Genomic DNA, 115,343 nt, shown 5'->3' with positions numbered 1-115,343 from the left:
GAAGAATGTCAACGTTTTCACGCTAGGGTGTGCACACCGTGACCCAGCCGTGACCGACCGACCGAGGAGCCCGATGGCCCGTTTCGACCTGCCGCCCGAGGCGCTGCGCGCATACCGCCCGGAGCTCGCCGAACCCGCCGACTTCGACGCCTTCTGGGCCGACACGCTGCGCTCGTCGCGGGCCGCGGCGCCCGCCGAGCAGAGCGTGGTGCGCCGCCCCGCCGCAACCCCGATGACGTCCTTCGACGTCGCCGATGTGACGTTCCCCGGCTTCGCCGGCGACCCGGTTCGCGCGTGGCTGGTCACGCCGCGCGGCACCGAGGACCCGCTGCCCGCCGTGGTGGAGTTCGTCGGCTACGGCCGTGGCCGCGGGCTCGCCCACGAGCGCCTGTACTGGCCGGCCGCGGGCTACGCGCAGCTCATCGTCGACACCCGCGGTCAGGGCAGCGTGTGGGGCACCGGCGGCGAGACCCCCGACCCGCACGGCTCGGGCCCGGCCGCACCGGGCTTCCTGACCCGCGGCATCGACGCGCCCTCGACGTACTACTACCGGCGCGTGTTCACCGACGCCGTGCGCGCCGTCGATGCCGTGCGCACGTTCCGCGAGGTCGACCCGGCTCGCGTCGCCGTCACCGGCAACAGCCAGGGCGGTCTCATCGCGATCGCCGCGGCCGCGCTCGGCGACGGACTCGTCGCCGCACTGCCGACCGCGCCGATCCTGTGCGACGTGCCCCGCGTGCTCGGCCTGACCGACACCGATCCGCACGTCGAGATCGCCCGCTACCTCGCGGTGCATCGCGGCGCGGAGGAGCGCGTGTTCGCCACGCTCTCGTACTTCGACGGCGCGATCCTCGCGACCCGGGCGACCGCCCCCGCGCTGTTCGGCGTCGGCCACCTCGACACCGTCGCGCCGCCGTCGGGCGTGTACGCCGCGGCGAACCGCTGGGGCGGCCCGGCCGAGACGGTCGACTACCCGTGGAACGGGCACGAGGGCGGCGAGGGCGCCCACTGGGTGCGGCAGGCCGAGTGGCTCGCCGGCGAGGCATCCGCATGACCCTCGACCCCCTCAAGCTCCCCACCCCCGCCAAGCTCCCTGAGCCCGTCGAAGGGAGCACCCCCAACCCCCCCAAGCTCCCTGAGCCCGTCGAAGGGAGCACCCCCACCCCCACCCCCGCCCCCCGCCTGACTCGCGCCCGCCTCGCGGACGCGGGGCGCGCCCTGCCCGCCCCGCCCGTGCGCATCGTGCACGTCGGCGCCGGAGCGTTTCACCGCACGCACCAGGCCTGGTTCACCGCGCGAGCGAGCGACGCCGCCGACTGGGGCATCGCCGCGTTCACGGGCCGCTCCCCCGACGTCGCGGACCGGCTCGCCCCGCAGGGCGGGGTGTTCACGCTCGTCGAACGGGGGCCCGAGGGCGACCGGTTCGAGCAGGTCGGCAGCATCGTCGAAGCGCACCCGGCCGCCCGGATCGACCGGTTCGTCGAACTCCTCGCCGACCCCGCCGTGGCGGTGGTGACGCTCACGATCACCGAGGCGGGCTATCGCCTCGGGCTCGACGGCACGATCGACCTGACCGACTCGTCCGTCGCGCACGATCTCGCCGCGCTGCGAGCGGGCGCCGTGGCATCCGCTCGGCTGCGCACCCCGCTCGCGCGCATCGTGCTCGGCCTCGCCGCACGACGCCGCGCGCAGGCCGGGCCGATCGCGATCGTCTCGTGCGACAACCTGCCCGACAACGCACGGATCACCCGCGACGCGCTCCGCAGCCTCGCCGACATGGCGGGCCTGGGCTACGCGCTCGACACGGCGTCGTTCGTCGCGACGAGCGTCGACCGCATCACGCCGCACACCACGGCCGCCGACCTCGACGAGGTCGAGGCGAGGACCGGATGGCGCGACGAAGCCGCGGTCGTCGCCGAGCCCTTCGCCGACTGGACGCTCTCGGGCGAGTTCCCCGCCGGCCGGCCCGCCTGGGACACCGCCGGCGCCCGCTTCGTCGACCGGATCGAGCCGTTCGAGCAGCGCAAACTGCTCGTGCTGAACGGCGGGCACCTCGTGCTGGCGTTCGAGGGCCTGCTGCGCGGGCACACGACGGTGGCGGACGCGGTCGCCGACCCCGCCTGCCGGTCGGCGCTGGACGCGTTCTGGACCGAGGCGGCGCGCGCCGTCGCCCGCGACGTCGACACCGTCGACTACCGCCGCGCCCTGATCGAGCGGTTCGAGAACCGCCGCATCGAGCACCGGCTCGCCCAGATCGCCGTCGACACCGCCACGAAACTGCGGCTGCGGGTGCAGCCCGTGATCGAGGCGGAGCGCGCCGCGGGTCGCGACGCCGCCGCGTCGACCGCCGTGGTCGACGCGTGGCACCGCTGCCGTCGGGCCGGGCTGATCGAGTAGCGCGACGTGCGGAAGCCGCTCACCCGTCGTAGTCGAGCAGCACGTTCTCGCTCGTCGCGTGCGACTGGCAGGTGAGCACGTACCCGCGCTCGAGCTCGTCGGGCTCGAGCGCGTAGTTCTCGCGCATGTTCACCGACCCCTCGACGAGCTTCGCGCGGCACGTGCCGCACACGCCGCCCGCGCACGCGAACGGCACATCCGGTCGCACCCGCAGTGCCGCGTTCAGCAGCGACTCGTTCGCGCTCACCGGCGAGTCGACCGACGACGACTGCCCGTCGAGGGTGAAGTCGATGTGCACGACCGGTTCGCCGGTCTGCACCACGACGGGGCGGCCGGCGTCGGGTCGCACCTCGCCGGGCTCGCCTGTCGTGAACAGCTCGAACCGAACGTGCGCCGGGTCCACGCCGCGCGCTTCCAGCGTGTCGCGGCACAGCTGCACGAGCTCGAACGGCCCGCACAGGAACCACTCGTCGACCGTCGCCGGCGGGATGAGCGCGTCGAGCATGATGTCGAGCTTCGCCTGGTCGATGCGGCCCGACAGCAGCGGCGCCGTACGCTGCTCGCGACTCAGCACGTGGTGCAGCGCGAGGCGTGACGGGTAGCGGTCCTTCAGGTCGGCGAGCTCGTCGAGGAACATCACGTCGAGGGTCGACCGATTCGTGTACACGAGCGTGAAGCGCGCACTATCGGATGCCTCGAGCACCGTGTGCGCCAACGCCATCATCGGCGTGATGCCGCTGCCGGCCGCGATGGCGACGACGTGCCGCCCGTCGAGCTCGGCGAGGTTCGAGGTGAACGTGCCCTGCGGGCTCATCACGTCGATGCGGTGCCCGGCCCGCAGCTCGCGGTTCGCCCACGTCGAGAACCGCCCGCCCAGGTCGCGCTTGATCGCGACGCTGATCGTCCCCGTCGAAGGGCCCCCTGAGCCCGTCGAAGGGCCGGTCGCGGGCCGCACCGGCGGCCGGCAGATCGAGTAGCTGCGCCGCACCTCGTGTCCGTCGATCTCGGCGCGCAGCGCCACATGCTGCCCGGCGACGTAGTCGTACTCGTCGATCAGCTCCGCGGGCACGGTGAATGTGACCTCGACGCTGTCGGACGTGAGGGGTCGCACCTCGGCGACCTCGAGCTCGTGGAACCGCCCTCGGCGCTTGCGCACACCCGTCGACCCCAGATTGACCGCCGCCATCACAGCACCTTGAACGAGTCGAAGGGCTCGAGGCAGTCGAGGCACTCGTACAGCGCCTTGCAGGACGTCGACCCGAACCGCGAGACCTCGCGCGTGTGCAGCGAGTCGCAGCGCGGGCACTTCACGGCGAGCGCGACGCGCAGCGGGCCGGCGTGCCGCGCCGGCGCGCGCCCGCTCGGCGCCGCGATGCCGTACGCCTCGAGCTTGGCCTTGCCGGCGTCGGTCATCCAGTCCGTGGTCCACGCGGGCGTGAGGACGAGTTCGACCGAGACATCCGCGTAGCCCGCCCCGCGCAGCACGGTCAGCAGGTCCTCGCGGATCGCGTCCATCGCGGGGCATCCGCTGTAGGTGGGCGTGATGCGCACGCGCACGCCCGTGGCATCCGTCTCGACCGAGCGCAGGATGCCCAGGTCTTCGATCGTGAGCACCGGGATCTCGGGGTCGCACACGGTCGCCGCGATGTCCCACGCGCCCCCGCTCGCTGAGCCCGTCGAAGCGCCCCCGCCCGCTGAGCCCCCGCCCGCTGAGCCCGTCGAAGCGCGCGCCGCTTCGACCAGCTCAGGGAGCCCCGTCGCGGTCACCACGATGCCCCCGGGTGCTTCCGGGCGAGCACCTGCAGCTCGGCGAGCAGGTAGCCGAGGGTCGGGAAGTGCCGCCCCTCGCGCCCGCCGCCGGCGGCGATGAACGCCGACTTCGGCGCGAGGTCGGCCTCGGCGAACACGTCGGCGAGCACCGCGTCGAACGGCTCGCGCAGGGTCGACGGGCGCACCGCGACGCCGTCGAGCCGGTCGATGAGCGGCTCGTCGCGGAACAGTTCGTCGACGTACGGCCAGACGTCGTCGAGCGCACGGATCATGCGCGCCCGCGACTCGTCGGTGCCGCCGGCCAGGCGCAGGGTCCACTGCACGGCGTGGTCGCGGTGGTAGTCGACCTCCTTCACCGCCTTCTCGGCGATGGCGGCGAGGGTCTCGTCGGTCGAGGCGCGCAGGCGCTCGTACAGTTCGAAGAGGTAGACGGATGCCACGAGCTGCCGTGCGATCGTCTTCGCGAAGTCGCCGTTCTCCTGCTCGAAGAGCCAGGCGCTGCGGAACTCGGGCTCGTCGCGCCAGTACGCCAGGTCGTCTTCGCTGCGGCCGTCGGCGGTACCGGCGTAGTGCAGCAGCGAGCGGGCGTGGCCGAGCAGGTCGAGCGCGATGTTGCCGAGCGCCATGTCCTCCTCGAGCTCGGGCGCGCGGCTGATCCACCAGCCGAGCTGCTGCGAGAGCACGAGGGCGTCGTCGCCGAGCCACAGCGCGTACTCCGCGACATCCGGGCCGGCGACCCGACCGGAGTCGCCCGCGAGCTCGTCGGCGAGCGCGAGCTCGTCGACGTGCACTTCGCCGTGCAGGCTCGCCGAGCCCGCCGAACCACCGCTCGCCGAGCCTGTCGAAGCGACGGCCCCTTCGACCAGCTCAGGGAGCCCTCCGTGTTCGCTCACAGGTGCTTCACCCCCTCGGAGGCCGTGTAGTACACGGCGTGCCGGTAGTTCTTGCCGGCGGGGCTCTCGAAGAACGCGCCCTTCGCATCGGGGTCGCTCGTGGTCACCGCGTCGGCGGGCACGACCCAGATCGACTGGCCCTCGTTGCGGCGCGTGTAGAGGTCGCGCGCGTTGCGCAGCGCCATCTCGGCGTCGGGCGCGTGCAGCGATCCGACGTGCACGTGCGAGAGTCCGCGGTTGGCGCGCACGAAGACCTCCCAGAGGGGCCAGACCTCGGGGGTCGCTGCGTTCGTCGATGCGCCCGGCGTGCTCATGCTGCTCCCTTCGACAGGCTCAGGGAGCTCGACAGGCTCAGGGAGCTCGACAGGCTCAGGGAGCCCCGCTTGCGCGCGTATTCGGCGGCGGCCTCGCGCACCCAGGCGCCGTCCTCGTGCGCCTCGCGGCGGCGGCGCAGCCGCTCGGCGTTCATCGGGCCGCGGCCGGCGAGCACCTCGAAGAACTCGGTCCAGTCGATCTCGCTCATGTCGTACTGCTGCGTCTCGTCGTTCCAGCGCAGCTTCGGGTCGGGCAGGGTGACCCCGAGCACTTCGGCCTGCGGCACGAGCATGCCGACGAACCGCTGTCGCAGTTCGTCGTTCGTGAACCGCTTGATGTTCCACGCCATCGACTGCGCGGAGTTCGGCGATTGGTCGTCGGGCGGGCCGAACATCTGCAGTGCCGGCCAGTACCAGCGGTCGACGGCGTCCTGCGCCATCCGCCGCTGTTCGTCGGTGCCCTGCATGAGCGTGAGCAGGATCTCGAAGCCCTGCCGCTGGTGGAACGACTCCTCCTTGCAGATGCGCACCATCGCCCGGCCGTACGGCCCGTACGACGCGCGGCACAGCGGCACCTGGTTGCAGATCGCGGCGCCGTCGACGAGCCAGCCGATCGCGCCCATGTCCGCCCAGGTCGGCGTCGGGTAGTTGAAGATCGACGAGTACTTGGCCTTGCCGGCGATGAGTGCCTCGGTCATCTCGTCGCGCGGGGTGCCGAGGGTCTGGGCGGCCGAGTAGAGGTAGAGCCCGTGGCCGGCCTCGTCCTGCACCTTGGCCATCAGGATGGCCTTGCGCTTCAGGCTCGGGGCGCGGGTGATCCAGTTGGCCTCGGGCTGCATGCCGATGATCTCGGAGTGCGCGTGCTGGCTGATCTGGCGTACGAGGGTCTTGCGGTAGGCCTCGGGCATCCAGTCGCGCGGCTCGATGCGGCCGTCGGCGGCGATCAGGGCGTCGAACTGCGCCTGCTCGGGTGTGGTGGTCATCGTCGACTCCAGGGTCTGCATCGATCCGGTCTGCGGCGAACGGATTACTAACCGATCGTTCAGTTAGTATATGCTCGTCATGCGAGGGTCGGCAACACGGCCCGGTCAGCCCACTCGAAGGAGAGTGAACGATGACGGATGCCACGGCCGCCGCCGCCCTGCGCCCGATGATGCGGCGCGATCGCGCCTCGGCCCTGCTCGGGCTGCGCGTCGAACGCGACGAACCCGGCCTCGCGGTCGTGTCGATGGCCGTCACCGCCGACCACACCAACGGATTCGAGATCACGCACGGCGGGTTCGTGTTCGCCCTGGCCGACACGGCGTTCGCGATCGCCTGCAACGAAGACGAACGGGTCACCGTCGCCGCCGGCGCCGACATCGCGTTCCTGAAGGCGACGCACGCCGGCCAGACCCTGACCGCCACTGCGCGCCGGCGCATCGTGAGCGGCCGCAACGGCCTCTACGACGTCACCGTGACCGACGAGACCGGCGACGTCGTCGCCGAGTTCCGCGGCCGCTCCCTCACCACCAACCGTTCGCTCTCCGAACCCGCACCAGCTCCCTGAGCCAAAAGCTCCCTGAGCCCGTCAAGCTCCCTGAGCCCGTCAAGCTCCCTGAGCCCGTCGAAGGGAGCACCCACACTATCCATCCGCTTCGACAGGCTCAGCGAGCCGAAACCCCCGGAGTCCCCATGTCGATGACGACCACGGCCACCACTCCCACCACGACCGCGCGCCTGGGCGCCGCCGCCGACCCTGCCACCCTCGACCCCGAAGAGCGCATGACCCGCGCCGAACTCGAGGCGCTGCAGCTCGAACGCCTCCAGCAGACCGTGCGGCACGCGTACGAGCACGTCCCCCTCTATACGAAGAAGTTCGACGATGCGGGCGTGCACCCTCGTGACATCCGGTCGCTCGACGACGTGCGGAAGCTCCCGTTCACCACCAAGGACGACCTGCGCGCCACCTACCCCTTCGGCATGTTCGCGGTGCCGATGAGCGACGTGCGACGCATCCACGCGTCATCCGGCACCACCGGCCGCCCGACCGTGGTCGGCTACACCGAGGGCGACCTCGACCGCTGGGCCTCCCTCGTGGCGCGGTCGCTGCGCGCGAGCGGCATCCGCCCGGGCATGAAGGTGCACAACGCCTACGGGTACGGCCTGTTCACCGGCGGCCTCGGTGCGCACGCCGGTATCGAGAAACTCGGGGCCACCGTCATCCCGATGTCGGGCGGGCAGACCGCTCGGCAGGTGCAGCTCATCCACGACTTCGAGCCCGACGCCATCCTGTGCACGCCGAGCTACCTGCTCACGATCGCCGACGCGATGGAGGAGGCCGGCTACGACCCGCGCGCCTCGTCGCTCAAGGTCGCCGTGCTCGGCGCCGAGCCGTGGACGAACGAGATGCGCGCCGAACTCGAACGCCGCCTCGACCTGCACGCGGTCGACATCTACGGCCTCAGCGAGGTCATGGGCCCGGGCGTCGGCAACGAGTGCGTCGAGACGAAGGACGGCCCGCACCTGTGGGAAGACCACTTCCTGCCCGAGATCATCGGCGACGACCTCGCTCCGCTGCCCGACGGCGAACTCGGCGAGCTGGTCTTCACGTCGCTCACCAAAGAGGCGTTCCCGGTCATCCGCTACCGCACGCGCGACCTCACCCGGCTGCTTCCCGGCACCGCGCGCCCCGGCATGCGCCGCATGCAGAAGATCACCGGCCGCAACGACGACATGATCATCCTGCGCGGGGTGAACCTCTTCCCGACCCAGATCGAGGAGATCGTGCTCGGCATCGAGACGCTCACCCCGCACTTCATCCTCGAACTCACCAAGTCGGGCCGCATGGACGCACTGACCGTGCGCATCGAACGCCACCCCGAGCTGTCGGTCGAGGTCTGCCAGGCGGCGACCGTCGTGCTGCAGCAGCGCATCAAGGTGCTGATCGGCACCACGGTCGGCGTGCAGCTCGAAGAGCCCGGCACGCTGCCGCGCAGCGAGGGCAAGTACAAGCGGGTCTACGACCTGCGCTGAGACCCCCAGAGGGGGCTGGAGGCCGGGTCGCGTGGGGGCGCGACCCGGCCGGACCGGCCTCGATCCAACGTCACCGCCGACTCAATCGGATGCGCCGGGCTGCTGCGCGGCGCGCGCCGCCTCGGCGGCACGCTCGACCCACTTCGGCACCTCGCCGTAGCGCTGGAACGGCACGAGCCGCCCCGCCGCACTGTCGTCGATGAGCTGCTGCAGTCGCTTCTCGCGGGTGGCCTGCTGCTTCGCCGAGTTCACCCAGTGCGTGACCGTGCGCCGGTAGCTCGGGGTCGCCGCGTCGAAGAACGCGGATGCCCCGGGGTCGGCCGCGAGCCGCGCCGCGAACTCGGCCGGCAGCTCCTGGTCGGGGTTCTCGTGCGAGTAGACGCCGGTGCGGTCGGCCCGCCGCCGCTCGAATGCGGCGATGCCGGCCGGGCGCATGCGACCCTCGGCCGTGAGCTGTTCGACGAGCGCGACGTTCACCGCCGACCAGGTGCTCGTGGGCTTGCGCGGGGTCCAGCGCTGGCGCACCGCGTCGTCGTCGATGCGCTGCGCGACCGAGTCGATCCACCCGAAGCAGAGCGCCTCAGGCACCGCCTGCTCCCACGTGAGCGGCCGGTCGGGCATGTGCCGCTTGTAGAGACCCATCCACAACTCGGTCGCGGTCGCATGGTTCGCCTCGAGCCAGGCACGGAACTCCTCGGGCCCGTCGAAGAAGATCGCGGGGCGCTCGGGCGTGCCGCCCGGGGTGCCGATCGGTTCACCGCCTGCGCGCTCATCGCCCATGCCCCGAGTCTGGCATCGGCCGCCGACACCGGGCTCGAGACATCCGATCTCAGAGCGCGCGCGACCTCCGCCGCCCGACCATCACCAGCAGCCCTCCGCCCAGCGCCATGACGAGCATCGCGGGCACCGAGGCATCCGCTGCGAAGCCCGTCGCCGGCAGCGTGGGCAGGCCGATGCTCGCGGGGTCGGTGCTCGCCGAGCCGAGCGGGTTCGTGAAGACCGCACGGAACTGCGCACCACCGAGCGCCGCGGTGACGGTGACGGTGAGGGTGCTGTCGGCTGTGTTCCCGTCGACCGTGGTCACCGCGTCACCGGGCGCGGGCGCCCACTGCGTCGCCCCCTTCGGCAGGTACTCCCACGTGACGGTCGGCGGCGTGTCGGCCGAGCCGCTCGCGCGGAAGACGATCCGCTCGCCGACGGCGGCGGTCCCCGATGCCGGCCCGGCGAGCACCACGGGGGCGGAGCCGAAGGTGAACGACGCGGGATGCGTCGTGGACGGCGCACTGGTGCCTTCGAAGTCCGCGACCGTCACGACGACATCGACGACGGCCGCCGCATGCGGCGGGGTCGTCGCCTCGACCTGGGTCGGCGAGATGCGCTGCACGTCGGTCGCGGCGACACCGCCGAACGTGACGCCGGTGACGACCGGCGCGACGAGGACGGTAGGCGTCGGCACAGTCCCGTCGAACGTGCCGATGCCGAGCTGGCCGTCGAAGTTCCGGCCCCACCCGTAGGCGGACCCATCGCCCGTCGTCGCGAGCACGTGCATGTACCCGGCCCGGATGGTCTCGATCGGCGCGCCCGACGGGTCGGCGAGCAGGAAGGGCGTGCGCACCTGCGGGGTGCTCCCCTGCGCGGTACTGCACGTTCCGGCTTCGCCGTTGCCGATCTGACCGCAGCTGTTCCAGCCCCAGATGTACGTGTCGCCGCTCTCGGTGCGCACGATCGAGTTCCCGAAGCCGGCGCTGAGTTCGGCCGCCGGGGTGACGCCGCTCAACCCGTCGATGAGGCCGGGGCTCAGGTCGGCGCCGGACGCCGGGCGTGCGAGCTGGCCCTCGGCGTTCCTGCCCCAGGCGTACAGGTCGGTGCCGGCCAACGCCAGGACGTGGCCGTCGCCGACCGCGATCGTGTCGACGGTGACGCCGGGAGCGAAGGCGACGGCCTGCGGCACCGGATGCGGCGTGTTCGCCTGGGCGGAGCCGTTGCCGAGCTGTCCCCAGTTGTTGCGACCCCAGACCCACACCCGCCCGTCGTCGGTGCGCGCGGCCGTGAAGTACGTGCCGGCGAAGATCTGACTGACCGACACGGTCTCGGGGAAGACGACCTCGACGGGCTCGGGGCTCGAGGCCGTCGTCCCGTCGCCGAGTTGTCCGTAGGTGTTGAGCCCCCACGCCCACGCGGTGCCGGCGCCGTCGAGGGCGACCGCGCTCTTCCAGCTGCCGGCGTCGATCGAGGAGATCGGAGGGGTTCCGGCGGGGAACGCGACGAGTGCAGGCGTGCGCTCGTCGCCGGTGCGACCGAGCTGTCCGGCATCGTTCAGCCCCCACGAATACACGGTGCCGTCGGCGGCGAGCGCGAGCGAGAATTCGGTGCCGGCCGAGACGGCGATGATCGGAACGCCGACGAGCGCCGAAACGACGACCGGGCCCTCGATCACGGTGCCGACCGTGTCGGGGGCGGTGCCGAGCTGCCCGGCGGAGTTCGAGCCCCACGCGTAGACGACGCCGTCGGCGGTGAGCCCGAGCGAGTGGTTGTCTCCGGCCGAGACCTCGATGAACCCGGCGCCCGGGGCATCGACGGTGACGACGGTTCCGCCCGCGGTCGGCCCTTGCGGTGGCTCCACCCCTGCTGCCGACGCGGCGAGTGCGGGCGTGCCCAGGCACACTGCGGCGACCGCGACGGCGCCGAGCGCCAGCCTTCCGCGACGAGCCCAAGAGCGTCCGAACTGTGTCTCGCGCTTTCGAGTTCCCCGCAGCATGCTGTCACCCTATGGTGCGTCGGCAGACAGTGGAAGGGTTCGGCTCCGGCCGCGGCGCGTTGCGCGTCATCCCGCCGCCGGTCGCCTCACGTCCTCGCGACCCCTGGCGCACTGCTGACCGAACGGTCGGTCGCATGGAAGACTGATCCCATGTCCTCGCCCGCCGAACCCCGCCGCGGCCGCCCCGGGTACGATCAGGCCGGCGTGCTCGCGGTCGCCGTCGCCGCGTTCAACGAACACGGCTACGACGCGACCTCGATCAGCGTCTTGGCCGACCGGCTCGGCATCTCGAAGTCGGCGATCTACCACCACTTCGCCTCGAAGGAGCAGATGCTCGATCGCGCGCTCGGCGAAGCGCTCGACGCGCTCGAGGGCGTCATCGATGAAGCGGATGCCTCGGGCGGCCGCGCGATCGACCGGCTCGAGCGGGTGCTGCGCGGGGCGACCCGGGTGCTCGTCGACAAGCTGCCCTACGTGACGCTGCTGCTGCGGGTGCGCGGCAACACCGACGTCGAGCGGCGTGCCCTCGGGCGCCGCCGCGCGTTCGACCGGCGGGTGACCGAGCTCGTGCACGAGGCGCAGGGCGAGCGGGCGCTGCGCACCGACATCGACGCGAGCGTCGTGTCGCGGCTCGCGTTCGGCATGATCAACTCGATCGTGGAGTGGTACCGCCCGGGCGGGCGCGAAGACGCCGACCGGCTCGCCGACGACGTCATCGCGATCGCGCTCGACGGCCTGCGCATGCCGACGTCGAACCGGGTCGAGCACCTGCTCGGCTGACCTGTCCTCGCACCCTCTCCTTCCCCACCGGCCGAACACCGACGATGTCGCACGCACGTGCGAGGGTGGAGCGATGACCGACGCCACGACCGACACCCGCTCGGCCGCCCTCGCCGCGCTCCGCGCGCTCGTCGGTCGCGACGACGCCGAGTTCCACGACGGGCAGTTCGAGGCGATCTCGGCGCTGGTCGACGAGCACCGCCGGGCCCTCGTCGTGCAGCGCACCGGCTGGGGCAAGTCGGCGGTGTACTTCGTCGCCACCCTGCTGCTGCGCCAGGCGGGCGCCGGGCCGACGGTGCTCGTGTCACCCCTGCTCGCGCTCATGCGCGACCAGGTCGCCGCCGCCGAGCGCGCCGGGGTCCGAGCCGTCTCGATCAACTCCACCAACCCGCACGAGTGGGCCGACGTGCTCGCCCGGCTCGACGCCGACGAGGTCGATGTACTGCTCGTCTCGCCCGAGCGGCTCAACAATCCGTCGTTCCGCGAGCAGCAGCTTCCGGCGCTGGTGCGCCGCATCGGCCTGCTCGTGGTCGACGAGGCGCACTGCATCAGCGACTGGGGGCACGACTTCCGACCCGACTACCGGCGGCTGCGCGACCTCATCGCGGAGTTGCCTGCCGGCGTCCCGGTGCTCGCGACGACCGCGACCGCGAACAGCCGGGTCGTCGCCGATGTCGAAGAGCAGCTCGGCGTCGCCGCGGGGGGCGGAGCATCCGAGGGTTCCGGGGTCCTCACCATCCGCGGCCCGCTCGCCCGCGCCTCCCTGCGACTGGGGGTGCTGCGGCTGCCGAACTCGCCGAGCCGGCTCGCATGGCTGATCAGCCACCTCGACGACCTGCCCGGCTCGGGCATCATCTACACGCTCACCGTCGCGGCGGCGATCGACACCGCGCGGGTGCTGCGCGAGCGGGGTCACGACGTGCGCGCCTACACCGGGCAGACCGACTCCGACGAGCGTGCCGAGTCCGAGGGCATGCTGAAGCGCAACGAGGTCAAGGCGCTCGTGGCCACGAGCGCGCTCGGCATGGGGTTCGACAAACCCGATCTCGGGTTCGTGCTGCACCTGGGCGCGCCGTCGTCGCCGGTCGCGTACTACCAGCAGGTGGGTCGCGCCGGCCGGGCGACCGACAGCGCCGACGTGCTGCTGCTGCCGGGCGTCGAAGACCGCGACATCTGGCACTACTTCGCCACGGCGTCGATGCCCGACGAAGACCGCGCCGGCCGCGTGCTCGCCGCACTCACCGATCAGCCCACCTCGACGGCCGCCCTCGAGGCCATGGTCGACCTGCGCCGCACGCCGCTCGAACTGCTGCTGAAGGTGCTCGACGTCGACGGCGCCGTGCGCCGGGTGCAGGGCGGCTGGGTCGCCACCGGCGAGCCGTGGGTCTACGACGCCGAGCGCTACCGGCGCATCGCCGCCGAACGCCTCGCCGAGCAGCAGCACATGCTCGACTACGAGACCGCCGAGATGTGCCGCATGGAGTTCCTGCAGCGCTCCCTCGACGACGAGACCGCGGCGCCGTGCGGGCGCTGCGACATCTGCGCCGGCACGTGGTTTCCGACGGCCATCGCGGGCGACGCCGAACAGGCCGCCGCGTCGGCCCTCGACCGGGTCGGCGTGCCGATCGAACCGCGCAAGATGTGGCCGACGGGCGCCGACCGCCTCGGCGTGCCGGTGAAGGGCCGCATCGCTCCGGGCGAGCAGGCCGCCGAGGGCCGGGCGCTCGCCCGGCTCACCGACCTCGGCTGGGGCGGCGCGCTGCGCGAGGTGTTCGCCGCCGGCACGCCCGACGCCCCGGTACCGCCCCGGCTGCTCGACGCGTGCGTGCGCGTGCTCGCCGACCGGGGGTGGGCCGAACGACCCGTCGCGGTCGTCGCGATGCCGTCGAGGTCGCACCCGCAGCTCGTCGACACCCTCGCCCGCGGGCTCGCCGAGATCGGCCGGCTCCCGTACCTCGGCGCGCTCGCCCTGCGCGACGGCGGCCCGACCGGCCAACCCGGCGGCAACAGCGCCTACCGGCTCGCCGGCGTCTGGAACCGGTTCGACGCCACCGCGCTCGACGTGCCATCCGGCCCTGTCCTGCTCGTCGACGACCTGGCCGACAGCCGCTGGACGCTCACCGTCGCCGCCCGCGAACTCCGCGCCGCCGGTGCGACCGACGTGCTGCCGTTCGCGCTGGCGCTGCGCGGGTGAGTGGTACCACCTGATACCATGCCGCCATGGCCGTCAATCTTCGACTCGAGCCCGAGCTCGCGCGCGCGTTGCGTGACAAGTCGACCGAGAGCGGTGTCAGCCAGCAAGAGATCCTCCGACGCGCACTGATCCGCTATCTCGAGGTGGGCGGAGCGTCTCCCGTCGCCACCTACCGTGCGGCCATCAGACCTGCCAGGCAGCCCTTCACGACGACCGACCATCCGCTGGTCCTCCCGCCGAGTTTGACGAGCCTCGACCTCCTCGACCGCGAAGACCGTTTCTGACGTGCTCGTCTACCTCGACAGCAGCGCGCTGATCAAGCGAGCGATCCGAGAACCCGGGTCCGAAGCGTTCGTCCTCGCGCTGGGCGCCGAGCAGGCACGAGGGTCGCAACTCGTTTCCGCGAGTCTCGCCTGGGTCGAGGTGTCCCGCGCACTCCGCAGCCGTCTCGACGACGCCGACCCGGTCGTGATCGCTCGGCTGACCGAAGTCGCGCTGAGCGGCATCGATGAGGCCCCCCAGGCCTCCGAAGTGGTGTCCGTCGCACGCCGCATCGGCCCACCGGCGCTGCGCTCGCTCGACTCCATTCACCTTGCGACCGCGACGCTACTCGACGCCGACGAGATCTGGAGCTACGACCTGAGGCTCGTCCAGGTCGCCGATGAGCTCGGCTTCACCACCCGCGCGCCGGCGTGAGACGTTCCTGCGAGCGACCGAACCGAGCTGACCGGCCGGCGCGTCACACCGCCGCCGGCACCCGCTCCTTCGCCACGAGCGTCAGCACGTCGTACTGCGCCACGACTTCGTCGCGCTGGTTGCGCAGCACCGCGTCCCACCGCACCTCGCCGTACTCGTCGGTCTCGCGCGGGGTGATCTGCTTCGCGGTGAGTTCGACGCGGATCTCGTCGCCGGGCGACACCGGGGTCATGAACCGCAGGTTCTCGAGCCCCGAGTTCGCGAGCACCGGCCCGGGCGCCGGGTCGACGAACAGGCCCGCCGCCCACGACACGAGCAGGTATCCGTGCGCGACCCGACCGGGGAAGAACGGGTTCGCCGCTGCGGCCTCCTCGTCCATGTGGGCGTAGAACGTGTCGCCGGTGAACGCGGCGAACGTCTCGATGTCCTCGAGCGTCACGGTGCGCGAACCCGACACGACCTGGTCGCCGATCGCGAGCTCGGCGAGGCTCTTCCGGAACGGGTGCGCGTCGCCGGTCGTCGCATAGGGCCGAGCGGATGCCCCGGGGTGCCAGATCCCCGTCAACGCCGTGAGCATCTCGGGCGAGCCCTGCACCGCCGTACGCTGCATGTGGTGCAGCACGGCGCGGATGCCGCCGAGCTCCTCGCCCCCGCCGGCTCGACCCGGGCCGCCGTGCACGAGCTGCGGCAGCGGCGACCCGTGCCCGGTCGACGACCGCGCGTCGTCGCGGTCGAGCAGCAGCACCCGGCCGTTGTACGCGGCGATGCGGGTCGTGAGCTCGGCGGCGACCGCCGGGTCATGGGTCGCGATGCTGGTGACGAGCGACCCGCCGCCGCGGGCGACGATGGCTGCGGCATCCGCGAGCGACTCGTACCCGATCACGCTCGAGACCGGGCCGAACGCCTCGACCTCGTTCACCGCCTCGGTCGATGCGTCGTCGAACCGCAGCAGCACCGGCGCCACGAACGCGCCGTCGGGGTTCATGCCGCCTGGGGCATCCGTCGAGCCGATCACAACGCGGCCGCCGGCGTCGACGAGCCGGCCGACCTGGCGCAGTACTTCGTCGCGCTGCTCGACGCTCGCGAGCGGACCCATCGTGGTCGCCTCGTCTCGCGGGTCGCCCACGACCGTGCGGGATGCGATGCGCTCGCGCACCGCTTCGACCACGTCGTCGATCGAGCCCGAGGGCACGACCGCGCGGCGGATCGCGGTGCACTTCTGCCCGGCCTTCGTCGTCATCTCGACGACGAGCTGGCGCACGTAGGCGTCGAACTCGGGCGTGCCCGCGACCGCGTCGGGGCCGAGCACCGAGGCGTTGATCGAGTCGGTCTCGCTCGTGAACCGCACCCCGCCGGTCTGCACCGACTCGTGCGAGCGCAGACGTTCGGCGGTCGACGCGCTGCCGGTGAACGCGACCAGGTCGCCGAGGCGCAGGTGGTCGAACAGGTCGGGCACGCTGCCCGACACGAGCTGCAGCGATCCATCGGGCAGGAGGCCCGACTCCACGAGGATCCGCACGAACGCTTCGGCGAGGTACCCGGTCGGTGTCGCGGGCTTCACCACCGACGGCACGCCCGCGATGAACGCCGGCGCGAACTTCTCGAGCGACCCCCACACGGGGAAGTTGAACGCGTTGATCTGCACCGCCACACCCGGAAGGCTGGTATAGATATGCCGCCCGAGGAATGAGCCGTCCTTCGAGAGCTGCTCGATCGGCCCGTCGACGTAGACCTTCGTGTTGGGCAGTTCGCGCCGGCCCTTCGACGAGTACGAGAAGAACACCCCGATGCCGCCGTCGATGTCGACCCACGAGTCCTGCTTCGTCGCGCCGGTACGCGCCGACAGTTCGTAGAGCTCGGCCTTGCGCTCGGTCAGCGCGAGAGCGAACTGCTTGAGCAGCACGGCCCGCTGGTGGAACGTCAGCTCGCGGAGCGAGGCCTGCCCGACCGTGCGGGCGTACTCCAGCGCGCCGGCCAGGTCGAGGCCGGCGGTCGACACGTGGGTCACGATCTCCCCGGTCGACGCGTCTCGCACCGCGGTCGGCGGCTGCTGCGTGGCATCCGTCGACGCGTCGGCGCCGGGCGTCCACCACTCGCCCTGAACGTAGCTGGGCAGCATCTCGGTCATCTCAGTCCTCGCAGTTCTTCTTCTCGTGCGCCCGCTGCGCGAGCCGGCGGCCACGCGCACGCACGACGGACGACCCCGCCCGCACGCGGCGCGCCACTTCGGCAGCCTCCGCGCCAGTCCGACTGGCGCAGAGCGCGCGCAGGTGGCGCAGCCGGCAACGCGGCGAGCAGCGCGGGCCCGTGCTCACGATTCGCCCCACACGTAGAAGCCCTCGCCGCTCTTCCGGCCGAGCTTGCCCTCGGCGACCATCCGCCGCAGCAGCGCGGGCGGCGCGAACCGGTCGCCGAGTTCGGCGTGCAGGTACTCGGCGATGCCGAGGCGCACGTCGAGGCCGACGAGGTCGGTCAGTTCCAGGGGCCCGACCGGATGCTTGTACCCGAGCGTCATCGCCGCGTCGATGTCGGCCGCCGTCGCGACGCCCTCCTCGAGCATGCGGATCGCCTCGAGCCCGATCGCGAGCCCCAGCCGCGAACTTGCGAAACCCGGTGAGTCGGTTACGGAGACGGCGGTCTTCCCGATCGCGGCGACCCAGTCGCGCGCGGCCTCGGCGAGCGCGGGCTCCGTCGCGCCGCCGACCACGATCTCGACGAGCTTCGACGCCGGCACCGGGTTGAAGAAGTGCAGGCCGAGGAATCGTGTCGGCCGTTCGAGCGCCGCGGCGAGCGCGTCGATCGAGATCGACGACGTGTTCGACGCGAGCGCGGCGTCCGCACCGAGCACCGCCTCGACGCGGCGCAGCGCATCGAGCTTGACACCGAGATCTTCGGGCACCGCCTCGACGACAAGGCCTGCGTCGGCGAAGGCCGCGGCATCCGTGTCGGTGGCCAGCGCCGCGCTCAACTCGGCGAACGACCGGTCGCCCGCGGTGCCCCGCTCGACCGACTGCATGAGCGAGGCGCGCACCCGGTCGCCGGCCGCGGCGGCCGCGCCGGGGTCGCGCTCGACGACGGTGACCCGGCTGCCGGCGAGCAGGAACGCGTGCGCGATGCCCGCCCCCATGCGTCCGCCGCCGAGCACGCCGACCACCGCCGGCGCCGCGCCCGACCGAGTCGGAGCACCACCCGCCGGCCGAGAACTCGAATCCTCGGGGTGCGCACTCATCGCCGCGACCTCTTCTCCAGGAACGCGGTCATCCGCCGCTCCTTCTCGGGGCTCTCGAAGAGCTCGGCCTGCAACTCGAGGTCGACCTGCGGGTGGGCGGCTCGCGGCGCGGCGAGCGCCCGCTTCATCGCGATGGTCGCCGCGCGATCGTTCGCGGCGATGCGGTCGGCGAGCGCATGGGCGGCATCCATCAGACCGGATGCCTCGTGCACCGCCGTGACGAGGCCGATCGCGAGCGCTTCATCGGCTCCGACGAGGCGGCCCGTGAGCAGCAGCTCGGCCGCCCGCGCCTCGCCGACGATCTCGCGCAACCGCCAGCTCGCCCCGGCCGCGGCGATGATGCCGAGGCCGGTCTCGGGGTTGCCCATCTTGAGCGCGGGCGTGCCGATGCGCAGGTCGGCGGCGTAGGCCAACTCGGCTCCCCCGCCGAGCGCGTACCCGTCGATCGCGGCGATGACCGGCATCGGCAGCTCGTGGATCCGCACGAAGCAGTTGGCGTTGATGCCGGCGAGCGCGTCGGCGGCGCGCCGTTCGCGCAGTTGCGCGATGTCGGCGCCCGATGCGAAGACGCCGCCCGCGCCGGTGAGGATGAGGATGCGCGGCTCGGCCTCGAGCTCCGCGCAGAGCGCATGCAGCGCGTCGATCGTGGCCTGGTCGATCGCGTTGCGCACCTCGGGGCGGTTCAGGGTCGCGACGACCCGGTCGGCGTGCCGCTCGACGAGCAGCGGCGCGGCACTCCGCGCCCCCGTCGAGCCCGCTGAGCCCGCCAAGCTCGCTGAGCCCGCCAAGCTCGCTGAGCCCGCCAAGCTCGCTGAGCCCGTCGAAGCGAGCCCACCCCCTTCGACAAGCTCAGGGAGCTCCGCCCCGCTCGCCGAGCCCGCCAAGCTCGCTGAGCCTGTCGAAGCGAGCCCACCCCCTTCGACAAGCTCAGGGAGCTCCGCCCCGCTCGCCGAGCCCGCCAAGCTCGCTGAGCCCGTCGAAGCGAGCGCACCCCCTTCGACAAGCTCAGGGAGCCCCACCAAGCTCGCTGAGCTTGTCGAAGCGAGCCCCGCTCCCACACCACCCCCTTCGACAAGCTCAGGGAGCTCCGTCAAGCTCGCTGAGCCCGTCGAAGCGAGCCCACCCCCTTCGACAAGCTCAGGGAGCTCCGAAGCATCCGTCACGCGCCCACCCCCTCGACGATGAGCGCCGTGCCCTGCCCGACGCCGACGCACATGGTCGCGAGCCCGTAGCGCGCGCCTTCGCGCTCCATGCGGCCGAGCAGCGTCACGACCAGGCGCGATCCGCTGGATCCGAGCGGATGCCCCAGGGCGATCGCTCCGCCGTCTGCATTCACGATCGACTCGTCGAGGCCGAGGCGGCGCATCGACGCGATCGACTGGGTCGCGAACGCTTCGTTGAGCTCGACGGCGCCGATCTGGTCGAGCGAGAGGCCCGAGCGCTCCAGCGCCTTGCGCGTGGCGGGCACGGGCCCGAGCCCCATGATCGACGGTTCGAGCGCGGCGGCGGCTCCGACCACGATGCGGGCGCGCGGGGTGAGTCCGTATCGCTCGACGGCGGCGGCGCTGGCGACGACGATCGCCGAGGCGCCGTCGTTCAGCGACGACGAGTTGCCGGCGGTGACGACCGATCCGCCGGCGACGACGGGCCGCAGCGCGGCGAGCGCTTCGGCCGACGTGTCACGGCGCGGCCCTTCGTCGACGAGCACCTCGCCGCCGCGGGCGGTCGGCACGCCGACGATCTCGGGCGCGAACCGCCCGGCGTCGATCGCGGCGACGGCTCGCTGCTGCGAGCGCTGCGCGAACGCGTCGGCGTCGTCGCGGGTGATGCCGTCGATGCGGGCGACCTCTTCAGCGGTCTCGGGCATCGAGAACGTGGCCTTGTCGCGCGCCGCGAGCCGCGGGTTGGTGAACCGCCAGCCGATCGAGGTGTCGAACGCTTCGCCGGGCTTCGCCCACGGCTTCTCGGGCTTCTGCTGCACCCACGGCGCGCGGGTCATCGATTCGACGCCGCCGGCGACGATGAGGTCGGCGTCGCCTGCGCGGATCGCCTGCGACGCCATGATGATGGCCGACATGCCCGACGCGCAGAGGCGGTTCACGGTGATGCCGGGCACGGTGTCGGGCAGCCCGGCGAGCAGCACGGACATGCGGGCGACGTTGCGGTTGTCCTCGCCGGCCTGGTTCGCGGCGCCGAGGATGACCTCGTCGATCGCGCCGGCTTCGAGCACGTCGGCGCCGAGTCCGGCGCGTGCGACCGCTTCGCCGACGACGAGCGCGGCGAGGTCGTCGGGCCGCACGGATGCCAGGGCTCCCCCGTAGCGGCCGACCGGCGTGCGCACGCCGCCCACGAGATAGGCCTCGGGCATCCGTTCTCCTGACTCCGTCGTCGTGGTGCGGTGCACTGAATTAGTGACCGACCGTTCAGGAAGTAATTATGGGCGTTCGGATGCCCCGCTGCAAGCCGCGCCGCCCCGCACGCTCGTCGACGCCGTCACACGCGAACGAGGCATCCGGTCGAAGTTCCTGAACCGCGGGCACGGCCCAGTCGTGAGGTAAGAGCGGGAGCACCGGGTTTCAGGCGGCCCCTTCCCCCTTGGGGTACGCGCCAAGCAGAGCACGGCTGGTCCCACCCGCCGCCGGCCCCGGTTCGATCACGCCGGCGCAGCGCCGGCCGGCGCGCCACCGGCCGGCGCGCTGCCGCGCACGTCCTCGGGCGGCGTGAGCGTATGCGAAGTGGATGCCGCGGCCGCCGCGTACTCGAATTCCCCGGGCTTGCGCGGCGTCACGTGGCGCGCGACGAGGAGCGCGAGCGCGATGCCGAGCACGCACCAGATGCCCATCGCGATCGACGACCACGAGAATGCCGCGGCGAGCGCATCGCCCTGGTCGGCTCCTCCGGCGAGGCGGTTCGCCGTGACCGATCCGTACACCGACGCGACGATCGCGGTCATCACGGCCGAGCCGACGTACCGCGCCATGTTCGAGATGCCCGATGCTGCGCCGACCTCGCGCGGCTCGACGCACGACGTCGAGATCGACGAGCACGGGCCGTTCTGCAGGCTCATGCCGACCGCGACGGCGATGAGGGGCAGCACGAACAGCGCGTACGACCACGACGCCTGCACGAACGCGAGCGCGACGAACGCGAGCGTCATGATGATGAAGCCGAGCGCGATCGTGGTGCGGGCGCCGATGCGCGACACGATCGGCGTGATGAGCGGCGAGAGCACCACCGCGGCCGCCGCGACCGGCAGCGTCGCGAGGCCCGCCTGGAAGGCGTCCATGCCGAGCGCCGCAGGGTCCTGGAAGTACAGGCTGACGACGAACATGATCGCGTTGACGGTGCCCGACCCGAGCAGGATCGACAGCGTCGCGCCGACGAGGATCTTGTTGCGCAGCAGCGCGAGGTCGAGCAGCGGCGCCTTCACCCGCTGCTCGACGAGCACGAACCCGATGGCCGCGCCGATCGTGATGGCGAAGCATCCGAGGGTCGGCAGCGAGGCCCAGCCCCATGCGCTGCCGTTGGTGAGCGCGAAGATGAGCGGCGCGAGGATCGCGGCGATGAGCACGGTGCCCCACCAGTCGATCGACTTCGGCCGGGTCGGGTCGTTCGACTCGGCGACGGCGATCAGCGCCACCGGAATGCACGCCGCGGCGATCGCGGCGTCGATCCAGAACAGGCCCTGCCACCCGAGCGTCGAGGCGAGCAGCCCGCCGACGAGCGGACCGGCGGCCGCTCCGACCGCGGATGCCGCGCCCCAGAGCGTGACCGCGCGCAACTGCGCCTTGCCGGTGTTCGCCGCCGACAGCAGGCTCATGCCGCACGCGAGGATCGTCGCGCCCGCCGCACCCTGGATGCACCGGCCGAGGATGACCCCGAGGCCCTCCTGCGAGAGCGCGATGAGCACGCACGAGGCGATGAACAGCAGCAGGCCGCCGAGGAAGATCTTGCGCCGCCCGAACACGTCGCCGAGTGCGCCCGACGTCACGATGACGGCAGCGCCGACCAGGTTGTATCCGGTCACCGCCCACTGCAGCGTGTCGGTCGAGGTGCCCGTGTCGGCCGAGATCGCCGGGATCAGAATCGCCACCGCCGAGGTGTTGGCGTTCACGACGAGCGCCGAGACGCACGTCGCGATCAGTGCGCCGAGCGCGAATCGCTTCGCCGTCGCCGCAGCCGCGCCGGTACCGGAGTCGATCCCCGTGTCCCCCACGGGCCATTCCTACCACCGGCGGCCGCGGCGGGCCAGCATGCAGGGCGCCGTCCGCCGCATCCGTCACGGGCTGGGCGCAGCCTATCCGACCTGCCGGGCGACGCCCGCTGAACGGACGACGTCCGAGGAGGCGGGTCGGGCACGTCCGCAGGGATGCGACGGATGCCGCAGCCCGCGGGAGTACCGTTGATGTACGTGACGGATGCCCCGCCCTCCAGTTCCTCGAACCTCCCGCGCGTCGTGATCGTCGGCGGCGGCTTCGCCGGCGTCAACGCCGCGCAGGCCCTGGCCGATGCCCCGGTGCGCGTGACGCTCATCGACCGCCGGGTGTACAACACCTTCCAGCCGCTGCTGTACCAGGTCGCCACCGGCGGCCTGAATCCGGGCGACGTGACGCACTTCCTGCGGAGCCTGCGGATGCGCCAGCGCAATCTCGAGGTCGTGCACGAGCACCTCATGGAGATCGACCCCGACGCGAAGACGGTTCGTCTGCTCGACGGTCAGACCCTCGACTACGACTTCCTGGTGCTGGCGAACGGGGTCACGACGACCTATTTCGGCACCCCCGGCGCGAAGGAGCACGCGTTCGCGGTGTACTCGCGGTCGCAGGCGATCCGCATCCGCGACACCCTGTTCACCCGCCTCGAGAAGGCGACCCAGACCCCCGACCGCACCGACGGGTTGCGCGTCGTGGTCGTCGGCGGTGGGCCGACCGGCGTCGAGATGGCCGGCGCCCTGGCTGAGCTGCGCGATCAGGGACTCCGCCCGGCGTATCCCGAGCTCGACGGCGACGCGTTCCGCATCACGATCGTGCAGCGCAGCCCCGAGTTGCTGAAGCCGTTCGTCCCGTCGTTGCGCACGTACGCGGCGAAGCAGCTCACCCACCGCAATGTCGAGCTCTGCTTCGGCGCCGGCGTCTCGGAGGTGCACGCCGATTCGGTCACGCTCACCGACGGGCGCAGCATCCCCTCGGATATGACCATCTGGGCGACCGGGGTCGCACCGCATGAAGAGGTGCGGTACTGGAGCCTTCCGCTGGACGAGTACGACCGCATCAAGGTGGGCGCCGACCTGCAGGTCGAGGGCCTGCCGGGCGTGTTCGCGGCGGGCGACATCGCGATCGCGCCGCAGGATCTGCCGCAGCTCGCCCAGCCCGCCATCCAGGGCGGTCGGCACGTGGGCCGTCAGATCCGGCACCTGCTCGACGGGCGGCCGACCGAGCCCTTCGAGTACTACGACAAGGGCCAGCTCGCGATCATCGGCCGCCGCTCGGCGGTCGGCGAGTTGCCCGGCATCGCGAACCTGCCGGGTCTGCACGCGATCCGGTTCCTGCAGAAGGTGCCGGGTTTCCGCCGCACGATCGCGCTGACCGCGTACCCGGCGTGGTGGGTGTGGCTGTTCGTGCACATCCAGAGCCTGCTCGGCGCCCGCAACCGGCTCACGACGATGGTGGGGCTCTGGGCGCGCTACGGGTTCCACTACCGCAAGCCGGTGCCGATCGTCGGCGACGTGCCGGCGATCCGCCCGTCGAAGGCGCAGCGGCTGCGCTTCACGCCCGAGCAGCAACGGGCGGCCGACGAGGCGATGGAGTCCGACCGCGCCGACGAGGTCATCACGATCGCCACGCCGGCGCGGTCGAACCGCGACGAGGAGCTGCAGAGCCGAGCGGATGCCTCGGGCGACGCGTCGGCTGTCGGAGGCTCCGACTAGCGTCGCCAGCGAACCGCAGCCGATGACGAGGAGGGCGCCCGTGCACGTCGAACTCGTCCGCTGGAGTGCCGACGACCTTCCCCTGCTGGTGCGGGCCAACACGCCCGGGATGACCCGGTTCATCGGCGGCCCCGAGGCATCCGAGCAGCTGCGCGAACGCAACGAGCGCTACCTGCGGCTCGACGAGACGGGCGAGGCGCACATGTTCCGCGTCGACGCCGACGGCGTGCCCGCGGGCAGCATCGGCTGGTGGCGGGTCGAGCACGTCGGCGGGGGAACCATGCCGTGGCGCGGCGGCGAGCTCGCGTTCAACACCTGGGCGCTGGATGTCTCGCCCGCGCGTCTGCCGTCGCTCACGCCGTCGGGCGAGCCGTGAAACCCCTGTGCCCGCCCCAGTTCTGGGGTGGTCGGGCTGTGATCCGTTGACGCGGAACCTCTCCTGAATGCAAGCTTTCCTCAGTTGCGACGGGGGGTCGACGCGATGCCTGAGGACCGCGAGTTCTGCGAGGTGGAGGGGCGCCTCGTCCGCCGAGCAGACCGCGTCCGCCTCGACGGCGGGTGGCTGCACATCACTCCCGACGACGACGCCGATACCCGGACGAGTTCCGGCCACATGACCAGCGGCGAGCCGGTCGACTTCATCGCCGTTCGGGAGGGCGGCGCCTGGCGGCTCGAGTCGGCCGAGATCGACCCCGGCGGCATCGACGTGCCGCCGGCGCAGATGAACAGCCCACGCGGGGGCGGCGTGCGCGGATTCCGGCACCGGATCGAGGCCTTCAACATCGACAACACCCAACTCGTCAAACCGCCCCCACCCGACGATGCCTGACACCGGGCAACCGCCGTCGCCCGAGCGCGAGGAAGCGGACATCCGAGCGGAACTCCGCAAGTTCGACTGGGAGCGTGCCGGGAAGTTCGAGGAATCCATCACCGCGGTCGCGGTGGGCGCGCTCGACCGGGCGAAGAACGCCGTGACGATCGTGCAGGCGACCTCGGCCGCGCTGGTGACGATCTACACCGGCATCGTCGGACTCGTCTTCACCGAAGCGGATTCCGGCTTGCCGCTCCGGGGCGTGATCGCCCCGCTGTTCTTCGGTGCCGCGGTCGTCTTCACGGCGTTCTATTCCGCGTATCTCGGCGAGGATGTCAGCCACGAGGCCAAGACCGCCTTCCCCACGCGCGGCACGACGTCGTCGAAGGTCTCGCAGCGCATCAACGCGGTCGTGGCGTACGTGCGGAACATCGTCGTCCGGCGGGCCTGGGCGCTGCGTGCGGCCGTGGTGGCCCTCGGATTCGGCCTCGTCGCGCTCGTGTTCCCGTTCGTCGACGACGCAGACCTCACCGCGCTCGCGGGCGGGCCGGCCGACGGCGGGTCCGACAGCGAGTGGATCTCCCCCGACCTCCCCACGGATCCGCCGCCGGCGACCCTCTCCGAACCGCTCCAGGCGCTGTACTTCCAGGCTCAGATCGATGACGCCGTGGCGGAGGCCGAGGCGGCCCGAGCCGCCCTCGACGCCGGGACTCCGGCCGGCACCGGCACGATCGACGCACTCGCGCTCATCTGGGTCCTCGCCGGCGGGCTCACGATCGCCGTCGTCGCACGCCACCGCCCCGGCCGGGCGACGGCGACGGACACCCCGCAGTGACCTCGGCCCCGACGAGCACCCGGCTCGGACGCGAAACGCCCGCCGCGACTCGTTCCCGAATCACGACGGGCGTTCACCCGACTGTTTTCTCTGGTGCGCAAGGGGGGAGTTGAACCCCCACGCCCTCACGGGCACACGGACCTGAACCGTGCGCGTCTGCCTATTCCGCCACTTGCGCATGCTGATCCACAGTGGAGTGCGAACCAGCCGGATGAGCCTAACATCTCGTCGACCCGATCGCCATTCGGGGCCCCGCGACGCGAACGGGTGGAGCATCCGCGCCGAGCGTAGGAGTGCTGCAGCGACACGCCGCCGCCGCACGTTTCCGCCCGGCGTGGCGGCGCGCAACTCCTACGCTGCGCACACGACGAACCTACGACGCCGCGCACACGGGCGCCGGCGCCGTGCCGACACAGCCCGCACCCAGCACTCACCCTCGCAGCATCCAGCCGTGGGCCCTAGCATCGGAGGAGCGGGCCCGTCGATCGCACGGGCGACATCCGCGAGCGAGCACCGTGGCCGACGCGAGACACACGAACCCACCCTCAACCGCGACGAAAGGATCGCTCGTGCCCGACACCCCGAGCACTTCCGCCACGATCGCCGCGGTCCGCGGCTGGTTGTTCGATCTCGACGGCGTGCTCACGCCGACCGCGACGGTGCACATGCACGCGTGGGCGCGGCTGTTCGCCCCGTACCTCGATACGCACGGCGCGGCGCCCTACACCGACGCCGACTACTTCGCCTACATCGACGGCAAGCCCCGCTACGACGGGGTTCGTTCGCTGCTCGAGAGCCGCGGCATCCGTCTGCCCGAGGGCGAGGTGACCGATGCGCCGAACCAGGCGCCGGGCGACGAGACCGTGCGCGGACTCGGCAACCGCAAGAACGCGGCCTTCAACGAGACGCTCGCCGAGGAGGGCGTCGCGGCGTATCCGGCGAGCGTCGCGTTCCTCGACGCGGTGCAGCGGCGCGGATGCCTCGTGGCGGTCGTGTCGAGCTCGAAGAACGCGCCGGCCGTGCTCGAGGCGGCAGGGTTGGCCGACCGGTTCGAGATCGTCGTCGACGGTGCGGTCGCGGCGCGCGAGGGCCTGCCCGGCAAGCCCTCCCCCGACACGTTCCTGCGCGCTGCCGAGCTGCTCGGCCTCCGGCCGGGCGAGTGCGCCGTCGTCGAGGACGCGGAATCGGGGGTGAAGGCCGGCGCGGCGGGCGGGTTCGCGCACGTGGTCGGCGTCGATCGCGGGGTGGGCCGCGACACGCTCGAACGGCTCGGCGCCGACCTGGTCGTCGACGAGCTCGACGAACTCATCCCCCTGCTGAACACCCCCGACACCACCCCCACCCGAGGAAGCACCGCATGAGGTTCGCCGACATCGACCCGCTGAACCGCACCCGGTTCCCGATCGACGAGTGGTCGCTCGTCGAGACCGAGTTCGGCCAGGACGACCAGGGTCGCACCGAGACGCTGTTCGCCGTCGGCAACGGCTACCTGGGCCTGCGCGGCAACATCGACGAGGGTCGGGACGGGTTCGCGCACGGCACGTTCGTGAACGGGTTCCACGAGACGTGGGCGATCCGCCATGCCGAGGAGGCGTTCGGGTTCGCGCGCGTCGGCCAGACCATCGTGAACGCGCCCGATGCGAAGATCATCCGGCTCTACGTCGACGACGAGCCGCTCGTCATCACCGAGGCGGAGCTGCTCGAGTACGAGCGACGGCTCGATTTCCGCGCGGGCCTCCTGCGGCGTTCGCTGGTCTGGCGCACGCCGGCGGGCAAGCACGTGCGCATCACCAGCCGACGGCTGACGAGCTTCACCGACCGCCACCTCGCCCTGATGGACTACGAGGTCGAGCTGCTCGACGCCGACGCGGCGGTCACGATCACGAGCCACATCCTGAACCGCCAGGACGGGCGCGACGAGTACCGGTCGGGTGTCACCGAACTCCCGGGCGCCTTCGATCCGCGCAAGGCCGAGGCCTTCACCGAACGGGTGCTGCAGCCCCGGGTGCAGCAGCACGAGGGCAGCCGCCATCTGCTCGGCTACCAGACCACGAACTCGGGCATGACCCTCGCGGTCGCCGCGGAGCTGTCGATCTCCACCGACGACGACTACTCCGAGTCGGGCACGATCGGCGACGACCTCGCGAAGTACGTGTACCGGGTGCAGGCGCGACGCGGCAACCCGATCCGGGTGACGAAGGCGGTCAGCTACCACACCGCCCGCAAGGTGCCGGCGCGCGAGCTCGCCGATCGCTGCAACCGCACGCTGGACCGTGCGATGCAGCTCGGCGTCGACGAGATCGTGGCCGAGCAGCGGGCCTGGCTCGACGATTTCTGGGCCCGCTCCGATGTCGAGGTGCCCGGTCAGCCGAGCATCCAGCAGGCCATCCGGTGGAATCTGTTCCAGCTCGCCCAGGCGACCGCGCGCACCGACGGCGCCGGCATCGCCGCGAAGGGCGTGTCGGGGTCGGGGTACAGCGGGCACTACTTCTGGGATTCCGAGATCTACGTGCTGCCGTTCCTCACGTACACGGCCCCGACCGTGGCGCGCAACGCGCTGCGGTTCCGCCAGCGCATGCTCGATGCGGCCCGCGCCCGCGCGCTCGAGCTGAACCAGGTCGGCGCGCTGTTCCCGTGGCGCACGATCAACGGCCTGGAGTCGAGCGCGTACTACGCGGCCGGCACCGCCCAGTACCACATCGACGCCGACATCTCGTATGCGCTGGTGCAGTACGTGCAGGCCACGGGCGACGAGGAGTTCCTCGCGCGGGGCGCGATCGACATCCTCGTCGAGACCGCGAGAATGTGGGAGGACCTGGGGTTCTGGCGCTCGAACGCGGACGACGTGTTCCACATCCACGGCGTGACCGGGCCCGATGAGTACACCACCGTCGTCAACGACAACCTGTACACGAACGTGATGGCGCGGGCGAATCTCGAGCAGGCGGCGGCCGCGGTCGACCACCTGCAGGTGAACCACCCGATCGAGCATCGCCGGCTGATCGAACGCCTGGGCGTGACCCCGGCGGAGGTGGCCGGTTGGCGGCGCGCGGCCGCGCACATGCACATCCCGTTCGACGAGCGTCTCGGGGTGCACCCGCAGGACAGCGCGTTCCTCGAGAAGGAGCTGTGGGATCTCGAGCACACGCCCGAGAACCGTCGCCCGCTGCTGCTGCACTACCACCCGCTGGTGATCTACCGGTTCCAGGTGCTGAAGCAGGCCGATGTGGTGCTGGCGCTGTACCTGCAGGGCCACCGCTTCTCGACCGATCAGAAGCTCGCCGACTTCGAGTACTACGACCCGCTGACCACGGGCGACTCCACCCTGTCGGCGGTCGTGCAGTCGATCATCGCGGCCGAGGTGGGGTACCACGAGCTCGCGCTGCGGTACTTCCGGGCGGCGCTCTACGTCGACCTGGCCGACCTGCACCACAATGCGGCCGACGGCGTGCACGTCGCGTCGACGGGCGGTGTCTGGGGCTGCCTCGTGTCGGGGTTCGGCGGGTTCCGCGACCACGGCGGGAAGTTCACGTTCGATCCGCGGCTGCCCGACGGCTGGGAGCGGTTGACGTTCCGTGTGACGCTGCGTGGCACGCGGGTGCGCGTCGACCTGGTCGCCGATCAGCTCACCCTCACGGTCGAGGACGGCGACGAGGCATCCGTCTCGGTGCGCGGTCAGGCGGTGCGGGTGACGTCGGATGCTCCGGTGACGGTGCCGCTGGACGGCCAGGGTCCGCGCATCATCGGGGCGCCGACGATGCGGGATGTCACGGGCGGCCGCCGCGCCGACGGTTCGCTGCTGACGGCGTCGATCCCGACCATCTCGCTGGGCATCGACGATCAGGAACCGCCGCTCGCGATCGACTGATCCGCATCGTTTCCAGCCGTGCGCGCTAGCATGTCGCGAAGTCACGGATACCGATCGGGAGACCTGTGGGCCTACTGGACAACTTCGAGAAGGGTCTCGAGCGCGCTGTCAACGGCGCGTTCGCGAAGACCTTCCGCTCGGGGCTGCAGCCCGTCGAGATCACGGCGGCGCTGAAGCGAGAGCTCGATACCAAGGCGGCCGTCGTGTCGCGCGATCGGGTGCTCGTCCCCAATCGGTTCACGGTGCGGATGGCGCCTGAAGACCACGAGCGGATGTCGCGACTGGGGCCTGCGCTCGTCGACGAGCTGGTCGACCTGGTGCAGAAGCATGCGGCGAGCCAGCGGTTCCAGTTCGCGGGCGGCATCTCGATCGACCTGCGGCCCGACGAGAGCCTCACCGTCGGCATGGTGCAGATCGACTCGTCGAATGTGAAGGGCCGCGTTGCGTGGACCCCGGTGCTCGACGTGAACGGCAAGCGGTACCCGATCCTGAAGGGTCGCACCGTCATCGGGCGCGGTTCCGAGGCGGATGTCACGCTGGACGACACCGGGGCGAGCCGTCGGCACGCCGAGGTGCAGTGGGACGGCGCCCGCGCCCGCGTGCGCGACCTCGGGTCGACGAACGGCACGCAGGTGAACGGCGTGAAGACCGCCGACGCGGTCCTCGAGCCCGACGCGGTGATCACGATCGGCCGCAGCCGCATCGTGTTCCGGGTGCTCGCCGAGGCGCAGGCGGGGACTTCCCCGCAGCCGGCGGTGCAGCGCGACGACCTCGGCGGGTTCTGGGGGCCGGCGCAATGACCGATCCCAGCCAGCTCACCCTCGTCGTCCTGCAGCTCGGGTTCCTGCTGCTGCTCTGGGCGTTCATCTTCGCGATCGTGTACGCGCTGCGCAGCGACCTGTTCGGTCAGCGGGTGCGCAAGCTCCCGAGTGCCGCCCCGGCCGCGGCGGCTGCGGCGGCTCCCGCACCGGCACCGGCACCGGCCCCCGCCCCGTCGCCGTTCCCGAGCTCGCCGGTGAGTCCGGCGCGAGGAACGCCGGTCGTGGCATCCGCGTCGCCCGGCGGCGACGCACCCAGCCGACTCGTCATCACCAGCGGCACCAAGCAGGGTGCCGAGTTCCCGCTCGGACGCGACGAGATCACGATCGGGCGGTCGAGCGATTCAGCGATCATCATCCGCGACGACTACACGTCGACCCATCACGCCCGCCTCATGCTGTGGAACGGGCAGTGGATGATCCAGGACCTCGACTCCACCAACGGCACCTTCCTCGACGGTTCCCGCGTGACCGTGCCGGTGCCGGTGCCGATCGGGGCCACGGTCAAGGTCGGAGCGACGACGTTCGAGCTCCGGCGGTAGCGGATGGCGAACGTCAAGGCGAGCGCGGCGGTCTCGCACGTCGGCCGGATCCGTCAGAACAACCAGGACTCCGGCTACGCCGGCCATCGGCTCTTCTTCGTCGCCGACGGCATGGGCGGCCACGCGGGCGGCGATGTGGCCAGCGCGATCGCGACCCACCGCATCGCCGAGGCCGACACCGACTATCCGAACAGCCTCGAGGCCTCGGCGGCGCTCGAGGGCGCCCTGCTCGCGGCGAACCGCAACATCACCGAGACCGTCGCCGATCACTCCGAGCTCACCGGCATGGGCACGACGGTCAGCTCGATGCTGCTGCAGGACGACCGGGTCGTCATCGCGCACATCGGCGACTCGCGCATCTACCTGCTGCGCTCCGGCGAGCTCAGCCAGATCACCACCGACCACACGTTCGTGCAGCGGCTCGTCGATGCGGGGCGCATCACGGCCGAAGAGGCGATGGTGCACCCGCGTCGTTCGGTGCTGATGCGCGTGCTCGGCGACGTCGAGACCCGGCCCGAGGTCGACACGATGGTGCTCGACACGCGCCCGGGCGACCGCTGGATGATGTGCTCCGACGGTTTGTCGGGCGTCGTGCCCTTCGACGAGATCCAAGAGATCATGGACGCCGACGCCGGCGCGAAACAGGTCGCCGACCGGCTGGTGAAGGCCTCCCTCGACGGCGGGGCACCCGACAACGTGACCGTGGTCGTCGTCGACATCGGCGAGCCGCCCGCCCCCGAGACCCCGCCGCAGATCGTCGGCTCCGCGGCCGCACCGCTGGCCTTCGGCCAGCCGGTCGAGCCGGCACGGCCCCGTGGCATCCGTCTGACGCCCTTCCGCCCGCATCCGGTGCAGGAGACGCACTTCGAGCCCGACTCCGAGGACTACTTCGACGAGATCATCGAAGAGGACATCCGGCGCCGGCGGCGGCGCCGGTTCGTCTGGAGCTTCTGGATCGTGCTGCTCGTGGCCCTCATCGTCGCCGCCGTGGCGCTGTCGTACCAGTGGACCCAGACCCGGTTCTACGTCGGCGAGTCGAACGGCCGGGTCGCAGTGTTCCAGGGCGTGCAGCAGAACCTCGGGCCGATCTCCCTGCACGAGCTGCACCACGAGACGGACATCGACGTGTCCGAGCTGCGCATCTACGACCAGCAGCGGGTGCAGCAGACGATCAGCGCCGGTTCGCTCGCGGAGGCGCTGCTGATCGTCGACCGGCTGGAGGAATCCCTTGAGTGACCCCCGGCGCATCCAGACCCCGCCCGGCGGCACGCCGGCGGTCTCGTCCGCGACCCCGCCCACCGGGGTCCGTCGCATCCGGCTGCCCCAGCGACTGCGGAACCTCGAGCTCGGCCTGCTGATCGTGGCCTGCGCGATCAACGCGGCCGCGATCGTGCTGGTGCAGCTCGGCGCCCTCGGCCGCATCGACACCCAGCTCGTGCTGCTCGGGCTCGGCCTGTCGGTGCTCGTCGTCGGCCTGCACATCGCGATGCGATTCGTCGCCCGCGACGCCGACCCGTTCCTGCTGCCGATCGCGACCGTGCTGAACGGCCTCGGCATCGCGATGATCTACCGCATCGACATCGCCGAGCACTCCGAGGGCTGGGAGAGCGCGTCGGTGCGTCAGATCGCGTGGAGCGCCATCGCGATCGTCTGCGCGATCGTGACGATCCTCGTGCTGCGCAACCACCGGGTGCTGTTCCGGTACACCTATCTGGCCGGCCTGCTCGCGATCATCCTGCTGCTGCTGCCGCTCGTGCCGGGGATCGGCAAGGAGGCGAGCGGCGCCCGCGTCTGGATCGGCTTCGGCGACTTCGCCTCGTTCCAGCCCGGTGAGATCGCGAAGATCGCCCTGGCCGTGTTCTTCGCCGGATACCTCGTGCGCAACCGCGACTCGCTGTCGATGGTCGGCACGAAGTTCCTCGGCATGCGGTTCCCGCGGGCGCGCGACCTCGGCCCGCTGCTCATCGTGTGGGCGCTGTCGATGGCGGTCATCGTCTTCCAGCGCGACCTGGGCACGGCGCTGCTGTACTTCGGGCTGTTCCTCGTGATGCTCTACGTCGCCACCAGCCGGCTGAGCTGGGTGGTGCTCGGGCTCACGCTGTTCGTGGCGGGCGCGCTCATCGCCAGCCAGACCCTCGACTACGTCGGCAACCGGTTCGCGAACTGGCTCGACCCGTTCAACCCCGAGCGCTTCGACGCCGAGGTGGGCGGCAGCTACCAGCTCGTGCAGGGGCTGTTCGGCCTCGCGCACGGCGGCCTCATCGGCACCGGCTGGGGCCAGGGGCGCCCCGACCTGACCCCAGTGCCGCAGAGCGACTACATCATCGCCTCGCTCGGCGAGGAGCTCGGCCTCGCCGGCGTCTTCGCGATCCTCGCGCTCTACGTGCTGTTCATCGCACGCGGGTTCCGCATCGGCTTCGCCGGCCAGGACGACTTCGGCAAGCTGCTCGGCGTCGGCCTGTCGTTCGTGATCGCGCTGCAGGTGTTCATCGTCGTGGGCGGCGTGATGCGGGTCATCCCGCTGACCGGTCTGACGACGCCGTTCCTGGCCGCCGGTGGGTCGTCGCTCGTCGCGAACTGGATCATCGTCGCCCTGCTGCTGCGGCTGAGCGACACGATCCGCAACCATCCGAGGCTGGTGATCGACGGATGAACCGCGAACTCAAGCGGGTGACGATCCTCTCGCTGCTCATGTTCCTCACGCTGTTCGTCGCCGCGACGATCGTCCAGTACGTGCAGGCCGACGCGCTCGCGCAGGATTCACGCAACTCCCGCACCCTGTACGACAGCTTCTCGGTCGAACGCGGTCCGATCCTGGTCGCGGGCGAACCGGTCGCCTTCTCCGAGGCGTCGGGCGACTTCTGGAAGTTCCAGCGGGTGTACGCGAACGGGCCGCTGTACGCGCCGGTGACGGGATTCATCCCGGTGAACGGCGAAGCGACCGGTCTCGAGCGCTCGCTCAACCAGTACCTCAGCGGGCAGAGCTCGAGCCAGTTCTTCGACCAGCTCAACCGGCTGGTGTCCGGGCAGGATCCGATGGGAGCATCCGTCGAGGTCGCGATCGACCCCGTCGCGCAGCAGGCCGCGTGGGACGCGCTCGGCGACTACACGGGCGCGGTCATCGTGACCGAGCCGAAGACCGGCCGCATCCTCGCGATGGTGACCAAGCCCACCTTCGACCCGAACACGCTCGCGGTGCACGACGGCGACCTGGTCGAGCAGACCTTCGAGGCCCTCGTCGCCGATCCCTCCGACCCGCTCTACAACCGCGCGACCGGCGGCGACATGAACCCGCCCGGTTCGGTGTTCAAGCTCGTGGTCACCGCCGCCGCCCTGGAGTCGGGCCGCTACACGCCCGAGTCGACGTTCCCGAACCCGGGCACGTACACCCTGCCCGGCTCGAGCTCGGTGGTGCGCAACTCGGGCGGCGGCACCTGCGGCGGGGGCGCGACCGTGACCCTCGCCGACGCCCTGCGGCTGAGCTGCAACATCCCGTTCGCCGAGCTGGGCGTCGAGCTGGGCGACAACGCGATCCGCGCCCAGGCGGAGAAGTTCGGCTTCGGCACCGCCTTCGAGATCCCCACCGAGACCGAGGCCAGCACGTATCCGCGGGCACTCGACGACGCGCAGACCGCCCTGACCGCCTTCGGGCAGGGCGACGTGCGCGCGACCCCCCTGCAGATGGCGATGGTGTCCGCCGCGATCGCGAACGGCGGCATCGTGATGAACCCCAACCTGGTGGACGCGATCACGGCGCCCGACTTCACCCCGCTCGAGCGATTCGAGTCCGAGCAGTTCGGCCGCGCGATCAGCGAACAGACGGCCGCGACGATGGTGCAGATGATGGTCAACGGCGTCCAGAACGGTGCCGCGAGTAATGCAAGAATAGACGGCGTCAGCGTGGCCGGTAAGACGGGTACAGCGGAGAACGGCGAGGATGATCCCTACACCCTCTGGTTCACCGGTTTTGCCCCCGCCGACGACCCTCAGTATGCGATCACGGTCCTCGTGGAAGACGGTGGGGGCCTTGGGCAGGAGGGGTACGGCAATCTGATTGCCGCACCGGTGGCGAAACAGGTACTAGAGGCGGTGCTGAACAAATGAGACCGAGCGCAGGGCTCACCTTCGGTGGGCGCTACGAACTGCAATCGCGCATAGCCATCGGCGGCATGGGCGAGGTGTGGCAGGCCACCGATCTCGTCATCGGCCGGCAGGTCGCGATCAAGATCCTGAAGGACGAGTACCTGGGCGACCCGGGCTTCCTCGAGCGCTTCCGCGCCGAGGCCCGCCACGCCGCACTCGTCAATCACGAGGGCATCGCGAACGTCTTCGACTACGGCGAAGAGGACGGCAGCGCCTACCTCGTGATGGAGCTCGTGCCCGGCGAGGCGCTGTCGACGATCCTCGAGCGCGAGCACGTGCTGTCGACCGACAAGGTGCTCGACATCGTGGCGCAGACCGCGGCCGCACTGCAGGCCGCGCACGCGGCCGGCCTCGTGCACCGCGACATCAAGCCCGGCAACCTGCTCATCACGCCCGACGGGCGCGTGAAGATCACCGACTTCGGCATCGCCCGCATCGCCGACCAGGTGCCGCTGACCGCGACCGGGCAGGTCATGGGCACGGTGCAGTACCTCTCGCCCGAGCAGGCGTCGGGGCACCCTGCCTCGCCGACGACCGACATCTACTCGCTCGGCATCGTGGCCTACGAGTGCCTCGCCGGCCGCCGGCCGTTCACGGGCGAGTCGCAGGTCGCCATCGCCATGGCGCAGATCAACGAGACGCCGCCCGACCTGCCGGTGACGGTCTCCGAACCGGTGCGCAACCTGGTCTACGCGTGCATCGCGAAGAACCCCGCCGACCGTCCGCAGTCGGCCGCGCACCTCTCGCGTGCCGCGTCGGCGCTGCGCCGGGGCGACGTGCAGGGCGCCGCAGCGGCGGTTCCCGCCGTGCTCGGCACGATGGGGGCCGCGACGGCCGCCACGATGCTCATGCCGCAGCAGGGCGGCGCCACCTCGGCCACCACGGTGCTGCCGTCGGCGGCCGCCGCGGGTGAGCCGCCCGTCGACGAGGCCGCGCCGAAGAAGCGCAGCCCGTGGACCTGGCCGCTCATCGTGCTGATCGTGATCCTCGCGATCGTGCTGATCGGGACGATCATCGCGCTCGCGGTGAACTCCGGCGGCGGCGGTCCCGAGACCGAGACCACGAAGACCTCCGCTCCGCCGACGACACCGACCACGCCCCCGGCGACGACCCCGGTGCCGACCACTCCGTCGACGATCCAGATCGACCGCAACGCGTACCTCGGCATGAACGTCGACGACGCCGCGGCCGCCATCGAGGCGCTGGGGCTCCCGACGAGCCGTCAGTCCGGCGGTCGGGCGACCGACCCCGGGCAGACGAACACCGTCACCGACGTGAACCCGAGCGGCCCGGTGCAGCCCGGCACCACCATCGTCCTCACCTTCCTCGAGGCGCCCGAAGAGCCGGCGGCACCCAGCGGCAACCCGACCGTCGACCCGGCCACGGTCGAGGCCGGCAAGACGGTCAACGTCACGTGGCCCGCGCAGAACTGCCCGGCAGGGCAGACGCTGAGCGGGTACGAACTGACCGCGTCGAACGGCGCGACGCCGCCCTCCTCGGTGGTGCCGGCGGGGACGACCAGCAGCGTGGTGACCGCGCCGAGCACTCCGGGCACGTTCGACGTGGCGTTCTCGTACTTCTGCGGGCAGTTGCAGTCGCCGAAGTCCGGCTCGACCACCGTCACCGTCACCGCAGCCGGCAACGGCGACACGAGCTCCAAGCACTGACCTCATCCGAACCGTCCGCCGAACCCACCGTCACGCCTGAGAGGAGCCCCCATCGTGAGCGATGAAGGACGCCTGCTCGCGGGTCGCTACCGCGTGGGCGCCCTGATCGGGCGGGGGGGCATGTCCGACGTGCATGTCGGCACCGACACCCGGCTGGGTCGTCAGGTCGCGGTCAAGCTGCTCAAGCCGCAGCTCGCGACCGACCCGGCGTTCCGCATGCGGTTCCGGCAGGAGGCGCAGTCGGCGGCGCGCATGGCGCACCCCACCATCGTGCGCGTGTTCGACGCCGGCGAAGAGACGGTGCTCGACGCCTCGGGCCACGAGGTGCAGCTGCCGTTCATCGTCATGGAGTACGTCGAGGGCCGTCTGCTCAAGGACATCATCCACGACGGCCCGCTCGAGCCGGCCGCGGCGGTTCGCGTGCTCGACGGGGTGCTGACGGCGCTCGAGTATTCGCACCGCGCCGGCGTCGTGCACCGCGACATCAAGCCCGGCAACATCATGATCACCACCTCGGGGCAGGTGAAGGTCATGGACTTCGGCATCGCGCGTGCGGTGTCGGACTCGTCGACCACGGTCGCGCAGACCACCGCGATCCTCGGCACGGCGTCCTACTTCTCGCCCGAGCAGGCGAAGGGCGAGACGGTCGATGCGCGCACCGACCTGTACTCCACGGGCGTGGTGCTGTTCGAGATGCTCACCGGTCGGCCGCCGTTCCGCGGCGACACGCCGGTGGCGGTCGCGTACCAGCACGTGAGCGAACGGCCGGTGAAGCCGAGCGTCATCAACCCGAAGGTGTCGCCGGCGCTCGACACGGTCGTGATGCGCGCACTCACGAAAGACCGCGAGCAGCGCTATCAGACCGCCGCCGAGTTCCGCGCCGACCTCGAGGTGGCCGCCAGCGGGCGGGTGCCGATCCGCAAGGAGGCCGACGCGGCGACTGCGCTGTTCGGCGCGCCGACCGGCTCGCTCACCGCTCCCGAGCTCGCACTGCGCCAGCTCACCGAGGACGACACCGTGTCGCGGACGCAGCGGCGCCCGCCGGTCGTCTGGATCTGGGCCGGCATCGTCGCCGTGGTCGTCATCGTGATCGCGGTGATGTACTGGGCGTTCAACCTGCAGCCGCAGGCCGAGATCCCCTCCAACGCGCGCGAGGTGCCCGCGCTGGCCGGGGAGACGTGGGAAGAGGCATCCGCCCAGCTCGAAGAGGTGGGTCTGGTGCCCACCAGGGTCGATGAGACGAGCGACACGGTCGAGGCCGGCCTCGTCATCCGCACCGATCCGCCCGGCGGCGAGATCGTCGACGTGGCGACGACCATCCGCGTCGTCGTGTCCACCGGCCGCCAGCCGGTCGCGGTGCCCGACACGACGAACATGACGCTCGAGCAGGCGAAGGCCGCGCTCGAACAGGTCGGCCTCACGGCCGGCACCGAGAGCCGTGTGAACTCGCCGACGGTTCCGGCCGACGTGGTGATCTCGACCGCGCCCGCGGGCGGCACCACGGTCGCCGTCGGCTCCGCGGTGAACCTCGAGATCTCCAGCGGCAAGGTCACCCTCCCCGATCTCACCGGGCAGACGCTCGCTGCGGCGTCCGATTACCTGCGCGCGGCGAACCTCGGGCTGAACCCGATCCCGCAGCCCGACGGCTCGTGCCCGGCCGAAGAGGGATCGCCGGTCATCCGCCAGTCGCTCGCACCGGGCGACGTGCCGCAGAAGTCCGATGTCGTGCTGGCGTACTGCGCCGGCGGCGCATCGAACGGCGGCGGTGGCGGGGGCACCGGCGGCGGCACCGGCGGGGGCAACGACAACCTGGGTCAGGGCCAGGAGATCAGCGACAACGGCATCGTCGTCGACCGGCGCTGAGCCCGGCTCAGGCGGTCGCGCGCACGAGCGGATCGAGTCCGGTCGCCCGCTCGCGAGCGCCGTCGAGTCCCGCCACCTCGAGCCAGTTGCCGAGCATCCGGTACCCGCCCTCGGTGAGCACCGACTCGGGGTGGAACTGCACCCCGAAGATCGGCGCGGACGTGTGCCGCAGCCCCATGATGACTCCTCCCTGCGTGCGGCTGGTGACAACGAGGTCGTCGGGCACGGTGCCGTCCACGACGGCGAGCGAGTGGTACCGCGTCGCGGTGAACGGTTGCGGCACACCGGTGTAGAAGTCGCTGCCGTCGTGCTCGATGCGCGACGTCTTGCCGTGCATGAGCTCTTCGGCGTTCGTGACGACGCCGCCGAACGCCTCGGCGATCGCCTGGTGCCCGAGGCAGACGCCGAGCAGCGGCTGCCCGATCGCGAGCGCGGCCCGCACCGCGGGAATCGACACGCCCGCATCGGACGGCTTGCCAGGGCCGGGTGAGACGAGCACGCCGTCGTAGTCGGCGAGCCGGCCTTCGGTCTCGGATGCCTCGAAGGCGTCGTTGCGCAGCACCTCGGTGTCGGCGCCGAGCTCCTGGAGGTAGCCGTTCAGCGTGTAGACGAAGCTGTCGTAGTTGTCGATGACGAGGATTCGGGTCATTACTCCACCGTGACGTCGATCGGGTTGACGAGGCCGTCGACCCAGGGGAAGACCCAGGTGAACAGCGCGTACACCGCGGCTGCGGCGAGGATCAGCAGCAGCAGCAGTCGCACCCACCACGGGCCGGGCAGCACGCGCCAGAGCGCTCCGTACATGTCAGTCGTTCTCCCAGCTCGCGACGGCGTCGGCGATCTCGGCGGGCGGGTTCGCCGCGCCGGGCTGCCACGACTCGAGCACCCCGTAGGCGATGATGCGCTCGTCCGTCGAGTACAGCGGGTTGCAGCTCGTGAGCGTGATGAGCCGGTCGGTGGGCTGGAGCTCGGGGTGGTGCGGCACCGGCGCGAGCACGTCGACGGTCTCGGGCGTCACGTATTCGAAGTCGCGGAACCGGTACGTGTACCAGCCGTCCTTCGTCTGCACGTAGATCGCGTCGTCGAGTTGGAGCTGCTCGATCTCGTGCATGCCGCCGCCGTAGGCGCTGCGGTGGGCGGCGATCGCGAAGTTGCCCACCTCGCCGGGCATCTGCGACTCGGGGTAGTGGCCGACGCCGAGCGTGAAGCTGTTGAGCACATCGAGGCCGTAGCCCTGCGCCACCGTGCGCACCGAGTCGTACGTGTCGGGAGTGTTGAAGCGCGGAATGTAGACAACCGCGAACGGCTCGGCGTTGCCGTACTCGGTGGTGTCGACCACGGGTTCGCCCGGGTCCACCGCGGCCGGCGCCTCGGCGGCGTCGTCGCCGCGAGCCGCGCGGTCCTGTTCGGCCCAGGCCTTCACCTGGGAGGACGCTGCATCGGACTGCTGCCCGGCCATGATCGCGTCGTTCCACCACAGCTGCCAACCGAGGAACAGCAGGATGAGCGCGCCGGCCGTGAGCAGCAGTTCGCCGAGGATGCCGACGATCGAGACACGGTGACGGGGGCGCGCGCCCGCGCGCCCGGACTCGTCGATCGTGGCGGACATACCGGCGATTCTATCTGCGGCGACCCGGCCCCGGCTGTGAGTGCACGGCAGCCTCGGCTAGAATCTCCGGCATGGCACGTACGAAATCATCGAAGCCCGAGCGGGCTGAGCCGACGGCGGGCGAGGACGCCCCGAACCCGGTCTGGTTCAAGCCCGTCATGTTCGGCTTCATGCTGCTCGGCCTCGCCTGGATCATCGTCTTCTACGTCAGTCAGGGCACGCTTCCGATCGGCGACCTCGGCTCGTGGAACATCCTCATCGGCTTCGGCATCGCCTTCGTCGGCTTCCTGATGACGACCAGGTGGCGCTGAGCGCGCACACAACCGAGTACGAGGGCGGATGCTGCGGCATCCGCCCTCGTCGTTTCTCCCCAGTTGTGCACAGGCCTGTGGAGAACTGGGGGTGCCTGTGGAAAGCCCGCGATCCGCGGAATTCCGGGCGAGCAGGGAATGACACCGATGTGATTCTCCCCACCTGTGGACAGGGGTGTGGAGAACTCAGCCCGCCAGCGGGAAGTACAGGTACCGCAGGCTCGCGACGATGAGCACGAGCGTGAGCCCGATGAGCAGCGCGATCTGGAGGCCGGTCTGATGGCGCTTGCGGGTCTCGACGTAGATCAGGCCGACCAGCGCGCCGACGACGAGCCCGCCGAGGTGCGCCTGCCACGCGATGTTCCAGCCGGGCACGAAGCCGATGACGAGGTTGATCGCCAGCAGCACGAACAGCTGCGTCGTGTTGCCGCCGAGTCGGCGCTGGATGACCAGGAAGGCGCCCATCAGGCCGAAGATCGCACCGGATGCCCCGACCACCGATGCGTTCGGAGCCGACAACCAGACGACGCCCACCGCACCGCCGAGCCCGGCGATCAGGTAGAGCGCGAGGAACCGCCCACGGCCGAGCAGGCCCTCGAGCAGTTGCCCGAAGATCCACAGCGTGTACATGTTCAGCAGCACGTGGAAGATGAGCCCCGTCGAGTGCACGAACACGGCCGTGATGAGCCGCCAGGGCTGGAACGAGAGATCGCCGAGACCGAGGACGGCGAAGTCGCTCACGTACAGCGGCGAGAACAGCAGCGCCGTCGTCACGCCCAGGCCCGGGATGAGCTGGAGCACGTAGACGAGCACCGTGACGCCGATGATCGAGTACGTCACGACCGGGGCCCCGCGACCGGTCGCCGAGCGCATGCGCGTGAGCACGGCCGGCTTCGTCTTCGGCGCCGAGGCACGCTGCTCGCGCATGCACTCGGGGCAGATCACCCCGACCGCCCCCGGGGTCTGGCACTCACCGCAGATCGTTCGACCGCAGCGCTGGCACAGCACGAAGCTCTGCCGATCGGGGTGCCGGTAGCAGAAGTCCGCCCGATCGGCGCCGAGGTCGCTCACGTGCGGAGGCTCAGAGCTGCTCGACGGAGACGCTCTCGATCACGACATCCTCGAGCGGCTTGTCGCGACCGTCGGTCGGGACGGTGGCGAGCTTGTCGACGATCGCCTTGCTCGCAGCATCCGTGACCTTGCCGAAGATGGTGTGCTTGCCCTGCAGCCAGGTGGTGGGGCCGACCGTGATGAAGAACTGCGACCCGTTGGTGCCGCCGCCCGTGATGCGGTCTCGGCCGGCGTTGGCCATCGCGAGCACGTAGGGCTCGGTGAAGTCGAGCTCGGGGTGGATCTCGTCGTCGAACTGGTAGCCCGGCCCGCCGATGCCCTGGCCGAGCGGGTCGCCGCCCTGGATCATGAAGCCGGGAATGATGCGGTGGAAGATGACGCCGTCGTAGAACGGTGCGTTCGACTTCGCGCCGGTGCCCGGGTGGGTCCATTCGATCTCGCCCGAGGCGAGGCCGACGAAGTTCTTGACCGTCTTGGGCGCGTGGTGCCCGTAGAGCTCGATCTTGATCGGACCGAGCGTGGTGTGGAGCGTGGCGATCGCGGTAGGAGTCGGCATTCGCCTATTCTCTCACGCCTCGATTCGTCAACCCGCACGACCACTTCGGACTCGCACCCCGTTTCCAGCCTGCACGGTGGCAAGATGGAGGAGTTCGCTGCACCGATGATGGAGGTCGGAATGAGCCTGTCACGCAAGCGCAAGAAGGAACTCAAGCGGCTGCGCAGCAGTGCGGAGGAACTCTGGGGGAACCAGCAGGCAGTGCTCGAGCACGCCAACGCGGTCGCGCAGGAGGCGAGCCGCCAGCTCAGCCACCTCACCCGTGAAGAGGTCGTTCCGCGCGTGCGCACCGGGTACGAGAGCTATGTCCGGCCCGGTGTCGACCAGGCTCGGGTGCTCGCGCGCCGGGCGGGCGACACCGCCGAGCGCACGGCGGGTACCGTGCTCGGCTCACTGCTGTCGATCGGCGACCTCGCGAACGACGTGCGCGTACGCCGTGCGGTCGAGCGGGTCTCGCCGCGTGCTGCGGCCGTGGTCGAGAAGAAGAAGAAGCAGCGCGGCGGCATCGGCGCGGGCGGGCTCGTCGCGATCGGCGCCGCCGTGGTCGTCGCTGCCGGCGTCGCGTACGCGGTGTGGCAGACGTTCCGCGCCGACGACGAGCTCTGGGTCGCCGAGGACGAGCCCGGTGGTGCCACCACCGACACCGATCCCTCGATCTGAGTCTTCCGTTCCGCCCGGGTGCGCCCGGGTGCGCACGGATGCCGGGCACGGTGCCGGCACTGAATTCCGATTCATCCGAATGAAACCCTTGCGCCCTCACTTCGGGCTGCGCTAGCGTCGTCTCTCGGTTCGCTTCGAACCGTCACCGCGAACGCCGAGTCTCTGAAGGGAGTGAAGACCCATGAACCTGATGCACTTCGACATCAAGATGCCGGGCTTCGCCCCGCTCGGCGCCTCCGCCTGCTAGCGGAGCGCCCCGCTCGGGCCTGCGCCCCGACGACCGCCTGACGGCGAACCGTCACTGCGCGCCCCGGCGCCCCGCCGCCCTTCTTCGGGCCGGCCGCGAACCGCCGCCTCCGGCGATCGCGACCTTCCGCCGCCGCACGACACTCGCGGCCGCGGCCCCGCCTCCGCCGAATCGCCGGCCGCGAGGCATCCGTTCACCGAACGCACCGCACGGCGCGCGCACCCGCGTGCGCGCCTCCCGCGTGCACCGTCCCAGGTGCGCGCACCCTCGAAGAAGAAGGAATCACCGTGAATACGCTCACGACCGCACTCGGCTCGACCTCGGGTCAGGGCGTCATGCGCTACCGCGCCCGACGTCTGCACGAGCGGCTCGCCGCCCGTGTCGGGCTCGCGCTCCTCGCCTGGAGCCGGCCCACCGACACCGCCCCGACGCACGACGAGGTGGCCCTGCGCCGCCGGCTCGAGCGGGAGGCCGCGCAGTTGCACGACGGCACCTACGCCGACCTCGCACTGCGCACCAGGGCGGCCTGATCGCCATGTCCGCCCGCGCAACGCCGATCGAGCGGCCCCGTCCGGTTCCGGGCGGGGCCGTTCCGCGTTTCGGGCGGAACATCTGGCCTCACGCGGCCGGCGGCACTCCGTCCGCGGGCTCTGCCGCATTCAGCCGCACCGCGATGTCGACGAGGCTCACGCGCTTCAACCGCGGCACCTCGGCGAGCGGCACCCAGCGCGCCTCGTCGCTCGAGCCGCCGATCTCGTTGTGCAGTTCGCCGCCCACCACGTGCGCCCGGTAGATGACGCGCATCGCATACAGCGGCACCGCTCCGGTGTGCCGCCGTGCGGCCGGGACCACCATGGTGTCGATGCCGAGCTGGCGATCGACGGATGACTCGTAGCCGGTCTCTTCCCGAACCTCCCGCCGCACCGCCTCGATGGGGTGCTCGGCGCCTTCGATGCCGCCGCCGGGCAGCGTCCACCCCGATCGGCCGTGCTCGTTCCAGTGCGAGAGCAGGATCTCGTCGTCGCGGATGATGACGGCGTACGCGGCGATGCGGATGTCCACCGGGTCAGCGTAACGCCACGCGGTCGCCGTCAACCGAACCGGCGGAAGGACCACCTCCTGGGGTTGCCCTGCGGTCCGTGGCCGAGGTCGTCCTGCAGGTTGGTGATCACGGGCGCGTCCGGCGCCCAGATCGTCGCGTCGTGCGGGACGGGCACGTCGCCGATCCCGCCTTCGATGTCGACGTTCAGGATGAACCGCCCATTACGGACCGCGTGGAACTGTTCGTGGACGGCGACGACTTCGCCCCTCTGAACAAGGCGCTGAAGCGGGCGGTGGAACCATACCGTGATGTTTCCCCGCTCGAGCAGGTAGCTCAACCGCGCCGCCTGCCCGTCGACGTAGACGACGCTTGCGTCTCGCCACCCCCACGGGGTCCGCGAGATCGCGCTGCCGTGCACTGCGTGCATCATGTGGCCCGGGTGGAAGCTCCCGCAGGCGGACTCGCGGCAGCTGACGGACTTCTGAGTGTGCTGGTGCTCCAATGCTCACTCCATGGCATCGGGGCTCGTGTCGAACGGGCCCGGCTTACCTGTCGCGGATCCGCGACAGGTCAGGTCTTCTCCGGAGGGCACCGTGTCGGGCGACGCGGTTGCCGTCCGCCCACGTCCGGAGGCGTGCGGGCGGAACTCTTGACCGGTACCGACCGTACACCACCCCGACGACGGTCCGGGCAAGCGTCGAATCGATCAGGCTATACTTTAGCGGCTAAACTAGCTCCATGACCACCATTGCTCTCTTCGGCGCCACCGGCAAGACCGGACGCCGCGTTCTCGACCGGGCCATCGCGGCCGGTTACGATGTCCGCGCGCTCGTGCGCACACCCGCGAAACTCGATGTCACCAGTGATCGCCTCACCGTCATCCAGGGCGATGTGACCGACGCCCACGCGGTGGACCGCACCGTCGCCGGCACCGACGCGGTGCTGAGCCTGTTCGGCCAGGTCAAGGGTTCGCCCAAGACGCTGCAGACCGACGGCACCCGGGCTATCGTCGAGGCAATGCAGCGCCACGGCGTGCGTCGGCTCGTGACGCTTTCAGGCGGGGGCCTGCGGGCCGACGGCGACCGGCCGAAGGCTGCCGACCGCGTCATGCGCGGCCTGCTGAAGCTGCTCGCCGGCCACGTGCTGGCCGACGCCGAGGGCCACCTCGCGGTGCTCGAGGCATCCGACCTCGACTGGACCGTCGTGCGCGGACCCCGCCTGCTCGAGACCCCGGGCGCTGGCACCTACCGCGTCGGGCAGGTCGGCGTCGACACCGGCATGCAGATCAGCCGCGACGACCTCGCCGACTTCATCCTCACCCAGGTCGACGACCGCACCCACGTGGGCCGCCTGCCGTTCGTCAGCGCATGAGCCACGCCGCGGGTACCCACGAGGTCGCACCTCATGAGGGCGACCGGATGCCCCGCATCGCCGCCGTGCTCGAATCGATCGCCCTCCTCGGCCGCGAGCTCAGCGCGACCCGCGACACCCCGTTCGGCGACGTGCGGCTCACCCGGAGTCAGCTGGACGCACTGTTCCTGCTGACCCGGGCGCCATCGGGGCTGACGCCAGGAGCTCTGGCCGCCGCACTCGGTCTGACCGCCGGTGCGGTCACGCAGCTCGTCGACGGGCTGCGCACCGAGGAGCTCGTCGAGCAGATGGTCAACCCCCGCGATGCGCGGTCGCGGATGCTCCGCCTCACGCAGGCCGCGAAGGATCGTGTCGGCGCGTTCGAGGCCGCGGTCGCCGCGCGGCTCGCGCCCCGATTCGACGCGCTGAGCGACGCAGAGCTCGACCGGCTCGGTCGTCTGCTCGCGAAGGCGGTGGGACGCTGATGGGCGCTGTCTTCGTCACCGGTGCCACCGGCATCGTCGGCTCGGCGGTGGTCGAGCACCTCCTCGCTGCCGGCGAGCACGTGATCGCGGGCGTACGGCAGAGGAGCGATGCACCCAGCGCTGCCATCGGGGTTCCCGCCGGTGCCGAAGCGCGCCCGTTCGAGTTCGGTGCCTCCGCTGCAGATCTGCGGGCCGCACTGGAGGGCACCGACCGCCTCTTCCTCATGCGACCGCCCGCGATCGAAGACGTGCGCACCTATCTCTTCCCGGTGATCGACGCGGCGCGCGAGCGAGGCATCCGGCAGATCGTGTTCCTGTCGTTGCAGGGCGTCCAGGCCAACCGGCGTACGCCGCACCACGCCGTCGAGCAGTACCTGCGCTCATCCGGCGCGCCGTACACCTCGCTGCGGCCGAACTTCTTCATGCAGAACCTGTCGACGACGTACGCCGCCGAGATCCGCGAGACCGGGCGCATCGTCGTGCCCGCCAGCCGCTCGTACACCGCATTCATCGACGCGCGTGACATCGGGCGGGTCGCCGCGGCGGTGTTCACGAGGCCAGGCCACGTAGGCAAGGCGTACACACTCTCGGGCGAACAGAGCCTCACCTACGCGCAGATCGCACGCATCATGACCGAGGAGCTCGGCCGTGAGATCGTCTATACGCGGCCGAGCGAGGCGGAGTACCTTGCGAAGCTCGCCGCCCACGGAAGGCCCGCCGATTACGTCGCCGTGCAGAAGATGATCTACCGAGTCGTGCGGATGAACGTGTCGGCGTTCCCGAACCGAACGGTGCGCAGGCTCACCGGGTCGCCCGCAACGACCTTCCGTCGGTTCGTTCGCGACTACCCCACGGCGTGGGTATGACGTTCCAGTCCAGTTGAGCAATTGTCTTGCGGGTTTCAGGTGGAGCGATGCTCGATCTCTTTCAAACGCCGTGTGGCCGGCCCCGGCGAACGGGCGCACGCCTCTCGTCGGGGGACGGGGCATCCGCTCTTCACGCTCTCGCGAGCGTTAGCGCCACCCTGCCGGACCCGGCGCAGCGACGACCCGGGTGAGGGGCGCCGTCGCCGCGAACGGCCCCGGCGCGACCTCGCCCCGGGGGGCGCCGAAGGCGTCCGAGCTCAAGTCCAGATCCGCCCCGTCGGGGTTGGTGTAGGTCATCTCCGCCTGGTAGCTCGTGCCGAGGCGCGTCGTCGTCACCGGGGCGACGACGGGCAGGGCCGCCGCGTCCGTCACCTCGACACGCACGGTGCCCGCTGCGGCGTCGATCACCTCGACGCGCACCGGCGACGTGCCGACGACGAGGGGCGCGGGCTCGGCACGGAACGGCTCTGCGCCTTCCGCGTACAGGTTGCCCTCGACCCAGACGGGCAGGCGTGGCCCGGCCAGCGCACTGCCGTCTTCGTTCGGGTACTCCTGCGCCGTCGGGTAGTCGTCGTACTGCGACGTGCCGACCGGGGTCGGCACGAAGGTCGCCTGACCGGGCACGCCGTCCATGTCGATCGCGCCGGACCAGAAGCTGGCGAGCGCCGGCTCGGCGGCGTCAGCGGTGGTGCCGGACGCACCGTCGCCGACGAAGACGTTGTTGTAGAACCGGTTGTCGCCGCCGAGGATGTTCGAGACGCCGTAGACGGCCGTCGAGTGCGGCATGTGGTACGGGGTGTACCGCTGGTGCTCGGTGCAGTTCGCGATGCGGCCCACGATGTAGTTGTGCACGTAGGCCCCGCCGGTCGACATGTCTTTGACCGCCCACGGCGACAGGAACAGGTTCGAGTCCACGAGGTACGGGCCGTGGCAGACCTCGACCATGAAGTCCTCGGCCGTCGAGGCGTAGAACACGTTGTGCCGCACCAGGGTGCCCTGCGCCTGCCAGTCGAGCCACAGGGCGCGATGCGTGTGATGGATGGTGTTCCCGCTGATGACGGTGTCGAGGGCGGCGTGCAGCTTGATGCCCGCGACTTCGGCGCCGTGCCACTGCCGCTTCACGTGGATGCGGGAGATGTGGTTGTCGGCGACGGTCGAGAACGCCGCACCGAGGTGCCCGACGATGCCCGCCTGCTCGCAGTCCCGGATCGTGTTGCGGCGCACCGTGTGGGAGCCGACGTGATCGCGGGTCCACGGGTGCGGCTCACCCGCGTCGGGGCCGCCCAGCACGAGCGCCCGCTGGATGACCTCGCGTTCGCGCTGCGTCCCTCCCTTGGCGCCCTTCGGCCCCGCGGCGGCCTCGTTCTGGCCGGTGCTCGCCTCCTTGCCGAGTGAGATGCCGACGTTCTTCGAATCGGTGATCGTGTTGTCCTCGATCACCCAGCCCTTCGACCAGTGCGGGCCGATGAGGCCCTCCTGCAGCGCGGTGGGAGGGGCCCACTGCGTGGCCGCCTTCGTCAGGGTGAAGCCGCGCACCGTGATGTAGTCGATGCCGGTGGCTCGCGGCCAGAAGACGAACGTGCGCGCGTTGATCTCGATCCGGTGCTCGGCCGGGTCGACGCCGCCGAAGTTCGCCCAGATGGTTGTGACATCGTCGCTCACCTCGCAGTACCAGGTCAGCAGCGAGCCCTCGGGGTCGAACGAGTCCTTCGTGACCTCGGGGTGCTCGACGCCGTCGAGCGTCAGCGACTCGTACATGGACTTGCCGTCGAGGTACACCTCGCCGGTATGCCAGGTGTTGACCAGGTCGAAGAACCAGTCCCCGCCGATGCGTTCGGTGTACGGGTTGCGTTCCCCGAACACGGCGTTCGGCACCTGCGCGACCCAAACCCGGCCCTCACCACCGGGGTGGGGACGCCAGTCGGTGACGACCTCCGCGCCGGAGATCGTCACCGGTTCGAAGAGTCCGTCTGCACCCTGCGCCGCCTGGTAGGTGATGGGCGAGTCGGCGGTGCCGCCGCGCGCAGGATTCACCCACTCCCGGTACACGCCTTCATGCACGGTGACCGTGTCGCCCGGCATCGCGGCCGCAGCAGCCCGGTTGATGGTCCGGAACGGGGCGTCGGCCGACCCGTCGGCGCGATCGGAGCCTGTGGTGGCGACGTGCCAGACGGTCATGACCGCGCCTCTTGGAGGTCGCGGGAGACGCCGGCCTGTGCGGGCGTCTCCCGCAGACGGCCGGCCAGCGCGTCGAGCGTCTCGGCGGCGGGTCGGAACCCGACGAGATCGAGGTGCCCGTGCGGGACACCGGCTCGCATGGACTCGACGACATCGACACCGGCTGCGCGCAACTGCTCGCTGAAGAGCTGCCCGCTGGAGCGCAGGGCGTCGAACTCGCAGTTCTCGACGTACGTCGGAGGGAAGAGCCCGAGGCTGTCACTGATCCCCGGGGTGAAGTCTTCCTCCCGTGGCCGGTTGACGTCTCCGAGGGTCGTGCGCTGAATGGCCTCGTGCATCCACTGCGGGATCTGGAGCGCGGTCGGCACCGCAGCGAGGGCCTCAGCGAGCTCGTCGTTGGGGGCCGGCAATTCGGGGTGCAGGAGCGGGTAGACGAGCAGCGTCTGCCAGGGTGCTCGGCCGGCGCGGGCCGCGCGCAGGGTCGCACTCGCGGCGAGCGACGCGCCGGCGCTCGCCCCTCCGATGGCGATTCGCGCCGGGTCGACGCCGAAACGTGCCGCGTCCGCGCGGACGTCATCGAGAACGGCCGAGCAGTCGTCTTGCGGGACGGGGAAACGCACCGGTTGCCCGAGCTCGTCGACTCGCCCGTCGATGGTTCCGTTGAATTCGGGTGGCACGGGGCACAGGCGATAGTCCACCGAGATCACCACCGCGTCGGCGCGGCCCGCGACGCCGCGGGCGACCTCGTGCGCCTCGGCCATGTCGAGGTCACCCCAGACGAACGCCCCACCATGCGCCCAGACGAGGCACGACCGACCGCCCTCGGGCACCGGCCCCGTCGGTGTGTAGACGCGCACCGGCACGGGGCCGTGCGGGCCGGGGAGCTCGACGTCGGTGATGCTGAGGTCCCACTCCTCGGCGGGGCCGAAGGGGGCCTTCCACCGGTCGACGACGGACTGAGGAATCGACGGGTGGTCGTCGTAGCCCTCGATCAGGTGCCGCCGCGCTTCGAGTTCGGGCACGAATCGTCTGGTCACAGGAGTACTCCTTCCGTCGTCTGCCGCTCGCGGGTCACGATTCGGCCGGTGCGATCGACATGACCGCCCAGGGGGCGAGCTCGACGTCGATCGTGAGGGTGCCGTCTGGGTCCACTGCGAGGGTGCGGTGGTCGAGGTCGTCGGCGACCTCACGCAGACGGGCGGTCTGTTCGCGGGAGAGGTTCAGTGGGGCGCCGAGCTGGTACCAGGCCTCCGCGACATTGCCGTGGTTCCAGTCGAGGATCTCGATGGCGAAGCGGTCGCCGGGGGTGAGGCCGCGGATCGCGTGTTGCACCCGTCGGCTAGGCCCGACCTCGGCAAGGAACCGCGTGTCGGCATACGAGTTCTGCGCGGCGAGCCCCATCCGGCCCATGTCGGCCGGGTAGTTGGTGAAGATCGCCGAGAGGTCGCCGTTCGACGAGGAGCGGGTGATGACGCCGTCGTCCAGGTCGGCCAGCACGCGGTCACCGAGGCGGTTGAGCATGGCCATCGCGTGGAACGTCGGCTTGTGCAGTCCGTTCTCGTTGACGAATCCGAACCCGCCGTGGAACGGGCCGATGCCGCCGCCGCCCTCCTCGAACACGTCCGTGAACGTCCAGTAGGAGATGGAATCGGCCAGTGGTGCGCCCTTGAGGAACGCCCGGACGATGTACGACGCCGCGAAGACCGTGTCGTGGATCGAGTCCCGGCTGGACGGCGATGTCGACCACTCGGTGATGTGCAGCGCGGCGTGCGGGTAGGGGCTGTTCTCGATGATCTGGCGCATCAGTTGCAGATCGTCGTACGTGGCGTCCTTATGCCTGGTGATCGCGCTGACCTTGCCGAGCGAGTCGGCCGCGTAGTCCGTCGGGTACAAGTGGGTCGACAGGAAGTCGACCGGGAGATCGCGCTCGGCGCAGTACGCGATGAACTCGCGGATCCACACGGGCTGCCAGTCGAGTTCGTCGGGATCTTCCGCCACGGCGGTCGCCTCCTCCAGCGACGGGTCGTAGTACTCCCCGGCGTAGCGGGCGTCGGGAACGAAGACGCTCGTTGAGGGGCCCCCGACCCGCAACTGCGGGTCGATCGCCTTGATCGCCCGGGCGGTCGCCGCGTAGAGCTCGAAGTACTCGGTGCGGGTTCCGGTCCAGAAATTGGGGACCAGGTTCGGTTCGTTCCACACCTCGAAGGGCCATTGCCGAACCTCGTCGATCCCGTATCGCGCGATCCAGTGCTCGACGGTCGCGGTGACGAGCGCGACCCAGTCGTCCATGTTCCGGGGCGGGCTGCAGTGCGCCTTCCACCAGAACAGCGTCTCGGTCCGGGTGGCGAGCTGGCGAGGCATGAACCCGAGCTCGACGAACGGGCGAGCGCCAGTCTCGAGGATCGCGTCGAACACCTTGTCGACGTACGCGAAGGTGTAGACCGGCGCCGGCAACTGCGCCGGTGGGCCGAAGCCGCCGCCGTTCTCCGTTCGATACACGAACATGTCGTCGTGGAACAGGCCGTGAAAGCGGACGTACCGCGCACCCAGCACCTCGACCGCCTCGCGGAACTGTGCCTGCCAGTCGGCACGCAAGGCCTCGTTCGCGCGGCCCGCGCCGACGCACTCGTTCCACACGTGGCGCAGGGTCGCATCGATCGGCGCGCGCCCATCGATCACCAGGGTCGACGTCGACGCGTCGTGATGCATGTCAAGTCCTCGGTTCTGTGACGTTCAGGAATGGGAGGGCGGTGCCGCGGCTGCGGATGGCGGCTGCGGATGGCGGCTGAGCGAGTCGACCAGGCGTCAGGCTGTCAAGCCTCGGTCTCTTCCGGCTCGGGCTGCACGTAGCCGCGGGCGACGAAGAACCGCTCGAGCAGGTAGCACCACCACACGAGGATCAGGCCGGGCACCACGAACACCGCCGGCATGAAGTTCCACACGGCGGCGCCCCCGAGGACGACGGCGATCGCGAGCAGGAACGTCAGGCTGGGCTTCGTCAGACCCAACGTGAACCCGTTGAGCAGCTGGCGCCAGGTGGGGTTGGTGAAGCGAGCGACGAGGGGGAGGCACCAGAAGAGGAGGAGTACGAGGAACAAGACGACGACGATGAGCGGGATCAGCACCGCGGTCAGCCCCACCGTGGGCACGAAGGAGAGCGTGACGACGCCGATGGCTGCGACGGCGACGGCCAGCAGTCCGATCACGGTCGCCTGTTTCCAGCTCTGCCGCCATGCCTTCCCGGCGATCGCCCGATAGCTTCCGTCTTTGCCCAGGACGTGGCGGCGGCAGATCTCGTAGGCGACCACGGTGCCCGCGCCCGCCGTCACCACCAGGGCGACGCTCGCCACCCAGAACAGGCTGATCAGGATGGCGGAGCCGAGCAGGTCCAGGATGCGCCACAGCCACGAGGCGGGATTGAAACGGAGAATGATCAGGTCCTTCGGTGTGTGCAGATGCCGAGCCGGCTGACGGATCGGCCCCCGCAGCGAGCCGGGGGGCCGAGGCGTCATCAGCCCTTCACGGAGCCGATCGTGAGACCGGATACGAAGTGCTTCTGCAGGAACGGGTACACGAGCAGGATGGGGACGGCCGCCACCATGGTGATCGCCGATCGGAGGGCGATCGGTGTGGTCACCTGCCCGCCGTTGGCCACGGTGGCCGCGTTGCTCGCGGAACCCGAGTTCACGCCCGCGTTCATCGAGCTCGACAGGAGCTTCTGCAATTCGTACTGCAGGGTGGACAACCACTGCTCGCCCGAGTTGTACAGCAGGGTGTCGATCCAGGAGTTCCAACTGCCGACGGCCACGAACAGTCCCACCACGGCCAGCGTCGGCTTGCACAGCGGCATCACGATCTGCCACCAGATCCGGAATTCGCCCGCGCCATCGATCCGCGCCGATTCGATGACCTCTTCGGGGATCGTCTTCATGTAGGTGCGCAGGATGATCAGGTTGAATGCGCTGATGATCACCGGCACCCAGTACGCGTGGAAGGTGTTCAGCATCCCCAGGTCCTTGATGAGCAGATAGTTGGGGATCAGCCCGGCGTCGAAGTACAACGTCAGCACGAAGATCACGGTGATCGGCTTGCGGAAGATGAACTCGTTGCGGCTGAGCGCGTACGCGAGCATCGACGTGAAGAACAGGTTCGTGACCACGACCACGACCGTCTTCAGGACGCTCATGAAGAACGCCTGATAGATGGAGTGCATATTGAGCACGACGTCGTAATTCTGCAGCGAGAACACGCGCGGCCAGATGCCGATCCCGCCCTTGACCGCGTCCATACCGTCGTTGAGGGAGATGGCGAGCGTGTTGAGCAGCGGGTAGAGCATGACCGCCGAGAGCAGAAGCAGCAAGCTCGTGTTCAGCGTCGTGAAGATGACCCGCTCGACCGTCCACCGATTGCGAGCCGACCTGCGTCGTGATGATGCGCGCTTCGTCAGAGGCTTCACAGTAAGGGTGCTTGACATGAGGTTCTCCTAGACCAGCGACTCTTGGTTGAGGCGCTTGGCCGCTAGGTTTGCCGAGCCCACCAGAATGATGGCGACGACGGTCTTGAAGATGCCCGCGACGACAGCGAGGCTGTAGTTGCCCAGCTCGTAGCCGTACCGCAGCACGAAGACGTCGATGGTCTCAGCCGTCTCGGCGATCAGACCGTTGCCGAGGAAGTACGGCAGCTCGAAGTTCGTCGAAAGGATCCACCCGCTGTTGATGATCAGCAGCACCACGATCGTCGGCATGATGCCGGGGAGCGTGATGCTGAACATCTTGCGGTAGCGGCCAGCGCCGTCGACCTCGGCGGCCTCGTACAAGGTCGGGTCGATGGCGGTGATCGCGGCCAGGTAGAGGATCGTGTTCCAGCCCAGTTCCTTCCACAGGTTGGTTCCGGCGACGATCCCCCAGAAGCTGTTCGGATCGGTCAGGAACATGACCGGTTCGTCGACGATGTTCAGATCCATGAGGATCTGGTTGATGAACCCGCCGGAGGAAGGCAGCGACAGGGCCACGGACGCGAGACTCGCCACGATCACCCAGCTGAGGAAGTGCGGCATGTAGGTGATGTTCTGCATGATCCGCTTGAACGGCTGGTTCTTGACCTCGTTCAGCAGCAGCGCCAGGATGATGGCGCCGAGGGTCCCCACGACCAGGGACAGGCTCGACTGTCCCAGCGTGTTGATCACAACCCGTCCGAACCGTTCGCCGTTGACTCCCGTGAACAGGTTGACCCAGTGCTCGAAGCCGACCCATTCCTGGTTCCAGACGCTGCCGCGCCCGGGCTTGTAGTCCTGGAATGCGATCGCCCAGCCGTAGGCCGGGACGTACTTGAACAGGATCTGGTAGAGCAGCAGCGGGACGGCCATCGCGATCAGCGCTCGCTGCGCCCAGACCCTGTCCCAGGTGATCTTGCGCCGGGGGCCCTTCGCTGACTTCCTCGGGGGTGTGCGCTTCGGGGCGCTCGAGCTGGGCGCGGGCACGGGGACGGGCGCGGGCCCGGGTGCGGTCGTCGGGGTGCCGACCGTGGCGGTAGTCATCTGTCCAACCTCATCGTCAGAAATAGGTGGTGAGCGAGAGTGAGTCGTGGTGGGGGCGAAGGTGCGCCCCCACCACGACTGCTCACTGCCTGTTACCAGTTGGCCAGACGGTCCTGGATGCCCTCGTTGATGGCGTCCTCGTAGACCTTCACGTCGATGGCGTGGATGGCGTCGACGTAGGACTTCCAGTTCTTCTCGAAGTCGGACGGGCTACCGGCGATGACCTTCGGCAGGTTCTGCACGTTAGCGTCGGTCAGCTGCTGGTTGACCTGCGTGGCCTCGTCGTCGAGCCCGATGCTCCACGCCGGGTAGTACTTCGGGTTCTCCGGCGGCGCGTTCACGAACTCGCGCCAGGTCTTCTTGCCGTACTGCTCCATGATGCCGCGGTCGTAGTCGCTCAGCGTCTCGAAGAACTCGGTGGGCTGGTCGTCGGGGCTGTAGGCGTTGCCGTCGGTGAACTGGCCATTGTGCTTGGGCAGGATGTCGATCAGCGCCTCGAGGCGGTTGGAAGAGCGCCACGTGAGGTCCTGGCGGTTGGCCCGCTGCTCCTCCGTGCGGTAGAAGACGCCGTCGTCGCCGACCTCGTAGTCTTCACCCGCGATGCCCCACGAGAGCACCTTCTGCCAGGGCTCGCTGAGCATGAGGTCGATGAACTTCAGCGCCTTCTCGGGCTGCTTGCTGGAGACCGAGACGCCGAAGCCCTGGTTGGTGTTCATGACATCGCGGTCGGCGTACCAGGGCTCCACGCCCTCGTAGACGGGCATGAGCGGCACGTAGGTGTACTCGTCCTTGCCGGCGCTCTTCAGCGAGTCGGTGGCGGTCTGGAAGTTCCAGCCCTGGTCGTGCATACCGAGCACGGCGCCGGTGGCCAGCTTCGCGGTGTACTGGTCGAACGTCAGAGTGAAGGACTCGGGGTCGACGATCCCGTCGGCGTACTTCTCGTTGAGGACCTTGTAGAAGTCCTTCGCGATGTCCTTGTCGGCGTAGATCTCTGCGTCGCCGTCTTCGTCGACGATCACGCCACCGTTGTTCGGGGAACCGGCCAGCAGCGCCGGCGGGTTCGTCATGCCCCACTCGCGGCCCGTGGACGCCAGCAGCTCGAAGCCCACGGTCGGGATGCCGTCGGTCTCGGGGTGCTTCGCCTTGTAGTCCTCGATGAGCTTGAAGTAGCGGTCGAGCGTCATGTTCTCGAGGTCCGGGTAGCCGGCCTCCTCGAGGACGCGCTTCTGGATCCAGAACGCGGGACCGTAGTACACGCCGCCCGTGATCTCGCCGTAGAAGCGGTTGTAGTTCGGGATGATGTACAGGCCCGGGTCGACCTCTCCACCCGAGTAGCTCATCTTCTTGATGTCGTCCTCGACGTGCGTGGAGATGTTGGGGTAGTCCCCGGTGGCCAGCATGTCGTCCAGGGGCAGCAGAGCGCCACCCTCAAGGAGACGCAGCTTCAGGTCGGTGGTGCCCACGAGGTCGGGGAAGTCACCGCCGGCGAGCATGACGCCGATCTTCTGGTCGACGTTGTCCGGAGCGATGATCTCGTACTCCAGGGTGACGCCGAGCTTCTCCTGGAGCAGCTTCGTGATCTTGTTGTCGGGGGCCGGGGCCTGCTGTGCGGACGTGATCCACGTCGTGAGCGTCGTGGGGTTGCTGGGGGTCAGCGTTCCCGACTGGTCGGCCAGATCACCCTCGGGGATGACGACATCCTCCGGAGCGACCTCGGCGGGGGCGCACCCGAACAGGCTCAGCGAGACTGCAGCAGCCAGGACCAGCGTTGGCAACTTCTTGCTTGCGGTTTTCACCAGTTTCTCTCTTCTTTGATCGAAAATTCCGTGATCTTCGTACGAGGCGGTGCGCCCCTCGAACTCCATCCCGGGTGAATGTATCGATACACTACGACACCGGCGGCAGCCGTCAAGCCAGTCAGTAGCGCTGTGACTTTATCGATATATTGGGTTGGCTTCGAGGTCGCGGCCGGTCCCACGTCCGGGCATGCACAAGGCCACGAGTTGGCCTGACGAGGTGGGAGGGTTGGATTGATGGTGAGGATGGCGGATGTCGCCCGTGAGGCCGGCGTCTCGGTCATGACGGTGTCGAACGTCCTCAACGAGCGGCTTCCGGTCGGCGAGACGACGCGTGCCCGCGTCATGGCGGCCGTCGAGGCGCTCGGATACGAGGTCAATCTGACGGCACGCCACCTGCGGGCCGGACGGACGGACACCGTCGCGTTCATCGCTCCGTCGTTCCACGACTATTTCGGCGAGGTCTCGGACGAGATCGCGCTGCGGGTTGAGTCGGAAGGACGACACCTGGTCCTCGAGCGCACGGGTGGGGGCCCCGAACAGGAGATGGAGGCGCTGAGCGTCTCCCGCCTCCGCCTCTACGACGGCGTGCTGCTGTCAGTGGCCGGCCTCGACATCGACCGGCTGGAGCGGGTTCGCACGTCGACGCCCATCGTCCTGCTCGGCGAGCGCGACGCGCCCGAGCGTTTCGATCACGTCCGGCTCGCGAACGAGGAGGGCGCCCGGCTCGCCACGGCGCACATGATCGACGGCGGTTCCCGGCGCATCGTGGCGCTGGGCGGCACGTTCGACCCCGGGCACACGATGTCCTCGGACCGCCGTCTCGGGTGGGAGCGTGCCATGACCGACGCCGGACTGGGCGTCGACCCGCGGTACGTGGTGCCGATCTCCGAGTACAGTTCAGCCGCAGCGCGTGATGCGCTGCTGGAGGTCATCGACTCGGGTCTGCCCTTCGACGGGGTTTGCTCGATCACCGATGTCATCGCGCTCGGAGCGATCTCGGCGCTGGCGGAGCGCGGGCTGCGCATCCCCGAGGACGTCCAGGTCACGGGCTTCGACAACCTCGAGATGGTGCAGTTCGTGCCGCCCGGCCTCACCTCGGTCGACGCCAACCACGAGGAGCTCGCCGAGAAGGCCGTCGGGATGCTGCACCGGCGGATCGCGGGTTGGGACGGTCCAGCCGAGCACGTCGTCGTACCCGTCCGACTCGTCGTGCGCGGATCCACCCGCGGCAGGGCGTAGCCCGCCTCATCGATGCGCGCCCGGAGGGCGCGACCAGTTCTGCAGATCATCAGGCAACAGGAAGACATATGACGACCACCACGACAGCGATCATCGACCTCGACCTTCCCGGTGCGACGATCAGTCGGCACGTGTACGGGCACTTCGCGGAGCACCTGGGGCGGTGCATCTACGGCGGGTTCTGGGTGGGAGAGGACTCGCCCATCCCGAACGTGCGCGGCATCCGATCCGACGTCGTGTCGGCCCTGCGAAACCTGCAGATCCCGAACCTGCGCTGGCCGGGGGGCTGCTTCGCCGATGACTACCACTGGCGTGACGGCATCGGCCCGCGCGACCAGCGACCACGGATGGTCAACTCCCACTGGGGAGACGTGGTCGAGGACAACGCGTTCGGCACCCACGAGTTCATGGACCTGTGCGAGCTGCTCGACGCGGTCCCGTACGTGTCGGGGAACGTCGGGTCCGGTTCGGTCCAGGAGATGTCGGACTGGGTCGAGTACCTGACCCGTGCGGACGACTCCCCCATGGCGGCGCTGCGCCGGGCGAACGGGCGCGACGAGCCGTGGCGGGTACCGTTCTGGGGGCTGGGGAACGAGGCGTGGGGGTGCGGCGGGAGCCTGCGAGCGGAGCAGTTCGCTTCGCTGGCCCGGCAGTACGCCACCTACTCGCGCAACCACGGCGACAACGATCTGTACCGGATCGCGGCCGGCGCGAGCGACGCGGACCTGCACTGGACCGAGACGCTGATGCGCTCGTTCGACGACCTGGCCGCCGACCCGGCCGAGCCGGCCCGCCCGTTCCAGGCGGTGTCGCTGCACTACTACACGATGACGGGCACCTGGAGCGACAAGGGCGATGCCACCGAGTTCAGCACGGACGAGTGGTACACGGCGATGGCCAGGGCGCAGCGCATGGAGGAGCTCCTCACCCGCCACTCGACGGTGATGGACAGATACGACCCTCACCGCAAGGTGGGCCTGGTCGTCGATGAGTGGGGCACCTGGTGGAACGTCGCCACGGGCACTAACCCGGGGTTCTTGTACCAGCAGAACACGCTGCGCGACGCACTGGTCGCCTCGATGCACTTCGACGCCTTCCACCGGCACGCGGAGCGGGTCGTGATGGCGAACATCGCGCAGACGGTCAACGTGCTGCAGGCGATGATCCTCACCGACCCCGACTCGGGTGCGCTGGTGCTCACGCCGACCTACCACGTCTTCGCCATGAACGCCGGGCACCACGACGCCTCCGCGCTCGCGGTGCACCTGCGCGGCGTGGAGACCCGCACCGTGGACGGGTCCGAGCTGCCGCTGGTCTCGGCGTCCGCGTCGGTGAAGGGCGACTCCGCGCTCATCTCGTTGTCGAACCTCGATGTCGACACCGATCGCACGATCGTGCTCGACCTGCGCGGCCGCGACGTCGTCGGCCACGAGGCGCGGGCGCTGACCGCGTCCGCGCTAGATGCGCACAACACCCCGGAGCAGCTCGACGCCGTCGCGCCGAACGCGCACGACGGCGTGCGGCCCCACCCGCGCGGGCTCGAGCTCGACCTGCCCGCGCACTCCTACGTCACCGTCAGCCTCGATCTGCAGTGACAGAGCGCGAACTGCGCAGCTGTTCGATCGAGAGGGAGTCACTGCGGTACTCACGCGCTCACGAGGGCGTGAGTACCGCGCCGGTGGCGCCCTCGACCAGATGCCGGGCGAAGTGGACCTGGTGCGAAAGGACAGAACCCCGGAATCTCGCGGCCAACGCGGGATTCCGGGGTTCTGGAGTGATTGTGGAGCCTAGGAGAATCGAACTCCTGACATCCTGCTTGCAAAGCAATCGTTATCCGCGCAATTCTGCGGCTCTGCCCGACGTTTGGGCGCACAAGGGGCGCAGAGGACGCAGACTTGAGCAGCCCGAGGAACCCTATGCACTTTTCATGAAAGCGTGCTCGATCCGAGTCCCAAGGCGCGAGGCAGCTGAGTCGATGAACTCGTATCCCATGTCGCGGGCATGTCCAGGAACCTCAGCTAGCGCCGAGAAGGCCAGTTCGTGCGAATTGCGGGCGATGTCTGCTTCTCCGATCAGCAGTCCAGCCAAGGCCAGGTTGTACTCCGCTGCAGCGAGCCCCTTCCAAGCTTGCGCGACGAGCGCTGAGCTCCCCTGCCCGACTTCCACGAAGATCTCGACGCTCTCATTAATCGCTTCGACGAGCTCAAGAACCTGTTGGTTCCACAAGCATTGAGCGGCATAGTTCGTGAGGTGTGCGGCGAACGCCAGGCGAAGCTCCGAGTTCCACTCATTTCGCATGGCGACGGGACGCAACTGCTCGCAGATCGCCTGCTGCTCCCCAAGCGACGGTGCCAACAGCGCGGGAAGAGGCGTCGCTTCCGGATTGCCCTCATCGAGGTACGCAAGCTGCAACCCGGCGTGATTCGGCACCTCAGCGGCGTATCCATGAGTGCTCGGCCAAGACAGGTCCCGACCCATCGGCCCCAGTTTCAACGCTGCACAGGCGCCATCGAGTGTCGGTGGCGCAAGGTACGCGAACTTGTTGTCACGCGCGATGACTAGCGCGTAAGACGGCATCATGGATCGAAGATAGCGGTGCTTTTCGTCTCGCACCGACCGGGTTGTGGCCCCAAAATAAGGGGTGCGCCGCCCCGCGTCTCGGGCCGCAGGGGCGGTTGAACGCAAGGCGAGGGACAGTCCACCCCCTCAACCGCACACGTTCAGGCCGCGGGTGCAAGTGAATTCACCAGAGCGTCAATCTTCGCCATGAGCGGCGCGAGGCCGGCGGGCGCAAGATGCCCGTACTTGTCCAGCGTGATGGAGGGTTTCGCGTGCCCCATCGCACGGGAGACAGACAGGATGTCACCACCGGCCTCGGAGAGCGTGATCGCCGCGAAGGTGTGTCTGAGCCCGTGAACGGTGATGCGTTTGATCGACTCCGCGCGACCGTCATTCGCTCTCGCCACTGCACGGGTCAGGGCCTGATTGGGATACGTCTTCGCTACAGCTCGACCGACTCTGCGTGGGCTGGCAAACACGTAGGCGCTCTTGGGGCGATCAGCGATGACACTGGTGAGCCACGGAAGCACGGTCTCTGGAACGGGGAGCGTACGTCGGCTCGCGCGCGTCTTCGTCGTGTCTGTGCCGCTGCCTGCGTTCCTGACCGTGAGCTGGCCCGCGGCGAGATCACCCACAAGTAGCGACCTAGGGCGTGTTGCTAAACCTGTTCGGGCTGCTCGTGGGTGAGTCTTGAGGGCGTGTCTCGCGATGTGATCTCTGACGAGGTGTGGGCTGTGATCGGCCCGTTGTTCCCAGCGCCGAAGGCGACGGGACGTCCCCCGGTCGATGCGCGCACCGTGGTCGAGGCGACCGTGTGGCGATTCCGCACGGGAGCGCCGTGGCGGGATGTCCCGGAGCGGTTCGGGAACTGGAACACGCTGTACAAGAACTTCAACAGGTGGTCCCACGCGGGCGTCTGGGCGGCCGTGCTCGAACAGGTCCAGTCGCACGCTCACCAGGCTGGGGATCTGGACTGGGTCGCGTCGATCGATTCGACGATCGTGCGCGTGCATCAGCACGGCGCGACCCTGCCCCGTGCCACAGGGGGCGGGATCGAACTACAAGAAATACGGTCCGGAGCCGCCTGATCACGCGATCGGCCGGTCCCGCGGCGGCCTGACGACGAAGAACCACCTGGTCTGCGACGGGAAGGGGCGGGCGCTGGCGTTCGTGCTCACCGGCGGTCAGGTCGCCGACACCAGCCTGCTGAGCGAGACGCTCTCGCAGATCCGCGTCCCCGGCGCGGCGGGACGTCCGCGGACGCGCCCGGACCGGGTGATCGCGGACAAGGGCTACCCGTCGAAAGCGAACCGGGCGTGGCTGCGTGCGCACGGCATCGCGGCCACGATCCCCGAACGTGCCGATCAGATCGCGCACCGTCGGAAGCGCCGGGGTCGGCCGATCGACTTCGGCGATGAGCAACGCCGCCGCTACCGAGGCCGGAATGTCGTTGAACGCTGCTTCAACGAGTTGAAGAAATGGCGCGGTATCGCGATGCGCTCAGACAAGACCGCCCGCAGCTATCACTCCGCGCTCTGCCTCGCCGCGACCCTGGCGTGGCTCAACGCACGATTTAGCAACACTGCCTAGCCGACCACTCATCTTGCGCTGCACCTATCGCTCGCTGTCGCCTCGGTCAACCGGGCGTTCCTGTCACCTTCAATGTCGCCTTCCAAGACGGAAGACGATAGACCAAAGTTAAGCCTCGCACCGGGCAGCGCCGAGACGCGCAGGCACGCACCTCTGCCGGTCAGGCTTTGCATTCGGCCGTCGTGCCGTGCAAGCCCACGGTCTTCGTTCTAGGAAGATAGCGCGCCAAGGCGCACCGGGCGCACATGATCGGAGCCGACGCTCCAGGGTCCCATGGTTTCGCGGCTCGCGCCGGCGCTCGGGGCGCACTCGACTAAACAGCAATTACTACCCATGATCACCATATTGCTACCGTTACGCAGGATGGCTAACAACATCGAGACCTAAGAATCCCCGAGATTCCGCTGATCCAGCGTATATCTCGGGGATTCTGATCCTGTGGAGCCTAGGAGAATCGAACTCCTGACATCCTGCTTGCAAAGCAGGCGCTCTACCAACTGAGCTAAGGCCCCGAAGGATGCGATGCATCCGGGTCTGGAGTTTTCACGCCCTTCAAAGGGCACTGTGTGGGGATACGAGGACTTGAACCTCGGACCTCTTCGTTATCAGCGAAGCGCTCTAACCGCCTGAGCTATATCCCCGGAATTTCGGCCGAGGGAAAGCCTACCCGACCCGAAGCGAAACTCCGAATCGAGGCCGGCCACCGGTCCCTGAGCCCGTCGAAGGGCGGTGCCCTGAGCCCGTCGAAGGGTCAGTTGTTCGTGAACCCGACCAGCAGGCCGCCGGTGATCTTCACGCTGAGGTTGTACAGCACCGCGATGATGGCGCCGATCGCGGTCGTGACGACCAGGTTGATCAACGAGGTGACGATGGCGAAGCCCATCACGTTGCCCATCGAGAAGATCGCGGTGAGATCGGTGCCCGAACCCGCGACGTCCTTCACGATCGAGTTCACCTGGTCGAAGATCTCGGTCGAGTTCAGCACCGTGTAGACCAGGAAGGTCGCGACGATGTTGATGACCGCGAGACACACCGCCACCAGGAACGACAGCTTCACCGCCGACCAGAAGTCGATGTACACGAGGCGCAGGCGAACCTGCTTGGCCGGAGGCTTGCGGGTCGACTTGCGCGCGAGCTTGTCGGCGACGCTACTCATCGGGGGTTACTCCTCTTCTGCGGGTCGGGCCGCTTCGGGCTCTGCCGCCTCAGCGTCGGTCGGTTCGGGGTCGGCCGGTTCTGCATCGAGGTTACGCTCGGAGTTCTTCGCGACGGCGATGATCCGATCGTCGGCCGCGAACTTCGCGAAGACGACGCCCATCGTGTCGCGACCCTTGGCGGGCACCTCGGCGACGTCAGAGCGTACCACCTTGCCGCTGGCAAGAACCACGAGAACCTCGTCGTCTCGGGAGACGATCAGGGAGCCCGCGAGGTCTCCTCGTTCGTCGCTCAGCTTGGCGACCTTGATGCCGAGGCCGCCGCGCTGCTGCTTGCGGTACTCCTCGATCGCGGTGCGCTTGGCGTAGCCGCCCTCGGTCACCACGAACGTGTACGCGTCGGTGGGGCTGACCAGTTCGCCGGTCGCGTCATCGCGGTACGCGTCGGCTCCGGTGGCCTCCGACGAGGACACGACGGATGCCTCGAGCAGCGCGTCGCCCGGACGGAACGACATGCCCTTCACGCCGGCGGTCGCACGCCCCATCGGGCGCAGCGCCTCGTCGGTCGCCTCGAATCGGAGCGACATGCCCTTCCGCGAGACGAGCAGGATCTCGTCGCGCTCGCTCACGAGCATCGCCGAGACGAGCTCGTCGCCCTCGTTCAGGTTGATCGCGATGACCCCGCGGGAACGGTTGGTGTCGTACGCCTTCAGCGCCGTCTTCTTCACGAGGCCGGCACGCGTCGCGAGTACGAGGTATTCGGCCACCCCGTAGTCGCGGATGTCGAGGATCTCGGCGATCTGCTCGTCGGGCTGGAGTTCGAGGAGGTTGGCCAGGTGCTGGCCCTTCGCGTCGCGACCGCCCTCTTGCAGCTCGTACGTCTTCGCCCGGTAGACACGGCCCTTGTCGGTGAAGAACAGCAGCCAGTGGTGCGTCGTCGTGACGAAGAAGTGCTCGACCACGTCGTCGGCGCGCAGCTGCGCACCCTTCACGCCCTTGCCGCCGCGGTGCTGCGACCGGTAGTTGTCGCTGCGCGTGCGCTTCACGTACCCGCCGTGCGTGACGGTGACCACCATCTCCTCTTCGGGGATGAGGTCTTCCACGCTCATGTCGCCGTCGAAGCCCGGAATGATGTGCGTACGACGCTCGTCGCCGAACTTGTCGACGATCTCGCGCAGCTCGTCGGCGATGATCGTGCGCTGGCGCAGGGGCGTCGCGAGGATGTCGCGGTAGTCGGCGATCTCCAGTTCGAGCTTGTCGGCCTCTTCGTGGATCTTCTGGCGCTCGAGCGCGGCGAGCCGGCGCAACTGCATCGCGAGGATCGCGTCGGCCTGCAGGTCGTCGATGTCGAGGAGCTGCTTCAGCCCCTCGCGGGCGTCCTCGACGGTCGCCGAGCGGCGGATCAGCGCGATGACCTCGTCGAGCGCGTCGAGCGCCTTCAGGTACCCGCGCAGGATGTGCATGCGCTCTTCGGCCTTGCGCAGGCGGAACTCGGTGCGCCGCACGATGACCTCGACCTGGTGGTCGATCCAGTGCGTGATGAACCCGTCGATCGAGAGCGTGCGCGGCACGCCGTCGACGATCGCGAGCATGTTCGCGCCGAAGTTCTCCTGCAGCTGGGTGTGCTTGTAGAGGTTGTTCAGCACGACCTTCGCCACGGCGTCGCGCTTCAGCACGATCACCAGGCGCTGACCGGTGCGGCCCGAGGACTCGTCGCGGATGTCGGCGATGCCCGAGACCTTGCCGTCCTTGACCAGATCGGCGATCTTGATCGCTAGGTTGTCGGGGTTGACCTGGTACGGCAGCTCGGTGACGACGAGCGAGGTGCGGCCCTGGATCTCCTCCACGCTGACGACGGCGCGCATCGTGATCGAGCCGCGCCCGGTGCGGTACGCGTCGATGATGCCCTTCTGCCCGAGGATCTGCGCCCCGGTCGGGAAGTCGGGCCCCTTGATCCGGTGGATCAGGGCTTCCTGCAGCTCTTCGTGCGAAGCATCCGGATGCTCCAGAGCCCACAGTGCACCATCCGCGACCTCGCGCAGATTGTGCGGAGGGATGTTCGTGGCCATACCGACCGCGATGCCGACCGACCCGTTGACCAGCAGGTTCGGGAACCGCGACGGCAGCACCGTCGGCTCCTGGGTGCGACCGTCGTAGTTGTCCTGGAAGTCGACGGTCTCTTCCTCGATGTCGCGCACCATCTCGATGGCGAGCGGCGACATCTTGGTCTCGGTGTACCGGTGGGCCGCGGCGCCGTCGTTGCCGGGCGAGCCGAAGTTGCCCTGACCGAGCGCCAGCGGGTAGCGCAGCGACCACGGCTGCACGAGCCGGACGAGCGCGTCGTACACCGACGAGTCGCCGTGCGGGTGGAACTGACCCATGACATCGCCGATGACGCGCGTGCACTTCGAGAACGCGCGGTCGGGGCGGTACCCGCCGTCGTACATCGTGTAGATCACGCGACGGTGCACGGGCTTCAGGCCGTCGCGCACGTCGGGCAGCGCACGCCCGATGATCACGCTCATCGCGTAGTCGAGATACGAGCGCTGCATCTCCAGGTTCAGGTCGACCTGGTCGATTCGCCCGTGGATGCCGGGGCCCTCGTCGTTCAGTTCGGTCTCGTCTGCCATTCGTTCTCTTCTTCGCTCTGTCCGCCCCCTGAGCCTGTCGAAGGGGGCTCACCGTCGTGCCGGCGCCGCTTCGACAAGCTCAGCGAGCGGCGCGCATCGGTCAAATGTCCAGGAAGCGCACGTCCTTCGCGTTCTTCTGGATGAACGAACGACGGCTCTCGACGTCGTCGCCCATGAGGGTCGAGAAGATCTCGTCGGCCGCGGCCGCGTCGTCGACCGTGACCTGCAGCAGCGTGCGGGACTCGGGGTTCATCGTGGTGTCCCAGAGCTCCTGATGGTTCATCTCGCCGAGACCCTTGTAGCGCTGGACGCCGTTCTCCTTCTGGAGGCGCTTGCCGTTGGCCAGGCCCTCCGCCAGCAGTGCGTCGCGCTCGCGGTCGGAGTAGACGTACTCGTGCTCGGCGTTCGTCCACTTCAGGCGGTACAGCGGCGGCTGCGCGAGGTACACGTACCCCATTTCGATGAGCGGGCGCATGTACCGGAACAGCAGCGTCAGCAGCAGCGTCGTGATGTGCTGGCCGTCGACGTCGGCATCGGCCATCAGCACGATCTTGTGGTACCTGGCCTTCTCGGCGTTGAAGTCCTCGCCGATTCCGGTGCCGAACGCGGTGATCATGGCCTGGATCTCGGCGTTGCCGAGCGCCCGGTCGAGACGTGCCTTCTCGACGTTCAGGATCTTCCCGCGCAGCGGGAGGATGGCCTGCGTCTCGGGGTTGCGGCCCGTCTTGGCGGAGCCGCCGGCCGAATCGCCCTCGACGAGGAAGATCTCGGAGATCGTCGGGTCTTTCGACGTGCAGTCGCTCAGCTTGCCCGGCATGCCGCTCGACTCGAGGAACCCCTTGCGGCGGGTCGCCTCGCGCGCCTTGCGAGCGGCGATGCGGGCGGTCGCCGCCTGGATGGCCTTGCGGATGATCTCGCGCGCCTGCTGAGGATTGCGGTCGAACCAGTCGCCGAGCTGCTCGCCCGTGACGCGCTGCACGAAGGACTTCGCCTCGGTGTTGCCGAGCTTGGTCTTCGTCTGCCCTTCGAACTGCGGTTCGCCGAGCTTGATCGAGATGACCGCGGTGAGGCCCTCGCGCACGTCGTCGCCGGAGAGGTTGTCGTCCTTCTCCTTCAGGATGCCCTTCTCGCGGGCGTACTTGTTGACGAGCGTCGTGAGCGCCGCACGGAAGCCCTCTTCATGGGTGCCGCCCTCGTGCGTGTTGATGGTGTTCGCGTAGGTGTGCACCGACTCGGTGTAGGCCGTCGTCCACTGCATCGCGACCTCGAGCGCGATCTTGCGCTCGGTGTCCTCCGCCTCGAACGAGATGATCTCGTCGTTGACCAGTTCGGCCTTCTTCGACCGGTTGAGGTATTCGACGTAGTCGACGAGGCCGCGCTCGTAGAGGAACGTGTCGCTGCGAGGGCCGACGGTCGGGGCATCCGTGTCGAGGTCGACGTCGGCCGGATCGGCCGCCTCGTCGGAGCCGCGCAGGTCGGTGAGCGTGATGCGCAGCCCCTTGTTGAGGAACGCGTACTGCTGGAACCGCGTGCGGAGCGTCTCGTAGTCGAACTCGACGGTCTCGAAGATGTCGGCGCTCGGCCAGAAGGTGACGGTCGTGCCGGTCTCGGACTCGGGGATCGCCTCGTCCTGCGAGAGCGGCGCGTCGGGAACCCCGACCGTGAAGGACTGGCGCCAGACATGGCCCTCGCGCTTCACCTCGACGTTCAGCCGACTGGAGAGCGCGTTCACGACGGACGAACCCACGCCGTGCAGGCCGCCCGAGACCGCGTAGCCGCCGCCGCCGAACTTGCCGCCGGCGTGCAGCACGGTGAGCACGACCTCGACGGTCGACCGGCCCTCGGTCTTGTGGATGCCGACCGGGATGCCGCGACCGTCGTCGGTGACGCGGATGCCGCCGTCGGCGAGGATCGTCACGTCGATGTCGGTCGCGACGCCGGCGAGCGCCTCGTCGACCGAGTTGTCCACGATCTCGTACACCAGGTGGTGCAGGCCGCGCGGGCCCGTCGAGCCGATGTACATGCCCGGCCGCTTGCGGACCGCTTCGAGGCCCTCGAGAACCTGGATCGCGTCGGCGCCGTATTCGGGCGCACTCTGGGCCTTCGTCGGTTCCGCTGTCATGGGTGAATCAGGCTCCAAACCGTCGTTCTGGCGACTCTCGATCCTATCGCACCGGGGCCACCGCCCCGGCCGGAATACGCCGTTCTGAGGCGATTACGAGGTCGAAGCGACCGAATTCGGTTCCCTAGCCGTAGGTATCGCGTGGGCCGCGCCCTGGAACCGATCTGGGGCCATGTTTCCACGTGGGGGCGTCTGGCCCCTGGAAGCGGATGGTGTCGACCCCCGCGTCGGGGTGCCGCTCGAGGATGCGCGACAGCAGTTCGGAGCGCATCATGCGCAGCTGCGTCGCCCACGCCGTCGACTCGCAGCGCACCTGCAGCACGCCGCCCTCGATCGCAACCGGTTCGGAGTGCTTCGCGATCTCGGCGCCGGCCAACTCGGCCCAGCTCGAGAGCAGGTCGTGCTGCGACAGCGGCCCCTGCCAGCCGAGCTGGGTGCTGAGCTGATCGATCGCGTCGCCGAGCGGCTTGGGGTCTCGCCCCGGCGCGAACGGCTCGCTTCCGGTGCGCCCCATCACTTCGGCCCCGGTGCGCCGCAATCGGCGGCGCGGGCGATCGTCGCCGAAGATCTCGCGGAAGTGGCGGTAGAGCCGGGATGCCTCGGAGATCTCAGCCATCGGATGCCTCCTCCGCCCGTTCCCCGTCGATGATGCGCCCCGCGTCGATGTGCACGATACGCGCGGTCAGCGGTTCGGGCACGTCCTCGAGGACGGCCGCCGTCACCAGCACCTGCTCGTACCCCGCGATCGCCGACGCGAGCCGATCACGCCGACGCCGATCGAGTTCGGCGAACACGTCGTCGAGCACGAGCACCGGGTCGCCCGTCGACGAGTCGCGGCGCAGCAGCTCGGCTGACGCGAGCCGAAGCGCGAGGGCGAACGACCACGACTCGCCATGGCTCGCGTAGCCCTTCGCCGGCAGATCGTTGAGGAGCAGCAGCACGTCGTCGCGGTGCGGACCGGCGAGGGTCACCCCGCGCTCGAGCTCCTTCGGCCGGAGGCGGGCGAGCGCGGCGGCGAAGCGGTCGGCGGTCGACCCCGCCTCGTCCCCCGCCGCAGCCGGACGCGTCTCGAGCCCCCCGCCGCCCTCATCTTCGGCATCGGCCCCGTCGATCGACAGCACCGCCCGCATCGACGGGCCGTGGTCGGCGTCGACGATCGCCCCGTACGCCGCCGCGAGCGGTTCGGCGAGGTCGGCGATCAGCCCGAGCCGTCGGTCGATGAGTTCGGACCCCAGCTCGACGAGCCGTTCGTCCCAGATGTCGAGTGTCGGCAACGCGGCGGCGGCCAGCCCACGAGCCCGCGCCGACTTCAGCAGGGAGTTGCGCTGCCGCAGAACCCGGTCGTAGTCGGCCATCACCCCCGACAGGCGTGGAGTGAGCTGCACCAGCAGTTCATCGAGCATGCGCCGGCGCACCGACGGCTCGCCGCGCACGATCGCGAGGTCTTCGGGCGCGAACAGCACCGAATGCGCGACCCTCGGCAGGTCACGCGGCTTGGCCGGCGAACGATTCACCTGCGCACGGTTCGCACCCTGACGATTGAGCTGCAGTTCGACGAGCACTTCCCGTTCGCCGTGCGTGAGCAGGGCGCGCACGATCGCCGCATCGGCCCCGGCGCGGATCAGCGGCTGATCGCCCGAGACACGGTGCGAGCCGAGCGTCGCGAGGTACCCGATCGCCTCGACGAGGTTGGTCTTGCCCTGACCGTTGCGCCCCACGAGCACGGTCGCCCCGGGAGCGAGGTCGAGCTCGGCCCGAGCGTAGTTGCGGTAGTCGGTGAGGGAGAGCTTCGCGACATGCACGCTGGCCTCCCTTCGACGATTCGGCTCATCACGCTACCGCCGACCGCCGACCTTCCGCCCGCGAAGCTCCCTGAGCCCGTCGAAGGGAGCACACACCCCGACCCACAAAGCTCCCTGAGCCCGTCGAAGGGAGCGGGCCCTCACCCGCGAAGCTCCCTGAGCCCGTCGAAGGGAGCGGGCCCTCACCCGCGAAGCTCCCTGAGCCCGTCGAAGGGAGCGGGCCCGCTTCGACCAGCTCAGCGAGCTTCGACCAGCTCAGCGAGCTTCGACCAGCTCAGCGCAGCAGCAGGTTCGGCTGCAGCAGGTATCGGTAGCTGTCGGCGCCGGCCTGCTCGCGCGAGGTCTGGCTGGTGATCAGCACCGGGCCCGGCTTGTTCGGGTTCTCGGTCTTCGTGAACGAGATGCGCACGAACTCGCTCGGCACCGCGCTCAGCCCGTCGAGCAGGAACTGCGGCTTCAGCGACACGACGGTCTCGTCGCCGGTGAGGATCGCATCGACCTGCTCGGACGCCTGCGCCTGCTCGCTGCCGATCGCCTCCAGGGTGAGGCCGTCCTGCCCGAAGCTGTAGCGAAGCGCCGCTTCACGCTCGAGCACCAGGGCGACGCGTCGGGTCGCCTCGATGAGCTCGGCGGTGTTCATGACGGCGTAGTTGTCGACCGTCTCGGGGAAGAGCCGGCGCACGGGCGGGAAGTTGCCCTTGATGAGCAGCGACGTCACCGTCTTCTTCTCGGCGCTGAACGCGATGAGTTCGCGGTCGTCACGGCTCGTGATCGCGACCGAGATGGTGCCCGAGTGCCCGAAGGTCTTGCCGACCTCCTGCAGGGTGCGCGCCGGCACGAGCGCGGTGAGCTCGGTCGAATCGGCCACGCCGCCGCCGTCCCATTCGAGCTCGCGGATGGCCACCCGGTACCGGTCGGTCGCGACGAGGCTCAGGTTGTTCTCGCGCACCTCGAGCTGCACGCCGGTGATCACCGGGGTGACGTCGTCGCGCGACGCGGCCACGGCGACCTGCGCGACCGCGGCCGCGAACTCGTCGGCCGGCACGACGCCCGACTGCTCGCCGATCTCGGGGATCGACGGGTACTCCTCGACGGGCATCGACAGCAGGGTGAAGCTCGCCGACCCGCTCTTGACCGAGATGCGGCTGTCTTCGGTGGCGATGCGGACCGGTGCGTTCGGCAGTCGGCCGGCGATCTCGGCGAGCAGGCGCCCCGACACGAGCACCGTGCCCGGCTCATCGACGTCGGCCTGGATCTCGGTGCGGCTCGACACCTCGTAGTCGAACGAGCTCAGCACGAGGCCGTCGCCCGAGGCCTCGATGAGCACGCCCGAGAGGATCGGCAGGGTGGTGCGCTGGGGCAGCAGCTTGACGGCGAACGAGACCGCCTCGCTGAAGACGTCGCGATTGACCTGGAACTTCACGGTTCTCCCGTCGTGGAGCAGCTGGATGCATCCCCATGCTATCGGGACGATCACGGCGCGCACGGGCGAGTTCCGGCGCGCTGTGCGGCCCGTTCAGGACGTTCCTCACAGATGTGGAAATCCTGTGGATTGTTAACGAGCAACCGCCTGACGGCTGTTGAGACGGCGAGCCGGCCTGTGGACAACGCGCTCGGCGGCATCCGTCGTTCGACCGCCCGACCGGTGGAATCCCACACACCGTGCACAGCTGCGATGGCCCCCGATCGGCGAGCTGGCGCGGATCACCGAACACCATCCACAGTTTCCACAACGGTTAACACCGTTAAGAGACAGTTGGTTAACCCGAGGGCTCCGACAACCTTGCGATTCGCGGGTCGGATTCGAGCAGATCGGATGCCGCGGCGAACGCCGGGCTCAGCGCACGCGCGACGTCTGCTTGATCCGCGAGGTCAGCTCGGTGACCTGGTTGTAGATCGACCGGCGCTCCTTCATGAGCTCCGAGATCTTCTTGTTCGCGTACATCACCGTCGTGTGGTCGCGGTTGCCGAACAACTGCCCGATCTTCGGCAGCGACAGACTCGTCATCTCGCGGCAGAGGTACATCGCGATCTGGCGCGCGGTCGCGACCGCCTGCGACCGGCTCGAACCGTAGAGGTCGTCGACCGTGAGCTTGAAGTAGTCGGCCGTCGCCGTGATGATGTCGACCGGCGCCACGACATTGTCCGTGTCATCCGTGATGAGGTCCTTCAGGACCGTCTGCACCAGGGGCATGTCGACCGGGGTGCGGTTGAGGCTCGCGAACGCCGTCACGCGGATCAAGGTGCCCTCGAGCTCGCGGATGTTGCTCGACACCTTCGACGCCATGTACTCGAGGATGTCATCGGGAACCTGCAACTGCTCCGACTGCGCCTTCTTGCGCAGGATCGCGATGCGCGTCTCGAGGTCGGGCGCCTGCACGTCGGTGATGAGGCCCCACTCGAACCGGCTGCGCATCCGGTCCTCGAAGCCGGTGAGGTGCTTCGGCGGCACATCGCTGGTGATCACGACCTGCTTGTTGTGGTCGTGCAGGTTGTTGAAGGTGTGGAAGAAGGCCTCCTGCGTCTCGGCCTTGCCCTGCAGGAACTGGATGTCGTCGATGAGCAGGATGTCGACGTTGCGGTAGCGCTGCTGGAACAGCGAGCCGCGGTTGTTCGCGATGGAGTTGATGAAGTCGTTCGTGAACTCCTCGGAGCTCACGTACCGCACGCGGATCCCCGGGTACAGGCTCATCGCGTAGTGGCCGATGGCGTGCAGCAGGTGGGTCTTGCCGAGGCCCGAATCGCCGTAGATGAACAGCGGGTTGTACGCCTTCGCCGGCGCTTCGGCCACCGCGACGGCCGCCGCGTGCGCGAACCGGTTGGACTGGCCGATCACGAAGCTGTCGAAGGAGTACTTCGGATTCAGGCGCGCGTCGCGCGGTCGATCGGCGGATGTCTCGAACACCGCGTGCGGAGCGCCCGGGTGGTCCACCCCGTCGGGCAGGTCCTCGACCGCTCGCAGCACCGGCGCACCGGCATGGCCGCCGGCGCCGAGACCGATCGGACCGCCGGCGGTCGGGTTCGCAGCCTCGGGCGAGCGCGGTTCCTCGAGCTCGGGGTTCACCACGACGTAGAACGAGGTGACCGACGAACCCTCGATCGTGCCCATCGCGTGCAGCAGCGGCACTCGCATCCGCTGGTTCAGCATGCTGGCGGTGAAGTCGTTCGGCACCTCGAGGTAGAACGTGCCGCCGCCGATGCCCTTCGGCAGGACGAGGTTCAGGAAGCCCTGCAGCATCGGCGTGATGCTCTCGTCTTCGCTCAGCCGATCCAGGACCGCTGCCCAGACATCGGTGATGGGCTGTTCGGTCATCGGCTCCCCGCAATCATCGGCGCCATCGACGCACCGTTCGTCGTTATTCCCCCGAACGACGTGCGAGCGGGCGTGATGGAAACTGTTCACAACGTTATCCACGGGCTGTGGGTGGAGGTGGCAGATGCCCGAGATTCCGCGCCGCAGGCTGGGGATAACTGGTTGAACACGCTAGCGAATGCACCCGGGCTCGACAAATGCCGCGACGGTGATCCGCGGGCCCGGGCGTGTCGATCCACAGCACTCCCGCAGGTCTGCGCGATACTTTTGGGTTCGGATCGTGCGCTCGTGGCAGGGTCCGAGTTTGACCGCGCGCCGATCAAGCCGTAGTTTTAATCAGTTGACCCTGCCCCTCTGGGGCGCTGAGCTTTCCCGCCGGAGCACCTGTGACGCTCCCCCGCGCGGAGAATCCGACACAGCCGGAGTTGAGAATGAGCAAGCGTACTTTCCAGCCGAACAACCGCCGTCGCGCCAAGAAGCACGGCTTCCGCCTCCGCATGCGCACGCGTGCGGGTCGCGCCATCCTCGCGGCACGTCGCCGCAAGGGGCGCACCGAACTGTCCGCGTAGTCCGTTCGGTGCTCGCCAAAGCCAACCGTCTCACGAGCGCCGACGACTACCGGTCGGTCGTGCGTCGTGGGGCGAAGGTCGCCGGTGCCCACACGGTGAGCTATCTGCGCTCCCGTGATGCGGGCGCCGACGCGCGCTTCGGCTTCATCGTCTCGAAGAAGGTCGGCACCGCCGTTCGCCGCAACCTCGTTCGCCGTCGTCTGAAGGCCGCCTGTCACGAACTCGTGGCCGAAGGCATGACCGGGGTCGACGTCGTGGTGCGTGCGCTGCCGACCGCAGCCGTCGCCGACTGGCCGGCGCTGCGCGCCGAGGTCCGTCGAGCCGTGAACGACCGTCGAGTCGTCCACGGCTCGTCGTCGTATCCGGGGGGTGGTCCGCGTGCGTGACATCGCCCTGTTCATGCTGCTCGTTCCCCGCAACCTCGGGGTGCTGCTGCTTCGGGGCTACCGCGCGCTGATCTCACCCTTGTACGGCGATGTCTGCCGCTACTACCCGTCGTGCTCGGCCTACGGGCTCGGCGCCGTGCAGCAGCGCGGCCTGGTGATCGGCTCGGTGCTCGGCGCCTGGCGCATCCTGCGATGCAACCCGTGGTCGCGCGGCGGCGTGGACGACGTGCGACCCGCGAGCCACGACCGGTACCGCGTCACTCCGTTCGGCTGGGTGCTTCCGGCCGCGTGGGTCACCGGCGGTGAGGCATCATCGGATGCCGCCGCCCACGACCACCACTCCCATGCTGCCGGCACCCGGCCCGTGGCATCCGTGCTCTCCCCCGCTTCATCCCGAAAGGCCTGATCCCTTCCATGGACCCCATCGGCTTCATCCTCTGGCCCATCAAGTGGGCCATCGAGGTCATCCTCGTCGCCTTCCACTGGCTGTGGACCTCCATCGGCCTGGACCCCGACGGCGGTGTGACCTGGGTCCTGTCGATCGTCGGCCTCGTCATCGTGGTGCGCGCCGCCCTCATCCCGATCTTCGTGCGCCAGATCAAGAGCCAGCGCCGCATGCTCGAGGTCGCGCCCCAGCTGAAGAAGATCCAGGACAAGTACAAGGGCAAGAAGGACCAGTTCTCACGCGAGGCGATGTCGCGCGAGACGATGGAGCTCTACAAGCGCACCGGCACCAACCCGCTGTCCTCGTGTCTGCCGCTGCTGCTGCAGATGCCGATCTTCTTCGCGCTCTTCTCGGTGCTGAACGGCGCCCAGCACGACCAGGCCGGCGTCGGCGTGCTCAACCAGGAGCTCGCCAACTCGTTCGCCCACTCCGAATTCTTCGGTGCCCCGCTGAGCTCGACGTTCATCGGTGAATGGAACGCCATGACCGCCGGTCAGTCGTTCAGCCTGTCGGTGATGATCATCGCGCTCACCATGATCGTGCTGATGACCGCGTCGCAGTTCATCACGCAGCTGCAGATCGTCTCGAAGAACATGTCGCCCGAGACCAAGGCGAGCCCGATGTTCCGACAGCAGCGCATCCTGCTGTACCTGCTCCCCCTCGTGTTCGCGTTCTCGGGTGTCGCGTTCCCGCTCGGCGTCATGTTCTACTGGCTGGTCTCGAACTTCTGGACGATGGGCCAGCAGTTCCTCGTCATCCGCAACATGCCGACCCCCGGCAGCGAGGCGGCGAAGGCCCGTGAGGCCCGCCTGGCGAAGAAGGGCAAGCTCGTCACCGAGAAGTCCGACGCCGTCGAGGCCGAGGAGCCGGCGAAGCCCGTCACCACCCAGCGTCAGCAGCCGATGGGCAAGGCCCGCGCGAAGAACGCCGGAAAGAAGCCGAACGGAGGCAACCGATGACTGCCGTGCATGAAGAGACCGTCGAGCGTTCACGAGACCAGCTCGAAGAGGAAGGCGACATCGCCGCCGACTACATCGAGGAGCTGCTCGACATCTGCGATCTCGATGGCGACATCGACATCGATGCCCGGAACGGCCGCGCCTACCTCTCGGTGAACGCCGGCGAGGGAGCGAATCTCTCCGTCCTGTCGAAGCCCGACACCGTCTCGGCCCTCCAGGAGCTGACCCGTCTCGCGGTGCAGACCAAGACCGGGGCGTTCTCCCGGCTCATCCTCGATATCGGCGGATCCCGCGATGCCCGCCGCAGCGAGCTCGGCGCACTGGTGACCCGCGCCGTCGAGCGCATCGAGGCCGGAGCGTCGGAAGCGGCGCTGCCGCCGATGTCGTCGTACGAGCGCAAGCTGGTGCACGATCTCGTGGCTGAGCGCGGGTTCCACTCGGAGTCGCGTGGCGAAGGCGCCGAGCGTCACACCGTCATCACCCGGGTCGGCTGAGCGCGGCGTTCCACCGCCGCGCCTGTGCTTTCTCGCTTCACGAACTGTCGCTGCGTTTCACGTGAAACATGACTGATCGACTTCTTCTCGAACCCGAGCCCGAGGGCGCCGCCGTGCTGTTCGGCGAGCATCTCGACCGTGGCCGCGCCTTCACGGAGGCGCTGGCCGACCACGGCGAGGAGCTCGGCCTGATCGGCCCGCTCGAGCTCCCCCGTCTCTGGACTCGGCACATTCTGAACTCGGCCGTCGTCGCTCCGCTGCTGCGGCCGGGACTTGTCGGGGACATCGGTTCCGGTGCCGGCCTGCCCGGCATCGTGCTCGCGATCATCCGCCCGGATGTCTCCTTCGTGCTCGTCGAGCCGATGGAGCGACGCGTCGCATGGCTGAACGATCAGGTCGCGGACCTCGGGCTGACGAACGTCGAAGTCCGTCGCGCTCGAGCGGAGGACTCGAAGCTGAACGGACGACTCGACCAGGTGACTGCCCGTGCGGTCAGTGCGCTCAAGACGCTCATCCCGATCACCGCTCCCCTGCTGAAGCCGGGCGGCGAACTCGTCCTCCTGAAGGGCGCCGGCGTCGATGGCGAGATCGGCAACGCCGAGAAGGCGATGCGCAAGTACCACGTGCACGATCTCGAAGTGCTCGTCCTCGGCGAGGGTGTCGTCAGTGAGGTCACCCGGGTCTTCCGGGCGACCGTGGGCTGACCGCGCGTCGATCGCCGGTCGCGACGGCTCACGCGTGCGGCGCTGTGTGGCCGCAGGGGCGTGGTCTTGGTGGAATTGGAACCGACCGACGTCTCCACCGTGCGTTTCGACGATCGAGTCTTCGTCTGCCGACGTGCGGGGCGTGATCGCGCGATTCCCGGCTGGGTTTCCGGTGGTCGAACGCGAGCGTGCGTGGTGCTGGGATGCGTGGTCGTGTTGCGGCGGAGTTGTCGGCAGCGCGGATGATACGCACGCGGTGTGAGCCGCCTGGGCGGATACCGGGGCGTACTCGAGTTGCTCTGATGAGCGTTCGCGACGATCGGCGTGCTGGATCTGGCGATGGTCGAGGCTGTTCGGAGGCCGTTCGATGATCTCAGCGGGATCGCGCTTGTGTGGGGGTGCCACGCTGAGCTCGCTCGTGGTCCTCTCCGCGCGTCCGGCCTCGGTGCGGAGACGACGGAGTTGCGTTCACTCCGCGGGTGAGCCATCTCCCCCGAACTGGGCGGGGTCTGGATCCCGCCGGGATGTCCGCTTCCGTCTGCGGGCGTCTGGCGCGACACATCGTCCCACTCGTCCAGGTCTGCATGGTTGGCCCGCCCCGAAGGCGCTACGTGCCTGACGTTTCACGTGAAACGCTGCCGATGTCGCGCGGGCCGCTCGCGCGCCGTCGCGGCGGATCGCCCGGAGCAGCAGCCGAGGAGGACGCGGCCAGCTGGGTCGTGTGACCCACGCCTCTTCCGCGTCGGCCTCAACGTGTTGCGGTGACCACTGCGTGTGTCGGCGTCGCCCGTCGTCCGAGACACTGGCGGCCGAACGCTTCACTCGGAACGTGCCGCCGGTGTCGCCCTGGCGCGTCGACGTGTGCCATGCCGTTTGCCGGAGTTGGGCCCGAGCTGCTCCTGGACCCTCGCCGCGTCGGGTGCCGCCGCACCACCTCACGAAGCCCAGAGTCGGCGAGGCGAGGCGAGCGAGACGGAGTGGAGATCGCCGGCTCGGGCGGCGGCCTGGAGGTGGCAACCCTCACCGCAGATGGTGCCGATGGCCGCTCCGAGGCCGTCGGCCGGAGCTGCTGAAGGAACTGGGGCGGGGTGGTCGCTGCGCCTCGATGCTCCACGTCAACATTCCGCTGTTCGTCGGCGTTGCTCGTCGAGCCGTATTGGGTGTGTTCGTCACGGTTGGCATCCGTGGGCTCACGCGGTTTTCCCGGGTTCGGTTGACGCCGAACCGCTCGACGCAGAGTCCCCAACACACTGCGTAAGGGGGTCAGCGTCGACGTCTCTGATTCGTGGATGTGTGGGCGTGGCGGTCCCCCACCTCGTTCCGTGCCGACGGCCGCCCCGGACGCCGCTGGCTGGCGCTGCTGAAGGAACTTTGGAGGGGGCACGGGGCCGCCGATGTTTCACGTGAAACAGCCTCGACGCCTGCCTCGCGCAAGCCGCCGGTGGCCCCGCATATGTTGCTGCGGGGCTGCCCGCTTCCGTTGACGCCGAACCGCGTGACGCAGAGTCCCGAACACACTGCGTAAGGGGCTCAGCGTCGACGTCTCTGATTCGTGGATGTGTGGGCGTGGCGGTCCCCCACCGCATTCGGTGCCGACGGCCGCCCCGGACGCCGCTGGCTGGCGCTGCTGAAGGGACTTTGGAGGGGGCACGGGGCCGTCGATGTTTCACGTGGAGCACGTCGCTGGTCGTCGGCGTCGTGCGTCGCGTGTGCCTCCCGCATGCCGGCGTGGGCCCCGCATATGTTGCCGCAGGGCTGTCCCCTTCCATTGACGCCTCACCGCTTGCCGCCACGGTCGCATTCCGCGAATCAGTTGCGTCGCGAACACTGAGCCCACAGAGGTCTGGAGCCGGGTGCTTGGTCGTCGTATCGGGCAGCCCTTGCGCCGCCGCGGGCGGATGCGTCGCGGGGTGTCTGTGGCGGGAGGTCGACTGCGCGCCCACATTTGCGGAGTGTGCTGTGCCGCTGTGCGATCAGGCACTCCGGATGACGACGGAGTACGTCACAGAGGACCCCCGGTGTTCCTCGAGGTGGGGGAACTCACCGTTGGCGTCGCTGCGCGGGTCAGGCCCACCGCGTCGCCTGCGTGCTGGTTGGAGGTATTCGACGGCGCCTGAGCCACCCCTGGCTGGAAGCTCAGGTGGACGCTCGGACGCTTGCGCAGGGTTCGCCGACGTTTCGCCTGGAACGCGTCTCGAGTTGTGGCATCGTGTGTCAACGCGTGCCGTGACGTTCTCCGCAGTCGCTGCTGTCGGCTGAGAGATGCGGCCTCGACGATGCCGCACCACCAGCTCGATGGACGAGTTCAACGAAGCCACGACGGGTGATGTCGGCAGGGGCGATTCGGCGGGGGTGTCGGACGTGACGCTCCCCGCACTCCAGTTCTGGTCCGGTGGCTGTCGCGCAACCACCGCCGTATGTCAGCAGCGGCTCGAAGCGCGCCGTGCAGTGTCACCTGAGGCACTCGGATCTTGTAGGCGTGGCCCGCGGCAGGAGTGACGGCGCACCACCTGACTCAACGGCCGGGATCACCGAGGCAAACTGGGTCGTCGCCCGGACGAAGTGTTCTCGTTCAGCCCGCTCCCGCTTTGATAGCCAGCCGAGAAGCCCTGGCGAGATGTTTCACGTGAAACACACCGTCCTATGTATCGGCAGCGGTCCCGCGCGTGCCGTGCAATTGCTGCGGCAACCCCCGCAGTTGTTGTTGGCCTGTCGACGTCAGCTGTAAGGGCGCACTGCCTGACTCATCGGCAGGAGCGGGCGATAGGCAGGAAAGGGTGGATGGGATCTCGATCTGACCGCGGAATGACGGGGTGAAACGGGTTTCGGTATGGTCCGCGACCCTTGGTCGTGGATCTTCCGTCGAACGCGACGACCTGTCGGGTATGCGGATCACGGGTGGAGATGAACGGCGTCACCCGTCCGGGACTCAACGGGGATGTTGCCGGGACTGCCGTGCTTCGAGCGTACGACGCCGCCCTGATGTCGCCCGCCGGGAGCAGCTGCACCGGTTCCTGGGTTGCTGACCGGGAAGCGCACTCAAGCCGAAGTCCCATCGACCACGCCCATAAGCTCGCCGAACCCCCACAGCCAGCACCGCCAAGGGGAGTCGACGAACCCCTCGGACCAGAACTCCGCGGCACAGGCCTCGCCGCTGCTGAAGGACTCTGGCACCGCTCAGGCTGGATCGGCGAGCACTGACACGCCCGAACCCATCCACTCCCTTCTGTCTATAACCCGCAGGGGCGGCGAAGCCACGATGGGACGCATCGGCATCGCCGACTTGGCGGCGATGCGGACGTGGCGGTTCTCAATCAGCCCAGTTCCACGCCGATGGCCGGTTCAGATGCCGTCGGCTGGATGCTTCACGTGAAACACGCCGCCGGTGCACTGGCAGCGGCTCGAAGTGTGCCGGTGCCACGCTGCCGCGGACGATCGGTTCCTGTAGGCCAGCCCACTTCGGGCCTGACAGCGCGCGACATGACTCGACGGATCAACGAAGCCAAGACGGGTCGCATCGGCATCGGCATCGGCGATTCAGCGAACGTCCGGATCTGGCGCTCCTCGTCCAGCCCAGTTCCACGCCGATGGCCGGTTCAGATGCCGTCGGCTGGATGTTTCACGTGAAACACGCCGGGAAGGCATTGGCATTGGCATTGGCATTGGCATCGGTATCGGCCTGAAGCGATCCCGTGCAACGGCCGCGGTACTTGCCCGCCCGCTGTGCACCTGCCCACTTCAGGTGCGATGCCGCACACCACCAGACGCAGAACCCCTGGGTCAGCGAGGCCAATGGTTTGGCGTCGGGTCGGGGCCGGCAGCGCGGCCCGCGGAATCGGATGACGGTGTCGCAATGCACGTGCCGGCGAAATGACGTGATCCCCGCGGAGCACTCCCTGTCCATCTCGAGTGAACCACGACGAGGACCGACGTACTCAGACGCGCCTTGACCTGCTTGACCGAAGCGCACCTGCCCTGGGCATCGCCCGGCCACCTCCAGCAGATGCGCAGCTCGTCCCTGAACTTGCAGCTGTCCGCCGACACCGAAACGGCTCCGATAGCGTCCCGTGCGCGCCACGATCAGTGACAAGAGGATGTATCGCCCAGCGAGCACCGGCAACTTGGCGCGACACGCAGGACTGCATGACCGTCTTCAATTCCGAAGCTGGCCGGAGCGCGTGCCTTCCGGAGCGGCTGCTCGAGCGGGCCCGTCATACCGAAGATGGCGTTCCGCCACCAGCGTGCAGCTCCGCGCCGGCTGGCGCGGCGAGCGGATGCAGTCCGCCTGACGTTTCACGTGAAACATCGCGCACCACAGGAACGCGTCGGTGTTTCACGTGAAACACGCCGCGGACGCGTGCCGCAGCCGCTTCCCGCCGGCTGCAGGGAACCCGCGTTCACTTTGACTCGTCCATGCCTTCACCTGTGGATACGGGATTGTTCCGCTCTCCGGGCGCGCGTGAGCGCCAGCGTCCGAGCGCACAGTTAGGCTTGGGTGTCGGACCGGCTGGAGATCGGTCGGGGCGACGCATCATCACACGACGAGCGTGGGTTGGAGAACTCGGGATGGCGCAGGGTGGGGCTCGCGGTTGGTTCCGACGCAGACGTGCGCGATCCGAGGAGAACCAGAAGCAAGTGCCCATCGCTCCCGCATCAACTCCCCCATCGGCCGCTCCCGCGCCGGTCGCCGCGTCGACGCCCGACGTCGTTGGGGCCGCGGTCGTCGGCGACCCGCGAAGCTGGGCTCCACCGTCGCAAGCAGTGCCGACGAACACGTTCGAACAGCCACAAGCGAGTCCCGCTTCGGCACCTCAGATGACCGTGCCCGCGGAACTGTCCCAGGAAACTCAGCCCGATCCCGAGGTCGGGACGACCCCCTCGACTGCGGCGGAGCATCCCGCGCCCGAGCGAGACGAAGCTTCGCCGCCCGGCTCCGAGGCGCGCTTCGACTGGGACGCGGCGACTGCCGCGGCCCTGACGGACTCGTCCGATGCATCGACCGAGGCCCTCGCGCAGCCGGCGCCGCATTCGAACGCCTCGGCCGATCGTCTGCTCGAAGACATCATCCGCGAAATCGTGGGTGACGCGGCCGCAGATACGGTGTCTTCGCTCCACCAGCCGAAGCCTGCTGTGACGGGCGAATCACCGTCCACCGCGCCAGCATCAGGCCCGCCGAGTCCTGACGCGTCTGCCGCGGACGCTCCAACTCCGGAAAGCCCCACCCCGCCTTCCGAGGTGAACAACGTCACGCCGGCACAGCCCGTCGCTGAGCCGGCCGAAACCGCCGACGATGACGCAGCGCGCACGGATTCTGCCGCATTCCCGCAAGCTGAGCCGAACGCGTCCGCTGTGCCGACTCCACCGACCGTCGATGACTCTGCGTCGATCACTCGTGAGGATGCCGCGATCGCGCCGGCAGAACTCGTCAGTTCGGAGGGTGACCGAACGCCTGATTCTGTCGTCTCGATCGTCCCTGAGGCCATCCGTGGATCGGCAGCGCCCCCTGCGGTCGCGCCGCCCGCGGTGCTGCCTGACGGTGGCACCCCCCAGACTCCACTTCCCACTGACGTTTCACGTGAAACATCCCCGATCTACGGAGGAACTCCCCTGGCCGATCAGCTCGCCGAAGAAACTCGTCGGCGCATCGCACTCGAGGAGGCGGTGCTGCCACTCCCCCCGCAGACGCGCGTTCTCACGATCTCGAACCAGAAGGGCGGCGTCGGGAAGACGACGTCCGCCGTCAATCTCGCTGCTGCTCTCGCACGTTCCGGCGCGCGTGTGCTCGTTATCGACCTCGACCCGCAGGGCAACGCCTCCACCGCGCTCGGTGTCGATCACCAGTCCGAACAGCAGAGCGTGTATGAGGTGCTCGTCTCCGATCTCCCGCTCTCCGCGGTCGTCCGTCCGTCGACAGAGCACGAGCATCTCGACTGCGTGCCGGCGACCATTCATCTCGCTGGTGCCGAGATCGAACTGGTCTCGATGGTCGCTCGTGAGCAGCGCCTCCGTCGTGCGCTCGACCGCCACCTCGAATCGATGACGGAGCCGTACCACTACGTCTTCATCGACTGCCCGCCGTCGCTCGGTCTCCTCACCATCAACGCGTTCGTCGCTGCGCGTGAAGTGTTGATTCCCATCCAGTGCGAGTACTACGCGCTCGAAGGCCTGTCGCAGCTGCTCAGCAATATCGAGCTGATCGAGAAGCACTTGAACCCGACCCTGCGACTCTCGACGATCCTGCTCACCATGTACGACTCGCGCACCAACCTCGCGCAGCAGGTCGCACAGGAGGTGCGCGACCACTTCCCCGGGCAGACCCTGCAGACGATCATTCCCCGCTCCGTTCGAGTATCGGAGGCTCCGAGCTACGGGCAGAGCGTCATCACCTACGACTACGGGTCGAGCGGCTCGCTGTCGTATCGCGAAGCGGCGGCCGAGATCGCGCGCCGCGGCGCACCCGAGATCGAGGAGTCGAACTGATGGCAGCGAAACGTACCGGCCTCGGCCGTGGCATCGGCGCGCTCATTCCCACGACCGAGGACACGGCGGTCAAGGCCTCCCGACCCGTCGACGTCTTCTTCCCCGACGGAGAACGACCCGAGGCGGCGGTCGGCGCCGTCGAGCAGGCAGCCACAGCGGAGTCGCTCGTCGCAGTTCCCGGAGCCCGCCTCGCCCGCCTCTCCCCCGACGACATCGTGCCGAACGCGCAGCAGCCACGGACGGTGTTCGACCCCGAGGATCTCGCCGAACTCGTGCACAGCATTCGCGAGTTCGGGGTGCTGCAGCCGATCGTCGTGCGACCCCACCCCGACGAGGTGGGCAAGTACGAACTCGTCATGGGCGAGCGCCGCCTCCGCGCAACGAAGGCCGCAGGACTCGACAGCATTCCCGCCGTCGTCAAAGACACCGCCAACGAGTCGATGCTGCGCGACGCGCTGCTCGAGAACCTGCACCGCTCGCAGCTCAACCCGCTCGAAGAAGCATCGGCGTACCAGCAACTGCTCTCCGACTTCGGGATCACGCAGGAGGAACTCGCGGCACGGATCGGCCGATCTCGTCCGCAGATCTCGAACACGCTTCGGCTGCTGAAGCTCCCCGAGGCGGTGCAGCTCCGAGTCGCCGCCGGGGTGCTCAGCGCGGGCCACGCGCGGGCGATCCTCATGATGCCCGACGCCGAGTCGATGCAGCGGCTCGCCGACAAGATCGTCAACGAAGAGCTGTCGGTGCGGGCGGCAGAAGCCCTCGCCTCAGCAGAACCCAAGCCGGCTCGAGCGAAACCCCCCGCTGCGGGCAAGCGCCAGGAGTTCCTCGACGACCTCGCGGTTCGCCTCGGTGACCGGCTCAACACCCGCGTGAAGATCGCGCTCGGGAGCCGTAAAGGCCAGATCAGCATCGATTTCGCCACCGTGCAGGACCTTCGCCGTATCCTGACCGATCTCGGCGAAGAACTCGAGGGCGTCTAGCCGCACCCTTGATGCCAAGGCCGCGAGACGCGTCGCTCCTGCGCCGGCGAAGCGCCATGCGTGAGTCGTCATCGAGCGGCGGCCGTGCCGATGACGAGTCTCAGGATCGGTCGCGGCTCGGCGGGCACCCCTCGACCAACCGAACATTCCGCCGGTCGAGGAGTGAGCGTCGAAGGAGCACGCGTCTCGAGACCCGAGATCTGGCGGGCCGCCCGCGCGCGACCTCCCGTTCCACGTGAAACGGGTGATCAGCCGCGTGCGGCGGCGCGCCTGATGAGCCCGTCGTAGAGGCGCGAAGCATCCGTCCCCGAGGCTTCGATCGCCAGCGGTACGAGTGACGTCTCGGTGAGGCCGGGCACGACGTTCGCCTCGAGGAACCACGGTGTGCCCTGCTCGTCGACGATGAAATCGACGCGAGAGAGATCGCGAAGCCCGAGGGTGCGGTGTGCGAGCACGGCGGCATCTGCGACCGCGGCAGCGTGGTCGGCTGACAGCCGCGACGGCGCGTAGAACGTGGTCTCGCCGGCGTTGTACCTCGCCTGGAAGCTGTAGATGCCGGTGGTCGGTTCGATCTCCACGGCGGGCAGCGCGACGGGTCCGTCGGCAGTGTCGACCACCGTGACGGCGACCTCTGTGCCGAAGATCCGGTTCTCGACGATGGCGACATCGTCGTAGGTGAACGCGTCGACCATTGCGCGCGGCAGTTCGTCGGGCGCGTCGACGATCGTCACACCCTGTGCCGATCCCCCGCTGGCGGGCTTCACGACGACATCGCCGGGCAGTGCCTTGCGGACGACCCGCAGGACGCTGGCGGCGCCGAGTTCACGGAACGCTTCGTGCGACAGCACGACCGATTCGGGCGCAGCGATACCGGCGTCGCGCACCAGCGACGACGCCACGGGCTTCGACCATGCGCGACGAGCCGCCGCACCGGTCGATCCGACCGTCGGGACGCCGAGTGCGGCGAGCAGATCGAGCAACGATCCGTCTTCACCGCTCGAACCGTGCAGCGCGGGGAACACGACATCGGGTCGGTGGTCGGCCAGGAACGGCAGCAGGCCGGCGTCGGGATCCCGCAGTGCGACATCGTGTCCGGCTGCGTCGAGGGCGTCAACCACGCGTCGGCCCGACCGCAGCGAGACGTCTCGTTCGTGCGAGATGCCGCCGGCGAGCACCACGACCCGAAGCGCACGGGTGTCGGTCACGTCCGCGTCGCGTTGCTGCGAAGCATCCGTCGTGATCTCTTCAGAATCAGCCATGATCTGGGATTTCTCCGGTCTCTTCGAAATGGACGGATGCTTACTTCAGGTCCGACGGCGGGGCCTGCTCGATGCCGGGCGTGACCGGGGCCTGCAGAGTGCCGGTGCCGGCGAACGTGTCGAGCAGGTCGAGCTCGCCGTTCACGACCGTCGCGAGCCGGCGCACGCCGAGCCGGATCGCGTCGGGCGTGGGGTAGCAGAACGACAAGCGCATGGCGTGGCGCCCGCGGCCGTCCGCGAAGAACGCGGTGCCGGGCGTGTAGGCGACGAGTTCGCGCACCGCACGCGGCAGCATCGCCTTCGAGTCGAGCACATCGGGCATGGTCACCCAGACGTAGAAGCCGCCGTTCGGGTTCGTCCACGACAACTGGGGCAGATACTCCGAGAGCGCCTCGATCATCGCGTCCTTGCGTTCGCGGTACACCCCGCGGAACGTGTCGATCTGCCCACGCCAATCGGCGGTGGAGAGATACTCCGACACGACGAGCTGGCTGAACGAGGACGGCGAGAGAATCGCCGACTCGGCCGCGAGGATGAGCTTCTCGCGGATGGCGTGCGGCGCGAGCGCCCAGCCCACCCGGAATCCGGGAGCGAGCGTCTTCGAGAACGAGCCGAGGTAGATGACGCCCTCGGGGTCGAGCGAACGGAGCGCGTTCGGCGCCGGCTCGTCGAAGTGCAGCAGCCCGTACGGGTTGTCCTCCAGCACCAGAATCTCGTTCGCACGACAGATCTCGAGGATCTCGGGACGGCGCGCGGCCGACAGGGTCACGCCCGCCGGATTGTGGAAGTTCGGGATCGTGTACAGGAACTTGATGCGTCGCCCCTGCCCGCGCAGGTGCGCGATGGTCTGCCGCAGCGCCTCGGGGATCAGCCCGTCGTCGTCCATTGCGACATGCACGACCGACGCCTGGTACGACCGGAACACGCCCATCGCCCCGACGTACGACGGGGCCTCGGCGAGCACCACGTCGCCGGGGTCGAGGAACAGCTTCGCCACGAAATCGAGCGCCTGCTGCGAGCCGGTCGAGGTCACGACGTCGTCGACCGACGCACCCCGGATGCCCTCGAGCGACATCACATCGAGGATGTGCTCGCGCAGTTCGGGGATGCCCGCTCCCCCGCCGTACTGCAGCGCGACCGGGCCCTGCTCGACCATGACGCGATCCATCGCCGAGCGCACAAGCTCCTGCGGCAGCGCGGAGACGAACGGCATGCCGCCGGCGAGCGAGACCACCTCGGGCCGCGACGCGACGGCGAACAGAGCTCGAACCTCGGATGCGGCGAAGCCGGCGGCTCGCTCGGCGTAGTTCGCGTACCAAGGGTCGAGGTTGTTGCCGGTCCGCTGCGGGACGCCGTCGGTGGTCACATCACATCCGTTCTGCTCAGGGTTTCATCGTATGCGCCGCGATCGGCGCAACCTGACGGATGACTCGGAGCGAGACATCCGTCGGTGGATCCCCACCACCCCGGTAACGCAATTCAGGTCTGCAGACGGCGTGTCGGCGAATCCGCACCCATTTCGGGCGCGACACGCCGGTGCGTACCTGAATTGCGTACAGTCAGGCCAGGGCCAGGGCCGGGGCCGGGGCGGGGCGGGTGGGGAGAACGCGAAAGACCCGCCCGGCGGTGCCGGGCGGGTCTCGGGGTTCGTCGAGGTTGCCGGCTACTGGAGGTAGGCGGCGAGGTCGGCCTCGAGGGCGGGCTTCGGCTTGGCGCCGATGACGGTCTGCACGACCTCGCCCCCCTTGAACACCTTCATCGCGGGGATGGCGGTGATCTGGTACTTGATCGCGAGCTGCGGATTCTCGTCGACGTTGAGCTTGACGATGTCGAGCTTGTCGGCGTGCTCGGTCGCGATCTGGTCGAGGATCGGGCTCACGGCGCGACACGGGCCGCACCATTCGGCCCAGAAGTCGACCATGACGGTCTTCTCGTTCTGCAGCACCTCCTGGTCGAAGGTGGCTTCGGTCACAGCACGTGCGGTCATGGGTTCTCCTTTGGTGAAGTCGGTGGTGGGGCTGAGGTGACGCTCAGCGAGGCTGGTCGTGAAGGCCGGATGCCTCGGCTCAGCCGTTGACGGCGGCGAGCCGTTCGATCGCCTCGGCCTCTACTTCGGCCTCCTCGGGGGTGGCGCTGTCGTCGAGTGCCGCGAGGTAGTGCTCGGCGTCGAGCGCGGCGACCGTGCCCGAGCCGGCGGCCGTGACGGCCTGACGGTAGTGGGGGTCGATGACGTCGCCGGCCGCGAAGACACCCGCGACCGAGGTGCGCGACGACCGGCCGTCGACCCAGATGGTGCCCTCGGGCGTGAGTTCGAGCTTGCCGTGCACGAGATGCGTGCGCGGGTCGTTGCCGATCGCGACGAACAGGCCGTCGAGGTCGAGCGCGCGCAGCTCGCCGGTGATCGTGTCGCGCAGCGTCACGCCGGTGACCGCTTCGGTGCCGTGGATCTGCGTGACCTCGGCGTTGAACACGAACTCGATCTTCTCGTTGTCGCGGGCGCGCTGCTGCATGATCTTCGAGGCGCGCAGCGAGTCGCGGCGGTGGATGACGTAGACCTTGTCGGCGAAGCGGGTGAGGAATGTCGCCTCCTCCATCGCCGAGTCGCCGCCGCCGACGACCGCGATCGTCTTCTGGCGGAAGAAGAAGCCGTCGCAGGTCGCGCACCACGACAGGCCGTGGCCCGAGAGGATCTCCTCCTCGGGGAGCCCGAGCTTGCGGTACGCCGAGCCGGTCGCGTAGATGATGGCGCGGGCTTCGTGGGTCTCGCCGTTGCCCAGTTTGATGCGTTTGACCGGGCCGTCGACGTCGAGTTCGACGACGTCGTCGTAGACGACCTCGGTGCCGAACCGCTCGGCCTGCTCCTGCATCTTGGTCATCAGGTCGGGCCCCATGATGCCCTCGGGGAACCCGGGGAAGTTCTCGACCTCGGTCGTGTTCATGAGCTCGCCGCCGATCTCGACCGAGCTCGCGATGAGCAGCGGCTTCAGCTCGGCTCGGGCGGCGTAGACGGCCGCGGTGAAGCCGGCAGGCCCGGACCCGATGATGATGATGTCGCGCAACACAGCTCCTCGTTCGGCGTGCATGTGGCACCCGCACCGAGCGGATGTCACGACATGATGAACACAGTCTAGGCGGCGGCTATTCCGGCGGTTCGGGGGTTGCGCCCGGCGACGACGCGGACGGATGCTTCGCTGCGGACGGATGCCCCGGCGAAGCCGGATGCTTCGAACCAGCCGGATGCCTCGTTACAGCCGGATGCCTCGTTACAGCCGGATGCCTCGTCGCAGGCGTCTCGACGGGGCATCCGTTCCCGCCTCCCGTCACCGACGGCCGAGGCGGGCCAGCAGCGGCTCGGCGAATCCGCGCAGTTCGGGCGAGCGCAGCAGCCACAGCCCGCCGAAGTAGAGCGCCGACATGACGGCGCCGATGACGATCATCGAGACGATCGCGGGGAAGATGCCGGAGAGCGCGAAACCGCCTGGGGTGGTTCCGCCGAGCGTGACGAGCAGCAGCACACCGGCGATGACCGGCACGATGAGCGCGACGAGCGAGCGACCGAACGCGACCGCGATCCGGCGCCCGTCGAGCGTGCCGAGCCGTCGCCGCAGCAGCACCGCAGCGATCACGAGCTGCACCGTGCCGGCGACGGTCGTGACGACCGCGATGCCGAACACCACCCACGCCGACGGCAGTGCGATGCACGCGAGCGAGCCGGCGATGAACAGCACGACCTGCGCGAGGGTGAAGAAGAACGGCGTGCGCGTGTCGTGCATCGAGTAGAACGTGCGCTGCACGATGAACAGGATGCTGAACCCGATGAGGCCGGCCACGTACGCGATGATCACGTCGCCCATCGAGAAGATGAGGGGTTCGACCGCCGTGAACACCCGCGCGAACGGGTAGGCGCAGACGATCAGCACCGCCGTGGCCACGAAGATGATGACGCTCACGCCGCGAACGGCGCTCGAGAGGTCGGCGCGCACCCGATCGATCGCGCCGCCGGCCGCGTGCTCGCTCATGCGGGTGAAGTACGCGGTCGCGATCGAGACCGTGAACACCGAGTGCGGCAGCATGAAGATCAGCCAGGCGGTCTGCTGCACGTAGATGGACGCCTGGTCGGGCGCATCGGCCGAGTAGCCGACCACCGAGGTCTCGACGAATCCGGCGACGGTGGTGAGCAGCAGCATGCCGAACGTCCACCCGGCGATGCCGGCGGTCGACCGCAGTCCGACGCCGCGCCACTGGAAGTCGGGCCGGTAACGAAGCCCCGCGCGGCGCCAGAACCAGAACAGGATGAGCGCCTGGGCGACCACGCCGAGGGTCGCGCTGCCCGCGAGCACCCCGATCATCGCGGGCGACCAGTCGCCGGCCGACCACAGCTCGCCGGTCGGGTCGGCGCCGAACATCCACACGAACACGCCGAGGCCGGCGAGGGCCACCACGTTGTTCAGCACCGGCACCCAGGTGAACGGCCCGAACACGCGCTTGGCGTTCAGTACTTCGCCGAGCAGCGAGTACATGCCGTAGAAGAAGATCTGCGGCAGGCACCAGTAGCCGAACGCGACCGCGAGACCGAACACGCCCTGGCTCATGCGGCCGCCGATGAGCAGCGTCAGGAAGGGCGTCAGCAGCGTCGCGAGCAGGGCGGCCGCGGCCAGCAGGGAGAGCCCCAGCGTCACGATCTTGTTGAGGTAGGCCGTGCCGCCGTCGGGGTGCGCGGCCGAGCGCACGATGAGCGGCACGAGCACCGCGCTCAGCACGCCGCCGGCGACGACCACGTAGATCGTGTTCGGCAACTGGTTCGCCGCCGCGAACGCGTTGGCGCCCGCACCGCTCGCGCCGATGACCGCGGCGAGCAGCGCGGTCTTCACGAACCCGAGGATGCGCGAGACGATCGTGCCGCTCGCGAGGAAGGCGCTCGCTCGCCCGATGCGGTCTTCAGCCATCGCGCGGCTCGGGGGCGTCGTCGGCCTGGGGTGCGGGGCGCTCATCGGCGTGTATTCCGTTCGGGGCATCCTCGTCGTCAGGGGTGTCGCTCGAGGCATCCGACCCGCTCGCGATCTCAGGCGATCCGGTCGCGCGCTCCTCCGACCCGCTCGCGCGCTCCTCCGAGCCAGTCTCCCCAGCATCGGCGTCAGCCGCCTCAGCCGCCGCAGCCTCCTCCGCGCGCGCCTTCCGCCGTCGACGGATGGTGCGCCAGAGGCCGAACGCGAAGAACGCCACGACCAGGACCGCGAGCACCGCCGCGCCGAGCCCCTCCCAGTCGGCCTGCACGTTGGCCGGGATCTGCACCGCGGAGCCCACCGCCACACCCGTCGGCGAGTGCAGGGTCACGGTGAGCACGACCTGCCCGTTGCCCACGCCCGCTTCGACGGGAACGCGGACGTTGCTGCGCGACTCGGGCGCGAGCGTCACCGCCACCTCGTCGTCGACGATGAGCCGACCGTTCGACGGTGCGACGTTCACCACGATGTTCGCGGGATACGGCAGGCGGTTCTCGATGGTCGTCGGCACGCCCGTCTCGCTCGACAGCACGTTCACCGGACTCGAGGGCACGACGGAGATCGCGCCGACCGTGTCGGAGCGAGCGACGAGCCAGGTGCCGACCGCGGTGCTCCACTCGTCGGGCAGATCGCGCCAGGCGATGTCGAGCAGCGCGAGCAGGTCGCGGCGCACCGGGGCGGTGAGCAGCGTCGGATCGTCGAGCACGGTGGCGAACTCGGCCTCGCGCGCTTCGGCGTCGAGCATGCGCCGCGCGTACGACGGGCGGGGCTCGGCCTCGGTGCCGTCGACCAGGGTGCGTGCCGTCGGGGGCGCGCCGACGGTGTCGGCGAGCGAGGCGGGGGATGCGACGGGCGATTCGGCGAGCCGGTCGAGGGCGGTGGCGACCCGCGTGGCGTTCTCGCCCGCGGTGCGCGGCAGCGTGGCCAGCAGCGCGGCCGAGTCGCCGGGTTCTGCGGCGCGCAGCGCCAGTTCGGCGAGGAGCCGGGCGGATGCCTCGCGCTGGGCCACCTCGGACGGCGCGGTCGCCGCGGCCTGCAACGCCTCGGTGACGCGCCCGTCGGCGACGAGCGCGGTCTCGCCGTCGAGCGTCGAGGCGGCATTCCGGCCCGAGTCGGCGTCGACGTTGGCCGCCGACAGGATGCTGGTGGTCAGGCCGGCGGCGCGGAAGGCGGCCAGGTCACCGGGCGCGACCGTGCCCTCGGCCGGCCAGGCGAGGTCGGTGCGGGTGTACGGCCAGGCGAGCAGGTCGTCGGTGCTCGGCAGCGGATCGGGCTCGGCGGGCTCGGTCGGCTCGGGAGTTTCGGATGCCTCGGATGCCTGGGATGCCTCGGATGCCTCGACGGGATGTTCGTCGGTGCCCGAGCCGGCGGTCGCCGGGCGAGCCGATGCCGCTGCGGCGGCTGCGGCGGGCATCGCGTCCGTGGCATCCTCGGAGTCCCCCTGGAACCGTGCCGGGTCGAGGACGTCGTCGAAGGTGCCGACGCCCAGCACGCCCACCCCGAGCTGGGACTGCAGCGCCAGGTCGGCATCGGCGTACGCGAGCGGGAAGATCTCGTTGGGAACGGCCGCGAGACGCTCGAGCCACGCCACTGCGGCGGGCGGCGCGTCGGTGCCGAGCACCCGGATCGAGACGATGATGCGCGGGTCGATGCCGATCGCGACCGGACGGCCCGCCAACGAGTCGAGCTGGCGGCTCAGCAGGCCGAGCGGGCCGGTCCACGCGGTGAGCTGCTCGGCGTCGATCAGCCCGGTGACCTGCGCCGGCACGGTGATCGCGCCGACGACCGCGACCGACACCGCACGAGCCGGTGTCGGGGTGGTCGACGGGAACGCGGCGGCGCCCGTGGCCGCGGTCTCGCCGCCGACGACGAGCTCGGCGCCCAGCGCCACGACCGGGGCGCCGGCCTGCAGGCCGAGCACGTCGGCCGGGATCGAGACCGACGCGGTCGCCGCACCGCCGACGCCGATCGGCCGCACCTGCACTTCGGCGACCGCCGGACCGGTCGGCGCGGACACCCAGGCGTCGAGCGACGCCGTGTCGGAGATCGGCGAGCCGGGGGCGGTCAGGCGCACCACGGACGCGTCGAGCGGCTCACCCGTGCGATTCGACACCTCGACGTCGACGATGAGCGGCGCCGACGCATCGACGGCGTCCGACGCGTTCGCGACGCTCGGGGCGATGCGGACGATCAGCCGCTCGTCGTCGCCCGGCTCCTCGGAGGCTGCGGCTGGCACGCGGGTCGAGGCATCCGATCGCGAACCGGCGAGCGCGACGTCGTCGCCGCTCGACCCCGCGAGCCCCGCGGTGAGACGCGGCACGACCGCGGCGCCCGTCACCATCAGCCCGGCCGCGAGCAGCACCAGGCCGCGTCGCGCCATATCGGGGAGTCGGCGGAGTCGACGCGATGCGTTCGACCCGGCCTCCATGCACGAGATTCTACGGGGCGCGCGCTGGACGATCCGTGCGCCGGTGCAGGGAACCCGGTGCCCGCCCGAGCGCAGCGAATACGATGGGAGGATGCACCACGTGGCGGCCGCGCTCGACCGGCTCTCGGAGCTCGCGGCTTCGCCGACCGTGGCGACCCTCGCCGCCGCCTTCGAGGCGGCCGGGCACGAACTCGCCCTCGTCGGCGGACCGGTTCGCGACGCCTTCCTCGGGCGGGCGACGAACGACCTCGATTTCACGACGGATGCCACGCCCGACGAGATCCTCGCGATCGTCAAGCCGATCGCCGAGGCGCACTGGGACATCGGCCGGCAGTTCGGCACCATCGGCGCGAAGGTCGCCGGTGAAACCGTCGAGATCACCACGTACCGTGCCGACACGTACGACGGTGCATCGCGCAAGCCCGAGGTGGTGTTCGGCGACTCGATCGAGGGCGACCTCGTGCGCCGCGACTTCACGGTGAACGCGCTCGCGCTGCGGCTGCCGAGACTCGAGCTCGTCGACCCGTCCGGCGGAGTGGAGGACCTCATCGCGGGGGTGCTGCGCACGCCGTCGGCGCCCGAGGTGTCGTTCGGCGACGACCCGCTGCGCATGATGCGCGCAGCCCGGTTCGCGTCCCAGCTCGGGTTCTCCGTGGCATCCGAAGCGGTTGAGGCGATGACCGCCCTCGCACCCGAGATCGAGCGGATCTCCGCCGAGCGCGTGCGCGACGAGCTCGCGAAGCTGCTGTCGACGGCGTCGCCGGTGCGCGGCATCCGGCTGCTCGTGGACTCGGGGATCGCCGATCGCGTGCTGCCCGAACTGCCCGCGCTGCGCCTCGAACGCGACGAGCACCACCGCCACAAGGACGTCTACGAGCACAGCCTCACCGTGCTCGAGCAGGCGATCGACTACGAGGTGTCGCGCGGGGTGCTCGCCTCGCCCGATCTCGTGGTGCGGCTCGCCGCGCTGCTGCACGACATCGGCAAGCCGCGCACCCGGCGGTTCGAGGCGGGCGGCGCGGTCACGTTCCACCACCACGATGCGGTCGGCGCGAAGCTCGCGCGCAAGCGGCTGCGCGCGCTGCGGTTCGACAACGACACCGTCGACGCGGTCGCACGGCTCATCGAGCTGCACCTGCGGTTCTTCGGCTACACGGATGGCGCGTGGAGCGACTCGGCCGTGCGCCGCTACGTGCGGGACGCGGGTTCGGTCGACCAGCTCGAGCGGCTGCACATCCTCTCGCGCGCCGATGTGACGACGCGCAACCGCCGCAAGGCCGACATGCTGTCGTTCGCGTACGACGATCTCGAACACCGCATCGCGGAGCTCGCGTCGCAGGAGGAGCTGGCCGCGGTGCGGCCCGAGCTCGACGGCGCCCAGATCATGGCGCTGCTCGGCATCTCCCCCGGGCCGGTCGTCGGCGAGGCGTACCGGTTCCTGCTGGAGCTGCGGCTCGACGAGGGCCCGATCGGCGAGGATGCCGCGCGCGAGCGACTCCTCGCGTGGTGGGCGCAGCGCGGCGCGTAGCCCTCTCCCCTCTCCTCTCCCTCTCCCTCTCCCTCTCCCTCTCCCTCTCCCTCTCCCTCTCGCGAGTGTTTCCGTTCGCGCGCGAGGTTTCCCTTCGAGTGGAAACACCGCGTCGGAGGGGAAACACCCGGCGTGGCATCCGATGGGTGCCCGGTCGGGACTCCTCCTCCACCGGGCGTGATCGCGCATGCGGTTCGCACAGGTCCGGGCCGCGCGTTCCGCTCCCGACCCGCCGGCCGGGAGCATGTCGGGATGACCTTCCCCGAACCCGAGCCGCTGATCAGGGCGGCGGACCTGCGGTCGATCGGTGCGGATCTGCGATCGGAGCCGCCCGGAACCCTCCACCGATTGCGCCGTGGCGTGTACGTGGCCACCCAGGCGTGGGAGCAGGCGAAGCGCGAGCAGCGCCATCGGATGATGCTCACTGCTGTGGCGGCCACGCGACAGGTCGAGCCGGTGTACTCCCATGTCTCCGCGGCCGTGATCTGGGGAATCCCGGTGGTGGGTCCGCACTTGGATCGGGTGCACCTTCACACGGCCGGCCGATCTGTTGCGCGGACGAAGAACGGCATCGTGTGGCATCACGATGCGCTCGGATCCGACGACGTGATCGAGATCGGCGGGATGCTCGTCACGTCGTACGAACGAACGCTCGTCGACCTCGCGCGCACGCTGCCGTTCGCGTCGGCCGTCGCCGCGATCGACCACGGCATCCGCCCGCGACGGTCGCCCGACGGACTCGGGGTGATCGTCGTCCACCAGGAACGCCTGCTCGAGGCGGTCGCCGAACTCGGCAGGGCGCGGGGCGTCCGACCGGCTCGCGCGTCGATCGGGTTCGCTGACCTGCGTTCAGGATCGCCGGGCGAATCCATCAGCCGCGCGAACATGCACCTGCTGCGCTTTCCCGCGCCGGACCTGCAGGTCGCGTTCCCGCGCGACGGCGGGGGCAAGGATGTCACGGACTTCGACTGGCCCGACCACGGCGCCTTCGGCGAGTTCGACGGATTCGGCAAGTACATCAAGGCCGAGTTCACCGATGGGCGCTCGATCGCAGAGATCGTGGCGGAGGAGAAGGCGCGAGAGAACCGCATCAGGAAGCGCCGGCCGTTCGGCGCGCGATGGGACTGGCCGATTGCGATGCGACCCGAATTGCTGCGCCGCGAACTCATGGACGCGGGCCTGCGCCCCATCGCGTGACCGTGTCTGCCCATCGCCGCGCCGCATCGCGCCGCATCGCGCCGCATCGCGCCGCATCGCATCGCGCCGAGCGTTTCCGTTCGTGCAGGAGGTTTCCACTCTCCGAGGAACCGGGTGCGCGAACGGAAACACTCAGCGGTCGCGCGGGAGAGCTGAGCGGGAGTGGGTCAGATGGTGGCCCAGTCGTCGTGCATCTTGCGGAGGTGCTTCACCATCGCCAGTTGCGCGTCACCCGACGGCCCGCCGGCGTTGTTCTGCATCACTGCGTACCCGTACCCGTCGTGCGCGTGGATGTAGACGACCGCGATACTGCCCTCGGTGGCACCCGAGTGGTTCAGCGCGGGTGCGCCCGGGCCGGTGCCCCCTCCGCCGTACAACCCACCCTGCGTGGCATCCGTCACCTTCGTCTGGTAGGCCGCGACGTCGAACACGGCCGAGCTGTCGACCGCTCGGAGGTTGTGGCGGATGAAGGCCGCCATACCGCCGACCGACAGGTGGATGCCGCCGACCACGAACTTGCTGAGCCAATGGGAGAAATCGTTGTTGTAGTGCGGGAGCGGCCGGTAGGCGGACGTCGGCAGGTCGAACGTGTGGAACTGCATGGCTCCCGGAAGCGGTCCGTACCGCATGTCGACGTCGTGCACGGGCAGCAGCTCGTCGAACAGCTGCTCGAACGGCTTGCCGCTGAGACGCTCGACCATCGACGCGCACGTCGTCGCGGTGCTGCCGTAGCCGCTGAGGAACTTGGTGTCGTAGTGGAAGCTCTGCGCCGCGCCGTAGTGGAAGCGCTCCTTCTTCAGGTTCAGGATCGTGTAGAGGTAGCGCTGGTAGATCAGGGCGCCGAACGTCTGCCACTCGGGGCTTCGGGGGTTGTCGGCGAACTGGATCCCCTGATCCTGGATGAATCGGAAGGGGTCGGTGTCCCGGATCCGCCCGGTCGAGTCGTTCGGCGCGAGGTAGTACCACCCGTTCATTCCCGAGGTGTGGGACATCAGCTGCGCGACGGTGATCTCGAGGAAGGTGTCGTTCATGCCGCACCGCGCGCGGAAGGCGGGGTCGGCGAACTCGGGGAACACGTCGACGATCCTCGTGTCCCAGTGCAGCAGCCCCTGCTTGATGAGACAGGCGATGAGGAAACCCGTGAGCGGCTTCGAGACCGAGCCGACGTTGAAGTAGTCGCCGGCCGTCACGGTGTTCGCCGGCGACGGGGGTGCGCTCGTATCCTTGACGCCGGCCACGGACGAGATCACGACCTGTCCGTCGTCGTGCACCATCACGGCGGCGAGATTGGGAATGCCGTGCCCGGCGAGCACCTCGTCGACCAACTGGTCGAGATGGTCTTGCTTGCTGCCCATGCGTTGACTCCCGGGCGTCGTGTCAGAGGTCGGTGTCGACGAAGCAGCGGTCGCTGATCTTGCGCCAGGCGACATTCCAGCTCGCGCCGAAGTCGTTCGAGCGCGCCTGCCAGATGCGGTTGTCGGTGCCGCGTCCGAAGACGTGGATGACTCGGCCGTCCCACGAGCAGCAGGCGGCGGGCTGGGCGGTGAACACGCCCTCGCCGATCGGCTCCCATGCCATGTCCCACCCGTCCGTGCCGCGGGAGGTCGTCGCCCACCAGATGCGGTTGTCCCCGCCGCGGCCGAACACGTGGATGCGCCGCCCGTCGGCCGAGCAGCACGCGGCCGGTGCGGACGTGAAGGTGCCCGATCCGATCGCGTCCCACGCCATGTCCCACGATGAGGCCCCATTGTGCGAGAACGCCCACCACATCCGGTCGTCGCGGCCGCGCCCGAAGACGGCGACCAGTGATCCGTCGGCCGAGGTCGTCGCCGCGGGTGACGATGAGAACGTGCCCGATCCGATGGCGTCCCACGCCATGTCCCACGAGTCGGCACCGTTCGACGACGAGGCCCACCAGAAGCGATCATCGGTGCCGCGGCCGAAGACCCGCACTCCCACACCGGCGTAGCTCGTCGCCTGTCCGCCCTGATCGGTCCACCGGGTCGTGGAGGTTCCGTGCACGCAGATCGCCGGCCTGCCCTCGAAGACCCCGCTGCCGATCCGCCCCCAGCCGGCCGTTCGCACATCGAAGTACTCGGCGAGCCGGCCCAAGTAGATCCCGTTGTCCATCCCCCGCCCGACGAGGAACGTGTCGAGGCTGTCGCCGGTCATGGCGCCCGCGACCGACGACCGGAAGACGCCGACCTCGTTCTCGACCCAGAGGGGCGCCCAGGTGTCGCCGTCGTCGTAGGAGGCGAGGCGGGCCGTGCGGAAGCGATCGCTCGACGGGTCCACATCCACCGCGGCATAGACGTCGATTCGGCGCTCCAGCGCGTACAGCGCGGTCACCGGCATGAATCGGAGGGTACGCTCCTCGGCGCGCATCTGCAATGAGGAATTCTCATAAACCGGACAGGCATCCCGCGTCGAATGGCGGCTGGCCGGGGCATCCGTTACACTTGACAGGTTGCCCGTGTGCCGCAGTCGCGGCCTCCACGACGCACAGTATGAACACCCTCCTGCTCCCGAGACACGCTCGGGGGCCGCTGAGTCCGAAGGAGGTGGGTACGTCATGCACCAGTACGAGCTGATGGTCATCCTCGATCCCGAGATCGACGAGCGCACCGTTGCTCCCAGCCTCGACAAGTTCCTGAACGTCATCCGCAACGACGGTGGCACCGTCGACAAGGTCGACATCTGGGGACGCCGTCGTCTGGCGTACGAGATCAAGAAGAAGGCCGAGGGCATCTACGCCGTCGTCGACTTCACCGCCGAGCCCGCGACGACCAAGGAGCTCGACCGCCAGCTGAACCTCAGCGAGGCCGTCATGCGCACCAAGGTCCTGCGTGCCGAGGAGGCGATCGCCCAGGTCGCCGCCGCGAAGCAGGCCGAAGAGGCCCGCGCCGCGAAGAAGGCCGCCGCTGCGGCCAAGGCCCCCGTCAAGAAGGACGCCTAGTCCTCATGGCCGGCGAGACCATCATCACCGTGGTGGGCAACCTCACCGCCGATCCCGAGCTGCGCTACACGCAGAACGGGCTGGCGGTCGCGAACTTCACCATCGCGTCCACTCCCCGCACGTTCGACCGTCAGGCGAACGAGTGGAAGGACGGCGAGGCGCTGTTCCTCCGCGCGAGCTGCTGGCGTGAGTTCGCCGAGCACGTGGCGGGTTCGCTCACCAAGGGTTCGCGGGTCATCGCTACCGGTCGTCTCAAGCAGCGCTCGTACGACGACAAGGACGGCCAGCGCCGCACCGTCATCGAGCTCGAGATCGACGAGATCGGTCCGAGCCTGCGGTACGCGACGGCCTCCGTCACGCGCGCTCCGTCGAACCGCGGTGCGGGCGGCGGCTCCTTCGGGGGCGGCCAGTCCGACGACGCGTGGGCTCCCAGCGCACCGGCCGCCCAGCAGGGCGGCGGGGGCGACGTGTGGAACACGCCCGGCACCAACTACGGCGACGAGACGCCCTTCTAGGCCGCAGACGGCCGGCGACCGGATGCTTCGCAGCGAGACATCCGTCGCTTGAATCGAATTACTCAGACAGGAAATCACCATGGCTGGAAAGAGCAGCGGCGACCGCCGCAAGCCTCGCGGTGGCAAGGGCGCGAAGAACGCCGCCCCCGCGAAGTCCGTCAAGGTCGGCGTCATCGACTACAAGGATGTCGCCACCCTTCGGAAGTTCATCTCGGAGCGCGGCAAGATCCGCGCCCGTCGCATCACCGGTGTCTCCGTGCAGGAGCAGCGCCTCATCGCCCGCGCCGTCAAGAACGCGCGTGAGATGGCGCTCCTGCCCTACTCGGGCTCGGGCCGCTAAGGAGTAGGACGATGGCAAAGGTTATTCTCACGCACGAGGTCACCGGCCTCGGTGCCGCGGGCGATGTGGTCGAAGTCAAGAACGGGTACGCCCGCAACTACCTCGTTCCGCAGGGCTTCGCGACGCCGTGGACCCGTGGTGGCCAGAAGCAGGTCGAGCAGATCAAGGCCGCGCGCGCTGCGCGCGAGCTGCACTCGCTCGAGGACGCACAGGCCCTCAAGGCCAAGCTCGAGGACGGCAAGGTCAAGCTGACCGTCAAGGCCGGCCTCGGCGGCCGCCTGTTCGGCTCGGTGAAGACGGCGGATGTCGCGGCTGCGGTCGCGGCGGCCGGCATCGGCGAGCTCGACAAGCGCAAGATCGAGATCCCGACCCCCATCAAGGCGGTCGGCGAGCACGAGGCGACCGTTCGTCTGCGCGACGAGGTCACCGCGACGATCACCCTCCAGGTGGTCGCGGCGAAGTAGTTCGCCCGCGCGGTGCGCGCTGCGCGCCGGCACTCGCACGAAGCGGCGGTTCCCTTCGGGGAGCCGCCGCTTCGGCGTGTTCGGGCGGATGCTCCGAGTGCACGACTTGTACACCCGCAGCACACGTGAACGCAAGAGTGTTCCGTGAGTTTTCGACAGCTTTGTACACAGGTGTACTCGCATGTGGAAACGAGATCTGAAGAAGTTTTCCCCCACAGGTGTGGATTCTTTTTCTCCCTGATCAGCTCAGAATTCAACTCGTGTAATTCACACAAATTCCACAGTTTTCCACAGGTGGATTACACATGATCTTCGGCGTTTCGCCCACGTTGCTCACAGAGTTATCCACAGGCTGGGTTGTGCCCGTAGGGGGTGCGTCCCTATCGTGAAGCAGCGTCCCGATCGGTGGCCTGGGGGAATGAGCCGCCGGCCCGTGTGGGTGGTCGATGATACGACTGTCCACAGGTACGAACGCGTGCCCGCAACGGCGGGCCGAACGGAGGTCATGGAGTTGTCGCTCGCGCACATCGGGATCGCCGAACCCGACGACGACGGCGACCCGCGGCGAGGCGAACGCACTCCCCCGCACGACCTGCTCGCCGAACAGAGCGCCCTCGGCGGCATGATGCTCTCGAAGGACGCGGTGGCCGACGTCATCGAGACGATCCGCGGCGTCGACTTCTACGTGCCGAAGCACGAGACGATCTTCAACGCGATCCTCTCGCTCTATTCGCATGGCGAGCCGACCGACGTCATCGCCGTCACCGACGAGCTCACGAAGACAGGCGAACTCCAGCGCGCTGGCGGCGTCGAGTACCTGCACACGCTCACGAGCCTCGTGCCGACGGCGGCGAACGCCGGGTTCTACGCCAACATCGTCGCCGAGCGCGCACTGCTGCGCCGGCTCGTCGAAGCCGGCACCCGCATCGTGCAGATGGGGTACGCCGGCGAGGGCGAGGTGACCGAGCTCGTCAACAACGCGCAGGCCGAGATCTACGGCGTGACCGGGTCGGTCGAGAGCGAAGACTACGTGCCGCTCAACGAGGCGCTCGGGCTGGCCGTCGAAGAGATGGAGGCCGCGCAGCACAGCGACGGGTCCGTCGGCGTGCCGACCGGCTTCCGCGACCTCGACGACCTGACCAACGGTTTCCACCCCGGGCAGATGATCATCGTCGCCGCCCGCCCCGCGATGGGCAAGTCGACGCTCGCGCTCGACTTCGCCCGCTCCGCCGCGATCGGCCACCAGCTGCCGACCATCTTCTTCTCACTCGAGATGGGCAAGGCCGAGATCGCGATGCGCCTGCTCTCGGCCGAGGCATCCGTGCCGTTGCAGAAGGTGCGCAAGGGCGACCTGCACAACGAAGACTGGACCACCATCGCGCGCGTGCGCAGCAACATCTCGAGTGCGCCGCTCTACCTCGACGACTCCCCCAACATGACGCTCGTCGAGATCCGGGCGAAGTGCCGCCGACTCAAGCAGCGCGTGGGCCTGAAGATGGTCGTCATCGACTACCTCCAGCTCATGACGAGCGGCAAGAAGGTCGAGAGCCGCCAGCAGGAGGTCGCCGAGTTCTCGCGTGCGCTGAAGCTGCTCGCGAAAGAGCTGCAGGTGCCCGTGATCGCGCTGTCGCAGCTGAACCGTGGCCCCGAGCAGCGCGCCGACAAGCGCCCTGCGCTCAGCGACCTGCGCGAGTCGGGCTCGATCGAGCAGGACGCCGACATGGTGATCCTGCTGCACCGCGAGAGCGTCTACGAGCGCGACAGCCCCCGCCAGGGCGAGGCCGACCTCATCGTCGCCAAGCACCGCAACGGGCCCACGCGGGATATCGAGGTTGCGTTCCTCGGACACTTCTCGCGGTTCGCGGACATGGTGCAGGTGTAGGGCGGCGGTCGGTCTGATGTCCCGGGCGTGTGCTTGAGAGACCTTCTCGCTATTTCTCAGCGGTGAGGACGGATTCGTTCGATCGCGCGCTGCCACCGATTGGGGCTCTGAACGACGAACACATGGTGTCGGTAGGACGTCCTCACGAGCAGGCTTCCGCGGAAGAACCCGGTTCGTCTGGTCTGAAGTGAAACGATCTTCCCAAGCCACAGCCGAATATGGTCGTTGTTGGACTCGAATACCAACTCGTCGCCATTGAGCCGAAGAACGCCAGCGCGACCTGCATGGGTCGCCCGCGAGCGTCGCAGCGGATGGAGCCGTCTACGTCGCTCCGATAGCGCAGCTCGTCGGACGTTTGGTTCACTTGAATGGGTGAGTTTCTCAACGTCGGAGCGAGCCGTGTTCGGGTTGACGGCGACCATCTGCTGAACCGCCGGGGCCATATCGAGGGCCAATCGGGCGAGCAGCGACACAGGCGTCCTGGGATCGCGGGCGAGGGCGGCGCGGACGCGTTCATCTTGGTCCGTCGCAAGCCCGTGCCGCGTATCGAGTGGTGTGCTCGGGTTCGTGGCCGCCTTCATTCGAACGCCCGAGTCGGAGTCCGCTGCAAGCCGTTTCAGCGTTTCGGGCGATGAGTTCCTGTTCCCGGCAACCGCGGAGCGGACCGACGGATGGCGCCGTATGGACAAGCCGTCCAAGACTACCGATGGCGTGGATGAGCGCGACGCTGTGATGCGATCCGCTTCGATCCAGGTGACATCCACAACGATCAGGTCGCTTTCGTCCTCGTGCTCGTCCTCGATCCAATCGTCCTTGTCCTCGTCCTCGATCCAGTCCTCCTCTTCGTTGTCGCGCGCCCATTCCTCGTACTCCCGATACGCCTGTTCGGTGGCAGCGCATATCTCATCCGAGTCCATGAGTTGGCCGGCCCCATCGCGACCAACCAGCGCCTCGGCTTGTTCCCATAACAGCTCCGCAAGACAACTCGGGTTCGCTAGGGCGGCAGATCGCACCGACTCGTCGGAGTCGGTGGCAAGCGCGCGAAGAAGACCCGGCGGTGTATCCGAATTCGCGGCCACCTTCAGGCGAACGGAGACTTCATCGTCCTGTGCCAGTCCGAGAAGAACACGTGCTGGGCAGTTCGGATTCGAGGCGACTGCTTCACGCACAGCTTGGTCCGGATGACTCGCCAGGGGTTCCAGCAATCGGCCCGCAGTTGTGGGGTCGAAAGCAACTCTCAAGTCAGGGGTCATCTTGTCGCCTTTCACGACGAGCCGGATGCTGTGGGTGCCCAGTATCAGTGTTGGCTGGGATGCGAGAAGCCGCAGGCGAATGCTGGGCGAGGATCCCGATCGAGCAGTCGTCCTTGGTCGCGTTGCGGATGGTGATGTCGACGATTCGCCGGAGCCGTTTGCGGTACTCCGAGTTCTTGCTCTGGCGGGCCGGTGCCGTCCCGACGGCGCTGATGAGCTTGGCGCACGCGCCGGCCAGTTGGCCGGTGCGTGTGTCGAACAGGCTGTCGCTTGTGCCGTCGCTCATGAGGATGAACCCGGTGACCCCTGTGAGGGAGCCGCGGAAGAGGCGCATGGATTCGGCCGCTTGTCCGGACGTCACGAACGTGGTCTGGTTCGCGAACTCGCTGTTGTCGGGGGCAGAGATGACTTTCAGGCTTTGATCCTTGAGGTATCCGACGACGCCGTCCCCGATATGAGCGCCGAGGAACCGGTCGCCGGAGATCGCCAGGCAGAGGAACGTCGAAGCCAGGTCTCGAACCTCGAGGCCGTGCCGGTCGGCCACGTTCGTCACCTTCGACACGAGCCGATCGAGTAGTTCGAGCTTGACCTTCACACCGTCGTCCCTCGAAGCGAACTCGTCGAAACGTTCGACCAGTGCTGCGCAACCCTCATCGACGACAGCCTGAGCGCCGAGTTCGGAATGCGCCGCCGAGCCGGCCCCGTCGGCAAGGCACAGCACTTGGACACCGCCTCGAGCGAGGTACTTGGTCCGGTCCTGGACCGGGGTGCCATCGCGTAGGTGCCCGTGCCCCCTGACCTGGTAATGGAACTCCTTGAACACCTACAGTTCCGCCCAGCCTGCGAGGCCTTCGAGGTCGAGTTTCACCGCATCACCGGGGGTCGACCGCGAGACTCGTGAGACCGACTTCGAAAGCCACTCGAAGAACTCCTTGAACTTGAGCCTGTCGAGCCGCAGCGGGGGACGGTTCGGGCTGAAGCGTGCGAGCGTCCGCATGTCCGCGCCGGGACCGATGCCGATCGGGAACACGGTGAGCTTCTTCGCGTTTACCAGGTCGGTGACCCTGCGCGCGGCGAGGTCGATGTTGTCGGTGGGCGCTCCGTCCGTCATGAGTACCAGCCAGGGCTGGTAGTAGAGCACGCCACTAGCTGAGTAGGTCGCTTTCCGGTTCTCCAGGGTGTCCAACGCCAGGTTGACGCCCGCACCCATCGCCGTGGTCCCGTTGGCCGTGAGCGAGGAGATGCGCTGGAGTCGTTCGATGCTCGCGAAGTCGTGCACGAGCCCAGCAGTGGAGTTGAACTCCACGATGTTGATCTCGGCGGAGTCGTGTGCGTCCTCGTCTTCGTCGATCGCGTCGTAGAAGAGGCTGACGCCGCGAACGAGTTCCTGAATCGGGGGGCCCTGCATCGACGAACTGGTGTCGAGGCAGAGCGATACCGGCACGCGAGGCGTGGGGTTGTCGACGAGGTCGTCGGCTCCGATGCTGAGTCTTGCCATGGTGTGTCCTTTCGTGGGGGAGGTGATCGATTACGCGCCGGTGAACCACTTCTTGACCGTTGCCCAGAAGCCGGTCTGCGTTTGGGTGACGGTCTGAGCGGCGGGGCGCGTGCGCGGGGCGGCAGTGTTGGTTGGGGAAGGGTACGTGGCTCGCGTCGTCGGAGGGCACGCCTGCTTGATCGCTTGGTGCGACTTCGGCACGTCGAGAGCGCGACTGCCGAACCATCCGATGTGGTCGTAGGTAATGAAGGGCTTGCGGCAGTCCGCGCAAAGTCGGGTCGGGTCCAGCGTCATCGCCTTCGCGGCGCACGACGGGCAGCGGCCGTAGGAGAGTTGGGCCTTCGGGAAGCCCTTCTTGCAGTCCTTGCAGGCGAAGGTCGGAGGAGTTGCAGGCTGGCTGGGCGCTGCCTTCACCTGCTGCTGTTCCCGGCACTTGTTGCACTGGCGCGGGATGGAGTAGCTGTCGGTGTCGTCGATCCAGATGCCGGCGATCGCGTTCTTACGCTTGCAGTTCGGGCAATCCTGGATTGGAGTATCGGGCTTGAACGCCTTGTTCCTGATCGGGTACACGTCATTCGACATCGGGTCGAAGCTCGCCCGCTTGTCACCGAGGTATGCCTTGTAGGCGCGGAAGGCGTCGAGCCACTCCGTCGCAGTGGGCCGACGGTTGTACCGCTTGCCCTCCCGGTGGAAGGTGTGCCAGAAGAGATCCTTTACCGGCTTGTGGATGTGGCTCCACATGTACTTCCAGTCGCCGTCGGGCTGGTCCTTGTTGTTGCGGTTCTCATACTGGAAAGCGAAGTTGCCTTCCTTGATCAGTTGCACCATGTCGCCGTCGGTGCCCGTCCGGATGTACGGGAATTGCCCGGTCATCACGATCATGAAGAGCATCGTCGCGACGGCGAAGAGCTCATCTTCCATGGTTCGCAGATCGTCGGAGTAGGTCTTGCCGAGCATCCGTGGGGAGGTGAACATCGGCGTGCCGACCGGACACGGATAGCCCTCCACCTGCCAGGAATCCGCGTCGATGATGAAGACGTTCTTCTTGTCGTCCACCATGAGGTTCTTCGGGTTGATGTCGCCGAGCACGACGTTCATCGAGTGCAGGTACTGCACCTGGGTCAGGAACGAGATGCAGATGTCGACGAGATCGACCTTCTTCCAGTCGGGGAACTCCTTCTCGAACTTGCGCTTGTTGAAGATCGTCCGCTGGAATTCGCGACCGGATGCTTTGGGCATGGCGTAGCCGACGAACTCGCCGGCACCGTTTGTGACCACCGCGGAGGGGATGCACATCCCCTGCCCCTTGAGGTCCCGGCTCACCAGAAGTTCGATCTTCTCCTTGCGGTGCCGGGTGAGGTGGTCCTTGTCGAAGATCTTCACGACCGTGCCGCGGTCGACTTCGTAGACCGTGCCCTCGCCGCCCTCGCCCAGCATCGACCCGAGAGCGATCGACCCGACACCGTTGGCGGACATCAGCGTCACACGCTCGCCCTGCTTCGGAAGGCTTGAGAACGCGAGAGGTGTGTCGCGGGGCTTGAGAGCGACCGCGGCTGCGAATGCGGCAGGCCGCGCCGGTGTTGTGTGTGGTGGACGTGTTGAGGCTGCGGGCTTGGCGGTGCGCGTCCCGAGTTGGACCGTTGGTTCCTTCAATCTGAACGCCTTGCGGAACTCGTCCAAGATCGGCTTCAGCGTTGCAACCTCCGACTCGTCCTTGGAATCGCCGATCCCTTCCGCGATGTGGGTCGCGTGGCGGGTGTACTTGCGCAACCCACGTTCGAACAAGGACTGATCAGATTCGACCTCGAGGTCGCCATCCTTCGTGAGCACCCCAACCAAGAGTCGCTTCGAAAGACGGTGGGCCAGCAGGCGGATCCTCAGCTTGATCGTGATGTCATGGGTGAGCAGGCACATCTCGTAGGTGCCGGCGAAGTGCTCGAAGAGGAGCAGGAAGAGGTCATCGGCGTAGGGATTGGTGTCGCTCCCGAGATCCTTTCGAACGAGACCGACGCTGCTAGCGCTGTCGAGAAAGGCGAGGGCGGTTCCTGCCTTCTTGATGGCGTCGGCTCGCTTCGGGGCCATACCGGTGGGGTCGATCCGGCTCTGCTTCGTGAGTTCGTCGATGACCTTCGTGGGCACGATGATCGGGTTGCTGTTGGCGAGGATCGCCCGATTTCCGCGCTCGAAGAGGCGCTTCAGGCCACCCGTTCGACGCGGATCAGTGTCCATGAAGACGTTGGTATCGATGAACAGTCGACGGTTGGGCTGGAGGAACTCGACGGGGTCGAGCAATTGCACACCGGGATTCACTCATTGCCTCCGAAAGAGATGTTGCTGCGGAACTCCTCGACCGCGGCGGCGGTCTCGACATGTTCCGCTTGGCGTTGGCGTTGATACTTGACGATCGATCGCATCGGGATGCGATGGTGACTGCCGACCCGGACATGCTCGATGATGCCCGCGTCGACGAGTTTCATCAGGGTGGGTCGGGACATGCCGAGCATTGCCGCCGCTTCGGTGGTCGTGAAAAGGTCCTTCACGGGGACAACCACTGCGCCGGTCGAGTGCTCCGCTTCCAGTAGCTCGAGTACCTTTTCCGCGCTCCGGCGCGAAAGTGACAGTGTGACTGTGACGTCGTCGGGTGACTCTTCCAATGCTTCGCGCAGAGCTTGGACGTCATCCGGGAGGATGTCGGGCATCGTCGGCTCCAAACGAAGTAAGTGGTCTCAACTGAAATAACTGCAACCAAATGACGTACGTGAAACTATTCGCCGCCGGAACCTGGCGTCAACGCCCCCGAAAGGGTGCCGTGCATCGGCTCCGCGGCAGAGTGGTGGCAGTTCCGCCCTCCTTGCATCGAGAACTGCCTACGCTTCTGGTAGGCGCCCGTCGGCGGTGACGCGGCGAACAGCGAGCACCACTTGACCCGCGACACGGTGTCGAAACTGGTGGACCAATTCGGCGTCGAGCCGCTCGACCTGCTGCAGGACAACAACCCCTGGTAGCGGCCAGCCAAGACCCTCCTGGAGCGTCTTGAGGGGGCCGGTCGCGTCGAGATATTCAGCCGTGGATGGGGAGCCGGGAAGGGCGTCCGTAACCGGATGTGATCCCGCGGACAATCTAGTTGGCGGAAACTCAGGACAAAGCGTAAGCGGTCTAAACCTCGGAACTATTCTCTCAACTCAAGTCTACGGAAACGGCGGGCTCGGACCCTTTCGAGAAACGACCACCAGCGCTTGTCAGGACGGCGACTCGGGTGCTCCGTGGCTCATGACCGAAGCTGACGGCGACGTGATCGCGAATGGACAACACTTCGGCGAGGCTGACTATGGCACATGAACGGCTACCTACAGGGCGGGTAGGTTTCCGCGCGGCGGTCGTCGGTATTCGACGAGACTGTGTGCGTGGAGTACGTGTCCAGGCTGCCCGGTCCGCTGCTGGACGGGCTGATCGACGACCTCTACTACCTGGAGGGCGCCCCCCCGTACACCCGGCTGCTGCTGCCGGCGGCGCCAGCGCCGTTGCTCATCGTCAACCTCGGTGCGCCGTTTCTCATCCGCACGGCGACCGACGGAGCAGCCGTGGCATACGCCGACGGCTGTGCGGTCACCACTCCCACGCACGCGTGGGAGTTCGGTTATCCGTCCCCGACCCGGTCCGTCGGCGTCCACTTCAAGCCGTGGGGGCTGGCGCCGTTCCTGCCGATGCCCGCAGCCGAGCTCTGTGACCGACCGGCGACGGTGGAGCAGATCTGGGGCCGGGCCGCTCGCGCTGAGCTGCGACGTCGGCTGACCTCGACGGACGAACCGGGCGAGATGCTGACACTGCTCGAAGAGGAACTGATGAAGCGGCTGCGCGAGGTCGATGGCTTGGAGCTCGTACGCCACTTGAGTACTGCCATCGCGGATACCGGCGGATCGGTGCCGATCAGCGCCCTCGGTGTAGCGGCCCGCGCCAGCAGCACGTACGTGGCGAAGCGGTTCAAGGACGTCATCGGGGTCACGCCGAAGCGGCTGGCGCGCAGCTACCGCTTCACGTTCACCGTGTTGGCGCTCGACGTGGCCGCACCGATCGATTGGGGCGGTGTCGCCGCCCGCGCCGGCTACTTCGACCAGGCCCACTTCGTCCATGAGTTCAGGGAGTTCACCGGGCTCACGCCGACCCGGTATGTCGAAGTCCGGCAACGCTTCCTCCGCGAGCATCCCGACCACGCGCTGGAGGGCTGGCCGCTGCCGGCCGATTGATTCCTTACAAGAGCGACCCTCGCACGGCGCACGAGACTGGGCTCCACACAGAGGAGGAACCCATGGGGAGAGTAGTCATGAATGCGTCGGTCTCGTTGGACGGCTTCATCGCGGCTGAGAACGACGATCCCGGTCCACTGTTCGAGTGGTTGGTCAGCGGTGACGTGCCGTTGGATGACAGCGGTGTGCTGAAGGTGTCGCAGGCGTCCTACGACCATGTCCGGCCGTACTGGGATGAGATCGCGGTGACCATCGCCGGCCGCCATGTCTTCGACATCACGGACGGTTGGGACGGGAAGCCTCCGTCCGGGGTCGACCACGTGGTCGTCGTGACGCACCGTCCGACGCCCGAAGGCTGGGATCCTGACGCACCGTTCCATTTCGTCGACGGCATCGAATCAGCGATGGCCAAGGCGCAGGAGCTCGCGGGTGGCCGTACGGTCGAGGTCGCTGCCGGCGACGTCGGCGGACAGGTCCTCGCCGCAGGTCTGGTCGACGAGGTTCGCATGGATGTCGCTCCCGTGCTCCTCGGGTCCGGCAAGCGCTACTTCAGCTCCGTCGTGTCGGAGCACCTGCTGGAAGATCCGGACGTCGTTGTTCAGGGCAGCCGGGTGCTTCACCTGCGCTATCAGGTGCGTCGGTGACCGGTCGATCGGCGGACGTCGACGGCACGGCCGCACTCGAGGGTACGGCCGTGCCGTGACATCAGGTCACCGCAGGGGGCGGAAGAACTCGCGCAGGTCGCCGACGAGCACCTCGGGCACCTCCATCGCGGCGAAGTGGCCGCCGACCTCGTGCTCCTTCCAGAACACGATCTGATCGTTGTCGCGCTCGGCGAACACGCGGATCGACCGGAAGTCGTTCTTGAAGATGGAGACCCGGGTCGGCGCGTGGTTGATGCGCGCGCCGACGCCCTCGCCGGCGTTGAACCGCGCATCCTCCTTGTACTGGCGCGCCGACGAACCCGCGGTGTTGGTGAACCAGTACAGCGAGACGTGGGTGAGGATCTGGTCGCGGGTGAGTTCGGTCGGCCGGTCGAACGTCGCCATCAGTTCGTTCCAGGCCAGCTGACCCACCGGAGAGTCGGCGAGAGCGTGCGCGAGCGTCTGCGGCCTGGTCGACTGCAGCGCCGAGAACGCCGAGATCTCGCCGAAGTCCTTCAGGATCTCGAGCGCCTCGAAGTCCTTCGGGCCGAGCTGCTCGAACTCGGCGGGGTCGCCGCTCGGAAAGGAGAACAGTTGCAGCACGTGGGTGCCGACGAGCCCATCGGGCGCGAGGATTCCGAGTTCCCGACCGACGAACGATCCGCCGTCACCGCCGTGCGCGCCGTACCGCGCGTAGCCGAGTCGCTTCATGAGCGTGTCCCACGCCGCCGCGACCCTGGCCGACCCCCAGCCGGCCTCGGTGACCGGCCCGCTGAAGGCGTAGCCCGGGAAGCTCGGCACCACCACGTGGAAGGCGTCCTCAGCGCGGCCGCCGTACGCGACCGGGTCGACGAGCGGGCCGATCATGTCGGCGAACTCGGCGAACGATCCCGGCCAGCCGTGCGTGAGCACGATCGGGAACGCATTCGGCTCGGCCGAGCGCACGTGCAGGAAGTGGATCGGCTGCCCGTCGATCGTCGTCGTGAAGTGCGGGAACGCGGCGAGTCGCGCCTCGACGGCGCGCCAGTCGAACTCGTCACGCCAGTACTCGGCCATCTCGCGCACCTTGGTGAGGCTCGCGCCGTACGCCGGGTCGCCGCCCGGAACCTCGGTCGTATACCTCGTGCGGGCGAGACGGTCACGCAGGTCGTCGAGATCCGCGGCGGGGATCGAGAACGTGAACGGGCGGATCTGCTCGTCGCTCACCTCGGTGGTCGGGAAGGTGGTCTGGTGGATGGCGGTGATCGCCTCGCTGTTCGTCATGCCCTTACGGTAGAAATGAATGCGGAAGAAGAGCTTCCGCGAATCGAGGCATCCGTGAAACAGACCGCGACACGGGTGCTGCAGGTGCTCGCGCTGCTCCGGCAGCGACCCGACTGGTCGGCCTCCGAACTCGCAGCCCGAATGGATGTCTCGACCCGCACGATCCGCTCGGATATCGGGCGCCTGCGCGAGCTCGGCTACGTCATCGACGCCACCAGCGGACGGGCGGGCGGCTACCGCCTCGACCGCGCCACCGACCTGCCGCCGTTGATGCTCGACGACGACGAGGGCATCGCCGTCGCCATCGCGCTGCACCAGGTCACCTCGAACGCCGTCGCCGACATCGATGCGAGCGCGGCGCGGGCGCTCGCGAAGCTCGAGCACGTGCTGCCTCGCCAGCTGGCCGAGCAGGTGAACGCGATGGCCGCGGCGACGGCGCCGCAGACCCGAGACCGTGGGCCGAGCGTCGAGGCCCCGACGCTCGCCGCGATCGCCCAGGCGGTGCAGCGCGCCGAATGGCTGAGGTTCGAGTACACGCCGTTCCAAGGTGAGGCCTCGCTTCGAAGAGTCGAGCCGTACCGGCTCGTCAGCTGGGGTCGCCGCTGGTACCTCGTGGCATTCGACCTCGAGCGCGACGACTGGCGCAGCTTCCGCGTCGACCGCATGCTCTTGCGCCAGCCGACCCGGCGACGGTTCGAGCCCCGCGCCCTGCCCGCCGACGACGTCGCGGCCTATGTGCTGCGCGGCGTCGCCTCGGCGGGGTGGCGGTTCAGAGCCCGCGTACTCGTGCACGCGCCGGCGACCATCGTCGCCGAGAAGATCGATCCCTCGGTCGGCCTCGTCGAGGCGATCGACGACGCGCGCTGCGTCTTGATCACCGGCGCCGACCATCCCATGACCGTCGCGGTGTACCTCGCCCTGCTCGACGAGGACTTCACCGTCGACGGCCCCACCGAACTGACCGAGGCGATTCAGACGCTCGCCCGGCGATACGCCGCAGCGAGCACCGATCGACAGTTTTCCCCGTAGCCGCTTCGCGTGGAGCCCACACCGCCGTTCAGGTTCCGTGTTCGAACTGCATGGCGCGAAACGGGGTGCGCGGTACCTCCTGCCGGTGACATGAACGCTCTGATCGATCGGCCCCGACGGGTCTCAGGCGCCGACGCCCAGCTCGCCGAGCAGTCGCTCGACCCGCTGCTTGATGTCGTCGCGCACGCGGCGGACGGTGTCGAGGTCCTTCCCGGCGGGGTCCTCGAGCTCCCAGTCCTCGTAGCGCTTGCCGGGGAAGATCGGGCACGCGTCGCCGCAGCCCATGGTGATGACGGCGTCCGCGGCGCGCACGTCGTCGGTCTGCAGCAGCTGCGGCACCGCTTCGCTGATGTCGATGCCGAGTTCGCGCATCGCTTCGACGGCGACGGGGTTGATCGCGGCGCTCGGCTCGGAGCCGCCCGACAGCACGGTGACGGCGCCGCCCGAGAGGGCGCGGGCGAAGCCGGCGGCGATCTGCGATCGGCCGGCGTTGTGGACGCAGACGAACAGGACGGTGGGTCGGGTGCTCATGTGCTCATGCTCTCCGATCGAGGTGAACGCGACCTACGCGCAGCTCGACGGCGACGCGGGGCCGCAGCACGACGACGCCGAGGCGGCGGTGTCGGTGAGGCTCGACGAGCAGACGCCCGTCGCGGGCAGGACGAGTTCGACGTTCGACGCGGCAGCGACGTCGCCGGCGAGGTGGGCGACGATCGAGCGCACCTGTTCGTAACCGGTCGCCAGCAGGAAGGTCGGGGCGCGACCGTAAGATTTCATTCCGGCGATGAAGAAGTTCTGCTCGGGATGTGCGAGCTCGGCGAAGCCGTGCGGTTGCACGGTGCCGCAGCTGTGCACGTTCGGGTCGATGAGCGGGGCGAGCCGCCGCGGTGCCTCGACGATGTCGTCCAGGTCGAGCCGGATCTCGCGCAGCATGCCGAGGTCGGGCCGGAATCCGGTGGCGTTCACGATGACGTCGGCCGTGAGCTCTTCCAGGGCGCCGGCTCGTTGCCCGATGAGCGTGACCCGATCGTCGTCACGCCGGAGTCGTACCGTCTCGAACCGGTCGACGAGCCGGATGCGCCCTTGCGTGACGAGGGAGTCGACGCGCCCGCCGATCGACGCGCGGGCGGGCAGCTCGTCTTCGGCCGACGAACTCACCCGAATCGCGGAGCTGTTGCGGATGACCCAGGTCGCCGTGGTGCCGGGCACGGTGTCGGCGAGCTCGGCGAGCTTGAGCAGCGTGTTCGCGGCCGAGTGGCCGGCACCGACGACGATGGTGTGCTTGCCGGCGAAGCGGCCGCGATCACGGCCGAGCACATCGGGCAGGGCGTGGGTGACCAGGTCGCGGACGTCGTCGGCACCGAGCGGGTCGAGGCCCGACGACGCGAGGGAGTTCGGCGTGCGGTAGGTGCCGGAGGCGTCGATCACCGCGCGGGCCCGAACGTCGCGCACGCCATCGCGTCCGGCGATGCGGAGCACGAACGGGGTCGCCTCCCGCCCGGATGTGCGGGTGCGGTCGGCGCCGTCTCGGCTGATGGCGGTCACCTCGGCGCCGGTGACGAGGTGCGGCGCGATCTGCGGGAGCGCGGCGAGGGGTCGTAGGTACTCCTCGACGAGTTCGGCACCGGTCGGCAGTCCGTCTTCGCGCGGATGCTGCCAGCCGGATGCCTCGAGCAGACGTCGGGCGGCCGGGTCGACGAGGTGCCGCCACGGTGAGAACAGTCGGGTGTGGCCCCACCGGTTGATCGAGTCGGCGATGGTGTCGCCGGCCTCGGAGACCTCGAACGGGATGCCTCGTTCCGCGAGGTGCGCGGCCGCTGCGAGCCCGATCGGCCCGGCGCCCACGATCGCAACCGGGAGCCCGTCGAGGCGGTCGGTGCGGGTAGACGGGATCGTCAGGTCGACGAGGGTCACAGGTGCCTCCTTGGCATCGAAGAGCATCGATGCAGCCAAGCATCCACGCCATATCGAAGAATGTCAATATGGCGTAGGCTGACGTGCGTGAACGACGTCATCGAGCTGCCCGTCATCCAACCGGATGCCTGCTGCGCCCCCATGACGAGCGCGCCGATCTCGCTCGAGGAGGCGGCGAAGACCGCGACGCTCTTCAAAGCGCTCGGCGACCCGACGCGCGTGCTGCTCATCTCGATCGTGGCCGCGAGCGAGGGGCACGAAGCGTGCGTCTGCGATCTCACCGAGCCCACCGGTCTCTCGCAGCCGACCGTCTCGCATCACCTCAAGATCCTCACCGACGCCGGATTCCTGAGCCGCACCCGCCGGGGCAGCTGGGCGTACTACGCGCTCGTGCCGGGCGCACTCGAGCGCCTCGCCACCGCACTCGCGACCTGACGACCCACGCCGGACTCGGCCGTTCCGATCGCCTGTTGACGAGGCGTCGCCCCCACCACCACGCTGGAGAGGTTGACCCGACGACAGGACGTGCGATTCGCGCGAAGGAGGACGGGTGCATGGACCGAGCGTCAGAGCGACCCCCGCACCACCAGGATCAACGACACCGGTCCGGCCCGCAGCCCGCCCGCGATGCCCTGCTCTCCCTGCAGCGGCAGGCCGGGAACGCTGCGGCAGCAGCGTTCGTGCAGCTGGTGGGGCGGCCGGGATCGTCGACGAACGTGCCGCTGTTCACCGTCCAGCGCCTCTCGGCGAACGTGTGGTGGGACAAGACGCCGCCGCCGGCGGGCCCCCGCATCGAGGGCTCGAAGACCGAACGAGGAGCGGGAACCGCCGGTGGCGCCCACAGCACCGCGTTCGCGCTCTTCGAGTGGGCGGTCGTCCATGCGGTCGACGGCAAGAACTTCGCCGATGCCCTGAACGCCCTGCTCGCGTTGCTTGCGGGGGCGAAGAGCATGCCGGGGTATCTCATCGCCGACGCACCGACGAAGGGCAAGCTCGACGCCGACTACGCCGCGATCACGTCGAAGCCCGACATCACGGGCGCCGCCGCACTGCACCCGGTCTACCACACCCAGGTGCTGCAGGACTTGATGGTGGATGTCATGCGGTTCCGCAACCTGATCCCCTACACCTACATCGCCGGAAAGTCCGGCGCGAAGGGCATCGGCGAGGTGAACGAACGCGAGGGCATCGCGGCCATGCGCGCCGCGTGGCCGGGACTCCGGTCGGGAGGCCCCGACCCGGGTGGGCAGCGCACGAAGGCGTTCGCCTCCGGGATGCGCATGACATTCGACATCGACGCGCTCCAGAACTGGGACATGTTCGCGCAGATCCGGTGGGCGAACGTGCTCGGGCAGCACATCCGATCGGTCTTCCAGGCGTTTCCCGGCATACCGGCCCCGAAGCAGGGTGCCATTCAGGGGAGGTTCGCCGACGCCGTGTTCAAGGAGACGGCGCTCTCGCCGAAGCGGCAGAAAGCGGTGATGGAGAACTTGCCAACCAGTTCGGGAGTGTCGTGAAGGGAGTCTCGGCGTCCCCGGGGTGGACGTCATCAACGAATTCATCCTCCAGGCCGCCGCGTCGCCGTGGTTGCCGCTCATCATGTTCGCGACCGCCGTCCTCGACGGCTTCTTCCCGCCCATCCCGAGCGAGACGGTGCTCGTCGCGGCTGCAGCGGTGGCGGCATCGACCGGCAGCCTGCCCGCGGTGCTCCTGCTGGGCCTGGTCGCGGCGGTGGGGACGGTGATCGGCGACAACAGCTGCTGAGCGCGGTCTTCGGCGTCGGCATGGCGCTGCTGCTGGGACTGGTCGTCGATCGTGTCGCCGCGGCCCGACGCCGGCGAGCGGAGGCGCGTGTCGCACGCGTTCCGAGATTCGAACGGCTCGAATCGATTCGATAGGATGTCTCGGTGCACGCGCGTTCCCTCACCACCGGCGCCCCCTGGCGGGTCATCCTCGTCTTCGCCGTGCCCCTGCTGCTCGGCAACGTCGTGCAGCAGCTGTACCAGGTGGCCGACGCGATCGTGGTCGGCCGGCACCTCGGCGTCGACTCGCTCGCCGCGGTCGGCGCGACGGGCAGCCTGCTGTTCCTGCTGCTCGGCTTCTCGTGGGGCGTGACCTCGGGTCTCGCGATCCCCACCGCGCAGGCGTTCGGCGCGCGCGACCACGACGCGGTGCGCCGCTCGGTCGCCACGGGCACGCTGATCACCGGCGCGATGAGCATCGTGCTCACCGTCGGAGCGCCGCTCATCGCGGGTCCGGCGCTGCAGC

The 115,343-nt window shown here is 68.9% G+C and carries 103 protein-coding genes, 3 tRNA genes, 1 pseudogene and 1 riboswitch (1 of these 108 running past the window's edge); of the genes and pseudogenes, 53 read left to right on the top strand and 54 right to left on the bottom strand.

Going from position 1 to position 115,343, the window contains the following annotated elements; translation table 11 throughout:
• Positions 1-73: 73 nt before the first annotated feature.
• Entirely contained in the window at positions 74-1,054 is a 981-nt protein-coding gene (locus MTO99_RS14945) for an acetylxylan esterase (RefSeq protein WP_243554448.1), read from the top strand.
• The gene (locus tag MTO99_RS14940) at positions 1,051-2,397 is read left to right on the top strand and encodes a mannitol dehydrogenase family protein (protein WP_243554446.1); all 1,347 of its coding nucleotides are present in this window, start codon (positions 1,051-1,053) and stop codon (positions 2,395-2,397) included. The genes MTO99_RS14945 and MTO99_RS14940 overlap by 4 nt, the downstream gene beginning before the upstream one ends.
• A 19-nt stretch (positions 2,398-2,416) precedes the next feature.
• Here MTO99_RS14940 and paaE read toward each other — a convergent pair whose 3' ends face one another.
• From paaE to paaA, 5 genes are all read right to left on the bottom strand, one after another.
• Positions 2,417-3,583 (bottom strand): 1,2-phenylacetyl-CoA epoxidase subunit PaaE, encoded by a 1,167-nt coding sequence (gene paaE / locus MTO99_RS14935; RefSeq protein ID WP_243554445.1) that lies wholly within the window; start codon positions 3,581-3,583, stop codon positions 2,417-2,419.
• The gene (paaD, locus tag MTO99_RS14930; protein ID WP_243559136.1) at positions 3,583-4,044 is read right to left on the bottom strand and encodes a 1,2-phenylacetyl-CoA epoxidase subunit PaaD; all 462 of its coding nucleotides are present in this window, start codon (positions 4,042-4,044) and stop codon (positions 3,583-3,585) included. The genes paaE and paaD overlap by 1 nt, the downstream gene beginning before the upstream one ends.
• Before the next feature lie 116 nt (positions 4,045-4,160).
• Positions 4,161-5,060: a 1,2-phenylacetyl-CoA epoxidase subunit PaaC gene (paaC, locus tag MTO99_RS14925; RefSeq protein WP_435520767.1), complete on the bottom strand. Its 900-nt coding sequence runs from the start codon at positions 5,058-5,060 to the stop codon at positions 4,161-4,163.
• Positions 5,057-5,374, bottom strand: a complete 318-nt coding sequence (gene paaB, locus MTO99_RS14920; RefSeq protein WP_243554443.1) for a 1,2-phenylacetyl-CoA epoxidase subunit PaaB — start codon at positions 5,372-5,374, stop codon at positions 5,057-5,059. Before paaB ends, paaC begins: the two co-directional genes overlap by 4 nt.
• Complete coding sequence (gene paaA / locus MTO99_RS14915) at positions 5,371-6,357, bottom strand: 1,2-phenylacetyl-CoA epoxidase subunit PaaA (RefSeq protein WP_243554441.1); 987 nt, start codon at positions 6,355-6,357, stop codon at positions 5,371-5,373. The genes paaB and paaA overlap by 4 nt, the downstream gene beginning before the upstream one ends.
• Before the next feature lie 131 nt (positions 6,358-6,488).
• Between paaA and paaI the strand changes: the two genes are divergently transcribed.
• Both paaI and paaK read left to right on the top strand, forming a co-directional pair.
• Positions 6,489-6,923 carry a hydroxyphenylacetyl-CoA thioesterase PaaI gene (paaI, locus tag MTO99_RS14910; protein WP_243554439.1) on the top strand — a complete coding sequence of 145 codons (435 nt, stop codon included), beginning with the start codon at positions 6,489-6,491 and terminating at the stop codon, positions 6,921-6,923.
• A 131-nt stretch (positions 6,924-7,054) separates the two neighbouring features.
• Complete coding sequence (paaK, locus tag MTO99_RS14905) at positions 7,055-8,389, top strand: phenylacetate--CoA ligase PaaK (RefSeq protein WP_243559132.1); 1,335 nt, start codon at positions 7,055-7,057, stop codon at positions 8,387-8,389.
• A gap of 81 nt (positions 8,390-8,470) precedes the next feature.
• Here the strand turns inward: paaK and MTO99_RS14900 are convergent, their stop codons facing one another.
• Both MTO99_RS14900 and MTO99_RS14895 read right to left on the bottom strand, forming a co-directional pair.
• Positions 8,471-9,169 (bottom strand): YdeI/OmpD-associated family protein, encoded by a 699-nt coding sequence (locus MTO99_RS14900; RefSeq protein ID WP_243554437.1) that lies wholly within the window; start codon positions 9,167-9,169, stop codon positions 8,471-8,473.
• Positions 9,170-9,218: 49 nt separating this feature from the next.
• Positions 9,219-11,012 carry an RCC1 domain-containing protein gene (locus MTO99_RS14895; protein WP_243554435.1) on the bottom strand — a complete coding sequence of 598 codons (1,794 nt, stop codon included), beginning with the start codon at positions 11,010-11,012 and terminating at the stop codon, positions 9,219-9,221.
• A gap of 285 nt (positions 11,013-11,297) precedes the next feature.
• Here MTO99_RS14895 and MTO99_RS14890 point away from each other — a divergent pair, with 285 nt between their 5' ends.
• The 4 genes from MTO99_RS14890 to MTO99_RS14875 all read left to right on the top strand — a co-directional run bounded on the left by MTO99_RS14890 (position 11,298) and on the right by MTO99_RS14875 (position 14,817).
• On the top strand, positions 11,298-11,927 hold the full coding sequence (locus tag MTO99_RS14890; RefSeq protein WP_243554433.1) for a TetR/AcrR family transcriptional regulator: 630 nt from the start codon (positions 11,298-11,300) through the stop codon (positions 11,925-11,927).
• 73 nt (positions 11,928-12,000) lie between these two features.
• Positions 12,001-14,121 carry a RecQ family ATP-dependent DNA helicase gene (locus MTO99_RS14885; RefSeq protein ID WP_243554431.1) on the top strand — a complete coding sequence of 707 codons (2,121 nt, stop codon included), beginning with the start codon at positions 12,001-12,003 and terminating at the stop codon, positions 14,119-14,121.
• Positions 14,122-14,147: 26 nt separating this feature from the next.
• Positions 14,148-14,405 (top strand): ribbon-helix-helix domain-containing protein, encoded by a 258-nt coding sequence (locus tag MTO99_RS14880; RefSeq protein ID WP_243554430.1) that lies wholly within the window; start codon positions 14,148-14,150, stop codon positions 14,403-14,405.
• Position 14,406: 1 nt separating this feature from the next.
• On the top strand, positions 14,407-14,817 hold the full coding sequence (locus tag MTO99_RS14875) for a type II toxin-antitoxin system VapC family toxin (RefSeq protein WP_243554428.1): 411 nt from the start codon (positions 14,407-14,409) through the stop codon (positions 14,815-14,817).
• A 43-nt stretch (positions 14,818-14,860) separates the two neighbouring features.
• Here the strand turns inward: MTO99_RS14875 and paaZ are convergent, their stop codons facing one another.
• The 3 genes from paaZ to MTO99_RS14860 form a co-directional block, all read right to left on the bottom strand.
• Complete coding sequence (gene paaZ / locus MTO99_RS14870; protein ID WP_243554426.1) at positions 14,861-16,945, bottom strand: phenylacetic acid degradation bifunctional protein PaaZ; 2,085 nt, start codon at positions 16,943-16,945, stop codon at positions 14,861-14,863.
• 183 nt (positions 16,946-17,128) lie between these two features.
• Entirely contained in the window at positions 17,129-18,046 is a 918-nt protein-coding gene (locus MTO99_RS14865) for a 3-hydroxyacyl-CoA dehydrogenase family protein (protein WP_256461015.1), read from the bottom strand.
• The gene (locus tag MTO99_RS14860; protein ID WP_435520766.1) at positions 18,043-18,717 is read right to left on the bottom strand and encodes an enoyl-CoA hydratase/isomerase family protein; all 675 of its coding nucleotides are present in this window, start codon (positions 18,715-18,717) and stop codon (positions 18,043-18,045) included. Before MTO99_RS14860 ends, MTO99_RS14865 begins: the two co-directional genes overlap by 4 nt.
• On the opposite strand from MTO99_RS14860, the gene MTO99_RS14855 reads away from it, so the two are divergent.
• Complete coding sequence (locus MTO99_RS14855; RefSeq protein ID WP_243559202.1) at positions 18,692-19,231, top strand: hypothetical protein; 540 nt, start codon at positions 18,692-18,694, stop codon at positions 19,229-19,231. The genes MTO99_RS14860 and MTO99_RS14855 overlap by 26 nt on opposite strands.
• Here MTO99_RS14855 and MTO99_RS14850 read toward each other — a convergent pair.
• Both MTO99_RS14850 and MTO99_RS14845 read right to left on the bottom strand, forming a co-directional pair.
• Positions 19,206-20,414 carry a thiolase family protein gene (locus MTO99_RS14850; RefSeq protein WP_243554424.1) on the bottom strand — a complete coding sequence of 403 codons (1,209 nt, stop codon included), beginning with the start codon at positions 20,412-20,414 and terminating at the stop codon, positions 19,206-19,208. The two genes, MTO99_RS14855 and MTO99_RS14850, sit on opposite strands and share 26 nt — an antisense overlap.
• A gap of 285 nt (positions 20,415-20,699) precedes the next feature.
• On the bottom strand, positions 20,700-22,262 hold the full coding sequence (locus MTO99_RS14845; RefSeq protein ID WP_243554422.1) for an MFS transporter: 1,563 nt from the start codon (positions 22,260-22,262) through the stop codon (positions 20,700-20,702).
• Positions 22,263-22,451: 189 nt separating this feature from the next.
• Between MTO99_RS14845 and MTO99_RS14840 the strand changes: the two genes are divergently transcribed.
• The 4 genes from MTO99_RS14840 to MTO99_RS14825 all read left to right on the top strand — a co-directional run bounded on the left by MTO99_RS14840 (position 22,452) and on the right by MTO99_RS14825 (position 25,618).
• Positions 22,452-23,972, top strand: a complete 1,521-nt coding sequence (locus MTO99_RS14840; RefSeq protein ID WP_243559126.1) for an NAD(P)/FAD-dependent oxidoreductase — start codon at positions 22,452-22,454, stop codon at positions 23,970-23,972.
• 40 nt (positions 23,973-24,012) lie between these two features.
• On the top strand, positions 24,013-24,348 hold the full coding sequence (locus tag MTO99_RS14835; protein ID WP_243554420.1) for a hypothetical protein: 336 nt from the start codon (positions 24,013-24,015) through the stop codon (positions 24,346-24,348).
• 105 nt (positions 24,349-24,453) lie between these two features.
• Entirely contained in the window at positions 24,454-24,801 is a 348-nt protein-coding gene (locus MTO99_RS14830; RefSeq protein ID WP_243554418.1) for a hypothetical protein, read from the top strand.
• Positions 24,794-25,618 carry a hypothetical protein gene (locus MTO99_RS14825; protein WP_243554417.1) on the top strand — a complete coding sequence of 275 codons (825 nt, stop codon included), beginning with the start codon at positions 24,794-24,796 and terminating at the stop codon, positions 25,616-25,618. Before MTO99_RS14830 ends, MTO99_RS14825 begins: the two co-directional genes overlap by 8 nt.
• Before the next feature lie 91 nt (positions 25,619-25,709).
• Here the strand turns inward: MTO99_RS14825 and MTO99_RS14820 are convergent.
• Positions 25,710-25,796 (bottom strand) — tRNA-Leu (locus MTO99_RS14820).
• A 391-nt stretch (positions 25,797-26,187) separates the two neighbouring features.
• Here MTO99_RS14820 and MTO99_RS14815 point away from each other — a divergent pair.
• The 9 genes from MTO99_RS14815 (at position 26,188) to pknB (ending at position 38,519) form a co-directional block, all read left to right on the top strand.
• Positions 26,188-26,979 (top strand): HAD family hydrolase, encoded by a 792-nt coding sequence (locus tag MTO99_RS14815; RefSeq protein ID WP_290428389.1) that lies wholly within the window; start codon positions 26,188-26,190, stop codon positions 26,977-26,979.
• On the top strand, positions 26,976-29,486 hold the full coding sequence (locus MTO99_RS14810) for a glycoside hydrolase family 65 protein (RefSeq protein ID WP_243554415.1): 2,511 nt from the start codon (positions 26,976-26,978) through the stop codon (positions 29,484-29,486). Before MTO99_RS14815 ends, MTO99_RS14810 begins: the two co-directional genes overlap by 4 nt.
• A gap of 65 nt (positions 29,487-29,551) precedes the next feature.
• Positions 29,552-30,286: an FHA domain-containing protein gene (locus MTO99_RS14805; protein ID WP_243554413.1), complete on the top strand. Its 735-nt coding sequence runs from the start codon at positions 29,552-29,554 to the stop codon at positions 30,284-30,286.
• Positions 30,283-30,846 (top strand): FHA domain-containing protein FhaB/FipA, encoded by a 564-nt coding sequence (locus tag MTO99_RS14800; RefSeq protein WP_243554411.1) that lies wholly within the window; start codon positions 30,283-30,285, stop codon positions 30,844-30,846. The genes MTO99_RS14805 and MTO99_RS14800 overlap by 4 nt, the downstream gene beginning before the upstream one ends.
• Before the next feature lie 3 nt (positions 30,847-30,849).
• Complete coding sequence (locus MTO99_RS14795; protein ID WP_243554409.1) at positions 30,850-32,082, top strand: Stp1/IreP family PP2C-type Ser/Thr phosphatase; 1,233 nt, start codon at positions 30,850-30,852, stop codon at positions 32,080-32,082.
• Positions 32,075-33,499: an FtsW/RodA/SpoVE family cell cycle protein gene (locus tag MTO99_RS14790; protein ID WP_435520765.1), complete on the top strand. Its 1,425-nt coding sequence runs from the start codon at positions 32,075-32,077 to the stop codon at positions 33,497-33,499. The genes MTO99_RS14795 and MTO99_RS14790 overlap by 8 nt, the downstream gene beginning before the upstream one ends.
• Positions 33,496-34,950 (top strand): peptidoglycan D,D-transpeptidase FtsI family protein, encoded by a 1,455-nt coding sequence (locus tag MTO99_RS14785; RefSeq protein ID WP_243554407.1) that lies wholly within the window; start codon positions 33,496-33,498, stop codon positions 34,948-34,950. Before MTO99_RS14790 ends, MTO99_RS14785 begins: the two co-directional genes overlap by 4 nt.
• Positions 34,947-36,656, top strand: coding sequence for a protein kinase domain-containing protein (locus MTO99_RS14780; protein ID WP_243554405.1), 1,710 nt, complete (start codon positions 34,947-34,949; stop codon positions 36,654-36,656). The genes MTO99_RS14785 and MTO99_RS14780 overlap by 4 nt, the downstream gene beginning before the upstream one ends.
• A gap of 120 nt (positions 36,657-36,776) precedes the next feature.
• The gene (gene pknB / locus MTO99_RS14775) at positions 36,777-38,519 is read left to right on the top strand and encodes a Stk1 family PASTA domain-containing Ser/Thr kinase (RefSeq protein WP_243559120.1); all 1,743 of its coding nucleotides are present in this window, start codon (positions 36,777-36,779) and stop codon (positions 38,517-38,519) included.
• Between the two features lie 7 nt (positions 38,520-38,526).
• Here pknB and MTO99_RS14770 read toward each other — a convergent pair whose 3' ends face one another.
• From MTO99_RS14770 to MTO99_RS14760, 3 genes are read right to left on the bottom strand one after another with little or no spacing between them, the layout of a single operon-like run.
• A complete protein-coding gene (locus MTO99_RS14770; protein WP_243554403.1) occupies positions 38,527-39,168 on the bottom strand; it encodes an anthranilate synthase component II in 642 nt (213 codons plus the stop codon).
• Positions 39,168-39,323, bottom strand: a complete 156-nt coding sequence (locus MTO99_RS14765) for a hypothetical protein (RefSeq protein WP_243554401.1) — start codon at positions 39,321-39,323, stop codon at positions 39,168-39,170. The genes MTO99_RS14770 and MTO99_RS14765 overlap by 1 nt, the downstream gene beginning before the upstream one ends.
• A 1-nt stretch (position 39,324) precedes the next feature.
• The gene (locus MTO99_RS14760; protein ID WP_243554399.1) at positions 39,325-40,128 is read right to left on the bottom strand and encodes a class E sortase; all 804 of its coding nucleotides are present in this window, start codon (positions 40,126-40,128) and stop codon (positions 39,325-39,327) included.
• 71 nt (positions 40,129-40,199) lie between these two features.
• On the opposite strand from MTO99_RS14760, the gene MTO99_RS14755 reads away from it, so the two are divergent.
• Entirely contained in the window at positions 40,200-40,439 is a 240-nt protein-coding gene (locus MTO99_RS14755; RefSeq protein WP_149160521.1) for a cell division protein CrgA, read from the top strand.
• A 186-nt stretch (positions 40,440-40,625) separates the two neighbouring features.
• On the opposite strand, the gene MTO99_RS14750 is transcribed toward MTO99_RS14755, so the two are convergent.
• Together MTO99_RS14750 and MTO99_RS14745 are read right to left on the bottom strand one after the other, a co-directional pair.
• Entirely contained in the window at positions 40,626-41,510 is an 885-nt protein-coding gene (locus tag MTO99_RS14750; protein ID WP_243554398.1) for a rhomboid family intramembrane serine protease, read from the bottom strand.
• A gap of 10 nt (positions 41,511-41,520) precedes the next feature.
• Positions 41,521-42,066, bottom strand: a complete 546-nt coding sequence (locus MTO99_RS14745) for a peptidylprolyl isomerase (protein WP_243554396.1) — start codon at positions 42,064-42,066, stop codon at positions 41,521-41,523.
• Positions 42,067-42,150: 84 nt separating this feature from the next.
• On the opposite strand from MTO99_RS14745, the gene MTO99_RS14740 reads away from it, so the two are divergent.
• A complete protein-coding gene (locus tag MTO99_RS14740) occupies positions 42,151-42,726 on the top strand; it encodes a hypothetical protein (RefSeq protein ID WP_243554394.1) in 576 nt (191 codons plus the stop codon).
• A 534-nt stretch (positions 42,727-43,260) separates the two neighbouring features.
• Positions 43,261-43,503 (top strand): hypothetical protein, encoded by a 243-nt coding sequence (locus MTO99_RS14735; protein ID WP_243554392.1) that lies wholly within the window; start codon positions 43,261-43,263, stop codon positions 43,501-43,503.
• An 88-nt stretch (positions 43,504-43,591) separates the two neighbouring features.
• Here MTO99_RS14735 and MTO99_RS14730 read toward each other — a convergent pair whose 3' ends face one another.
• Entirely contained in the window at positions 43,592-44,035 is a 444-nt protein-coding gene (locus MTO99_RS14730; RefSeq protein WP_243554390.1) for an NUDIX hydrolase, read from the bottom strand.
• Positions 44,036-44,064: 29 nt separating this feature from the next.
• Positions 44,065-44,352, bottom strand: a complete 288-nt coding sequence (locus MTO99_RS14725) for a hypothetical protein (protein ID WP_243554388.1) — start codon at positions 44,350-44,352, stop codon at positions 44,065-44,067.
• A 199-nt stretch (positions 44,353-44,551) separates the two neighbouring features.
• Positions 44,552-44,670, bottom strand: a riboswitch (SAM riboswitch).
• Positions 44,671-44,753: 83 nt separating this feature from the next.
• Here MTO99_RS14725 and MTO99_RS14720 point away from each other — a divergent pair.
• From MTO99_RS14720 to MTO99_RS14710, 3 genes are read left to right on the top strand one after another with little or no spacing between them, the layout of a single operon-like run.
• Positions 44,754-45,386, top strand: coding sequence for an NAD(P)-dependent oxidoreductase (locus MTO99_RS14720; protein WP_243554387.1), 633 nt, complete (start codon positions 44,754-44,756; stop codon positions 45,384-45,386).
• A gap of 47 nt (positions 45,387-45,433) precedes the next feature.
• The gene (locus MTO99_RS14715) at positions 45,434-45,850 is read left to right on the top strand and encodes a MarR family winged helix-turn-helix transcriptional regulator (protein ID WP_243554385.1); all 417 of its coding nucleotides are present in this window, start codon (positions 45,434-45,436) and stop codon (positions 45,848-45,850) included.
• Positions 45,850-46,716 (top strand): SDR family oxidoreductase, encoded by an 867-nt coding sequence (locus tag MTO99_RS14710; protein WP_243554383.1) that lies wholly within the window; start codon positions 45,850-45,852, stop codon positions 46,714-46,716. Before MTO99_RS14715 ends, MTO99_RS14710 begins: the two co-directional genes overlap by 1 nt.
• Before the next feature lie 147 nt (positions 46,717-46,863).
• Here MTO99_RS14710 and MTO99_RS14705 read toward each other — a convergent pair whose 3' ends face one another.
• From MTO99_RS14705 to MTO99_RS14675, 7 genes are all read right to left on the bottom strand, one after another.
• Positions 46,864-48,894 (bottom strand): DUF1565 domain-containing protein, encoded by a 2,031-nt coding sequence (locus MTO99_RS14705; protein WP_243554381.1) that lies wholly within the window; start codon positions 48,892-48,894, stop codon positions 46,864-46,866.
• A complete protein-coding gene (locus MTO99_RS14700) occupies positions 48,891-49,931 on the bottom strand; it encodes an alpha/beta hydrolase fold domain-containing protein (RefSeq protein WP_243554379.1) in 1,041 nt (346 codons plus the stop codon). The genes MTO99_RS14705 and MTO99_RS14700 overlap by 4 nt, the downstream gene beginning before the upstream one ends.
• Before the next feature lie 34 nt (positions 49,932-49,965).
• Entirely contained in the window at positions 49,966-51,603 is a 1,638-nt protein-coding gene (locus tag MTO99_RS14695; protein WP_243554377.1) for a GH39 family glycosyl hydrolase, read from the bottom strand.
• A 104-nt stretch (positions 51,604-51,707) separates the two neighbouring features.
• Complete coding sequence (locus MTO99_RS14690) at positions 51,708-52,406, bottom strand: DUF624 domain-containing protein (protein ID WP_243554375.1); 699 nt, start codon at positions 52,404-52,406, stop codon at positions 51,708-51,710.
• Positions 52,406-53,368: a carbohydrate ABC transporter permease gene (locus MTO99_RS14685; protein ID WP_243554373.1), complete on the bottom strand. Its 963-nt coding sequence runs from the start codon at positions 53,366-53,368 to the stop codon at positions 52,406-52,408. The genes MTO99_RS14690 and MTO99_RS14685 overlap by 1 nt, the downstream gene beginning before the upstream one ends.
• A gap of 9 nt (positions 53,369-53,377) precedes the next feature.
• Positions 53,378-54,259, bottom strand: coding sequence for an ABC transporter permease (locus MTO99_RS14680; RefSeq protein WP_243554371.1), 882 nt, complete (start codon positions 54,257-54,259; stop codon positions 53,378-53,380).
• Between the two features lie 263 nt (positions 54,260-54,522).
• A complete protein-coding gene (locus MTO99_RS14675) occupies positions 54,523-56,205 on the bottom strand; it encodes an extracellular solute-binding protein (protein WP_243554370.1) in 1,683 nt (560 codons plus the stop codon).
• A gap of 267 nt (positions 56,206-56,472) precedes the next feature.
• On the opposite strand from MTO99_RS14675, the gene MTO99_RS14670 reads away from it, so the two are divergent.
• Together MTO99_RS14670 and MTO99_RS14665 are read left to right on the top strand one after the other, a co-directional pair.
• On the top strand, positions 56,473-57,468 hold the full coding sequence (locus MTO99_RS14670; RefSeq protein ID WP_243554369.1) for a LacI family DNA-binding transcriptional regulator: 996 nt from the start codon (positions 56,473-56,475) through the stop codon (positions 57,466-57,468).
• Positions 57,469-57,536: 68 nt separating this feature from the next.
• On the top strand, positions 57,537-59,063 hold the full coding sequence (locus MTO99_RS14665) for an alpha-N-arabinofuranosidase (protein ID WP_243554368.1): 1,527 nt from the start codon (positions 57,537-57,539) through the stop codon (positions 59,061-59,063).
• A gap of 319 nt (positions 59,064-59,382) precedes the next feature.
• On the opposite strand, the gene MTO99_RS14660 is transcribed toward MTO99_RS14665, so the two are convergent.
• Both MTO99_RS14660 and MTO99_RS14655 read right to left on the bottom strand, forming a co-directional pair.
• Positions 59,383-60,048: a hypothetical protein gene (locus MTO99_RS14660; protein ID WP_243554367.1), complete on the bottom strand. Its 666-nt coding sequence runs from the start codon at positions 60,046-60,048 to the stop codon at positions 59,383-59,385.
• Between the two features lie 140 nt (positions 60,049-60,188).
• Entirely contained in the window at positions 60,189-60,662 is a 474-nt protein-coding gene (locus MTO99_RS14655; RefSeq protein WP_243554366.1) for a tyrosine-type recombinase/integrase, read from the bottom strand.
• Positions 60,663-60,725: 63 nt separating this feature from the next.
• Here MTO99_RS14655 and MTO99_RS14650 point away from each other — a divergent pair.
• Positions 60,726-61,617 (top strand): IS5 family transposase gene (locus MTO99_RS14650; protein ID WP_435520764.1). Its coding sequence is split into 2 segments (ribosomal slippage): positions 60,726-61,070 and positions 61,072-61,617, totalling 891 coding nucleotides; the frame shifts between segments, so codons are not numbered across the junction.
• A 439-nt stretch (positions 61,618-62,056) separates the two neighbouring features.
• Here MTO99_RS14650 and MTO99_RS14645 read toward each other — a convergent pair.
• The 9 genes from MTO99_RS14645 to dnaA form a co-directional block, all read right to left on the bottom strand.
• Positions 62,057-62,129 (bottom strand) — tRNA-Ala (locus MTO99_RS14645).
• A gap of 55 nt (positions 62,130-62,184) precedes the next feature.
• Positions 62,185-62,258: transfer RNA gene (locus MTO99_RS14640), tRNA-Ile, on the bottom strand.
• Between the two features lie 110 nt (positions 62,259-62,368).
• Positions 62,369-62,773, bottom strand: a complete 405-nt coding sequence (locus MTO99_RS14635) for a DUF3566 domain-containing protein (protein ID WP_243554365.1) — start codon at positions 62,771-62,773, stop codon at positions 62,369-62,371.
• A gap of 6 nt (positions 62,774-62,779) precedes the next feature.
• On the bottom strand, positions 62,780-65,401 hold the full coding sequence (gene gyrA / locus MTO99_RS14630; RefSeq protein WP_243554364.1) for a DNA gyrase subunit A: 2,622 nt from the start codon (positions 65,399-65,401) through the stop codon (positions 62,780-62,782).
• 100 nt (positions 65,402-65,501) lie between these two features.
• A complete protein-coding gene (gene gyrB / locus MTO99_RS14625; protein WP_243554363.1) occupies positions 65,502-67,523 on the bottom strand; it encodes a DNA topoisomerase (ATP-hydrolyzing) subunit B in 2,022 nt (673 codons plus the stop codon).
• A 124-nt stretch (positions 67,524-67,647) separates the two neighbouring features.
• Positions 67,648-68,139, bottom strand: a complete 492-nt coding sequence (locus MTO99_RS14620; protein WP_243554362.1) for a DciA family protein — start codon at positions 68,137-68,139, stop codon at positions 67,648-67,650.
• On the bottom strand, positions 68,132-69,325 hold the full coding sequence (gene recF / locus MTO99_RS14615; protein ID WP_243554361.1) for a DNA replication/repair protein RecF: 1,194 nt from the start codon (positions 69,323-69,325) through the stop codon (positions 68,132-68,134). The genes MTO99_RS14620 and recF overlap by 8 nt, the downstream gene beginning before the upstream one ends.
• Before the next feature lie 274 nt (positions 69,326-69,599).
• The gene (gene dnaN, locus MTO99_RS14610; protein ID WP_243554360.1) at positions 69,600-70,748 is read right to left on the bottom strand and encodes a DNA polymerase III subunit beta; all 1,149 of its coding nucleotides are present in this window, start codon (positions 70,746-70,748) and stop codon (positions 69,600-69,602) included.
• Positions 70,749-71,162: 414 nt separating this feature from the next.
• Positions 71,163-72,563: a chromosomal replication initiator protein DnaA gene (dnaA, locus tag MTO99_RS14605; RefSeq protein WP_435520828.1), complete on the bottom strand. Its 1,401-nt coding sequence runs from the start codon at positions 72,561-72,563 to the stop codon at positions 71,163-71,165.
• 506 nt (positions 72,564-73,069) lie between these two features.
• Here dnaA and rpmH point away from each other — a divergent pair.
• From rpmH to MTO99_RS14565, 8 genes and pseudogenes are all read left to right on the top strand, one after another.
• The gene (rpmH, locus tag MTO99_RS14600; RefSeq protein ID WP_021010601.1) at positions 73,070-73,207 is read left to right on the top strand and encodes a 50S ribosomal protein L34; all 138 of its coding nucleotides are present in this window, start codon (positions 73,070-73,072) and stop codon (positions 73,205-73,207) included.
• Positions 73,208-73,215: 8 nt separating this feature from the next.
• Entirely contained in the window at positions 73,216-73,593 is a 378-nt protein-coding gene (gene rnpA, locus MTO99_RS14595) for a ribonuclease P protein component (RefSeq protein ID WP_243554358.1), read from the top strand.
• Positions 73,594-73,606: 13 nt separating this feature from the next.
• Positions 73,607-73,876, top strand: a pseudogene (gene yidD / locus MTO99_RS14590) (membrane protein insertion efficiency factor YidD); the annotation flags it as partial.
• A 131-nt stretch (positions 73,877-74,007) separates the two neighbouring features.
• Entirely contained in the window at positions 74,008-74,997 is a 990-nt protein-coding gene (yidC, locus tag MTO99_RS14585) for a membrane protein insertase YidC (protein ID WP_243554356.1), read from the top strand.
• Positions 74,994-75,491, top strand: coding sequence for a Jag family protein (locus MTO99_RS14580; protein ID WP_243554355.1), 498 nt, complete (start codon positions 74,994-74,996; stop codon positions 75,489-75,491). The genes yidC and MTO99_RS14580 overlap by 4 nt, the downstream gene beginning before the upstream one ends.
• Positions 75,492-75,559: 68 nt before the next feature.
• Positions 75,560-76,195, top strand: a complete 636-nt coding sequence (gene rsmG / locus MTO99_RS14575) for a 16S rRNA (guanine(527)-N(7))-methyltransferase RsmG (RefSeq protein WP_243554354.1) — start codon at positions 75,560-75,562, stop codon at positions 76,193-76,195.
• A 4,815-nt stretch (positions 76,196-81,010) separates the two neighbouring features.
• Complete coding sequence (locus MTO99_RS14570; RefSeq protein ID WP_243559200.1) at positions 81,011-82,675, top strand: ParA family protein; 1,665 nt, start codon at positions 81,011-81,013, stop codon at positions 82,673-82,675.
• On the top strand, positions 82,675-83,658 hold the full coding sequence (locus MTO99_RS14565) for a ParB/RepB/Spo0J family partition protein (RefSeq protein ID WP_243554353.1): 984 nt from the start codon (positions 82,675-82,677) through the stop codon (positions 83,656-83,658). Before MTO99_RS14570 ends, MTO99_RS14565 begins: the two co-directional genes overlap by 1 nt.
• Positions 83,659-83,906: 248 nt before the next feature.
• Here the strand turns inward: MTO99_RS14565 and MTO99_RS14560 are convergent, their stop codons facing one another.
• The 6 genes from MTO99_RS14560 to MTO99_RS14535 all read right to left on the bottom strand — a co-directional run bounded on the left by MTO99_RS14560 (position 83,907) and on the right by MTO99_RS14535 (position 92,300).
• Positions 83,907-84,863 (bottom strand): D-alanine--D-alanine ligase family protein, encoded by a 957-nt coding sequence (locus MTO99_RS14560; RefSeq protein ID WP_435520827.1) that lies wholly within the window; start codon positions 84,861-84,863, stop codon positions 83,907-83,909.
• A gap of 94 nt (positions 84,864-84,957) precedes the next feature.
• Positions 84,958-86,283, bottom strand: coding sequence for an aminotransferase-like domain-containing protein (locus MTO99_RS14555; RefSeq protein WP_243554351.1), 1,326 nt, complete (start codon positions 86,281-86,283; stop codon positions 84,958-84,960).
• Between the two features lie 297 nt (positions 86,284-86,580).
• Complete coding sequence (gene trxA / locus MTO99_RS14550) at positions 86,581-86,904, bottom strand: thioredoxin (RefSeq protein WP_243554350.1); 324 nt, start codon at positions 86,902-86,904, stop codon at positions 86,581-86,583.
• A 79-nt stretch (positions 86,905-86,983) separates the two neighbouring features.
• Positions 86,984-87,976: a thioredoxin-disulfide reductase gene (trxB, locus tag MTO99_RS14545; protein ID WP_243554349.1), complete on the bottom strand. Its 993-nt coding sequence runs from the start codon at positions 87,974-87,976 to the stop codon at positions 86,984-86,986.
• Between the two features lie 261 nt (positions 87,977-88,237).
• A complete protein-coding gene (gene murJ, locus MTO99_RS14540; RefSeq protein WP_243554348.1) occupies positions 88,238-89,863 on the bottom strand; it encodes a murein biosynthesis integral membrane protein MurJ in 1,626 nt (541 codons plus the stop codon).
• Positions 89,856-92,300, bottom strand: a complete 2,445-nt coding sequence (locus tag MTO99_RS14535; RefSeq protein WP_243554347.1) for a DUF6049 family protein — start codon at positions 92,298-92,300, stop codon at positions 89,856-89,858. Before MTO99_RS14535 ends, murJ begins: the two co-directional genes overlap by 8 nt.
• A gap of 139 nt (positions 92,301-92,439) precedes the next feature.
• Here MTO99_RS14535 and MTO99_RS14530 point away from each other — a divergent pair, with 139 nt between their 5' ends.
• Positions 92,440-93,876, top strand: a complete 1,437-nt coding sequence (locus MTO99_RS14530; RefSeq protein ID WP_243554346.1) for a CCA tRNA nucleotidyltransferase — start codon at positions 92,440-92,442, stop codon at positions 93,874-93,876.
• A 252-nt stretch (positions 93,877-94,128) separates the two neighbouring features.
• Complete coding sequence (locus MTO99_RS14525) at positions 94,129-95,073, top strand: hypothetical protein (RefSeq protein ID WP_243554345.1); 945 nt, start codon at positions 94,129-94,131, stop codon at positions 95,071-95,073.
• 167 nt (positions 95,074-95,240) lie between these two features.
• Here the strand turns inward: MTO99_RS14525 and MTO99_RS14520 are convergent, their stop codons facing one another.
• Positions 95,241-96,428: a serine hydrolase domain-containing protein gene (locus MTO99_RS14520; protein ID WP_243554344.1), complete on the bottom strand. Its 1,188-nt coding sequence runs from the start codon at positions 96,426-96,428 to the stop codon at positions 95,241-95,243.
• A gap of 22 nt (positions 96,429-96,450) precedes the next feature.
• The gene (locus MTO99_RS14515; protein WP_243554343.1) at positions 96,451-97,428 is read right to left on the bottom strand and encodes a PLL family lectin; all 978 of its coding nucleotides are present in this window, start codon (positions 97,426-97,428) and stop codon (positions 96,451-96,453) included.
• A gap of 217 nt (positions 97,429-97,645) precedes the next feature.
• Between MTO99_RS14515 and rpsF the strand changes: the two genes are divergently transcribed.
• The 5 genes from rpsF to dnaB all read left to right on the top strand — a co-directional run bounded on the left by rpsF (position 97,646) and on the right by dnaB (position 101,230).
• Complete coding sequence (gene rpsF, locus MTO99_RS14510) at positions 97,646-98,029, top strand: 30S ribosomal protein S6 (RefSeq protein WP_149160555.1); 384 nt, start codon at positions 97,646-97,648, stop codon at positions 98,027-98,029.
• A gap of 5 nt (positions 98,030-98,034) precedes the next feature.
• Positions 98,035-98,544, top strand: coding sequence for a single-stranded DNA-binding protein (locus MTO99_RS14505; RefSeq protein WP_243554342.1), 510 nt, complete (start codon positions 98,035-98,037; stop codon positions 98,542-98,544).
• A gap of 79 nt (positions 98,545-98,623) precedes the next feature.
• On the top strand, positions 98,624-98,884 hold the full coding sequence (gene rpsR, locus MTO99_RS14500) for a 30S ribosomal protein S18 (RefSeq protein ID WP_067947514.1): 261 nt from the start codon (positions 98,624-98,626) through the stop codon (positions 98,882-98,884).
• A gap of 11 nt (positions 98,885-98,895) precedes the next feature.
• The gene (gene rplI / locus MTO99_RS14495) at positions 98,896-99,348 is read left to right on the top strand and encodes a 50S ribosomal protein L9 (protein WP_243554341.1); all 453 of its coding nucleotides are present in this window, start codon (positions 98,896-98,898) and stop codon (positions 99,346-99,348) included.
• A 511-nt stretch (positions 99,349-99,859) separates the two neighbouring features.
• On the top strand, positions 99,860-101,230 hold the full coding sequence (dnaB, locus tag MTO99_RS14490) for a replicative DNA helicase (RefSeq protein WP_243559118.1): 1,371 nt from the start codon (positions 99,860-99,862) through the stop codon (positions 101,228-101,230).
• Positions 101,231-101,286: 56 nt separating this feature from the next.
• Here dnaB and MTO99_RS14485 read toward each other — a convergent pair whose 3' ends face one another.
• Genes MTO99_RS14485 through MTO99_RS14465 form a run of 5 tightly spaced genes read right to left on the bottom strand, consistent with a single transcriptional unit; the run spans position 101,287 to position 106,680 of the window.
• Complete coding sequence (locus MTO99_RS14485; RefSeq protein ID WP_243554340.1) at positions 101,287-102,483, bottom strand: hypothetical protein; 1,197 nt, start codon at positions 102,481-102,483, stop codon at positions 101,287-101,289.
• A complete protein-coding gene (locus MTO99_RS14480; RefSeq protein WP_243554339.1) occupies positions 102,473-103,306 on the bottom strand; it encodes a PP2C family serine/threonine-protein phosphatase in 834 nt (277 codons plus the stop codon). The genes MTO99_RS14485 and MTO99_RS14480 overlap by 11 nt, the downstream gene beginning before the upstream one ends.
• Positions 103,307-103,981, bottom strand: coding sequence for a vWA domain-containing protein (locus MTO99_RS14475; RefSeq protein ID WP_243554338.1), 675 nt, complete (start codon positions 103,979-103,981; stop codon positions 103,307-103,309).
• 30 nt (positions 103,982-104,011) lie between these two features.
• Complete coding sequence (locus MTO99_RS14470) at positions 104,012-106,279, bottom strand: protein kinase domain-containing protein (RefSeq protein WP_243554337.1); 2,268 nt, start codon at positions 106,277-106,279, stop codon at positions 104,012-104,014.
• A gap of 8 nt (positions 106,280-106,287) precedes the next feature.
• Positions 106,288-106,680, bottom strand: coding sequence for a helix-turn-helix domain-containing protein (locus tag MTO99_RS14465; protein ID WP_243554336.1), 393 nt, complete (start codon positions 106,678-106,680; stop codon positions 106,288-106,290).
• A gap of 705 nt (positions 106,681-107,385) precedes the next feature.
• Here MTO99_RS14465 and MTO99_RS14460 point away from each other — a divergent pair.
• Together MTO99_RS14460 and MTO99_RS14455 are read left to right on the top strand one after the other, a co-directional pair.
• On the top strand, positions 107,386-108,225 hold the full coding sequence (locus tag MTO99_RS14460) for a helix-turn-helix domain-containing protein (RefSeq protein ID WP_243554335.1): 840 nt from the start codon (positions 107,386-107,388) through the stop codon (positions 108,223-108,225).
• A 62-nt stretch (positions 108,226-108,287) separates the two neighbouring features.
• Positions 108,288-108,869, top strand: coding sequence for a dihydrofolate reductase family protein (locus tag MTO99_RS14455; RefSeq protein WP_243554334.1), 582 nt, complete (start codon positions 108,288-108,290; stop codon positions 108,867-108,869).
• A 66-nt stretch (positions 108,870-108,935) separates the two neighbouring features.
• On the opposite strand, the gene MTO99_RS14450 is transcribed toward MTO99_RS14455, so the two are convergent.
• On the bottom strand, positions 108,936-110,132 hold the full coding sequence (locus MTO99_RS14450) for an epoxide hydrolase family protein (protein WP_243554333.1): 1,197 nt from the start codon (positions 110,130-110,132) through the stop codon (positions 108,936-108,938).
• A 15-nt stretch (positions 110,133-110,147) separates the two neighbouring features.
• Here MTO99_RS14450 and MTO99_RS14445 point away from each other — a divergent pair, with 15 nt between their 5' ends.
• Positions 110,148-111,161 carry a helix-turn-helix transcriptional regulator gene (locus MTO99_RS14445; protein ID WP_243554332.1) on the top strand — a complete coding sequence of 338 codons (1,014 nt, stop codon included), beginning with the start codon at positions 110,148-110,150 and terminating at the stop codon, positions 111,159-111,161.
• A 123-nt stretch (positions 111,162-111,284) separates the two neighbouring features.
• On the opposite strand, the gene MTO99_RS14440 is transcribed toward MTO99_RS14445, so the two are convergent.
• Positions 111,285-111,692, bottom strand: a complete 408-nt coding sequence (locus tag MTO99_RS14440; RefSeq protein ID WP_243554331.1) for an arsenate reductase ArsC — start codon at positions 111,690-111,692, stop codon at positions 111,285-111,287.
• 33 nt (positions 111,693-111,725) lie between these two features.
• Positions 111,726-113,075, bottom strand: coding sequence for an NAD(P)-binding domain-containing protein (locus tag MTO99_RS14435; RefSeq protein WP_243554330.1), 1,350 nt, complete (start codon positions 113,073-113,075; stop codon positions 111,726-111,728).
• Positions 113,076-113,162: 87 nt separating this feature from the next.
• On the opposite strand from MTO99_RS14435, the gene MTO99_RS14430 reads away from it, so the two are divergent.
• The 4 genes from MTO99_RS14430 to MTO99_RS14415 all read left to right on the top strand — a co-directional run.
• Positions 113,163-113,510, top strand: a complete 348-nt coding sequence (locus MTO99_RS14430; protein WP_435520763.1) for an ArsR/SmtB family transcription factor — start codon at positions 113,163-113,165, stop codon at positions 113,508-113,510.
• A 119-nt stretch (positions 113,511-113,629) separates the two neighbouring features.
• Entirely contained in the window at positions 113,630-114,592 is a 963-nt protein-coding gene (locus MTO99_RS14425) for a hypothetical protein (protein ID WP_243554329.1), read from the top strand.
• 22 nt (positions 114,593-114,614) lie between these two features.
• A complete protein-coding gene (locus MTO99_RS14420; protein WP_243554328.1) occupies positions 114,615-114,839 on the top strand; it encodes a hypothetical protein in 225 nt (74 codons plus the stop codon).
• 143 nt (positions 114,840-114,982) lie between these two features.
• Positions 114,983-115,343: the 5' end (the start) of an MATE family efflux transporter gene (locus MTO99_RS14415; RefSeq protein ID WP_243554327.1), read on the top strand. Its footprint extends 1,163 nt past the window's final position; 361 of the gene's 1,524 nt are visible here — the first part of the coding sequence; it begins with the start codon at positions 114,983-114,985; its stop codon lies off the right edge, out of view.

This window comes from Agromyces larvae (assembly GCF_022811705.1).
GTDB classification, from domain to species: Bacteria; Actinomycetota; Actinomycetes; order Actinomycetales; family Microbacteriaceae; genus Agromyces; species Agromyces larvae.
The sequence above is the reverse complement of the archived record's forward strand: the minus strand, read 5'-3'. Positions and strand labels throughout refer to the sequence as shown.

Bases quoted from the DNA above. Each gene is read 5' to 3' on its own strand.
- MTO99_RS14945 (WP_243554448.1), top strand. From the start codon at position 74: ATGGCCCGTTTCGACCTGCCGCCCGAGGCGCTGCGCGCATACCGCCCG.
- MTO99_RS14940 (WP_243554446.1), top strand. From the start codon at position 1,051: ATGACCCTCGACCCCCTCAAGCTCCCCACCCCCGCCAAGCTCCCTGAG.
- paaE (WP_243554445.1), bottom strand. From the start codon at position 3,583: ATGGCGGCGGTCAATCTGGGGTCGACGGGTGTGCGCAAGCGCCGAGGG.
- paaB (WP_243554443.1), bottom strand. From the start codon at position 5,374: ATGAGCACGCCGGGCGCATCGACGAACGCAGCGACCCCCGAGGTCTGG.
- paaA (WP_243554441.1), bottom strand. From the start codon at position 6,357: ATGACCACCACACCCGAGCAGGCGCAGTTCGACGCCCTGATCGCCGCC.
- paaI (WP_243554439.1), top strand. From the start codon at position 6,489: ATGACGGATGCCACGGCCGCCGCCGCCCTGCGCCCGATGATGCGGCGC.
- paaK (WP_243559132.1), top strand. From the start codon at position 7,055: ATGACGACCACGGCCACCACTCCCACCACGACCGCGCGCCTGGGCGCC.
- MTO99_RS14900 (WP_243554437.1), bottom strand. From the start codon at position 9,169: ATGGGCGATGAGCGCGCAGGCGGTGAACCGATCGGCACCCCGGGCGGC.
- MTO99_RS14890 (WP_243554433.1), top strand. From the start codon at position 11,298: ATGTCCTCGCCCGCCGAACCCCGCCGCGGCCGCCCCGGGTACGATCAG.
- MTO99_RS14885 (WP_243554431.1), top strand. From the start codon at position 12,001: ATGACCGACGCCACGACCGACACCCGCTCGGCCGCCCTCGCCGCGCTC.
- MTO99_RS14880 (WP_243554430.1), top strand. From the start codon at position 14,148: ATGGCCGTCAATCTTCGACTCGAGCCCGAGCTCGCGCGCGCGTTGCGT.
- paaZ (WP_243554426.1), bottom strand. From the start codon at position 16,945: ATGACCGAGATGCTGCCCAGCTACGTTCAGGGCGAGTGGTGGACGCCC.
- MTO99_RS14865 (WP_256461015.1), bottom strand. From the start codon at position 18,046: ATGAGTGCGCACCCCGAGGATTCGAGTTCTCGGCCGGCGGGTGGTGCT.
- MTO99_RS14850 (WP_243554424.1), bottom strand. From the start codon at position 20,414: ATGCCCGAGGCCTATCTCGTGGGCGGCGTGCGCACGCCGGTCGGCCGC.
- MTO99_RS14840 (WP_243559126.1), top strand. From the start codon at position 22,452: ATGTACGTGACGGATGCCCCGCCCTCCAGTTCCTCGAACCTCCCGCGC.
- MTO99_RS14830 (WP_243554418.1), top strand. From the start codon at position 24,454: ATGCCTGAGGACCGCGAGTTCTGCGAGGTGGAGGGGCGCCTCGTCCGC.
- MTO99_RS14825 (WP_243554417.1), top strand. From the start codon at position 24,794: ATGCCTGACACCGGGCAACCGCCGTCGCCCGAGCGCGAGGAAGCGGAC.
- MTO99_RS14810 (WP_243554415.1), top strand. From the start codon at position 26,976: ATGAGGTTCGCCGACATCGACCCGCTGAACCGCACCCGGTTCCCGATC.
- MTO99_RS14800 (WP_243554411.1), top strand. From the start codon at position 30,283: ATGACCGATCCCAGCCAGCTCACCCTCGTCGTCCTGCAGCTCGGGTTC.
- MTO99_RS14795 (WP_243554409.1), top strand. From the start codon at position 30,850: ATGGCGAACGTCAAGGCGAGCGCGGCGGTCTCGCACGTCGGCCGGATC.
- MTO99_RS14785 (WP_243554407.1), top strand. From the start codon at position 33,496: ATGAACCGCGAACTCAAGCGGGTGACGATCCTCTCGCTGCTCATGTTC.
- MTO99_RS14780 (WP_243554405.1), top strand. From the start codon at position 34,947: ATGAGACCGAGCGCAGGGCTCACCTTCGGTGGGCGCTACGAACTGCAA.
- pknB (WP_243559120.1), top strand. From the start codon at position 36,777: ATGTCCGACGTGCATGTCGGCACCGACACCCGGCTGGGTCGTCAGGTC.
- MTO99_RS14770 (WP_243554403.1), bottom strand. From the start codon at position 39,168: ATGACCCGAATCCTCGTCATCGACAACTACGACAGCTTCGTCTACACG.
- MTO99_RS14765 (WP_243554401.1), bottom strand. From the start codon at position 39,323: ATGTACGGAGCGCTCTGGCGCGTGCTGCCCGGCCCGTGGTGGGTGCGA.
- MTO99_RS14760 (WP_243554399.1), bottom strand. From the start codon at position 40,128: ATGTCCGCCACGATCGACGAGTCCGGGCGCGCGGGCGCGCGCCCCCGT.
- MTO99_RS14755 (WP_149160521.1), top strand. From the start codon at position 40,200: ATGGCACGTACGAAATCATCGAAGCCCGAGCGGGCTGAGCCGACGGCG.
- MTO99_RS14745 (WP_243554396.1), bottom strand. From the start codon at position 42,066: ATGCCGACTCCTACCGCGATCGCCACGCTCCACACCACGCTCGGTCCG.
- MTO99_RS14740 (WP_243554394.1), top strand. From the start codon at position 42,151: ATGGAGGAGTTCGCTGCACCGATGATGGAGGTCGGAATGAGCCTGTCA.
- MTO99_RS14720 (WP_243554387.1), top strand. From the start codon at position 44,754: ATGACCACCATTGCTCTCTTCGGCGCCACCGGCAAGACCGGACGCCGC.
- MTO99_RS14715 (WP_243554385.1), top strand. From the start codon at position 45,434: ATGCCCCGCATCGCCGCCGTGCTCGAATCGATCGCCCTCCTCGGCCGC.
- MTO99_RS14710 (WP_243554383.1), top strand. From the start codon at position 45,850: ATGGGCGCTGTCTTCGTCACCGGTGCCACCGGCATCGTCGGCTCGGCG.
- MTO99_RS14705 (WP_243554381.1), bottom strand. From the start codon at position 48,894: ATGACCGTCTGGCACGTCGCCACCACAGGCTCCGATCGCGCCGACGGG.
- MTO99_RS14695 (WP_243554377.1), bottom strand. From the start codon at position 51,603: ATGCATCACGACGCGTCGACGTCGACCCTGGTGATCGATGGGCGCGCG.
- MTO99_RS14690 (WP_243554375.1), bottom strand. From the start codon at position 52,406: ATGACGCCTCGGCCCCCCGGCTCGCTGCGGGGGCCGATCCGTCAGCCG.
- MTO99_RS14685 (WP_243554373.1), bottom strand. From the start codon at position 53,368: ATGTCAAGCACCCTTACTGTGAAGCCTCTGACGAAGCGCGCATCATCA.
- MTO99_RS14680 (WP_243554371.1), bottom strand. From the start codon at position 54,259: ATGGCCGTCCCGCTGCTGCTCTACCAGATCCTGTTCAAGTACGTCCCG.
- MTO99_RS14670 (WP_243554369.1), top strand. From the start codon at position 56,473: ATGGCGGATGTCGCCCGTGAGGCCGGCGTCTCGGTCATGACGGTGTCG.
- MTO99_RS14665 (WP_243554368.1), top strand. From the start codon at position 57,537: ATGACGACCACCACGACAGCGATCATCGACCTCGACCTTCCCGGTGCG.
- MTO99_RS14660 (WP_243554367.1), bottom strand. From the start codon at position 60,048: ATGATGCCGTCTTACGCGCTAGTCATCGCGCGTGACAACAAGTTCGCG.
- MTO99_RS14635 (WP_243554365.1), bottom strand. From the start codon at position 62,773: ATGAGTAGCGTCGCCGACAAGCTCGCGCGCAAGTCGACCCGCAAGCCT.
- gyrA (WP_243554364.1), bottom strand. From the start codon at position 65,401: ATGGCAGACGAGACCGAACTGAACGACGAGGGCCCCGGCATCCACGGG.
- gyrB (WP_243554363.1), bottom strand. From the start codon at position 67,523: ATGACAGCGGAACCGACGAAGGCCCAGAGTGCGCCCGAATACGGCGCC.
- MTO99_RS14620 (WP_243554362.1), bottom strand. From the start codon at position 68,139: ATGGCTGAGATCTCCGAGGCATCCCGGCTCTACCGCCACTTCCGCGAG.
- dnaA (WP_435520828.1), bottom strand. From the start codon at position 72,563: ATGCTGCAGGGCTTCCTGAACCTCGTCCTGCCGAAGGGCATCGGCGGC.
- rpmH (WP_021010601.1), top strand. From the start codon at position 73,070: ATGAGCAAGCGTACTTTCCAGCCGAACAACCGCCGTCGCGCCAAGAAG.
- yidC (WP_243554356.1), top strand. From the start codon at position 74,008: ATGGACCCCATCGGCTTCATCCTCTGGCCCATCAAGTGGGCCATCGAG.
- MTO99_RS14580 (WP_243554355.1), top strand. From the start codon at position 74,994: ATGACTGCCGTGCATGAAGAGACCGTCGAGCGTTCACGAGACCAGCTC.
- rsmG (WP_243554354.1), top strand. From the start codon at position 75,560: ATGACTGATCGACTTCTTCTCGAACCCGAGCCCGAGGGCGCCGCCGTG.
- MTO99_RS14570 (WP_243559200.1), top strand. From the start codon at position 81,011: ATGACCGTGCCCGCGGAACTGTCCCAGGAAACTCAGCCCGATCCCGAG.
- MTO99_RS14565 (WP_243554353.1), top strand. From the start codon at position 82,675: ATGGCAGCGAAACGTACCGGCCTCGGCCGTGGCATCGGCGCGCTCATT.
- trxA (WP_243554350.1), bottom strand. From the start codon at position 86,904: ATGACCGCACGTGCTGTGACCGAAGCCACCTTCGACCAGGAGGTGCTG.
- murJ (WP_243554348.1), bottom strand. From the start codon at position 89,863: ATGGCTGAAGACCGCATCGGGCGAGCGAGCGCCTTCCTCGCGAGCGGC.
- MTO99_RS14535 (WP_243554347.1), bottom strand. From the start codon at position 92,300: ATGGCGCGACGCGGCCTGGTGCTGCTCGCGGCCGGGCTGATGGTGACG.
- MTO99_RS14530 (WP_243554346.1), top strand. From the start codon at position 92,440: ATGCACCACGTGGCGGCCGCGCTCGACCGGCTCTCGGAGCTCGCGGCT.
- MTO99_RS14525 (WP_243554345.1), top strand. From the start codon at position 94,129: ATGACCTTCCCCGAACCCGAGCCGCTGATCAGGGCGGCGGACCTGCGG.
- MTO99_RS14520 (WP_243554344.1), bottom strand. From the start codon at position 96,428: ATGGGCAGCAAGCAAGACCATCTCGACCAGTTGGTCGACGAGGTGCTC.
- MTO99_RS14515 (WP_243554343.1), bottom strand. From the start codon at position 97,428: ATGCCGGTGACCGCGCTGTACGCGCTGGAGCGCCGAATCGACGTCTAT.
- rpsF (WP_149160555.1), top strand. From the start codon at position 97,646: ATGCACCAGTACGAGCTGATGGTCATCCTCGATCCCGAGATCGACGAG.
- MTO99_RS14505 (WP_243554342.1), top strand. From the start codon at position 98,035: ATGGCCGGCGAGACCATCATCACCGTGGTGGGCAACCTCACCGCCGAT.
- rpsR (WP_067947514.1), top strand. From the start codon at position 98,624: ATGGCTGGAAAGAGCAGCGGCGACCGCCGCAAGCCTCGCGGTGGCAAG.
- rplI (WP_243554341.1), top strand. From the start codon at position 98,896: ATGGCAAAGGTTATTCTCACGCACGAGGTCACCGGCCTCGGTGCCGCG.
- MTO99_RS14485 (WP_243554340.1), bottom strand. From the start codon at position 102,483: ATGACCCCTGACTTGAGAGTTGCTTTCGACCCCACAACTGCGGGCCGA.
- MTO99_RS14475 (WP_243554338.1), bottom strand. From the start codon at position 103,981: ATGGCAAGACTCAGCATCGGAGCCGACGACCTCGTCGACAACCCCACG.
- MTO99_RS14465 (WP_243554336.1), bottom strand. From the start codon at position 106,680: ATGCCCGACATCCTCCCGGATGACGTCCAAGCTCTGCGCGAAGCATTG.
- MTO99_RS14455 (WP_243554334.1), top strand. From the start codon at position 108,288: ATGGGGAGAGTAGTCATGAATGCGTCGGTCTCGTTGGACGGCTTCATC.
- MTO99_RS14450 (WP_243554333.1), bottom strand. From the start codon at position 110,132: ATGACGAACAGCGAGGCGATCACCGCCATCCACCAGACCACCTTCCCG.
- MTO99_RS14445 (WP_243554332.1), top strand. From the start codon at position 110,148: ATGAATGCGGAAGAAGAGCTTCCGCGAATCGAGGCATCCGTGAAACAG.
- MTO99_RS14440 (WP_243554331.1), bottom strand. From the start codon at position 111,692: ATGAGCACCCGACCCACCGTCCTGTTCGTCTGCGTCCACAACGCCGGC.
- MTO99_RS14425 (WP_243554329.1), top strand. From the start codon at position 113,630: ATGGACCGAGCGTCAGAGCGACCCCCGCACCACCAGGATCAACGACAC.